Annotated in this window: 106 protein-coding genes and 1 tRNA gene (1 of these 107 only partly in view); 62 read left to right on the top strand and 45 right to left on the bottom strand. The window is 59.9% G+C overall.

Annotated elements, in window-relative coordinates; genetic code table 11:
• On the top strand, positions 1–227 hold a 227-nt coding region (locus AC07OV_RS09740), incomplete at its 5' end, for a hypothetical protein (protein WP_495092126.1).
• Between the two features lie 36 nt (positions 228–263).
• Here AC07OV_RS09740 and tyrS read toward each other — a convergent pair.
• Positions 264–1,463 (bottom strand): tyrosine--tRNA ligase, encoded by a 1,200-nt coding sequence (gene tyrS, locus AC07OV_RS09745; protein ID WP_065881612.1) that lies wholly within the window; start codon positions 1,461–1,463, stop codon positions 264–266.
• Between the two features lie 209 nt (positions 1,464–1,672).
• On the opposite strand from tyrS, the gene AC07OV_RS09750 reads away from it, so the two are divergent.
• Positions 1,673–3,076: a peptidoglycan DD-metalloendopeptidase family protein gene (locus AC07OV_RS09750; RefSeq protein WP_178920261.1), complete on the top strand. Its 1,404-nt coding sequence runs from the start codon at positions 1,673–1,675 to the stop codon at positions 3,074–3,076.
• 3 nt (positions 3,077–3,079) lie between these two features.
• On the top strand, positions 3,080–4,171 hold the full coding sequence (locus AC07OV_RS09755) for an anhydro-N-acetylmuramic acid kinase (protein WP_495092127.1): 1,092 nt from the start codon (positions 3,080–3,082) through the stop codon (positions 4,169–4,171).
• Positions 4,172–4,236: 65 nt separating this feature from the next.
• Here AC07OV_RS09755 and erpA read toward each other — a convergent pair whose 3' ends face one another.
• Together erpA and argC are read right to left on the bottom strand one after the other, a co-directional pair.
• Positions 4,237–4,587 carry an iron-sulfur cluster insertion protein ErpA gene (gene erpA, locus AC07OV_RS09760; protein ID WP_003176443.1) on the bottom strand — a complete coding sequence of 117 codons (351 nt, stop codon included), beginning with the start codon at positions 4,585–4,587 and terminating at the stop codon, positions 4,237–4,239.
• 165 nt (positions 4,588–4,752) lie between these two features.
• Complete coding sequence (gene argC / locus AC07OV_RS09765; protein WP_494997359.1) at positions 4,753–5,787, bottom strand: N-acetyl-gamma-glutamyl-phosphate reductase; 1,035 nt, start codon at positions 5,785–5,787, stop codon at positions 4,753–4,755.
• Positions 5,788–5,922: 135 nt separating this feature from the next.
• Here argC and hemJ point away from each other — a divergent pair, with 135 nt between their 5' ends.
• The 6 genes from hemJ to coq7 all read left to right on the top strand — a co-directional run bounded on the left by hemJ (position 5,923) and on the right by coq7 (position 10,375).
• On the top strand, positions 5,923–6,351 hold the full coding sequence (hemJ, locus tag AC07OV_RS09770) for a protoporphyrinogen oxidase HemJ (RefSeq protein ID WP_176996586.1): 429 nt from the start codon (positions 5,923–5,925) through the stop codon (positions 6,349–6,351).
• Positions 6,352–6,375: 24 nt separating this feature from the next.
• Entirely contained in the window at positions 6,376–7,338 is a 963-nt protein-coding gene (locus tag AC07OV_RS09775) for an NAD(P)H-dependent flavin oxidoreductase (RefSeq protein ID WP_178920257.1), read from the top strand.
• Between the two features lie 68 nt (positions 7,339–7,406).
• Complete coding sequence (locus tag AC07OV_RS09780) at positions 7,407–8,372, top strand: DUF805 domain-containing protein (protein ID WP_495092128.1); 966 nt, start codon at positions 7,407–7,409, stop codon at positions 8,370–8,372.
• Between the two features lie 63 nt (positions 8,373–8,435).
• Positions 8,436–9,224 (top strand): SDR family NAD(P)-dependent oxidoreductase, encoded by a 789-nt coding sequence (locus tag AC07OV_RS09785; RefSeq protein WP_495092129.1) that lies wholly within the window; start codon positions 8,436–8,438, stop codon positions 9,222–9,224.
• 46 nt (positions 9,225–9,270) lie between these two features.
• Positions 9,271–9,609, top strand: coding sequence for a histidine triad nucleotide-binding protein (locus AC07OV_RS09790; RefSeq protein WP_010206940.1), 339 nt, complete (start codon positions 9,271–9,273; stop codon positions 9,607–9,609).
• Between the two features lie 118 nt (positions 9,610–9,727).
• On the top strand, positions 9,728–10,375 hold the full coding sequence (coq7, locus tag AC07OV_RS09795) for a 2-polyprenyl-3-methyl-6-methoxy-1,4-benzoquinone monooxygenase (RefSeq protein ID WP_176996590.1): 648 nt from the start codon (positions 9,728–9,730) through the stop codon (positions 10,373–10,375).
• Between the two features lie 56 nt (positions 10,376–10,431).
• On the opposite strand, the gene AC07OV_RS09800 is transcribed toward coq7, so the two are convergent.
• Positions 10,432–10,854, bottom strand: coding sequence for an OsmC family protein (locus AC07OV_RS09800; protein WP_005792019.1), 423 nt, complete (start codon positions 10,852–10,854; stop codon positions 10,432–10,434).
• A 247-nt stretch (positions 10,855–11,101) separates the two neighbouring features.
• On the opposite strand from AC07OV_RS09800, the gene crp reads away from it, so the two are divergent.
• Positions 11,102–11,746 carry a cAMP-activated global transcriptional regulator CRP gene (gene crp, locus AC07OV_RS09805; protein ID WP_099585649.1) on the top strand — a complete coding sequence of 215 codons (645 nt, stop codon included), beginning with the start codon at positions 11,102–11,104 and terminating at the stop codon, positions 11,744–11,746.
• Here crp and AC07OV_RS09810 read toward each other — a convergent pair.
• The 14 genes from AC07OV_RS09810 to AC07OV_RS09875 all read right to left on the bottom strand — a co-directional run bounded on the left by AC07OV_RS09810 (position 11,743) and on the right by AC07OV_RS09875 (position 27,322).
• Entirely contained in the window at positions 11,743–12,438 is a 696-nt protein-coding gene (locus tag AC07OV_RS09810; protein WP_495092130.1) for a lipoate--protein ligase family protein, read from the bottom strand. The two genes, crp and AC07OV_RS09810, sit on opposite strands and share 4 nt — an antisense overlap.
• Before the next feature lie 152 nt (positions 12,439–12,590).
• Complete coding sequence (gene trpC, locus AC07OV_RS09815) at positions 12,591–13,427, bottom strand: indole-3-glycerol phosphate synthase TrpC (RefSeq protein WP_494997354.1); 837 nt, start codon at positions 13,425–13,427, stop codon at positions 12,591–12,593.
• Complete coding sequence (gene trpD / locus AC07OV_RS09820) at positions 13,424–14,473, bottom strand: anthranilate phosphoribosyltransferase (RefSeq protein WP_016972406.1); 1,050 nt, start codon at positions 14,471–14,473, stop codon at positions 13,424–13,426. The genes trpC and trpD overlap by 4 nt, the downstream gene beginning before the upstream one ends.
• 9 nt (positions 14,474–14,482) lie before the next feature.
• Positions 14,483–15,076, bottom strand: coding sequence for an aminodeoxychorismate/anthranilate synthase component II (locus AC07OV_RS09825; RefSeq protein WP_078050412.1), 594 nt, complete (start codon positions 15,074–15,076; stop codon positions 14,483–14,485).
• A gap of 10 nt (positions 15,077–15,086) precedes the next feature.
• Positions 15,087–16,568, bottom strand: a complete 1,482-nt coding sequence (trpE, locus tag AC07OV_RS09830) for an anthranilate synthase component I (RefSeq protein WP_495092131.1) — start codon at positions 16,566–16,568, stop codon at positions 15,087–15,089.
• A 69-nt stretch (positions 16,569–16,637) separates the two neighbouring features.
• Positions 16,638–17,456, bottom strand: coding sequence for a phosphoglycolate phosphatase (locus tag AC07OV_RS09835; protein ID WP_176996594.1), 819 nt, complete (start codon positions 17,454–17,456; stop codon positions 16,638–16,640).
• Positions 17,453–18,127 (bottom strand): ribulose-phosphate 3-epimerase, encoded by a 675-nt coding sequence (gene rpe, locus AC07OV_RS09840; protein WP_494997352.1) that lies wholly within the window; start codon positions 18,125–18,127, stop codon positions 17,453–17,455. Before rpe ends, AC07OV_RS09835 begins: the two co-directional genes overlap by 4 nt.
• Positions 18,128–18,211: 84 nt before the next feature.
• Entirely contained in the window at positions 18,212–19,360 is a 1,149-nt protein-coding gene (locus tag AC07OV_RS09845) for an iron-containing alcohol dehydrogenase (protein ID WP_495092132.1), read from the bottom strand.
• A 200-nt stretch (positions 19,361–19,560) separates the two neighbouring features.
• Positions 19,561–20,385: an ABC transporter permease gene (locus tag AC07OV_RS09850; RefSeq protein WP_176996596.1), complete on the bottom strand. Its 825-nt coding sequence runs from the start codon at positions 20,383–20,385 to the stop codon at positions 19,561–19,563.
• Between the two features lie 12 nt (positions 20,386–20,397).
• A complete protein-coding gene (locus tag AC07OV_RS09855; RefSeq protein WP_495092133.1) occupies positions 20,398–21,627 on the bottom strand; it encodes an ABC transporter permease in 1,230 nt (409 codons plus the stop codon).
• Between the two features lie 152 nt (positions 21,628–21,779).
• On the bottom strand, positions 21,780–22,820 hold the full coding sequence (locus tag AC07OV_RS09860; protein WP_176996598.1) for an ABC transporter substrate-binding protein: 1,041 nt from the start codon (positions 22,818–22,820) through the stop codon (positions 21,780–21,782).
• A 43-nt stretch (positions 22,821–22,863) separates the two neighbouring features.
• A complete protein-coding gene (locus tag AC07OV_RS09865; RefSeq protein ID WP_176996599.1) occupies positions 22,864–23,976 on the bottom strand; it encodes an ABC transporter ATP-binding protein in 1,113 nt (370 codons plus the stop codon).
• Between the two features lie 307 nt (positions 23,977–24,283).
• A complete protein-coding gene (locus tag AC07OV_RS09870) occupies positions 24,284–24,913 on the bottom strand; it encodes a response regulator (protein WP_176996600.1) in 630 nt (209 codons plus the stop codon).
• Positions 24,914–24,931: 18 nt separating this feature from the next.
• A complete protein-coding gene (locus AC07OV_RS09875) occupies positions 24,932–27,322 on the bottom strand; it encodes a PAS domain-containing sensor histidine kinase (RefSeq protein ID WP_495092134.1) in 2,391 nt (796 codons plus the stop codon).
• A 77-nt stretch (positions 27,323–27,399) separates the two neighbouring features.
• Between AC07OV_RS09875 and AC07OV_RS09880 the strand changes: the two genes are divergently transcribed.
• Positions 27,400–28,374 carry an alpha/beta hydrolase family protein gene (locus AC07OV_RS09880; protein WP_176996602.1) on the top strand — a complete coding sequence of 325 codons (975 nt, stop codon included), beginning with the start codon at positions 27,400–27,402 and terminating at the stop codon, positions 28,372–28,374.
• A 134-nt stretch (positions 28,375–28,508) separates the two neighbouring features.
• Here AC07OV_RS09880 and AC07OV_RS09885 read toward each other — a convergent pair whose 3' ends face one another.
• The 3 genes from AC07OV_RS09885 to AC07OV_RS09895 are packed head-to-tail and all read right to left on the bottom strand — an operon-like array spanning position 28,509 to position 30,974.
• The gene (locus tag AC07OV_RS09885) at positions 28,509–29,276 is read right to left on the bottom strand and encodes a TerB family tellurite resistance protein (protein ID WP_176996603.1); all 768 of its coding nucleotides are present in this window, start codon (positions 29,274–29,276) and stop codon (positions 28,509–28,511) included.
• A gap of 1 nt (position 29,277) precedes the next feature.
• Positions 29,278–29,952: an N-acetylmuramate alpha-1-phosphate uridylyltransferase MurU gene (murU, locus tag AC07OV_RS09890; protein WP_495092135.1), complete on the bottom strand. Its 675-nt coding sequence runs from the start codon at positions 29,950–29,952 to the stop codon at positions 29,278–29,280.
• On the bottom strand, positions 29,949–30,974 hold the full coding sequence (locus AC07OV_RS09895) for an aminoglycoside phosphotransferase family protein (protein WP_494997346.1): 1,026 nt from the start codon (positions 30,972–30,974) through the stop codon (positions 29,949–29,951). Before AC07OV_RS09895 ends, murU begins: the two co-directional genes overlap by 4 nt.
• A 130-nt stretch (positions 30,975–31,104) precedes the next feature.
• Between AC07OV_RS09895 and AC07OV_RS09900 the strand changes: the two genes are divergently transcribed.
• From AC07OV_RS09900 to AC07OV_RS09950, 11 genes are all read left to right on the top strand, one after another.
• Complete coding sequence (locus tag AC07OV_RS09900; RefSeq protein ID WP_494997345.1) at positions 31,105–33,915, top strand: LPS-assembly protein LptD; 2,811 nt, start codon at positions 31,105–31,107, stop codon at positions 33,913–33,915.
• On the top strand, positions 33,890–35,230 hold the full coding sequence (locus tag AC07OV_RS09905) for a peptidylprolyl isomerase (RefSeq protein ID WP_176996607.1): 1,341 nt from the start codon (positions 33,890–33,892) through the stop codon (positions 35,228–35,230). Before AC07OV_RS09900 ends, AC07OV_RS09905 begins: the two co-directional genes overlap by 26 nt.
• Positions 35,227–36,216, top strand: a complete 990-nt coding sequence (pdxA, locus tag AC07OV_RS09910; protein ID WP_176996608.1) for a 4-hydroxythreonine-4-phosphate dehydrogenase PdxA — start codon at positions 35,227–35,229, stop codon at positions 36,214–36,216. Before AC07OV_RS09905 ends, pdxA begins: the two co-directional genes overlap by 4 nt.
• Complete coding sequence (gene rsmA, locus AC07OV_RS09915) at positions 36,213–37,025, top strand: 16S rRNA (adenine(1518)-N(6)/adenine(1519)-N(6))-dimethyltransferase RsmA (RefSeq protein ID WP_494997344.1); 813 nt, start codon at positions 36,213–36,215, stop codon at positions 37,023–37,025. Before pdxA ends, rsmA begins: the two co-directional genes overlap by 4 nt.
• A gap of 169 nt (positions 37,026–37,194) precedes the next feature.
• Positions 37,195–37,575, top strand: a complete 381-nt coding sequence (apaG, locus tag AC07OV_RS09920) for a Co2+/Mg2+ efflux facilitator ApaG/CorD (protein WP_176996610.1) — start codon at positions 37,195–37,197, stop codon at positions 37,573–37,575.
• Complete coding sequence (locus tag AC07OV_RS09925) at positions 37,575–38,423, top strand: symmetrical bis(5'-nucleosyl)-tetraphosphatase (RefSeq protein WP_494997343.1); 849 nt, start codon at positions 37,575–37,577, stop codon at positions 38,421–38,423. The genes apaG and AC07OV_RS09925 overlap by 1 nt, the downstream gene beginning before the upstream one ends.
• A gap of 8 nt (positions 38,424–38,431) precedes the next feature.
• Positions 38,432–38,761, top strand: coding sequence for a thiosulfate sulfurtransferase GlpE (glpE, locus tag AC07OV_RS09930; protein WP_495092136.1), 330 nt, complete (start codon positions 38,432–38,434; stop codon positions 38,759–38,761).
• Positions 38,762–39,046: 285 nt separating this feature from the next.
• On the top strand, positions 39,047–40,969 hold the full coding sequence (locus AC07OV_RS09935; RefSeq protein ID WP_176996613.1) for a PrkA family serine protein kinase: 1,923 nt from the start codon (positions 39,047–39,049) through the stop codon (positions 40,967–40,969).
• Between the two features lie 113 nt (positions 40,970–41,082).
• Positions 41,083–42,354, top strand: a complete 1,272-nt coding sequence (locus tag AC07OV_RS09940) for a YeaH/YhbH family protein (RefSeq protein WP_176996614.1) — start codon at positions 41,083–41,085, stop codon at positions 42,352–42,354.
• On the top strand, positions 42,351–43,916 hold the full coding sequence (locus AC07OV_RS09945; RefSeq protein WP_176996615.1) for a SpoVR family protein: 1,566 nt from the start codon (positions 42,351–42,353) through the stop codon (positions 43,914–43,916). Before AC07OV_RS09940 ends, AC07OV_RS09945 begins: the two co-directional genes overlap by 4 nt.
• Before the next feature lie 63 nt (positions 43,917–43,979).
• Positions 43,980–45,209 carry a multifunctional CCA addition/repair protein gene (locus AC07OV_RS09950; protein ID WP_495092137.1) on the top strand — a complete coding sequence of 410 codons (1,230 nt, stop codon included), beginning with the start codon at positions 43,980–43,982 and terminating at the stop codon, positions 45,207–45,209.
• Positions 45,210–45,292: 83 nt separating this feature from the next.
• Here the strand turns inward: AC07OV_RS09950 and folK are convergent, their stop codons facing one another.
• Positions 45,293–45,805 (bottom strand): 2-amino-4-hydroxy-6-hydroxymethyldihydropteridine diphosphokinase, encoded by a 513-nt coding sequence (gene folK / locus AC07OV_RS09955; protein WP_495092138.1) that lies wholly within the window; start codon positions 45,803–45,805, stop codon positions 45,293–45,295.
• Positions 45,796–46,149: a dihydroneopterin aldolase gene (gene folB / locus AC07OV_RS09960; protein WP_176996618.1), complete on the bottom strand. Its 354-nt coding sequence runs from the start codon at positions 46,147–46,149 to the stop codon at positions 45,796–45,798. The genes folK and folB overlap by 10 nt, the downstream gene beginning before the upstream one ends.
• 74 nt (positions 46,150–46,223) lie before the next feature.
• Between folB and plsY the strand changes: the two genes are divergently transcribed.
• A complete protein-coding gene (gene plsY, locus AC07OV_RS09965) occupies positions 46,224–46,793 on the top strand; it encodes a glycerol-3-phosphate 1-O-acyltransferase PlsY (RefSeq protein WP_176996619.1) in 570 nt (189 codons plus the stop codon).
• Positions 46,794–46,826: 33 nt separating this feature from the next.
• Here plsY and tsaD read toward each other — a convergent pair whose 3' ends face one another.
• The gene (gene tsaD / locus AC07OV_RS09970; protein ID WP_105698159.1) at positions 46,827–47,852 is read right to left on the bottom strand and encodes a tRNA (adenosine(37)-N6)-threonylcarbamoyltransferase complex transferase subunit TsaD; all 1,026 of its coding nucleotides are present in this window, start codon (positions 47,850–47,852) and stop codon (positions 46,827–46,829) included.
• A gap of 202 nt (positions 47,853–48,054) precedes the next feature.
• On the opposite strand from tsaD, the gene rpsU reads away from it, so the two are divergent.
• From rpsU to AC07OV_RS10030, 12 genes are all read left to right on the top strand, one after another.
• Positions 48,055–48,270: a 30S ribosomal protein S21 gene (gene rpsU, locus AC07OV_RS09975; protein WP_002551877.1), complete on the top strand. Its 216-nt coding sequence runs from the start codon at positions 48,055–48,057 to the stop codon at positions 48,268–48,270.
• 444 nt (positions 48,271–48,714) lie between these two features.
• A complete protein-coding gene (gene dnaG, locus AC07OV_RS09980) occupies positions 48,715–50,688 on the top strand; it encodes a DNA primase (protein WP_494997365.1) in 1,974 nt (657 codons plus the stop codon).
• Between the two features lie 67 nt (positions 50,689–50,755).
• Entirely contained in the window at positions 50,756–52,606 is a 1,851-nt protein-coding gene (gene rpoD / locus AC07OV_RS09985) for an RNA polymerase sigma factor RpoD (protein ID WP_176996620.1), read from the top strand.
• Positions 52,607–52,727: 121 nt separating this feature from the next.
• Entirely contained in the window at positions 52,728–56,471 is a 3,744-nt protein-coding gene (locus AC07OV_RS09990; RefSeq protein WP_495092139.1) for an EAL domain-containing protein, read from the top strand.
• Between the two features lie 16 nt (positions 56,472–56,487).
• Positions 56,488–56,564: transfer RNA gene (locus AC07OV_RS09995), tRNA-Ile, on the top strand.
• A gap of 125 nt (positions 56,565–56,689) precedes the next feature.
• A complete protein-coding gene (locus AC07OV_RS10000; RefSeq protein WP_495092140.1) occupies positions 56,690–57,745 on the top strand; it encodes a site-specific integrase in 1,056 nt (351 codons plus the stop codon).
• Between the two features lie 267 nt (positions 57,746–58,012).
• Positions 58,013–58,255: a plasmid-related protein gene (locus AC07OV_RS10005; RefSeq protein WP_495092141.1), complete on the top strand. Its 243-nt coding sequence runs from the start codon at positions 58,013–58,015 to the stop codon at positions 58,253–58,255.
• Positions 58,252–59,031 (top strand): helix-turn-helix domain-containing protein, encoded by a 780-nt coding sequence (locus AC07OV_RS10010; protein WP_495092142.1) that lies wholly within the window; start codon positions 58,252–58,254, stop codon positions 59,029–59,031. The genes AC07OV_RS10005 and AC07OV_RS10010 overlap by 4 nt, the downstream gene beginning before the upstream one ends.
• Positions 59,032–59,084: 53 nt before the next feature.
• On the top strand, positions 59,085–59,339 hold the full coding sequence (locus AC07OV_RS10015) for a hypothetical protein (RefSeq protein WP_495092143.1): 255 nt from the start codon (positions 59,085–59,087) through the stop codon (positions 59,337–59,339).
• Positions 59,340–59,644: 305 nt separating this feature from the next.
• Positions 59,645–60,109 (top strand): hypothetical protein, encoded by a 465-nt coding sequence (locus AC07OV_RS10020; protein WP_495092144.1) that lies wholly within the window; start codon positions 59,645–59,647, stop codon positions 60,107–60,109.
• A complete protein-coding gene (locus AC07OV_RS10025; protein WP_495092145.1) occupies positions 60,106–60,369 on the top strand; it encodes an EexN family lipoprotein in 264 nt (87 codons plus the stop codon). The genes AC07OV_RS10020 and AC07OV_RS10025 overlap by 4 nt, the downstream gene beginning before the upstream one ends.
• 1 nt (position 60,370) lies before the next feature.
• On the top strand, positions 60,371–61,447 hold the full coding sequence (locus tag AC07OV_RS10030) for a TrbL/VirB6 family protein (RefSeq protein ID WP_495092146.1): 1,077 nt from the start codon (positions 60,371–60,373) through the stop codon (positions 61,445–61,447).
• 533 nt (positions 61,448–61,980) lie between these two features.
• Here AC07OV_RS10030 and AC07OV_RS10035 read toward each other — a convergent pair.
• Positions 61,981–62,451: a hypothetical protein gene (locus AC07OV_RS10035; protein WP_495092147.1), complete on the bottom strand. Its 471-nt coding sequence runs from the start codon at positions 62,449–62,451 to the stop codon at positions 61,981–61,983.
• A gap of 389 nt (positions 62,452–62,840) precedes the next feature.
• Between AC07OV_RS10035 and AC07OV_RS10040 the strand changes: the two genes are divergently transcribed.
• Positions 62,841–63,089 carry an antitoxin VbhA family protein gene (locus tag AC07OV_RS10040; protein WP_495092148.1) on the top strand — a complete coding sequence of 83 codons (249 nt, stop codon included), beginning with the start codon at positions 62,841–62,843 and terminating at the stop codon, positions 63,087–63,089.
• A gap of 130 nt (positions 63,090–63,219) precedes the next feature.
• On the opposite strand, the gene AC07OV_RS10045 is transcribed toward AC07OV_RS10040, so the two are convergent.
• Positions 63,220–63,408: an AbrB/MazE/SpoVT family DNA-binding domain-containing protein gene (locus AC07OV_RS10045; protein ID WP_495092149.1), complete on the bottom strand. Its 189-nt coding sequence runs from the start codon at positions 63,406–63,408 to the stop codon at positions 63,220–63,222.
• A gap of 1,062 nt (positions 63,409–64,470) precedes the next feature.
• Between AC07OV_RS10045 and AC07OV_RS10050 the strand changes: the two genes are divergently transcribed.
• Complete coding sequence (locus AC07OV_RS10050) at positions 64,471–65,097, top strand: hypothetical protein (protein ID WP_495092150.1); 627 nt, start codon at positions 64,471–64,473, stop codon at positions 65,095–65,097.
• Between the two features lie 370 nt (positions 65,098–65,467).
• Positions 65,468–66,076 carry a sce7726 family protein gene (locus AC07OV_RS10055; protein WP_495092151.1) on the top strand — a complete coding sequence of 203 codons (609 nt, stop codon included), beginning with the start codon at positions 65,468–65,470 and terminating at the stop codon, positions 66,074–66,076.
• Here AC07OV_RS10055 and AC07OV_RS10060 read toward each other — a convergent pair.
• Genes AC07OV_RS10060 through AC07OV_RS10070 form a run of 3 tightly spaced genes read right to left on the bottom strand, consistent with a single transcriptional unit; the run spans position 66,065 to position 68,288 of the window.
• Positions 66,065–67,138, bottom strand: a complete 1,074-nt coding sequence (locus AC07OV_RS10060) for a beta family protein (RefSeq protein ID WP_495092152.1) — start codon at positions 67,136–67,138, stop codon at positions 66,065–66,067. The genes AC07OV_RS10055 and AC07OV_RS10060 overlap by 12 nt on opposite strands.
• A complete protein-coding gene (locus tag AC07OV_RS10065) occupies positions 67,125–67,691 on the bottom strand; it encodes an ImmA/IrrE family metallo-endopeptidase (protein WP_495092193.1) in 567 nt (188 codons plus the stop codon). The genes AC07OV_RS10060 and AC07OV_RS10065 overlap by 14 nt, the downstream gene beginning before the upstream one ends.
• 9 nt (positions 67,692–67,700) lie before the next feature.
• On the bottom strand, positions 67,701–68,288 hold the full coding sequence (locus AC07OV_RS10070) for a hypothetical protein (RefSeq protein ID WP_495092153.1): 588 nt from the start codon (positions 68,286–68,288) through the stop codon (positions 67,701–67,703).
• Positions 68,289–68,714: 426 nt separating this feature from the next.
• Between AC07OV_RS10070 and AC07OV_RS10075 the strand changes: the two genes are divergently transcribed.
• The 9 genes from AC07OV_RS10075 to pqqE all read left to right on the top strand — a co-directional run bounded on the left by AC07OV_RS10075 (position 68,715) and on the right by pqqE (position 77,579).
• Positions 68,715–69,161, top strand: a complete 447-nt coding sequence (locus tag AC07OV_RS10075; protein WP_176996622.1) for an Lrp/AsnC family transcriptional regulator — start codon at positions 68,715–68,717, stop codon at positions 69,159–69,161.
• A gap of 146 nt (positions 69,162–69,307) precedes the next feature.
• Positions 69,308–70,999, top strand: a complete 1,692-nt coding sequence (locus AC07OV_RS10080) for a flavin monoamine oxidase family protein (RefSeq protein WP_495092154.1) — start codon at positions 69,308–69,310, stop codon at positions 70,997–70,999.
• A 10-nt stretch (positions 71,000–71,009) separates the two neighbouring features.
• Positions 71,010–71,804 carry a carbon-nitrogen hydrolase family protein gene (locus AC07OV_RS10085; protein WP_176996624.1) on the top strand — a complete coding sequence of 265 codons (795 nt, stop codon included), beginning with the start codon at positions 71,010–71,012 and terminating at the stop codon, positions 71,802–71,804.
• A 48-nt stretch (positions 71,805–71,852) separates the two neighbouring features.
• The gene (pqqF, locus tag AC07OV_RS10090; RefSeq protein ID WP_495092194.1) at positions 71,853–74,204 is read left to right on the top strand and encodes a pyrroloquinoline quinone biosynthesis protein PqqF; all 2,352 of its coding nucleotides are present in this window, start codon (positions 71,853–71,855) and stop codon (positions 74,202–74,204) included.
• A 158-nt stretch (positions 74,205–74,362) separates the two neighbouring features.
• Positions 74,363–74,437 carry a pyrroloquinoline quinone precursor peptide PqqA gene (gene pqqA, locus AC07OV_RS10095; protein ID WP_003194766.1) on the top strand — a complete coding sequence of 25 codons (75 nt, stop codon included), beginning with the start codon at positions 74,363–74,365 and terminating at the stop codon, positions 74,435–74,437.
• A gap of 71 nt (positions 74,438–74,508) precedes the next feature.
• Entirely contained in the window at positions 74,509–75,420 is a 912-nt protein-coding gene (pqqB, locus tag AC07OV_RS10100; RefSeq protein ID WP_176996625.1) for a pyrroloquinoline quinone biosynthesis protein PqqB, read from the top strand.
• Positions 75,421–75,431: 11 nt separating this feature from the next.
• Complete coding sequence (gene pqqC, locus AC07OV_RS10105) at positions 75,432–76,184, top strand: pyrroloquinoline-quinone synthase PqqC (RefSeq protein WP_494997336.1); 753 nt, start codon at positions 75,432–75,434, stop codon at positions 76,182–76,184.
• Entirely contained in the window at positions 76,181–76,456 is a 276-nt protein-coding gene (pqqD, locus tag AC07OV_RS10110; RefSeq protein WP_494997335.1) for a pyrroloquinoline quinone biosynthesis peptide chaperone PqqD, read from the top strand. The genes pqqC and pqqD overlap by 4 nt, the downstream gene beginning before the upstream one ends.
• Positions 76,449–77,579: a pyrroloquinoline quinone biosynthesis protein PqqE gene (pqqE, locus tag AC07OV_RS10115; RefSeq protein ID WP_218172673.1), complete on the top strand. Its 1,131-nt coding sequence runs from the start codon at positions 76,449–76,451 to the stop codon at positions 77,577–77,579. Before pqqD ends, pqqE begins: the two co-directional genes overlap by 8 nt.
• Before the next feature lie 5 nt (positions 77,580–77,584).
• On the opposite strand, the gene AC07OV_RS10120 is transcribed toward pqqE, so the two are convergent.
• Both AC07OV_RS10120 and AC07OV_RS10125 read right to left on the bottom strand, forming a co-directional pair.
• A complete protein-coding gene (locus AC07OV_RS10120) occupies positions 77,585–77,743 on the bottom strand; it encodes a YqaE/Pmp3 family membrane protein (protein WP_007904205.1) in 159 nt (52 codons plus the stop codon).
• A 183-nt stretch (positions 77,744–77,926) separates the two neighbouring features.
• Positions 77,927–79,189 (bottom strand): aspartate aminotransferase family protein, encoded by a 1,263-nt coding sequence (locus AC07OV_RS10125; RefSeq protein ID WP_494997334.1) that lies wholly within the window; start codon positions 79,187–79,189, stop codon positions 77,927–77,929.
• 209 nt (positions 79,190–79,398) lie between these two features.
• Here AC07OV_RS10125 and AC07OV_RS10130 point away from each other — a divergent pair, with 209 nt between their 5' ends.
• On the top strand, positions 79,399–80,298 hold the full coding sequence (locus AC07OV_RS10130; RefSeq protein ID WP_176996630.1) for a LysR family transcriptional regulator: 900 nt from the start codon (positions 79,399–79,401) through the stop codon (positions 80,296–80,298).
• 227 nt (positions 80,299–80,525) lie between these two features.
• On the opposite strand, the gene AC07OV_RS10135 is transcribed toward AC07OV_RS10130, so the two are convergent.
• The 10 genes from AC07OV_RS10135 to bioB form a co-directional block, all read right to left on the bottom strand.
• Complete coding sequence (locus tag AC07OV_RS10135; RefSeq protein WP_495092155.1) at positions 80,526–82,304, bottom strand: acyl-CoA dehydrogenase C-terminal domain-containing protein; 1,779 nt, start codon at positions 82,302–82,304, stop codon at positions 80,526–80,528.
• 248 nt (positions 82,305–82,552) lie between these two features.
• Positions 82,553–84,325: an acyl-CoA dehydrogenase C-terminal domain-containing protein gene (locus AC07OV_RS10140; RefSeq protein WP_495092156.1), complete on the bottom strand. Its 1,773-nt coding sequence runs from the start codon at positions 84,323–84,325 to the stop codon at positions 82,553–82,555.
• Positions 84,326–84,415: 90 nt separating this feature from the next.
• Positions 84,416–85,705 carry a GGDEF domain-containing protein gene (locus tag AC07OV_RS10145; protein WP_176996633.1) on the bottom strand — a complete coding sequence of 430 codons (1,290 nt, stop codon included), beginning with the start codon at positions 85,703–85,705 and terminating at the stop codon, positions 84,416–84,418.
• A gap of 204 nt (positions 85,706–85,909) precedes the next feature.
• The gene (locus AC07OV_RS10150) at positions 85,910–87,715 is read right to left on the bottom strand and encodes a phenylacyl-CoA dehydrogenase (RefSeq protein WP_176996636.1); all 1,806 of its coding nucleotides are present in this window, start codon (positions 87,713–87,715) and stop codon (positions 85,910–85,912) included.
• A gap of 318 nt (positions 87,716–88,033) precedes the next feature.
• A complete protein-coding gene (locus AC07OV_RS10155; RefSeq protein ID WP_176996637.1) occupies positions 88,034–88,315 on the bottom strand; it encodes a pyrroloquinoline quinone biosynthesis protein PqqE in 282 nt (93 codons plus the stop codon).
• 106 nt (positions 88,316–88,421) lie between these two features.
• On the bottom strand, positions 88,422–89,102 hold the full coding sequence (gene bioD, locus AC07OV_RS10160) for a dethiobiotin synthase (protein WP_176996638.1): 681 nt from the start codon (positions 89,100–89,102) through the stop codon (positions 88,422–88,424).
• On the bottom strand, positions 89,099–89,911 hold the full coding sequence (gene bioC / locus AC07OV_RS10165) for a malonyl-ACP O-methyltransferase BioC (protein WP_495092157.1): 813 nt from the start codon (positions 89,909–89,911) through the stop codon (positions 89,099–89,101). Before bioC ends, bioD begins: the two co-directional genes overlap by 4 nt.
• Positions 89,904–90,635 (bottom strand): alpha/beta fold hydrolase, encoded by a 732-nt coding sequence (locus AC07OV_RS10170; RefSeq protein ID WP_495092158.1) that lies wholly within the window; start codon positions 90,633–90,635, stop codon positions 89,904–89,906. The genes bioC and AC07OV_RS10170 overlap by 8 nt, the downstream gene beginning before the upstream one ends.
• Complete coding sequence (bioF, locus tag AC07OV_RS10175; RefSeq protein ID WP_495092159.1) at positions 90,628–91,809, bottom strand: 8-amino-7-oxononanoate synthase; 1,182 nt, start codon at positions 91,807–91,809, stop codon at positions 90,628–90,630. The genes AC07OV_RS10170 and bioF overlap by 8 nt, the downstream gene beginning before the upstream one ends.
• 158 nt (positions 91,810–91,967) lie before the next feature.
• Positions 91,968–93,023 (bottom strand): biotin synthase BioB, encoded by a 1,056-nt coding sequence (gene bioB / locus AC07OV_RS10180; protein ID WP_016974158.1) that lies wholly within the window; start codon positions 93,021–93,023, stop codon positions 91,968–91,970.
• 92 nt (positions 93,024–93,115) lie between these two features.
• On the opposite strand from bioB, the gene AC07OV_RS10185 reads away from it, so the two are divergent.
• The 5 genes from AC07OV_RS10185 to rarD all read left to right on the top strand — a co-directional run bounded on the left by AC07OV_RS10185 (position 93,116) and on the right by rarD (position 98,859).
• Positions 93,116–93,853 (top strand): ComFC family protein, encoded by a 738-nt coding sequence (locus AC07OV_RS10185; RefSeq protein WP_495092160.1) that lies wholly within the window; start codon positions 93,116–93,118, stop codon positions 93,851–93,853.
• Positions 93,854–93,910: 57 nt separating this feature from the next.
• Positions 93,911–94,675 (top strand): TOBE domain-containing protein, encoded by a 765-nt coding sequence (locus tag AC07OV_RS10190; RefSeq protein ID WP_494997327.1) that lies wholly within the window; start codon positions 93,911–93,913, stop codon positions 94,673–94,675.
• Positions 94,676–94,755: 80 nt separating this feature from the next.
• Positions 94,756–96,654, top strand: coding sequence for a PhoX family protein (locus tag AC07OV_RS10195; RefSeq protein ID WP_495092161.1), 1,899 nt, complete (start codon positions 94,756–94,758; stop codon positions 96,652–96,654).
• 171 nt (positions 96,655–96,825) lie between these two features.
• The gene (locus AC07OV_RS10200) at positions 96,826–97,800 is read left to right on the top strand and encodes a serine/threonine protein kinase (RefSeq protein WP_495092162.1); all 975 of its coding nucleotides are present in this window, start codon (positions 96,826–96,828) and stop codon (positions 97,798–97,800) included.
• 174 nt (positions 97,801–97,974) lie between these two features.
• Positions 97,975–98,859: an EamA family transporter RarD gene (gene rarD / locus AC07OV_RS10205; RefSeq protein ID WP_176996646.1), complete on the top strand. Its 885-nt coding sequence runs from the start codon at positions 97,975–97,977 to the stop codon at positions 98,857–98,859.
• 223 nt (positions 98,860–99,082) lie between these two features.
• Here the strand turns inward: rarD and AC07OV_RS10210 are convergent, their stop codons facing one another.
• On the bottom strand, positions 99,083–99,595 hold the full coding sequence (locus tag AC07OV_RS10210; RefSeq protein ID WP_494997323.1) for a glycine cleavage system transcriptional repressor: 513 nt from the start codon (positions 99,593–99,595) through the stop codon (positions 99,083–99,085).
• 459 nt (positions 99,596–100,054) lie between these two features.
• Here AC07OV_RS10210 and AC07OV_RS10215 point away from each other — a divergent pair, with 459 nt between their 5' ends.
• Positions 100,055–102,232: a malate synthase G gene (locus AC07OV_RS10215; RefSeq protein WP_495092163.1), complete on the top strand. Its 2,178-nt coding sequence runs from the start codon at positions 100,055–100,057 to the stop codon at positions 102,230–102,232.
• A gap of 170 nt (positions 102,233–102,402) precedes the next feature.
• On the opposite strand, the gene AC07OV_RS10220 is transcribed toward AC07OV_RS10215, so the two are convergent.
• Complete coding sequence (locus tag AC07OV_RS10220) at positions 102,403–102,849, bottom strand: response regulator (protein WP_058426679.1); 447 nt, start codon at positions 102,847–102,849, stop codon at positions 102,403–102,405.
• 247 nt (positions 102,850–103,096) lie between these two features.
• Here AC07OV_RS10220 and AC07OV_RS10225 point away from each other — a divergent pair, with 247 nt between their 5' ends.
• The 8 genes from AC07OV_RS10225 to AC07OV_RS10260 all read left to right on the top strand — a co-directional run bounded on the left by AC07OV_RS10225 (position 103,097) and on the right by AC07OV_RS10260 (position 112,051).
• Positions 103,097–105,019, top strand: a complete 1,923-nt coding sequence (locus AC07OV_RS10225) for a putative nucleotidyltransferase substrate binding domain-containing protein (RefSeq protein WP_494997321.1) — start codon at positions 103,097–103,099, stop codon at positions 105,017–105,019.
• Positions 105,016–105,723: a 3'-5' exonuclease gene (locus AC07OV_RS10230; RefSeq protein ID WP_495092164.1), complete on the top strand. Its 708-nt coding sequence runs from the start codon at positions 105,016–105,018 to the stop codon at positions 105,721–105,723. Before AC07OV_RS10225 ends, AC07OV_RS10230 begins: the two co-directional genes overlap by 4 nt.
• A gap of 100 nt (positions 105,724–105,823) precedes the next feature.
• The gene (locus AC07OV_RS10235; RefSeq protein ID WP_053131018.1) at positions 105,824–106,342 is read left to right on the top strand and encodes an RNA polymerase sigma factor; all 519 of its coding nucleotides are present in this window, start codon (positions 105,824–105,826) and stop codon (positions 106,340–106,342) included.
• A complete protein-coding gene (locus AC07OV_RS10240) occupies positions 106,339–107,301 on the top strand; it encodes a FecR domain-containing protein (protein WP_495092165.1) in 963 nt (320 codons plus the stop codon). Before AC07OV_RS10235 ends, AC07OV_RS10240 begins: the two co-directional genes overlap by 4 nt.
• A 207-nt stretch (positions 107,302–107,508) precedes the next feature.
• A complete protein-coding gene (locus AC07OV_RS10245; protein WP_495092166.1) occupies positions 107,509–109,941 on the top strand; it encodes a TonB-dependent siderophore receptor in 2,433 nt (810 codons plus the stop codon).
• 63 nt (positions 109,942–110,004) lie between these two features.
• On the top strand, positions 110,005–111,108 hold the full coding sequence (locus tag AC07OV_RS10250; RefSeq protein ID WP_495092167.1) for a PepSY-associated TM helix domain-containing protein: 1,104 nt from the start codon (positions 110,005–110,007) through the stop codon (positions 111,106–111,108).
• Positions 111,105–111,287: a hypothetical protein gene (locus tag AC07OV_RS10255; protein ID WP_176996653.1), complete on the top strand. Its 183-nt coding sequence runs from the start codon at positions 111,105–111,107 to the stop codon at positions 111,285–111,287. Before AC07OV_RS10250 ends, AC07OV_RS10255 begins: the two co-directional genes overlap by 4 nt.
• A gap of 134 nt (positions 111,288–111,421) precedes the next feature.
• Positions 111,422–112,051, top strand: a complete 630-nt coding sequence (locus AC07OV_RS10260; RefSeq protein ID WP_494997316.1) for a glutathione S-transferase — start codon at positions 111,422–111,424, stop codon at positions 112,049–112,051.
• Between the two features lie 174 nt (positions 112,052–112,225).
• Here the strand turns inward: AC07OV_RS10260 and creD are convergent, their stop codons facing one another.
• The gene (gene creD / locus AC07OV_RS10265) at positions 112,226–113,599 is read right to left on the bottom strand and encodes a cell envelope integrity protein CreD (RefSeq protein WP_495092168.1); all 1,374 of its coding nucleotides are present in this window, start codon (positions 113,597–113,599) and stop codon (positions 112,226–112,228) included.
• Positions 113,600–113,697: 98 nt separating this feature from the next.
• On the bottom strand, positions 113,698–114,138 hold the end of the coding sequence (locus tag AC07OV_RS10270) for a C-terminal binding protein (RefSeq protein WP_176996656.1). It continues 519 nt past the right edge of the window; the window shows 441 of its 960 coding nt (coding positions 520–960); its start codon lies off the right edge, out of view; its stop codon occupies positions 113,698–113,700.

Raw genomic sequence — 114,138 nt, forward strand, 5'->3', positions numbered from 1 at the left:
TTTCAGAAGCTTTCGAAGATTTCTTCAACAACTTCAATCACTTGCGCTTCCGATCTCTCGTCAGCGGGAGGCGAATTCTACAGCGTTACACGCTGCTGTCAACACCTCTTTTTCAACTTCCTTTTGGCTTCGATGAACTGAAGCAACTTACCGTCAAAACCTACATAACCCATTGTTTATCAAGGAGTTTTCCGTTTCGACTGCGCCGGAAGTGGGGCGAATTATAGACAGATATAATTCGCCGTCAACACCTAATTTCAGCTTTATTCGGATTTGAGCGTGATACGCGCAAACGCCTTCTTCCCAGCCTGGCAAACGTGGGTAGCGCCCAGCTCGTATATAAAGGTGCGATCGACAACCTCACCATCTATACGCACACCACCCGACCCCAGAAGGTCCCGCGCAACCGCCGAGTTCTTAACCAGGCCCGCCTTATTAAGGACAGCCGCAATTGGCATCGCCTCAGCAGCAGACAGCTCGATCTCCGGTAGATCATCCGGCAACTCGCCATCCTTCATACGGTTGCCCGCCGCGCGGTGAGCATTGGCTGCAGCCTCTTCACCATGGAACCGCGCAACAATCTCTTCCGCCAGCTTGATCTTCACATCACGCGGATTGGCACCCGCCTCGACTTCAGCACGCAGTGCATTGATCTCATCCATCGAGCGGAAGCTCAACAGTTCGAAGTAACGCCACATCAGCGCATCCGGAATAGAGACCAGCTTGCCGTACATCACACCCGGCGCCTCTTGGATACCTACATAGTTGCCCAACGACTTGGACATCTTCTTGACGCCATCCAACCCTTCCAACAAAGGCATGGTGAGGATGCACTGGGCTTCTTGCCCATACGCACGCTGCAGCTCACGCCCCATCAACAGGTTGAACTTCTGGTCGGTACCGCCCAACTCAACATCCGCGCGCAAGGCCACCGAGTCATAGCCCTGAACCAGCGGATAAAGGAACTCATGGATAGCGATCGGCTGGTTAGTGGAGTAACGCTTGTCGAAATCATCACGCTCAAGCATCCGCGCAACGGTGTACTGAGACGTCAGGCGAATGAAGTCGGCCGGACCCATCTGATCCATCCACGTGGAGTTGAACGCCACTTCGGTCTTGGCCGGATCGAGAATCTTGAATACCTGGGTCTTGTAGGTCTCGGCATTGTCGAGAACCTGCTCACGAGTCAACGGCGGACGCGTAGCACTCTTGCCGCTCGGATCGCCGATCATCCCAGTGAAGTCACCTATAAGGAAGATGACCTGATGCCCCAGCTCCTGGAACTGACGCAGCTTATTAATAAGCACGGTATGACCCAGGTGCAGATCCGGCGCAGTCGGGTCAAAGCCGGCTTTAATACGCAGGGGCTGGCCACGCTTAAGCTTTTCGATCAGCTCAGCTTCCACCAACAGTTCTTCCGCACCACGTTTTATCAGCGCTAGCTGCTCTTCAACCGACTTCATAACAGACCCGCAAGGCTCAGATTCAAAAGGGAACCAACCATACAAGATCAGGGACTAATTACAAGTTTTGCCCTGCGAACGGACACCGTTCAACAAGCCCAGCGTTCGCGAGCTTGCGCCACAGATGATTTGGTTATATTTTATACAGTTATTTCATCTTCATCATGTCATTCATCTTTTCCATTTCATCTTCAAAGTCAAAATTACTTATGACCACAGAACCGTCTAAAGCGCCGCCGCTTTACCCGAAGACCCACTTGCTCGCCGCAAGTGGCATCGCCGCCCTTCTCAGCCTGGCACTCCTGGTATTCCCTTCCAGTGACGTAGAAGCCAAACGAACATCCCTGAGCCTTGACCTGGAAAGTCCTGTTGAACAACTGACACAAGATCAAGACGCTTCCGACGCCCAACAAGCCACAAATGCGCCAACCGAATCGCCGTTCGCACAGATAGAAAGCACACCTGAGGACACCCAACAGGCTACCCAGGAAGCACCCGCCGCCAAGAACCCTCAACACCGCGAAGTCATCGTGGCCAAGGGCGACACGCTTTCCACCCTGTTCGAGAAAGTCGGGCTGCCCGCCGCAACCGTTAATGAGGTGCTGGCAAGCGATAAACAAGCCAAGCAGTTCACACAGCTCAAACACGGCCAGAAGCTTGAGTTCGAACTGACGCCCGACGGCCAGCTAAACAACCTGCACAGCAGCGTCAGCGACCTCGAAACCATCACCCTGACCAAGGGCGCCAAGGGTTTCGCCTTCAATCGCGTCACCACCAAACCGGTCATGCGGTCCGCTTATGTACATGGCGTGATCAACAGCTCCCTGTCGCAATCCGCCGCCCGTGCCGGCCTGTCCCACAGCATGACCATGGACATGGCCAGCGTGTTCGGCTACGACATCGACTTCGCCCAGGACATCCGCCAGGGCGACGAATTCGACGTGATCTACGAGCAGAAAGTCGCCAACGGCAAGGTGGTCGGCACCGGCAACATCCTCTCGGCACGCTTCACCAACCGCGGCAAGACCTACACCGCCGTGCGCTACACCAACAAACAAGGCAACAGCAGCTACTACACGGCTGACGGCAACAGCATGCGCAAGGCCTTCATCCGCACGCCAGTGGACTTCGCTCGCATCAGCTCGCGTTTCTCCATGGGTCGCAAGCATCCAATTCTGAACAAAATCCGCGCCCACAAAGGCGTCGACTATGCCGCTCCACGCGGTACGCCGATCAAAGCAGCAGGTGACGGCAAGGTGCTGCTGGCAGGACGTCGCGGCGGCTACGGCAATACCGTAATCATCCAGCACGGCAATACCTATCGGACCCTGTATGGCCACATGCAAGGCTTCGCCAAGGGTGTGTCCACCGGCAGCAACGTGAAACAGGGCCAAGTGATCGGCTATATCGGTACCACCGGCCTGTCGACCGGCCCGCACCTGCACTATGAGTTCCAGGTCAATGGCGTCCACGTCGACCCACTGGGCCAGAAGCTGCCGATGGCCGACCCGATCGCCAAGGCAGAGCGTGCGCGCTTCCTGCAACAGAGCCAGCCGCTGATGGCACGCATGGATCAGGAACGCTCCACCCTGCTGGCCTCGGCGAAGCGTTAAGCCATGACGCTCTATATAGGTGTGATGTCCGGGACCAGCCTTGACGGCCTGGACATTGCCCTGATCGAACAGGGCCCGGCGATCAACCTGATCGCCACGCATTACATCCCCATGCCGGACACCCTGCGCACCGAGCTGCTGAGCCTGTGCGCCAGCGGCCCGGACGAAATCGCCCGCTCCGCCATTGCCCAACAGCACTGGGTAAAACTCGCCGCCCAAGGCATTCACACCTTGCTCGACCAGCAAAACCTCAAGCCCCAGACCATTCGTGCGATTGGCAGCCACGGCCAGACAATCCGCCACGAACCTGCGCGGGGCTTTACCGTCCAGATCGGCAACCCCGCGCTGCTCACGGAGCTGACCGGCATCACCGTGGTCAGCGACTTCCGCAGCCGCGATGTTGCCGCAGGCGGCCAGGGCGCACCGCTGGTCCCCGCTTTCCACGAAGCACTGTTTGGCGAGCGCACTGGTAACCGTGCGGTATTGAATGTGGGAGGTTTCAGCAACCTCAGCCTGATCGAAACCGACAAACCTGTAGCCGGTTTCGACTGCGGCCCAGGCAACGTCCTACTGGATGCCTGGATCCACCTGGTCCGCGGCGAACACTTCGACCGCGACGGTCAGTGGGCAGCCAGCGGCCATGTCATGCCACAGTTGCTCAACGCCCTGCTCAGCGATCCGTTCTTCGTGACCAAAGGCCCGAAAAGCACCGGGCGCGAAGTGTTCAACCTGGGATGGCTGCAACAACACCTCGGGCGTTTGCCGGCATTCCCGCCACAAGATGTGCAAGCGACGTTGCTGGAACTCACCGCCGTTACCATCGTCGAGTCCCTGCAAGCGGCCCAATCCAACACCGAAACCTTGCTGGTCTGCGGCGGCGGCGCCCACAACGCCACGCTGATGCATCGCCTGGCAGCACTGCTACCTTCCACACAGGTCGCCAGCACCGTCGCTTACGGTGTAGACCCTGACTGGGTCGAGGCCATGGCCTTTGCCTGGCTGGCCCACTGCTGCCTGGAAGGCATTGCCGCCAACCGCCCCAGCGTCACCGGCGCACAAGGGCTTCGAGTACTGGGCGCGATCTACCCCGCTTAAGCCCCAGACAGCAAAACGCCGCTTGACCTATGGAGGCCAAGCGGCGTTTTTGTATCCGCAATCGATCAGATCGAGAACGAAGACCCGCAACCACAGGTAGTGGTGGCGTTAGGGTTCTTGATCACGAAACGCGAACCCTCCAGACCTTCCTGGTAATCCACCTCGGCACCTGCCAGGTATTGGAAGCTCATCGGGTCCACGACCAGGCTTACGCCCTCGCGCTCAACGATGGTGTCGTCATCGGCCACATCTTCATCGAAGGTAAAACCGTACTGAAACCCTGAACAACCGCCGCCCGTAACAAATACGCGCAGCTTCAAGCGATCATTACCCTCTTCATCGACCAGGCTCTTCACCTTGTGCGCAGCACCGTGGGTGAATTGCAAAGCCGTGGGGGTGAAGGATTCAACGCTCATGCTGATAATCTCCCGGCGTACCGCCGCCATATGCGTAATGGCGGGCATTATCCGCTTCTCCTAGAAAAGCGGTCAACTATTGTTACGGTATATCAATCGGCGTTGCCGCCATTAAAAACACAAAAGGCCCGATCAACGGGCCTTTTGCTGAGCGGCTAAACAGCCTTAAGGCAGCATGCCCGCGTGGGACAGGCCCAGCTTCTCATCCAGGCCGAACAGGATGTTCATGTTCTGCACCGCCTGGCCCGACGCGCCCTTGACCAGGTTGTCGATCACCGACAACACCACCACCAGGTCGCCATCCTGCGGACGGTGCACGGCAATCCGGCACACGTTGGCGCCGCGCACGCTGCGCGTTTCCGGGTGGCTGCCAGCCGGCATCACGTCGACAAACGGCTCATTGGCATAACGCTTTTCAAACAACACCTGCAGGTCGACCGAGCGATCCACCACGGTTGCGTACAACGTGGAGTGAATGCCACGGATCATCGGGGTCAGGTGCGGTACGAAGGTCAGACCTACGTCCTTGCCCGCAGCGCGGCGCAAGCCCTGGCGGATTTCCGGCAAGTGACGATGCCCTTTTACCGCATAGGCCTTCATGCTTTCCGACGTCTCGGAATACAGCGAACCCACCGCAGCACCACGGCCGGCACCGCTGACACCCGACTTGCAGTCGGCGATCAGGCGCGAAGTGTCCGCCAACCCAGCTTCCAGCAACGGCAGGAAGCCCAGCTGCGTAGCCGTTGGATAGCAACCCGGCACCGCGATCAGGCGTGCCTGCTTGATCTGCTCACGATTGACTTCCGGCAGTCCGTAAACGGCTTCTTCCAACAACTGCGGCGCACCGTGAGGCTGGCCGTACCACTTGGCCCACTCATCGGCGTCTTGCAGGCGGAAATCCGCCGACAGGTCGATCACCTTGGTGCCAGCCGCCAGCAGTTCACCTGCCAACGCATGGGCAACGCCGTGCGGCGTAGCAAAGAACACCACATCACAGGCGCCCAGGGTCTTGATGTCCGGAACGCTGAATGCCAGGCCGTCGTAGTGGCCTCGCAGGTTCGGGTACATATCAGCCACGGCCAGCCCGGCCTCGGATCGGGAAGTGATGACCACCACCTCAGCTTGCGGATGCTGAGCCAACAGACGCAGCAATTCGACACCGGTGTAACCCGTGCCGCCGACGATACCGACCTTGACCATAAACCTGCCCTCAACGAACCCACTGGAAAGCCGTCGATAATAGGGGCCGCATCGTCCTGCGACAACCGTCAACGTGACGTACGGGCGCATGAGCCACTACTATCGTGGCTACCGTGAACCTGGGAATAACTAAAAATGCTTTATCTATGGGTCAAAGCCTTCCACATCATCAGCATCGTCTGCTGGTTTGCCGGGCTGTTCTACCTGCCACGCCTGTTCGTCTACCACGCCCAAAGCGAAGACACCGTCAGCAAGGAACGCTTCAGCCTCATGGAGCGCAAGCTGTACCGCGGCATCATGGGCCCGGCGATGGTTGCGGCACTGATCTTCGGCGGCTGGCTGATCTACCTCAACCCGAGCATCTTTCATTCGGGCGGCTGGATCCACGCCAAGCTGACCCTCGTGGTACTGCTCATCGGCTATCACCACATGTGCGGCGCGCAGGTAAAACGCTTCGCCCGTGGCGAAAACACCCGCAGCCATGTCTTTTATCGCTGGTTCAATGAAGTGCCCGTTCTGATATTGCTGGCTATCGTAATTTTGGTCGTGGTCAAACCGTTCTAACTTCAATCACACGGGGTACCTCCAATGTCGCTGCCCGCTCTGCTTGAACAACGTCTGCGCCTGCCCGTGGTGGCGGCGCCGATGTTCCTGATTTCCAACCCGCAACTGGTCCTGGCGTGCTGTCGCAATGGAGTGGTGGGGAGCTTTCCCGCCCTCAACCAGCGCGAAAGCAGCGGCTTCAAGGCCTGGCTGGAAGAAATCGAGGCGGGCCTGGCACAGCTGGACAACCCCGCACCGTATGCCGTCAATTTGATTGTGCATAACAGCAACCCACGGCTGGAGGCCGACCTGGCGATCTGCGTCGAGCACAAAGTGCCGATCGTCATCACCAGCCTGGGGGCTGTGAAAGAGCTGGTCGACGCCGTCCACAGTTACGGTGGCCTGGTGTTCCATGACGTCACCACCCGACGCCATGCCGAAAAAGCCGCCGAGGCCGGTGTCGATGGCCTGATCGCCGTAGCAGCGGGCGCCGGTGGCCATGCGGGCACCTGGAGCCCGTTTTCCCTGATTGCCGAGATTCGTCAGTTCTTCGACAAGACCTTGCTGCTGGCCGGTTGCCTCAACCATGGCCACGAGATCCTCGCCGCTCAACTGCTCGGCGCCGACCTCGCCTATTTCGGCACACGCTTTATCGGTACCACTGAAAGCCACGCGCCGGATGCGTATAAAGAGATGCTGCTCACATCGCGCGCCGCCGACATCGTGCACACTCCCGCAGTCTCCGGCGTGCCCGCAAGCTTCATGCGCCAGAGCCTGGAAAACGCCGGCTTTGACCTCGCCGCCCTGCAGGGCAAGGGCGAAGTCAACTTCGGTTCCAAGCTTAAGCCGTTGAGCGACGAGGCCAAGGCGTGGAAGACTGTATGGTCTGCCGGCCAAGGCGTCGGTGAGATTGATGATTTGCCCAGCGTCGATGAACTGATTGCCCGCCTGGATGCCGAATACCGCAAGGCACGCGAGCAAGCAGCGCAATTGCGCTGGCCACGCTGACCCAACCGCAAGGCCTGCCAACCGAGCAGGCCTGCACCCCCTCCCAGACAAGTGACAAGGATGCCCGCATGAGCGACAACCGTTTCAAGATTGTGTTTGACGGAGCCTTGCTCCCGGGTGTCGAAAGCACCACTGCCAAGCTGAACCTCGCCGAACTGTTCAAGAGCGACGTGGACGCCATCGAAAAACTCTTCACAGGTCGCCCGGTCGCGCTCAAGCGTGACCTTTCCCGTTCTGACGCTGAAACCTACCTCACCGCACTGAAAAACGCCGGCATCGATGCGCGTATCGAAGCCGAACAACCCGTGGCCTTCAGCCTGGCAGAAGCCCACGAGACCGATTCCGGCTCCGCTAGTTATTCACGCCCCGCCGCATCGCCCTACGCGCCACCCCGCGCGGCCGTCGGTGATAACGGGGCAGAATTCTCGACACTCAAGGTGTTCACCATCCATGGCCGTATCGGCCGCCTGCGCTACCTGGCGTGGACACTGGTGTTGACCCTTGCAATGCTCGTAGCGGGCGGCATTATCAGCACCGTCAGCTTTGCCGTGGCGACCGCTTCGCCGACGTTGGGCGCCATTATTGGTGTGCTGCTGGGCTTGGCACTGTGTGTGGCGATTGTTTGGGTCAGCGTGCAAATCGGAGTGCAACGACTACATGACTTGGGCTGGTCCGGCTGGCTGTGGCTCTTGCATCTGGTGCCACTGGTAAACAGCGTCTTCCCTATCCTGCTGCTGGTATTGCCGGGTAACGCTGGTGCCAACCAATATGGCGCGCCACCACCGCGTAACTCCACGGCAGTAAAAGTCTTGGCCGCCCTGTGGCTCGCGTTTATTCCACTGATGTTCGGCCTTTTGCTGACGCTGGGTATGAACGGCTACCTGAACCAACTCGAAGCCAATATGGACAGCAGCTATGAAAGCAGCTCCATCACCTCCGATGACGCCACCGATCAAAGCGTCACCGTTGATGAAGAAGAGCGCGCGCAAAGTGCTGACGACACAGCCGAACCTGTAGACTCTCCAGAACAGTGAAGAAACGCCCGTCGCCTGTGATGCCTCTGTCACAGGCCCGGTCGCGTTGCGATGGAGAAAGGCATGACCCGTTACGCTCTGATCACCGGTGCCTCCAGCGGCATCGGCCTGGCCTTGGCCGAAGCATTGGCCCGTCGCGGCCGCAGCTTGATTCTGGTGGCCCGCCAGCGTGATCAGTTGGAAAGCATTGCAATCGAATTGACCCAACGGTTTGGCGTCGAAGTGCTGTTTCGGGCCTGCGACCTGGGCGAGCCGCTGCGCTTGTCCGGTTTTTTGCTGGAGCTTGAAGAGGGCGAGCGGCAGATCGACCTGTTGGTCAATTGCGCCGGTATCGGCACCAGCGGGCCGTTCCTAGCCCAGGACTGGATGACCGAACAGGACCTGATCGAAGTCAACATCCTGGCCCTGACCCGTATGTGTCACGCGCTCGGCAACGCGATGGCGCTACAGGGGGGCGGGCAGATCCTCAACGTGGCCTCGGTTGCAGCCTTTCAACCCGGCCCGTGGATGAGCAGCTACTACGCCAGCAAAGCGTATGTACTGCACTTCTCCGAAGGCCTGCGCGAAGAGCTGAAGACCTGTGGCATCAAGGTCTCGGTGCTCTGCCCCGGCCCAACGCGCACTGCCTTCTTCGGCACGGCACAGATGGACACCACCAAGCTCGACGCCAGCGAAAAGCTGATGAGTTCCGAGGAAGTGGCACTCTACACGGTGCGCGCGCTGGAAAAGAACAAAGCCATCATCATTCCCGGCCGACGCAACCGCTGGATCACTTTCAGCCCACGACTCAGCCCGCGCTGGCTGACACGCAAGATCGCCGGCGCCATCAACAAGGCCTATTGCCCGCGCTGAACGCCTGGGTACACTCACCCTGCACTTTCATAATGGAGAAACAGCTGTGGATACTCTGTTCACCAAGATCATCAACAGAGAAATACCTGCGGACATCATCTACGAAGACGACCAGGTCCTGGCCTTCAAGGATATTCATCCAGCGGCGCCCGTGCATTTCCTGGTCATTCCGAAGAAACACATCCCGACCCTCAACGACCTGACCGAGGAAGACAAAGCCCTGGCCGGTCATATCCTGTTCACCGCCCAGCGCCTGGCCGTGGAACAAGGCTGCGAGGAAGGTTTCCGCGTGGTGATGAACTGCAACCCGAAAGGCGGGCAGACCGTTTATCACATCCATATGCACGTGCTGGGTCAGCGCCAAATGAACTGGCCCCCGGGCTGATCACCCTTTGGGCGGCGGTCGCGGCCTGCAGGCTGCGACCCTATGCCCTTGACTCAGCGCAAACGCTCGCCCTTCTCTTGCGGTAAACTGGCCGCCGAGATTCTTCCCGGAGGTCAGCATGACTACCCAACGTCACTACTCGCCGATTGATCGTCTGTTGCTGCAAGCCGACATGGCCATGCGCACGTTGTTGCCGTTCAGCGGCCAACCGTACCGCCCGTCGCCCGCCATCGTGCAGCCCGACGCACAGTTGAGCGAGACCGACACCCGCCATGTTGCCGGCCTGATGCGCATCAACCATACCGGTGAAGTCTGTGCCCAGGCGCTGTATCAAGGCCAGGCCCTGACCGCCAAGTTGCCGCAAGTGCGCGCAGCCATGGAGCATGCCGCCGAAGAAGAGATCGACCACCTGGCCTGGTGCGAACAACGCATTCGCCAGCTCGGTAGCCATCCCAGCGTGCTGAACCCACTGTTCTATGGCTTGTCGTTCGGCATCGGCGCCGCCGCCGGCTTGATCAGCGACAAAGTCAGCCTGGGTTTTGTCGCCGCCACCGAGCATCAAGTATGCAAGCACCTGGATGAACACCTTGAGCAACTGCCCGCCGAAGACGAAAAGTCCCGGGCCATTCTTGAGCAGATGCGCATCGACGAAGAACACCACGCAGAAAGCGCGCTGGATGCTGGCGGCTTCCGTTTCCCGGCGCCGGTGAGGTTTGGCATGAGCCTGTTGGCCAAGGTCATGACTAAAAGCACATACCGAATCTGAGCCGAAAAAAAGGGCGCTATCACAGCGCCCTTTCTTTTTGCCCACCGATTGCGCGATCAGCCCAATTCGATGATTTCGTAATCATGGGTGATGGCCACGCCAGCCGCACCCAGCATGATCGACGCCGAGCAATACTTCTCGGCCGACAGCTCGATGGCACGCTTGACCTGGGCTTCCTTCAACGCCCGGCCCTTCACCACGAAATGCATGTGGATCTTGGTGAACACCTTGGGGTCTTCAGTGGCGCGCTCGGCTTCCAGGAAGGCCTCGCAGCTTTCCACGGCCTGGCGGGATTTCTTCAGGATGCTGACCACGTCGAAATTGCTGCAACCGCCCACGCCAAGCAGGAGCATTTCCATCGGGCGTACGCCCAGGTTTCGGCCACCGGCTTCCGGCGGGCCGTCCATGACCACCACATGGCCACTGCCCGACTCACCGAGGAACATGGCTTCGCCCGCCCATTGGATGCGTGCCTTCATCGCCCAGACTCCACTGCTAAAAAAGGGTCGCCAGCTTAGCACAGGGTCAGATCGCTACAGCGTTTCCCATCAAAGCGATCAATAGCAGGCTTTCCCCAGTAAATTGGCTAATCGAGTCAGAATGTGTCTGGTAAGCTGGCGCCAGCGAAATGGCGCATTGCCATCCTTTGTACAGCGTGTATCAATGCCGATACCTCTGGATAAAAACAACTCCAACCACACCGTGCAGTCTTTTCGGGATACAACCATGGTTGCTCTTACTCCCATACCCAAGATCAAGAATCTCGACAAACTGTTGATGCACTGCCAGCGTCGCCGCTACCCCGCCAAGCACAACATCATCTGCGCGGGGGAACGTTCCGAAACACTGTTCTTCATTATCAAAGGTTCGGTCACCATCCTGATCGAGGATGAAGACGGCCGCGAAATGATCATCGCCTACCTGAACACTGGCGATTTCTTCGGGGAATTGGGCCTGTTCGAGCAAGCCGGAAAAGAGCAGGAGCGCAGCGCCTGGGTGCGGGCCAAGGTCGAGTGTGAAGTGGCCGAAATCAGCTACACCAAATTTCGCGAACTGGCCCAGCACGATCCCGACATCCTGTATGCCCTGAGCGGCCAGATTGCCCAGCGCCTGCGCGACACCACCCGCAAAGTGGGCGACCTGGCATTCTTTGATGTCACCGGGCGTGTAGCTCGCTGCCTGCTGGAGTTGTGCAAGCAGCCCGACGCAATGACCCACCCCGACGGCATGCAGATCAAAGTCACACGCCAGGAAATCGGGCGCATTGTCGGCTGTTCGCGGGAAATGGTCGGGCGCGTGCTCAAGGACCTGGAAGAACGCAACCTGGTGCACGTCAAAGGCAAGACGATGGTGGTGTTCGGGACGCGTTAACCCGGCAGGAACCCGGCCAGCATCGTACGGTACAGCTCATCCAGCCGACTGATTGCCTCCGGTGCCGGGAAGGCTTCGTGCAAGGCGATGTGGCTCGCGGCGCGAACACGCTGATCGAGGCCGCAGGCTTCATTGAAGCGATTGACCGCCGCGATCAGTTCTTCACGGTCGTTTTCCAACAGCAATGCGCCGTGGATCAGGCCCACCGGGCGCCCGCCGCTTTGTCGCCAACGCTGTGCGGTGCCGACCATCTTGCGGCCATTGAGGTTGACGTTGTAACGACCATCGCAAAACGCCCCGTCGATTTCGCCAACGGAGGCATCACCGCCCAACTCGATCAGCAAGTCGCAGATCGGCTGGCACAAGCGCAGGTAGCCGGTTTCGATACGCCCCTGGTCGCCTTCGCTGCGGGGCGGCGCATAAACCAGGGCGATATTGACCGTGGCACTCGACTGCGGCACCGGCTCGCCACCGGTTTCCCGCAGCAATACGGGCCAACCGGCATCGGCCGACACCTGGCTGGCGGCGTCGAAGGCCGGCAAACGGCTCAAGCGACGCGGCATGACGAGGGCTTGATCGATGGGTTGCCAGAACAGCAGGCCGAAGTCCTGTTCGCCTGCGCAAACGGCGGCCAACAGGGTTTGCTCGGCGGCAAGGCCTGCTTCAACCGTCATCCTTACTGGCTTATCCATCAACACCCGCCTCCCTGAACAAACACAATGCCCCTGTAGGAGCCGGCTTGCCGGCGATGGCATCACTTAGGTGCCATAGAAACACCGAGGTGTCTGCATCGCAGGCAAGCCAGCTCCCACAAAAGCCAGCCCCCACAGTTACCGCGTTTCGATCAGTCTAATGTGGAACCGCTGACCGCCACACCACGCTCCGGGAAGAACAGGCGCTGCAATTCCGCCCCCGGGTTCTCGGCACGCATGAAGGTCTCGCCCACCAGGAACGAATACACCCCACTGATTTCCATCAACTCGACATCGGCACGGTTGACGATGCCACTCTCGGTGATCACCAGGCGGTCGCGCGGGATGCGCGGCAGCAGGTCGAGGGTGTTTTCCAGGCTCACTTCAAAGGTGTGCAGGTTACGGTTGTTGACCCCCACCAGCGGTGTGTCGAGGGTTTTCAGTGCGCGCTCCAGCTCATCGCCGTCGTGCACTTCCACCAGCACATCCAGGCCAACGCTTTTGGCCACGGCCGCCAGCTCGGCCATCTTAACGTCGTCCAGTGCGGAGACGATCAGCAGCACGCAATCGGCGCCCAGGGCACGGGCTTCGACGATCTGGTACGGGTCAACCATGAAATCCTTGCGGATCACCGGCAACTTGCACGCAGCGCGGGCCTGCTGCAGGAACAGGTCGGAACCCTGGAAGTAATCGATGTCGGTCAGTACTGACAGGCAAGTTGCGCCGCCCTTCTCATAGCTGGCGGCAATTTCTGCCGGTACGAAGTGCTCGCGGATCACACCTTTGCTCGGCGAGGCTTTTTTCACCTCGGCAATTACGGCCGGCTGCTTGAGCTTGGCCTGGGCAATCAGCGCATTGGCGAAACCACGTGGCGCATCAGCAAGCTTCGCCTGGCTTTCCAGCTCGGCCAAACTTACGCGGGCACGGCGCTCAGCGACTTCTTCGGCTTTGCGGGCCAGGATCTTTTCCAGAACGGTCGGCACACTCATCCTTCATTCTCCATCTTGAACACCGCAGTAAAGGCACCCAGTTCTTCGAGCTTTTCGCGAGCGAGCCCGGTGTGCAATGCATCGTGAGCGAGGGCCACGCCCTCCTTAAGACTGTAGGCGTGATCGGCGGCATACAGCGCCGCACCGGCATTGAGCACAATCATTTCTGCCGCTTTCTGGCCATTTTCGGTCTTGCGACGCCCCAGGGCATCGCGGATCAGCTCCAGCGAGGCGGCCGGGCTTTCCACCGACAGACCGTGCAGGCTCTGGCTCTTCATGCCCAGGTCTTCTGGCTCGACCCAATATTCGGTGACCTGGTCATTCTTCAGCTCCGCGACAAAGGTCGGCGCCGCCAGGCTGAATTCGTCCAGGCCGTCCTTGGAATGCACCACCAGCACATGCTTGCTACCCAGGCGCTGCAAGACTTCGGCCAATGGCCGGCACAACGCCTGGCTGAACACGCCCACCACCTGGTGCTTCACGCCGGCCGGATTCGTAAGCGGGCCGAGCATGTTGAACAGAGTGCGCAGGCCAAGGTCCTTGCGTGGACCGGCAGCGTGCTTCATCGCACCATGGTGCGACTGGGCAAACATAAAGCCGATGCCGACGCTGTCAATGCAGCGTGCCACTTGCACCGGGGTCAGGTTCAGGTAGATGCCGGCCGCTTCCAGCAAGTCGGCACTGCCGCTCTTGCCGGATACGGCACGGTTGCCGTGCTTGGCCACGGTGCAACCCGCCGCCGCCACGACAAAAGAAGACGCCGTCGACACGTTGAAGATGTTCGCACCGTCACCGCCGGTGCCCACCACATCCACCACGCCGTCGAGGGTGTTGAGTTCGACCTTGTCCGCCAGCTCGCGCATCACCGACACAGCACCGACGATCTCGTCGATGCTCTCGCTCTTCATGCGCATCGCCATCATGAACGCGCCGATCTGCGCGTCGGTGCATTGACCGGTCATGATTTCGCGCATCACATCGCTCATTTCAGCGGTGCTCAGGTCCAGGTGGCCGACGATACGGCTCAGGGCAGTCTTGATATCCATGGAAAGTCCTTAGCGCGTGCCGCCGCTCTGCTTGAGAAAGTTGGCGAACAGCTCGTAGCCCTGCTCGGTCAGGATCGACTCGGGGTGAAATTGCACCCCCTCGATATTCAGTGTCTTGTGGCGCAGGCCCATGATCTCATCGACCGAGCCGTCTTCCAGCTGGGTCCAGGCGGTCAGTTCCAGGCATTCCGGCAAGGTTTCGCGCTTGACCACCAACGAGTGGTAGCGGGTCACGGTCACCGGCAAGTTAAGCCCATGGAACACGCCCAGATCATGATGAAATACCGGGCTGGTCTTGCCGTGCATCACCTGGCGCGCGCGCACCACGTCACCGCCAAAGGCCTGGCCGATGGACTGGTGGCCCAGGCACACGCCCAGGATCGGCAACTTGCCGGCGAAATACTTGATCGCCTCCAGGGAAATGCCCGCCTCGGTCGGCGTGCACGGGCCAGGCGAAACCACGATGCGCTCCGGGTTCAGGGCGGCGATCTCGGCCACGGTCAGTTCGTCGTTGCGCACCACCTTGACCTCGGCACCCAGCTCGCCCAGGTACTGCACAACGTTGTAAGTAAAGGAGTCGTAGTTATCAATCATCAGCAACATGGGGCAAACCTCAGGAATTGGGAGTCTGTTCAGCCAGCGCTACAGCGCGGAACATCGCGCGGCGCTTGTTCAGGGTTTCTTCCCATTCGAGGGCCGGCACCGAGTCGGCAACAATCCCGCCACCGGCCTGCACGTGCAGCTCCCCGTCCTTGATCACGGCGGTGCGGATCGCAATCGCCGTATCCATGTTGCCGTTCCAGGCGAAATACCCCACGGCACCGCCGTAGACACCCCGTTTCACCGGTTCCAGCTGGTCGATGATTTCCATCGCACGAATCTTCGGCGCACCCGACAAGGTGCCCGCCGGCAGAATCGCGCGCAGTGCGTCCATCGCGGTCAGGCCGGCCTTCAGCTCGCCGGTGACGTTGGACACGATGTGCATCACGTTGGAGTAACGCTCGATGACCATCTTCTCGGTGAGCTTCACCGAACCGATTTCCGAGACGCGCCCGGTATCGTTGCGGCCCAGGTCGATGAGCATCAGGTGCTCGGCGATCTCTTTATCGTCGCTGAGCAGGTCTTCTTCCAGTGCCTGGTCGGCCTCTTCGGTCGCGCCACGGGGGCGAGTACCGGCAATCGGGCGCACGGTGATCAGGTTGTCTTCGACCCGCACCAGCACTTCCGGCGAGCTGCCCACCACGTGGAAGTCACCAAAGTTGAAGAAGTACATGTACGGCGTCGGGTTGAAGCAGCGCAGCGCGCGGTACAGATCGATCGGCGCGGCCTTGAAGTCGATGGACATGCGTTGCGACGGCACCACCTGCATGCAGTCACCGGCGAGGATGTATTCCTTGATGGTGTCGACGGCGCGCTCGTAGTCATCCTGGGTAAAGCTTGAGCGAAACACCGGGTCGGCGGCCGGTGGACGGCTGAGGTCCAGGCCACGACGCGGGGTGATCGGCTGGCGCAGCTTTTCCAGCAAGGCCTCAAGGCTGGCCTGGCCCTGTTCGAACGCATCCGCCTGGGCCGGGTCGGCGAGCACGATTGCATGCATTTTGCCGGCAAGGTTGTCGAACACCACCACCGCGTCGGAGACCATCAGCAGAATGTCCGGCACACCCAGCGGGTCCGGGTTCGGGCATTTGCCCAAACGCTTTTCCACATAGCGCACGCAGTCATAACCGAAATACCCCACCAGGCCGCCGTTGAAGCGCGGCAGGCCAGGGATGGTCGGCACGTTGTAGCGCGCCTTGAAGGTTTCGACGAACGCCAGCGGGTCTTCTACGTCGTGGCTTTCGATCTCGACGCCATCATGGGTGATGCTCACATGGTGGTCATGCACCCGCAGAACGGTGCGGCACGGCAAGCCGATGATCGAGTAACGGCCCCACTTCTCGCCGCCCTGTACCGATTCGAGCAGGTAGGAGTTGGGCTCGTCAGCCAGTTTCAGGTAGATCGACAGCGGCGTGTCGAAGTCGGCCAGGGTTTCGCAGGCCAGGGGAATGCGGTTATAGCCGGCAGCGGCCAAACGCAGGAATTCTTCGCGGATCATGTGTGCCTCGTGGCTTGAGGGTCTAACAGTCAGGTATGCAAACGTGCCGCAGAGCGCGGCCAGGATCAGTCAGGCGCGCCAACGCCAGCGGGCCAGGGCCTTGATGACTTTCATCCAGAGTTTGCGAGTGACCACCACGATGGAATTTCCAGAAGGGGACGGATCGATGTCGGGCAACGTTATCTCAGCGCCAGCTCCCAAGCAACCGGGGATTAACAGTCGCAGGTCGTCAATCACCAGCGCTGGTGATTCTTCGGCGATCGGTCGGCCATGGTTATAGCCGTAACTGAGCGCCACACACTGCACGCCAGCGGCCTTTGCTGCCAGCACATCACTGCGCGAATCGCCGACGAACAAGGACTGGGAGGCCGGGATATTGGCCATTTTCATCACGAAAAACAGCGCCGCCGGGTCAGGCTTTTTCTGCGGCAAGGTATCGCCGCCAATGATCCAGCGAAAATACCGGCCGATTTTCATCTGGTCCAACAGCGGCGCGACAAAACGCTCCGGCTTGTTGGTGATCAGGGCCATTTCCACGCCCTGCTTGTGCAGCCATTTGAGGGTGTCGCGCACGCCGGGGTAGACCACCGTCAGTTCGTGGCCGTCCTCGTAGGCGGCGTTGAACAGTTCCAAAGCATGCTCGGCCTCCACGTCATCGACACCTTCGGCATCGATGTGGTTGGCCAGGGCGCGGCGTACCAGCATGTGCACGCCGTTGCCCACCCACTCACGCACTGACTCAATCCCCGCAGGCTTGCGCCCCAGCTTGAGCAGCATCTCGTCCACCGCCGCCGCCAGGTCTGGCACCGAGTCGATCAAGGTACCGTCCAGATCGAACATCACCAGCCGTGGCAGTTTGCCGGGGAACAGCTGCTCAAAGCCGCTCATGGACGTGCCAGCGCCAGTTCGGCGCGCATCTTGTCGATGACGTCCTTATAGTCCGGCGCGTTGAAGATCGCCGAGCCGGCCACAAAGGTGTCGGCGCCAGCGGCCGCGATTTCGCGGATGTTGTTGACGTTGACCCCACCGTCGATTTCCAAACGGATGTCACGGCCCGACGCATCGATCAGCGCGCGGGCTTCGCGCAGCTTGTTCAGCGTGCCGGGGATGAACTTCTGCCCGCCGAAACCCGGGTTGACGCTCATCAGCAGGATCATGTCGACCTTGTCCATCACGTACTCAAGCACGCTCAGCGGAGTGGCCGGGTTGAACACCAGGCCGGCCTTGCAGCCACCCTCGCGGATCAGTTGCAGGGTGCGGTCGACGTGCAGCGAGGCTTCCGGGTGGAAGGTGATGTAGGTGGCGCCGGCTTCGACGAAGTCGCCGATGATGCGGTCCACCGGGCTGACCATCAGGTGTGCGTCGATCGGCGCGGTGATGCCGTACTTGCGCAGCGCCGCGCAAACCATCGGGCCGATGGTCAGGTTGGGCACGTAGTGGTTGTCCATGACGTCGAAGTGCACGAAGTCGGCACCGGCGGCCAGTACCTTGTCCACTTCCTCACCCAGGCGGGCGAAATCGGCGGAGAGAATCGATGGAGCAATGACGAAGGGCTGCATGACGCACCTTTTTTGAGCTAAATCACGATGGCGCGCATTGTATACCTCATGCTTTGCTGCGCGCACCGTGACCTAACTCAACGGTTAGTAAGCCGCCCGGTAGATTTTCTCGATATCGGCCGCGCTGAGCTTGCGCGGGTTGTTGCGCATCAGGCGCTCGATACCCGCGGCTTCCGTGGCCATGACCGGGATGGCCTCCTCCGGCACGCCAAAGCTGCGCAGCCCGGCGGGGATCTCCACTGCGGCACACAGTCGCGTCATCGCCTCGACGGCTTGATCGGCCGCCTGGTTGACGCTCAAGCCCGATACATTCACCCCCATCGCCTGGGCGATGTCCTGCATGCGCTCCACACAGGCCAGCTTGTTCCAGTGCATCACGTAAGGCAGCAACAGCGCGTTGCTCACGCCGTGGGCGATGTTGAACCGCCCACCCAACGGGTACGCCAGCGCATGCACTGCGCCAACCCCGGCATTGCCGAACGCCATGCCGGCCATCAGGCTGGCGGTGGCCATGTCGTCGCGGGCCTGCAGGTTGGCCGGGTTGGCGTAGGCCTTGGGCAACGCACTGGCAATCAACTTGATCGCGCCGATGGCCAACGCATCGGTAATTGGCGAGGCGTTCAGCGACAGGTAGGACTCGATGGCATGCACCAGCGCATCCACGCCACTGGCAGCCGTGACGCTGCGCGGGCAGGTCAGGGTCATCTGCGGGCTGATCAGCGCCACATCCGGCAGCAGGTAATCGCTGACGATGCCTTTTTTGAGTTGCGCGGCCTTGTCGGAGAGGATCGCCACATTGGTCACCTCCGAGCCGGTGCCGGCCGTGGTCGGGATCGCGATCAGCGGCGGGCCCTTGCGCGGCACCTGGTCGACGCCGAACAGGTCCGCCAGCGCGCCGTGGTAACCGGCATAGGCTGCCACGCTCTTGGCGATGTCGATGGCACTGCCGCCGCCCACGCCAATCAGGCCGTCATGCCCGCCTTCGCGGTACACGCGCATGCAGTCTTCGACGATAGCGATTTCGGGGTCGGGCAGCACGCGATCGAAGATTTCGTAAGTGCGCTCGCCCAGGTGTTCGAGGGCCAATGCCACGGTGCCGGACTTGACCAGCGCGGCGTCGGTGACAATCAGCGGGTTGTCCACATCCAGGCGAGTGAGTTCGGCAGCCAGTTGTTCGATGGCGCCAGCGCCGGTGAGCAGTTTGTGGGCGATCTTGAATGAGGAAGTACTCATGTGCGCGGCCTCTTATTCAGAAATGGGCTGGCACAAGAGTAGCTGTCTGTGGCGTGTTGTCAGCTATTCAGCGAGTGAATACGGAGGCAATTCAAAGTGGGCACGGTCAATGTGGGAGCTGGCTTGCCTGCGATAGCGGTGTGTCAGTGCCAGATGAACAAGCTGGTCCACCGCTATCGCAGGCAAGCCAGCTCCCACAGTTAAATTTGTGCGGTACGCAGTTTTTCGCTACGGCCGCGCAGCCATTCCAGGGTCAGCAACAGCAACACCGAGAAGGCAATCAGCAAGGTGGCCGCCGCCGCAATCGTGGGGCTGAGGTTTTCGCGGATGCCGCTGAACATCTGGCGCGGCAAGGTCGCTTGCTCGGGGCCGGCGAGGAACAGCGTCACCACCACTTCATCAAACGAGGTGGCAAAGGCAAACAACGCCCCGGAAATCACCCCCGGCGCGATCAGCGGCAAGGTCACCCGTCGAAACGCGGTCAGTGGCGAAGCGCCCAGGCTGGCCGCCGCACGCACCAGGTTGTGGTTGAACCCCTGCAACGTCGCCGACACCGTGATGATCACAAACGGCACACCCAGCACCGCGTGCACCACGATCAGCGAGAAAAAGCTGTTGCCCAGCCCCAACGGCGCAAAGAACAGGTAACTGGCCACGCCAATGATCACCACCGGCACCACCATCGGCGAGATCACCAGGGCCATCACCAGCGCCTTGCCGGGGAAGTTGCCACGGGTCAGGCCAATCGCCGCCAGGGTGCCGAAGACCATGGCCAGCACCGTGGCGGCAGGCGCCACGATGATGCTGTTCTTCAGGGCGCGCATCCATTCGGCCGAGCCGAAGAAGTCCTGGTACCAATGCAGCGAGAAGCCTTGCAACGGGTACACCAGGAAACTGCCGCTATTGAACGACAGCGGGATGATCACCAGCACCGGCAGTATCAGGAACAGCAGGATCAGGCCGCAGAGGATCCGCAAGCTGTAGAACCACACCCGTTCAATGGGCGACATATAAGGGCTCAGCATCGCAAGGTCTCCTTAGCTCAGGCGCAGGCGGCTGGCGCCGACCAGTCGGTTGTAGATCAGGTACAGCAACACCGTGGCCAGCAGCAGCAAGCCGCCCAGCGCGGTGGCCATGCCCCAGTTGATGCTGGTGTTGGTGTAGAAGGCCACGAAATAGCTGACCATCTGGTCGTTCGGGCTGCCCAGCAAGGCCGGGGTGATGTAGTAACCAATCGCCAGGATGAACACCAACAGGCACCCGGCGCCGACACCGGCGTAGGTCTGTGGGAAATACACGCGCCAGAAACTGGCGAACGGATGGCAACCCAGGGAAATCGCCGCCCGCATGTAAGTCGGCGAAATACCTTTCATCACGCTGTAGATGGGCAGAATCATGAACGGCAGCAGAATGTGCACCATCGAGATGTAGACCCCGGTGCGGTTGAACACCAGCTCCAGGGGCTTGTCGATCAGGCCCATGCCCATCAGTGCGCTGTTGATCAGGCCGCCGGATTGCAGCAACACGATCCACGCGGCGACCCGCACCAGGATCGAGGTCCAGAACGGCAACAACACCAGAATCATCAGCAGGTTGCTTTTGCGTGCCGGCAAATTGGCCAACAGGTACGCCAACGGGTAGGCCAGCAGCAGACAGATGGCGGTGATCACCAGGCCCATCCAGAAGGTGCGGGCGAAGATGTCCAGGTAGATCGCCTGGTCAGGCGTGGCCGGGGCCACTTCACCCAAGTCGTCGATACGGTGGTCGACGGCCGCCAGCAGGTAGAACGGCGTCAGGTTGCTGGTATTGCGCCGGATCGCCTGCCAGTACGCCGGGTCGCCCCAGCGTTCATCCAGGCTTTCCAACGCTTCTTTATAGGAGGCAGGCGCTTCGCTGAACGGCAGCGCCCGCGCGGTTTTGGTCAACAGGCTGCGGTAGCCCGCCAGTTCCATGTTCAAGCGCTTGGACAGGTCGCCCAAGGTCTGGTTTTTGCGCGCTTCGCCCAGGTCCTCACTGAGGGCCTGATACACCGGCTCACCGGGCAAACCACGCCCGTCCCAGGCAGTCACGGCCACCACGGTGCGCGGCAAGCCGCCCACCACTTCCGGGTTGCCCACGCTTTTGTAGAGCAGTGCAATGATCGGCACCAGGAACACCAGCACCAGGAACAGCACCAGCGGCGCAATCAAGGCCTGGGCCTTCCAGCGGTTGACCCGCTCGGCATGCGCCAGGCGCTGCTTGAGGGTGGGGAGAGCGGCGATGGCCATGGAAAACTCCAGATCTTGAAAATGACTACAACTCTGTAGGAGCCGGCTTGCCGGCGATGCTGACGACTCGGTGCAATGGTCACACCGAGGCGATGCCATCGCTGGCAAGCCAGCTCCTACACCCGCCCGTTCCCACAGAGGGTTATGCGGGGTTACTTGGCGGCCCAGGCGTTGAAGCGTTGCTCGAGCTGCTCACCGTTATCCGCCCAGAAACTCACATCGATCTGCACCTGGTTGGCGATGTTTTCCGGGGTGGTCGGCATGTCCTTGAGGATGTCCTTGGCCAGCAACGGCACGGCTTGGGTGTTGGCCGGACCGTAGGCGATGTTTTCCGAGTAGGTTTTCTGCTGTTGCGGCTGTACCGAGAAGGCGATGAATTTCTTCGCAGCGTCAGCACGGTCCTTAGCCAGGCCTTTAGGGATGGCCCAGGCGTCAAAGTCGTAGATGCCGCCGTTCCACACCACTTTCAGGTTGCTTTCTTTCTGCACAGCGGCGATGCGGCCGTTGTAGGCGGAGCTCATCACCACGTCACCGGAAGCGAGATATTGCGGCGGCTGGGCGCCCGCTTCCCACCATTGGATGTAAGGCTTGAGTTCGTCGAGTTTCTTGAAGGCGCGGTCCTGGCCATCTTTGCCGGCCAGCACTTTGTAGACGTCCTTCGGTGCGACGCCGTCGGCCATCAACGCAAATTCCAGGGTGTACTTGGCGCCTTTGCGCAGGCCGCGCTTGCCCGGGAACTGCTTCACGTCCCAAAAATCTTTCCAGCCGCCTGGCGGTGCTTTCAGCTTGTCAGCGTTGTACGCCAGCACGGTCGACCACACAAAGAAGCCCACGCCGCACGGTTGGATAGCGCCCTTCACATAGTCGGCGCCATTGCCGAACAGTTTCGGGTCCAGCGGTTCGAACATGTCTTCGTCACAGCCACGGGACAGTTCCGGCGACTCCACCTCCACCAGGTCCCAGGACACACTCTTGGTGTCGACCATGGCTTTGACCTTGGCCATTTCACCGTTGTATTCGCCAGCGACAATCTTGCCGTTGCCCGCGCTTTCCCACGGTGCATAGAACGCCTTGACCTGTGCGGCCTTGTTCGCGCCGCCAAAGGACACGACCGTCAGGTCCGGGCCTGCCATGGCCTGGGTTGCGCCAATCAGGCCAAGGGCCAGAGCGGAAAATTTCAGGGATCTCAACATTGTTGTTCTCTCCACGTGCAGGGTTGGTGAAGCCATCGGGCGATCAATTCGCCTCTAGAAGTGGGTCGAGTGCGCGAACGTGCTCGACTTGCCAGCCAATCGGTACCACGTCGCCGACCGCCAACGCCGGGTCCAGCTCGGCAATCGGTTGTTTCACAAAAAAATCGGCCTTGCCGCAGACTTCCAGGCGCACACGCACGTGGTCGCCCAGATAGATAAATTCCGCCACACGCCCCGAGAAGCGGTTGATGCAGCTTTCGCTGGAGCCATTGAGGCTGACGCGCTCCGGACGCACCGACAGGGTCACCGGGCCGCCGACCTGGCCGACATTCACCGCCAGCGCCTCGACCTTCTCGCCACGCGCCAACTCCACCACGCAGCGCTCGCCGGTGTGGCTGTGCAGGCGGCCGTTGAGGCGGTTGTTCTCGCCGATGAAGTTGGCGACAAAGGTATTTTTCGGCTCTTCATACAACGTGCGCGGCGCGGCGATCTGCTGGATCTCGCCTTGGTGGAACACCGCCACACGGTCGGACATGGTCAGGGCTTCGCCCTGATCGTGGGTCACGTACACCACCGTCACGCCGAGGCGCTGGTGCAGGTGCTTGATCTCCATCTGCATGTGTTCGCGCAGTTGTTTGTCGAGGGCGCCGAGGGGTTCATCCATCAGCACCAACTGCGGTTCGAACACCAGCGCCCGGGCCAGGGCCACCCGTTGCTGCTGACCGCCGGAGAGTTGCGCCGGATAGCGCTGGGCGAAGGCGTCGAGCTGGACCATGCTCAGCACGCGCTTGACCCGCTCGCTGATGTCGGTCTTGCTCAAGCCTCGCACCGACAGCGGAAACGCGAGGTTCTCGGCGACGGTCATGTGGGGGAACAACGCGTAGTTCTGGAACACCATGCCGATGTCGCGCTTGTGCGGCGGCACGTTGTTGATGGAGCGCCCGGCCAGCAGGATTTCGCCGGCGGTCGGCGTTTCAAAGCCGGCGAGCATCATCAGGCTGGTGGTTTTGCCCGAACCGGAAGGCCCGAGCAGGGTGAGGAACTCGCCCTTGCGAATCTCCAGGTTGAGGTCTTTGACGATCAGGTTCTCGCCGTCGTAGCTCTTCTGCACGCCACGAAAGCTGACCAGCACATCATTTGAATCCACCTCGCTCATACCCGCACCTTTTTGTTTTGGACTGCTGTGGCACAAGCGTAGTCCAGGCCGCAAGCCCCGGAAATCGGGGGCCGAGAGAGAATTGCATCAGCCGGATGGAAGGTTTGGGGTAAGGATTGCCCTACACGGATGGCGGGGATAGAACAGTGCAATCACGACAATGGGCGTCCAGCTGCCAAGCCCACGTCGCAAACAGACACGCGCCCCCTGTAGGAGCCGGCTTGCCGGCGATTGCACCCGCAAGATCACCGTTGGCCTTAAGGGCCTCATCGCCGGCAAGCCGGCTCCTACAGGGGGCTGGCGAAGATCACAAGAGCTTGTGCTCCATGGCGTACTTCACCAGTTCAGCCAGGGAGGTGATATTGAGCTTCTGCATCAAGCGCGCCTTGTGGGTGCTGATGGTCTTGCTGCTCAGCGCCAACTGCTGGGCAATATCGTTGACGTTGGCACCCTGGGCCAAGCGCTCGAACACCGAGAACTCACGCTCGGACAACAACGAATGCAGCGGCCGCGTATCGGTGAGGCCCACTTCAAAGACCATGCGGTCGGCCAGGTCCGGATCGATGTAACGCCCGCCCGCCGCGACCTTTCGAATCGCCGTCAGCAACAATGCCGGGTCACTGTCCTTGGTGGCATACCCCGCCGCACCGACCTTCAAGGCGCGCGCGGCCATCTGGGCCTCATCGTGCATCGACAGCACCAGGATCGCCGGTGGATTGTTCAAGGCACGGATACGCGCAATGGCCTCAAGACCGTTGACCCCCGGCATGGAGATATCCAGTAACACCACCTCGCACGGCACATGGCGCAAGGTCTCCAGCAACTGCTCGCCATTGCTGGCTTCACCGACCACCTGCAGGTCCTTGGCCAGGCCGATCAATTGCTTGATGCCTTCACGGACGATGGTGTGGTCTTCGGCTACCAATACGCGAATCACAGGGGTTTCCTCTTATCGTTATGCATCCAACGGCACCGTGACGCTCAAGGTGGTGCCCTCCCCCAACTCGCTCGTCAGGCTCAATTGCCCGCCCATGATCAGCACCCGCTCACGCATGCCGACCAGGCCGAACGATACCGGCCGCCCCTGAACCTGGACAAAACCCACGCCATCGTCGCTGATGGTCAGCCGCAAGTCGTTGCCTTCCACCGCCAGGGTCAATTCCACAGTATGCGCCTGGGCATGGCGCATCACATTGGTCAGCGCTTCCTGCAGTATCCGAAACAAACCGATGGCTTTGGCGTCACTCAGGCTCGGCAAGTTATCCGGCACCTGCACCAGGCAAGGAATCTGCGTGCGCGCCTCGAAGCGCCGCGCTTGCCACTCGATAGCCGAGGCGATCCCCGCGTCGAGGATCGGCGGGCGCAGCGCCGTGGCCACATCACGTACCAGCTGGAACAACTGGGCGATCAGGCGCTTCATGCTGTTCAGTCGCTCGTGCAGCCCGGGGTCAAGTTGCGCATACGCCAGCTCGCACATGGAGGTTTCCAGCTTGAGCACCGTGAGCATCTGCCCCAGTTCGTCGTGCACTTCACGGGCGATGCGCGCCTTTTCTTCTTCGCGCACGGTTTCGAGGTGGGCCGACAGCTCACGCAACTGCGCGCGGGAGGCGTCCAGCTCAAGCTCGATGCGCTTGCTCTCGCTGATGTCCCAGACAATCCCGTCCCAGACCACCGTGCCGTCGTCCAGGCGGCGGCTTACGGCCTTGATGTCGGCCCATCGCTGCTGCCCGAGCCGGGTAAGGATGCGGCCTTGCCACGACCAGTTGCTTTCAGTCTCGATGGCCTGGTCCTGGGTGCGGTGGTAACTGGCGCGGTCATCGGGATGCACCAGACTGCGAATGCCCATGGCCGGATCACTGAGCACCGACGGCGAGTAACCCACCAGGCCTTCGCTGCCTTGGCTGATATAGGCGAACTCGATGGCCTCACTGCGTGGCAAGCGCTCCAGGCGGAACACCAGCCCCGGCACGTTGGCGGCGATGCCCTGCAGGCGCGCTTCACTTTCCTGCAAGGCGGCCAGGGCACGGCGGCGCTCGGTGACGTCGTTGAGGTACACCACCAGGTATTCGCCGCCGCCATAACGCAAGAAGCTCAAGGACACATCGGCCGGCAACACGCTGCCATCGGCGCGCAGGCAATTGGTGGCAAAACTCTGCGGCCCATCTTCGCTGGCGCGGGCGCGCTTCCACAGGTTGAGCCAGCGGTCCATGGTGAGGGTCGGGTCGAATTCGATCAGTGGGCGCTCGATCAACGCGCCAGGCTTGTAGCCAAGCATGGTTTCGGCGGCCAGGTTGGCGTAGCGCACATGGCTGTCCCAGTTGACCCACAGGATGCCCACGGTGCTCTGATCGATGGAAAACTGCGTCAGCCGCAACGCCTCGGCGCCCGCGGCGCGCGCCGCGCTTTCTTCCCGGGCCGCCAACAGGTTGTGCTCCAGCACGCGCTGCTGGCGGCGTTGCCAGGACACCACCGCCAGGCTGGCCAGCAGGAACAGGCCCAACAACAGGCTCAGGTTTTGCCAGAAGCCTGGGGACTCCGACAGCCTTGGGTACTTGGGTTGCAGCCAGCGGCTGTGCAGTTGGTCCAAGTCGCGGGCAGGGATGGCACGCAAGGCGCTCTGCATGATGCTCGCCAGCTCTGGCCATTCGCGCCGCGTGGCCACCCGCAGCAACTGCGGCAAGCCGATATCGCCCACCACGGCCAGCCCGGCGAATTCCGCCTCGCCCGACAGCCGACTCAACTGCGCCTCATCCACCACGGCGTAGCGCGCTTGCTGGCTCACCAGCAACTGCAACGCCTGGCGCTCCATGGGCACGCCTTGCACATTCAACTTGGGGTAGGTGCTGCGCAAATAGTCGGCAACGGCACTGGGCATGCGCACCGCGACACGGGATTGTTCGTCGAGTTTTTCCAGGTCGACGGCGGCACCGCCTTCGCGAATCCCGACAATGTGCTGGGGCACGCGCATATACGGGTCGGTGAACAACCACAGGCGCAAGCCGGCTGGGGTCTGTTGCAGGCCGGGCGCGATGTCCACCTCGCCCTCACGCACGGCGGCTTCCAGTTGCTCCTGGGTCGGGAAGTTGCGCCAGGTCAGCTCGATGTTCAGCGCCTTGGCCAACCACTGCATCAACTCGACGTTGGCCCCGGATAAACGCTGCAGGCGTCGGTCGTATTGCGCATAAGGCGCTTGCAACACCAGGCCCACTCGTAGTTCCGGGTGTTGAGCCAACCACTCACGTTGCTGTGCATTGAGCTGCGCCTGGGGCGTGACAGGCGCAGGCGCGGCACTTGCCATCAAGGCAAAGCACAAGCAGCCGATAACCAGCAGACAGCGAAAACCCATGATCCACGTCTCACATCACTGACAAATACTGACCAACCCATTAGGCTGCTGGAATCACTTCTGGCCGGGAATTAACGATGCAATATCGAAACCGTTCGGCACTGCCAGCATTGTGCCTGTCGCTGCTATTTACCAGCGGCTTTTCTGTTCAGGCCGCTGACGCCCCCGCTCCCGCTGCGGAAAAACCGGTTGAGCGCCAGCCCTTGCCCGAGCGTAGCCAGGAAGACGCCAACGCCCTCGAGCGGCAGATCCCGCAGCAGGAACAGCAACAACTGCAAGCCGGCAGCGATTCGTTCCTGGCTCTGTGGAAACCGGCCAACAGCGCCGAACCCGAAGGTGTGGTGATTATCGTACCGGGCGCTGGGGAAAGTGCTGACTGGCCGCAAGCAATCGCACCGTTGCGGCGCAAATTGCCGGACGCTGATTGGGGCACCCTCAGCCTGTCGCTGCCTGACATAAACCTGGACACCCTGCCGCCTCGCGTCATCGAAGCACCCAAGGCCACCGTCGACACCAGCAGCAAAGAAGGCAGCACCGCCGCCAAGCCCATCGAACAGGCCGCCAGTGCCGAGTCCGAAGGGACAGACCCAGCGGTAGTGCCCGGCACGGATGAACAGGACAAGACCGATGCCAAGCGCATCTTCGACCGTATCGATGCCGCCGTCGCGTTTGCACAAACCCACAGCGCGCGCAGCGTGGTGTTGCTAGGTCATGGCACGGGTGCTTGGTGGGCGGCGCGCTACCTGAGTGAAAAGCAGCCAACCCAGGTGCAGAAGCTGGTGATGGTGGCTGGCAAGACGCCCGCGGCGCGTGAGCCCAGCCTGCAACAAATGGCGCCGGCCTTGAAAGTGCCCACAGCCGACGTCTTCTATCAGGACGACAGCCAGGCGCGCAAAACCGCCCTGGAACGGGTGCAGGCCGCCAAGCGTGCGAAGAATACGGGTTATAAGCAGGTGTCGCTCACGACCTTGCCCGGCAATAGTTCGGCCGAGCAAGAGCAGTTGTATCGGCGGATTCGCGGTTGGTTGAGCCCGCAAACCCAGGCGGACTGAACCCCACCCCCCTGTAGGAGCCGGCTTGCCGGCGATAGCGGTGAATCAGCCACTGGATGTGCAACTGACCTACCGCGATCGCCGGCAAGCCGGCTCCTACAGGGAGATTGGGTTTCCAGGGCCACATTCGGCAGCTAGCGGAAGTCCCGGCGCTCGCGGATCAACGCGTAGGCGTTGTGCAGCTCGCGGGTCCGCTCGGTGGCCTCGCGCACTTGCGCGGGGCTGGCGCCACTGCCGGCAATCTTGTCCGGATGGTGGCGGCTGAGCAGGCGCCGGTAAGCGCGCTTGATCGCCGAAGGCTCGGTGGTGGCTGTCACGCCCAGCACCCGAAGCGCTTCCTGGTAAGTCGCGTTACGGCTGACCAGGGGTTTGCGCTCCGGCGCGAAGTCGGCGGCCAGCGCTTGAAGCTGTTGCGGTGTCCAACCCAGCCACTTGCCCCATAGGTCGATCAGGTCGCGCTCGGCATCATCAGCCCTGCCGTCAGCCCAGGCCATGCGCCAGCACGCACGCAATACGCCTTCGGCGGCATGGGGTTGGGCCTTGAGCACACGCAGGTAACTGCGCACACGGTCGGTGCCTGACTTGCCACGGTTGAAGGCGGTGATGGCACGGCGTTGGGCCGACTCGGTCATGTCCAGCGAACGCATCTCTTGCCGCGCCTGCTGGATATGCCCGTCGGCCACCCGCCCATTGCTTTTCGCCAGGCGTCCCAGCAGCACAAACAGCAGTTCGTCGTTGCGCAGTGCCGGGCGCCCGCCCAAACGTTCGCGCAACTGTGCCCAACTCTGCAGTTGCAGGCGACGGTCCAGTGCCTGGCCCAACAAAGCCCCCAACAAGGCCCCCGGAATACTGGCAATGGCAAAGCCAGCCCCGGCGCCGATCAGCGTCCCTGGCCACAACATCCTATTGCTCCGCAGTCAGCAAGGCTTCGACTTGCGCCAAGCGTTCCAGCGTGCCGACATCAATCCAGCGTCCCGCCATGTGCTCCCCCGTTACCAGACCTTTAGCCATGGCCGCACGCAACAGCGGCGCCAGCTTGAAGGCACCTGCGCTGCAACCCGCGAACAACTGGGGGTCGAGCACTGAAATGCCACTGAAGGTCAGGTTATCGGCACCGGGCGCGGCATCATGAAGCAAACCCTGACCCAGATAGAAATCACCGCCCGACGGGTGATGCGCCGGGTTGTCCACCATCACCAGATGGGCCAGGCCCTGGAGCGGCTGGCGCAACCGGGCGAAGTCGTAGTCGGTCCAGATGTCGCCATTGACCACCAGGAACGGCTCATCCCCCAACAAAGGGAGTGCCTGGAGTATTCCGCCGCCGGTTTCCAAAGGCTCGCCTTCGGGCGAGTACTGGATGCGCAAACCGTACTGCGCCCCGTCGCCCAGGTAGCTTTCAATTTGCTGGCCCAGCCATGCGTGGTTGATCACGATATCGGTGAAGCCGGCCTTGGCCAGCGCCTCCAGGTGATACTCGATCAGGCGCTTGCCACCCGCCTGCACCAACGGCTTGGGCGTGTGCAAGGTAAGCGGGCGCATGCGCTCGCCTTTGCCGGCCGCCAGGATCATGGCTTTCATACGCGGGCCTCGGTCGGAGCGCGCAGGCTGGCCAACAACTCGGCCAGGTCACTCAGCTCCGGGCGCTCGGCCAGTACCGCTTCTATATAAGCAAAGAAGCGAGGCACGTCCGCCAGGTAGCGTGGCTTGCCATCGCGGTGGCAGATACGCGCGAAAATACCGATGACCTTGAGATGGCGCTGTACGCCCATCAAGTCGCTGGCACGCAGGAACTCGTCGAAATCCGCCTGCACCGCAATGCCGGCTTGCTGGGCGCGCTCCCAATAACCACGCTGCCATTCCCGCACACGGGCTTGGGGCCAACTGAGGAAGGCGTCCTTGAACAGGCAGGTGATGTCGTAGGTCACCGGGCCGTACACCGCGTCCTGAAAATCCAGCACGCCGGGGTTCGGTTCGCTGATCATCAGGTTACGCGGCATATAGTCGCGGTGCACCAGCACCTTGGGTTGCGCCAGGGCGCTGTCAATCAGTTGATCGCTGGCACGCTGCCACAGTGTTTGTTGATGGGTATCCAGTTCGATACCCAGATGGCGGCGCACGTACCACTCTGGAAACAATTCAAGCTCGCGACGCAACAAGGCGACGTCATAGCTGGGCAGTGGCGCGTCCATCGGCAACTGCTGGAAAGCCAGCAAGCTGTCGATGGCATCGGCAAACAATTGATCGGCGTTTTTGTCGTCAATCACGTCCAGATAGGTTTTTCGGCCCAGGTCATTGAGCAAAAGAAAGCCGCGCGGCAAATCTTCTGCATAAATTTTTGGCACATTTATTCCCGATTTCGCGAGCAAATGGGCGATATCGACGAAAGGTTTGCAGTTTTCCTGGGGGGGTGGTGCGTCCATAACGACAAATGTATGGGCCCCACCTTCCCAGCGAAAATACCGCCTGAAACTCGCGTCGCTGCTGGCCGCAGTCAATGTGGCCGGGGGGACTGCACCCCATCCCTGAGCGTTGAAAAGGATCGGCAGCTGCTCATCAAGCCAGACTTCCAGCTGTTGCAAACGTAGATCTTGATCGGGCATTACAAGGGTCTCCGACGGCGCTAGCCGTCAAGCGGGTCATGCTTTATTATCACGCATCTTTTTCAGACCATCGAGAGGCGTGCGGCCCACACCGCGGGCAGATGGCACGCAGGAAGCCCGGACTAATAAGATGGCATTGAAATCCCCCGCGTTTCGTAGAAAATTTCCGTTGCTGGTAACCGGCAGTCTGCTGGCCATGCAACCTTTCGCCACCTCATTCGTGGTCGCCGCGGAACAGTATGACTGCTCAGTCTCTGCTTCGGGTGCCTGGGATTGCGCGCCGAAAACCGCCGCTGCCCCTTTACCACCGCGTCCTGTGCATGACGGCGCTGCCGTCAGCTCGGCCACCAGCACGGCGCAAACCGATGCTGGCGGCAAAGCCGATGCCGGACCGCAGACCACACTGGTCACCGAATCCAAGGGCCGTGGCCTGCGCTCGCGCAGCGCCGACTACAGCCACCTGGACTGGGTGCCTCGCGAGAAGCTGACCGCTGCCCAACTGGCTGAAACCGGTCCTTACTGCGGCGGTGCGTACATCGAGCCGACGCGTCCTGGCATGAACGACAAGACGAACAAGAGCGATGCGCCAACTTTCATCGGTGCCAAGGCCTCTCGTTACGAGCAGGAACAACAGGTCGCGACCCTGGCCGGTGACGTCGTCATGCGCCAGGGCAGCATGCAGCTGGAGGCTCAGGAAGCCAACCTGTATCAGGCCGAGAACCGTGGCGAGCTGAACGGCGATGTCCGTCTGCGCGACAACGGCGCCCTGATCGTGGGCGACCACGCCCAGGTCCAGCTCGACACCGGCGCTGCACAAATCGACAACGCCGAATACGTCCTGCACAAGTCGCGTATCCGCGGTAACGCGCTGTATGCCAAGCGTGCCGAAAACGCGATCATCCGTCTCAAGGACGGTACGTACACCACGTGCGAGCCAGACAGCAATGCCTGGCAGCTCAAGGGCAACAACATCACGTTGAACCCGGCCACCGGTTTCGGTACGGCCACCAACGCGACGTTGCGGATCAAGAACATTCCGATCCTCTACACCCCTTACATCTATTTCCCGATCGACGACCGTCGCCAATCCGGCTTCCTGCCACCGAGCTTCAGCACGGGCGGCGAAACCGGCTTCACCCTGGTGACGCCGTACTACTTCAACCTGGCGCCCAACTACGACGCCACGTTGTACCCGCAATACATGACCAAGCGCGGCCTGTTGATGGAAGGCGAATTCCGCTACCTCACCAAGTCCAGCGAAGGTCAGGTGGGCGGCGCGTACCTGAACGACGACAACAGCGAGCGTAAAGGTCAGACCGACTACGAAAAAACGCGCTACATGCTCAACTGGCAACACAAGGGCGGGCTGGATTCGCGTGTACTGACCCAGGTCGACTACACCAACATCAGCGACCCGTACTACTTCCAGGACCTCAAGTCTTTCCAGGAAGGCGTCCGCAGCCAGGACTACATCAACCAACAGGGTTCCGTGACCTATCGCGGCGACTCCTATCAGGCACGCCTGAACCTGCAGGCCTACCAGCTGGCAACGATCTCCCAGATCACGCCGTATGACCGCCTGCCGCAAATCACCTTCAACGGCGAGCTGCCGTTCCACCCGGGTGGTTTGAACTTCAGCTATGAAACCGAAGCGGTACGTTTCGAGCGTGACCTGGAAAACGGCAACTTCACCGACGAGAACGGTCTGGTTTCGCCGCGCCTGGACACCTACGTGACTGGCCTGACCCGTGCAAACGGTACCCGCCTGAACGTCGCACCGGCCGTCGAGTACCCGATGAACTGGACCTACGGCTTCGTCACGCCGAAGCTCAAGTACGTCTACACCAAGTACGATCTTGACCTGGACAGCATCGGCAAGAACCAGATCATCGCGGCGCAAGCGGCCTCGACTGCCGCCAACCCGTATGCCGGTGGCAGCTTCAGCAGCTCCCAGGACCGTGCGGTTCCGGTTGCCAGCATCGACAGCGGCCTGTACTTCGATCGCAACACCAACTGGTTCGGCAAAGACTATCGCCAGACCCTTGAGCCGCGTGCCTTCTACCTGTACGTGCCGAACAAGGACCAGAGCGACATTCCGGTCTTCGACACCAGTGAGTACTCGTTCAGCTACGCCTCGCTGTTCCGCGACAACCGCTTCAGCGGTAATGACCGGATCGGCGACGAGAACAAACTGTCGCTGGGCCTGACCAGCCGCTGGATCGAAGACAACGGTTTCGAACGTCAGCGTGTGTCCGTGGGCCAGGCGCTGTACTTCAAGGATCGCCAGGTTCAACTGCCAGGCATCCTGGCCTCCGACCGTGCTGATGCGAACACCGATGTGTCGCCAATCGCACTGGACTACGAGTTCCGCTTCAACCGCGACTGGCGCGCCACTGCCGACTACAACTGGGACACCGAGAACCACAGTCCTCGCTCCGGCAGCGCAATGTTCCACTACCAGCCGGAAGACAACCCGAACAAGGTTATCAACGTCGGCTATCGCTATCGCAACGACCAGGTGGTGTACAACCAGCTGACCGGCAAATGGCAGTTCGGTGGTGACTACGGCACTCCGGGCGATCCGAACTTCGTGAAGGATTACTACAAAATCCAGCAACACGACTTCTCGATGATGTGGCCGATCGTTCCCCAGTGGAACCTGATCACCCGCTGGCAGTATGACTATGCCCGCAACCGTACCCTGGAAGCCTTCGGTGGTTTCGAGTACGACAACTGCTGCTGGAAACTTCGCGTGATCAACCGTTATTGGGTTTCCAACGACGAATACACTCAGATCGCCCCGTTGAACGAAAAGGGTGACCACGGGCTCTTCTTCCAGATCGTCCTCAAAGGACTCGGCGGCCTGACCGGCGCCAAGGTAGAGAGCTTCCTCGACAAAGGCATTGAAGGTTATCGTGAACGTGAAGACCAAGCTTTCTGATTGCTTGCGCCCGCTAGTGCTGGGCGCGCTGTTCCTGGGTACTGTTTCGGCACACGCTGCGGTTCAGCAACTGGATAAAGTGGCAGCCATCGTCGATAACGACGTGATCATGCAGAGCCAACTGGACCAACGGGTCAAGGAAGTTCAGCAAACCATCGCCAAGCGCGGTGGTGGTGTGCCACCTACCAGTGTGCTGGAACCACAGGTTCTGGAACGCCTGATCGTTGAAAACCTGCAACTGCAGATCGGCGAGCGTTCCGGCATCCGTATTTCGGACGAAGAACTGAACCAGGCCGTTGGCACTATTGCTCAACGCAACAACATGAGCATCGACCAGTTCCGCGCCGCCCTGGCCCACGACGGCCTGTCCTATGAGGACGCCCGTGACCAGATCAAGCGTGAAATGATCATCAGCCGTGTGCGTCAGCGCCGCGTGGCCGAGCGTGTTCAGGTGTCCGAGCAGGAAGTGAAGAACTTCCTGGCGTCCGACCTCGGCAAGATGCAGCTCTCCGAAGAGCTGCACCTGGCTAACATCCTGATCGCGACCCCGGACAGCGCCAGTGCCGAACAGCTCAATGCTGCTGCCGCCAAAACCCAGGCCGTTTATGACCGCCTGAAAGCCGGTGCCGACTTCGCCCAGACAGCCATTGCCGTTTCCGGCAGTGACAACGCTCTGGACGGCGGCGACATGGGCTGGCGTAAAGCGGCTCAACTGCCACCTCCGTTCGACCGTGAGCTGAGCGCCATGAGCGTGGGTGACATCACCCAGCCTGCACGTACACCGGGTGGTTTCATCATCCTCAAGTTGCTGGGCAAGCGCGGCGGCGAGAACTCGCTGAAAGACGAAGTGCACGTTCGTCACATCCTGGTCAAACCAAGCGAAATCCGCACCGAAGCCCAAACCAAGGAACTGGCCCAGAAGATCTATGACCGCATCGAAGGCGGTGAAGACTTCGCCACCCTGGCCAAGAGCTTCTCGGAAGACCCGGGTTCTGCCCTCAACGGCGGCGACCTGAACTGGATCGACCCTAAAGCGCTGGTACCGGAGTTCCAGGACGTCATGGCCAAGACGCCGCAAGGTGTTCTGTCCAAGCCGTTCAAGACCCAATACGGCTGGCATGTGCTGGAAGTCCTTGGCCGTCGCGCCACTGACAACACTGCTCAAGCCCGCGAGCAGCAAGCACTCACCGTACTGCGCAACCGCAAATACGATGAAGAACTGCAGACCTGGTTGCGTCAGATCCGCGACGAAGCCTACGTAGAAAACAAGCTGCCCGCCGCCGAGCAAACAGGCGCCGATCAGGCAGCCCAGTGAAACCCCAGCGTTTCGCGGTGACACCCGGCGAGCCAGCCGGCATTGGTCCAGACCTGTGCCTGCTGCTCGCCTCGCAACCCCAGCCACATCCCCTGATCGCCATTACCAGCCGCGACCTGCTCCTTGAGCGGGCCGCGCAGTTGGGGGTGGCTGTCAATTTGCTGGACGCAGCACCGGGCAACTGGCCCGACCTGCCTGCGCCTGCGGGCAGCCTGTATGTGTGGGACACCCCGCTGCAGGCCAAGGTCGTCGCCGGGCAGCTGGACAAGGCCAACGCGGCCTTCGTTTTGGAAACCCTGACCCGCGCAGGCCAGGGCTGCATCGACGGCACCTTTGCCGGCATGATCACCGCCCCTGTGCACAAGGGCGTGATCAATGAATCCGGCATCGCGTTCTCCGGGCATACCGAATTCCTCGCCGAGCTGACCCACACCGAACAAGTGGTGATGATGCTGGCCACTCGGGGGCTGCGCGTCGCCCTGGTGACCACCCACCTACCGCTGCGGGATATCGCCGATGCGATCACCGCCGAGCGCGTGGAGCGCGTTACGCGCATCCTGCACGCCGACCTGCAACAGAAATTCGGCATCGCCCAGCCTCGCATCCTGGTCTGCGGGCTCAACCCCCACGCCGGCGAAGGCGGCCACCTGGGCCATGAAGAAATCGACATCATCGAACCCACATTAGAGCGCCTGCGCCAAGAAGGCATGGACCTGCGTGGCCCACTGCCTGCGGACACTCTGTTTACCCCCAAATATCTGGAGCACTGCGACGCAGTGCTGGCGATGTACCATGACCAGGGGCTGCCCGTGCTGAAGTACAAAGGCTTCGGCGCCGCAGTCAACGTGACACTGGGCCTGCCGATCATCCGTACCTCCGTCGACCATGGCACTGCCCTGGACCTGGCGGGCAGCGGCAAGATCGATACCGGCAGCCTGCACGTGGCCCTGGAAACCGCCTATCAGATGGCCGAGACCCGTATATGACTGAGCATTACCAACACCGGGCGCGCAAGCGCTTCGGGCAAAACTTCCTGCACGATGCGGGCGTAATCGACCGCATCCTGCGCTCCATCCATGCCAAGCCCGATGACCGCTTGCTGGAAATCGGCCCGGGCCAGGGCGCACTGACTCAAGGCCTGCTGGCCAGCGGTGGTCAGCTGGACGTGGTTGAGTTGGACAAGGACCTGATCCCGATCCTCAACCAGCAGTTCGCCGGCAAACCCAACTTCAACCTGCACCAGGGCGATGCGCTGAAGTTCGACTTCAACACCCTCAACGCGGCGCCAAACAGCCTGCGGGTGGTGGGCAACCTGCCGTACAACATCTCCACGCCGTTGATTTTCCACCTGCTGAACAACGCCGGGATCATCCGCGACATGCACTTCATGCTGCAAAAGGAAGTGGTCGAGCGTTTGGCGGCAGGCCCTGGCGGCGGTGACTGGGGTCGCCTGTCGATCATGGTTCAGTACCACTGCCGTGTAGAGCACCTGTTCAACGTCGGGCCGGGCGCGTTCAACCCGCCGCCGAAGGTCGACTCGGCCATCGTGCGCCTGGTGCCTCACGCCGTACTGCCGCACCCGGCCAAGGACCATCGCCTGCTGGAGCGAGTGGTGCGCGAAGCCTTCAACCAACGCCGCAAGACCTTGCGCAACACGCTCAAGGCCCTGCTGAGCAACGCTGAAATTGAAGCCGCCGGTGTAGACGGCAGCCTGCGCCCGGAGCAACTGGACCTCGCCGCCTTCGTGCGCCTGGCTGACCAGTTGGCGATCCAACCCGCCCCAGTCGCCGAATAACCGTGTAGGAGCCGGCTTGCCGGCGATGCATGCGCCGCGGAGCATCCGTCAGCGCGCGTTGATGCAATCGCAGGCAAGCCAGCTCCCACATGTCTGGCCTAGTGCCCGGCTGATGGCCTAGACTGACCCGCATCTGCTGTCCTCCGCTTTTGCTTTTAAGGCCTCTTGCATGTCCGATCCTCGCTACCAGATCGACGTCAGCGTCGTCACCCGCTTCCTGGCGGACCAATCGCAACCTGACCAGAACCGCTTTGCCTTTGCCTACACCATCACGGTGAAGAACAACGGCCTGGTGCCTGCCAAGCTGCTGTCTCGTCACTGGGTCATCACCGACGGTGATGGCCAGGTCGAGGAAGTGCGCGGTGCCGGCGTGGTCGGCCAGCAACCCTTGATCGACATCGGCGCCAGCCATACCTACAGCAGCGGCACGGTCATGACCTCCAAGGTCGGCACCATGCAAGGCTCGTATCAGATGAAGGCCACCGACGGCCAGCTGTTCGATGCTGTCATTGCGCCCTTCCGCCTCGCCGTACCCGGAGCTCTGCACTGATGGCGACGTACGCGGTCGGCGACCTGCAAGGCTGCCTGGAACCGCTCAAGTGCCTGTTGGAGCGGGTGGCTTTCGACCCGGCCAAGGACCGCCTGTGGCTGGTCGGCGACCTGGTCAACCGCGGCCCGCAATCCCTGGAAACCCTGCGCTACCTCTATAGCCTGCGCGACGCCTTGGTGTGCGTGCTAGGCAACCACGACTTGCACTTGCTGGCAGCGGCCAAGAACATCGAGCGTCTGAAAAAGGGCGATACCCTGCGGGAAATCCTCGAAGCGCCAGACCGCGCCGAGTTGCTCGACTGGGTTCGTCGACAAAAGCTCATGCATTACGACGAGGCCCGTAACACGGCGCTGGTCCATGCCGGCATCCCGCCGCAGTGGACGCTGAAAAAGGCGCTCAAGTGCGCGGCTGAAGTCGAATGTGCCCTGGCCGATGACAACCTCTACGCAGCTTACCTCGACGGCATGTACGGCAACGAGCCAGTGAAGTGGGACAATGACCTGAGTGGCGTAACCCGCCTGCGCGTCATCACCAACTACTTCACACGCATGCGCTTCTGCACCGCCGAAGGCAAGCTGGACCTCAAGAGCAAGGAAGGCGCCGACACGGCGCTGCCAGGTTACAAGCCATGGTTCGCTCATAAAGAGCGCAAGACCCGCGACACCAAGATCATTTTCGGTCACTGGGCGGCCCTGGAAGGCCAGTGCGAAGAGCCCGGCGTATTTGCCCTCGACACCGGTTGCGTGTGGGGCGGCGCCATGACCCTGATGAACATCGACACCGGCGAGCGCCTGAGCTGCCAGTGCGAATCTCCCCTTTCCGTTACCCTGCCGGCCGCCAAGCCCTAGGAGCCCCCGTGAGCGAATTCAAACGTATCCCCCCCGAACAAGCCCTGGCCCTGCGTGAAAAAGGCGCTGTGGTGGTCGACATCCGCGACCAACCGACTTATGCCGCCGCCCATATCCGTGGCGCGCAGCATCTGGACAACCACAACATTGCCGATTTCATCCGTGCCGCCGACCTCGACGCACCAGTGATCGTGGCCTGCTATCACGGCAATTCCAGCCAGAGCGCAGCGGCTTATCTGATCAGCCAGGGTTTCTCCGACGTCTACAGCCTGGACGGCGGCTTTGAGCTGTGGCGTACGACGTATCCTGCGGAAATTGCCTCCGGCGATTCGCAATAATTTTTTTCACACCCCGCTACCCCGCGTGACGCTTGGCCTCGCGACGTTTCTGACGAACGGCGCAGCCAAACTAATTACGCATCGCGCCTTGACCTCCCTGATTCCGAACTATCCTTAAGCGCAGGCCATCCGAATCAGGGGAGAGCCGGTACACCGGCGTGCGGGTCATCGGTAGCGTTTCAGGGTGTTCTGGGGGGAAAACAGCCATTGGCGATCGTCAATGGCTGCCAGCATCGACTGATTGATCCGGCGTCGGCTCCACGTATCGAGCGAGGTGACGACGTCATGAGTATCTTTAGCCACTTCCAAAACCGCTTTGAGTCCACACAACAGGAAGAACTCACGCTTCAAGAGTATCTCGACCTGTGCAAAAAGGACCGCAGCACCTACGCGTCTGCCGCCGAGCGCCTGCTGTTGGCGATTGGCGAGCCGGAGCTGGTAGACACCTCGAACAATTCGCGCCTGTCGCGAATATTCTCCAACAAGGTGATCCGGCGCTACCCGGCCTTTGAAGACTTCCACGGCATGGAAGAATGCATCGACCAGATCGTCTCCTACTTCCGCCATGCTGCCCAAGGCCTGGAAGAGAAGAAACAGATCCTCTATCTGCTCGGCCCCGTCGGCGGCGGCAAGTCGTCCCTGGCCGAAAAACTCAAACAACTGATCGAGAAAGTGCCCTTCTACGCCATCAAGGGTTCTCCGGTTTTCGAATCGCCTTTGGGGTTGTTCAACGCCACGGAAGATGGCGCGATCCTCGAAGAAGATTTCGGCATCCCGCGTCGCTACCTCAACACCATCATGTCGCCCTGGGCCACCAAGCGCCTGGCCGAGTTCGGCGGCGATATCAGCCAATTCCGCGTGGTCAAGCTCTACCCGTCGATCCTCAACCAGATCGGTGTGGCCAAGACCGAACCGGGCGACGAGAACAACCAGGACATCTCGGCACTGGTGGGCAAGGTCGATATCCGCAAACTCGAGGAATTCCCACAGAACGACGCCGACGCCTACAGCTACTCAGGCGCACTGTGCCGGGCCAACCAGGGCCTGATGGAGTTCGTGGAGATGTTCAAGGCACCGATCAAGGTGCTGCACCCACTGCTCACCGCCACCCAGGAAGGCAACTACAACAGTACCGAAGGCCTGGGCGCGATTCCGTTCACCGGGATCCTGCTGGCCCACTCCAACGAGTCGGAATGGCACACCTTCCGCAACAACAAGAACAACGAAGCCTTCATCGACCGGATCTACATCGTCAAGGTGCCGTACTGCCTGCGGGTCAGCGATGAAATCAAGATCTACGACAAGCTGCTGTTCAACAGCTCCCTGGCCAAGGCTCATTGCGCGCCCGACACCCTCAAGATGCTGGCCCAGTTCACCGTGCTGTCGCGCCTCAAGGAGCCGGAGAACTCGAACATCTACTCGAAGATGCGCGTGTACGACGGCGAAAACCTCAAGGACACCGACCCCAAGGCCAAGTCGATCCAGGAATACCGCGACAGTGCGGGTGTGGATGAGGGGATGAACGGCCTGTCGACGCGTTTTGCGTTCAAGATCCTGTCCAAGGTCTTCAACTTCGACCCGCACGAGATTGCCGCCAACCCGGTGCATCTGCTCTACGTGCTAGAACAGCAGATCGAACAGGAGCAATTCCAGGCTGAAACCCGCGAACGCTACCTGCGCTTCCTCAAGGAATACCTGGCACCGCGCTACATCGAGTTCATCGGCAAGGAAATCCAGACGGCGTACCTCGAGTCCTACAGCGAGTACGGCCAGAACATCTTCGATCGCTACGTGCTGTACGCCGACTTCTGGATCCAGGACCAGGAATACCGCGACCCGGAAACCGGCGAAATCCTCAATCGCGTGGCCCTCAACGAGGAACTGGAGAAAATCGAGAAACCGGCCGGCATCAGCAATCCGAAGGATTTCCGCAACGAAATCGTCAACTTCGTGCTGCGCGCCCGGGCCAACAACAACGGCAAGAACCCCACCTGGCTCAGCTACGAGAAGCTGCGGGTGGTCATCGAGAAGAAAATGTTCTCCAACACCGAGGATCTGCTGCCGGTCATCAGCTTCAACGCCAAGGCCAGCAAGGAGGATCAGCAAAAACACAACGACTTCGTCACACGAATGGTCGAGCGCGGCTACACCGACAAACAAGTACGACTGCTCTCCGAGTGGTACCTGCGGGTGCGCAAATCGCAATAAGGCAGCCCTAGGCGTGCACTGCCGGGCCACAGGCCCGGCATGTGACCGCTTGTCTCGAAGCTTCCAGCGCGTAGCGTGAAGCTTGTAACGTGAAGCTGCCCGGAGGGCTCCCCATGAGCTATGTGATCGACCGACGCCTCAATGGCAAGAACAAGAGCACGGTAAACCGCCAGCGTTTCCTGCGGCGTTACCGTGACCACATCAAAAAGGCCGTGGAAGAGGCGGTGAGCCGCCGTTCCATCACCGACATGGAACATGGCGAACAGATCAGCATTCCTGGCCGGGACATCGACGAACCGGTGCTGCACCACGGTCGGGGCGGCAAACAGACCGTCGTGCACCCAGGCAACAAGGAATTCACCACCGGCGAACATATCCAGCGGCCCCAGGGCGGAGGCGGCGGCAAAGGCCCGGGCAAGGCCGGTAACTCCGGCGAGGGCATGGATGAGTTCGTGTTCCAGATCACCCAGGAAGAATTCCTCGAATTCATGTTCGAAGACCTGGAACTGCCCAACCTGGTCAAACGCAACCTGACCGGCACCGACACCTTCAAGACCGTGCGCGCCGGGATCAGCAACGAAGGCAACCCGTCCCGCATCAATATCATCCGCACCCTGCGCTCGGCCCATGCCCGGCGCATCGCCCTGTCCGGCAGCAGCCGTGCAAAGCTGAAGGAGGCCAAGGAAGAACTGGCGCGATTGAAGCGCGATGAGCCGGACAACTTCGGCGATATCCAGGAAATCGAGGCTGAAATCGAGAAACTCAGCGCACGCATTCATCGCGTGCCGTTCCTCGACACCTTCGACCTGAAGTACAACCTGCTGGTCAAGCAACCCAACCCCAGTTCCAAGGCGGTGATGTTCTGCCTGATGGACGTGTCCGGCTCCATGACCCAGGCTACCAAGGACATTGCCAAGCGCTTCTTTATCCTGCTGTACCTGTTCCTCAAGCGGAACTACGACAAGATCGACGTGGTGTTCATCCGCCATCACACCAGCGCCCGGGAAGTGGACGAAGAGGAGTTTTTCTACTCGCGGGAAACCGGTGGCACCATCGTGTCCAGCGCACTGAAGCTGATGCAGGAGATCATGGCCGAGCGCTATCCCGCCAACGATTGGAACATCTACGCCGCCCAAGCCTCCGATGGCGACAATTGGAACGATGACTCGCCGATCTGCCGTGACATCCTGATCAACCAGATCATGCCGTTTGTGCAGTACTACACCTACGTCGAAATCACCCCTCGTGAGCACCAGGCCCTGTGGTTCGAATATGAGCGCATCGGCGAAGCCTTTGCCGACACGTTCGCCCAGCAGCAACTGGTCTCGGCCGGCGATATCTACCCGGTCTTCCGTGAACTCTTCCAGCGCAGGTTAGTGACATGACCGCCAAAAAAGAGCAAAAGCGCCAACCGATCTCGACCGGGTCCGAGTGGACCTTCGAGTTGATCCAGGCCTACGACCGGGAAATCAGCCGCATCGCGGCGGGTTATGCCCTGGACACCTACCCCAACCAGATCGAAGTGATCACCGCCGAACAGATGATGGATGCCTACGCTTCCGTCGGCATGCCCTTGGGCTATCACCACTGGTCCTACGGTAAACACTTCCTCAGCACAGAGAAGTCCTACAGCCGCGGCCAAATGGGCCTGGCCTACGAGATCGTGATCAATTCCGACCCGTGCATCGCCTACCTGATGGAAGAAAACACCATCTGCATGCAGGCGCTGGTGGTGGCCCATGCCTGCTACGGGCATAACAGCTTCTTCAAGGGCAACTACCTGTTCCGCACCTGGACCGATGCCAGCTCGATCATCGACTACCTCGTGTTCGCCAAGCAGTACATCATGCAATGCGAGGAACGCCACGGCATTGATGCGGTGGAAGACCTGCTCGACTCCTGCCATGCCCTGATGAACTACGGCGTAGACCGTTACAAACGCCCGTACCCGATCTCCGCCGAGGAAGAACGCCTGCGCCAGAAGGAGCGCGAGGAACACCTGCAGAAACAGATCAACGACCTGTGGCGCACCATTCCTAAAAAGACCGGGAAGAACAGCGACAAGGACAATGCACGCTTCCCCGCCGAACCTCAGGAAAACATACTGTACTTCCTGGAAAAACACGCGCCACTGCTGGAGCCTTGGCAACGGGAAATCGTGCGCATCGTGCGCAAGATCGCCCAGTATTTTTATCCACAGCGCCAGACCCAGGTGATGAACGAAGGCTGGGCGACGTTCTGGCACTACACCCTGATGAACGACCTGTACGACGAAGGCCTGGTGACCGACGGTTTCATGATGGAGTTCCTGACGTCCCACACCAGCGTGGTATTCCAGCCGGGCTTCGACAGCCCTTACTACAGCGGCATCAACCCGTACGCACTGGGCTTTGCCATGTACCGGGATATCCGGCGCATGTGTGAACACCCCACCGAGGAAGACCGCCGCTGGTTCCCGGAAATCGCCGGCAGCGACTGGTTGTCGACCATCAAGTTCGCCATGAGCAGCTTCAAGGACGAGAGCTTTATCCTGCAGTACCTGTCACCCCAGGTGATTCGCGACCTCAAGCTGTTCAGCATTCTTGATGACGACCTCAAGGATGACTTGGTGGTGCCCGCGATCCACGACGAACCCGGCTACCGCACCATCCGTGAAACCCTGGCGGCGCAATACAACCTGGGTAACCGCGAGCCCAACGTGCAGATCTACAGCATTGACGTGCGCGGCGACCGCTCGCTGACCCTGCGTCACCAGCAGCACGACCGCAAACCCTTGGGCGAATCCACCGAGGAGGTACTCAAGCACCTGCATCGGCTATGGGGCTTTGATATCCACCTGGAAACCCTGCAGGGCGATCAAGTGATGAAGACCCATCACGTGCCACCCCGCACCGATCACAACGACAACGACTACGGCCGCCTGGACCTGGCCGTCGTTCACCTCTGAAACAGCAAAGCCTCCATTGGCCAGGCACAGGCGGTATCCTGTGCCGCTAATGGAGGCTTTTTCATGAAAATCTACAAAGTCGGTGGCGCCGTACGTGACCGCCTGCTGGGCATCAAGGTCACCGATATTGACCGCGTTGTTGTGGGCGCGACGGCCGAAGAGATGCTCGCCAAGGGCTACAAGCCGGTCGGCGCTGACTTCCCGGTGTTCCTGGACCCGAAGAACGGCGAGGAATACGCCCTCGCCCGTACCGAACGCAAGAGCGGCCGGGGTTACGGCGGCTTCATATTCCACGCCAGCCCGGAAGTGACGCTGGAAGAAGACTTGATTCGCCGCGACCTGACCATCAACGCAATGGCGGAAGATGATGAAGGCAACCTGACCGATCCGTATCACGGCCAGAGCGATCTTAAAGCAGGCATCTTGCGTCACGTTTCCCCCGCGTTCGCCGAAGATCCGCTACGAGTGTTGCGCGTGGCCCGTTTTGCCGCGCGCTACGCCCACCTTGGTTTTACCGTCGCGCCGGATACCCTGGCGTTGATGCGTCAACTAAGCGAGTCCGGCGAACTTGAGGCGCTGACACCCGAGCGCAGCTGGAAGGAAATCTCCCGCGCGCTGATGGAAGATCAGCCACAAGTGTTTATCCAGGTACTGCGTGACTGCGGCGCGCTAAAAATCCTGATGCCAGAAGTGGATGCGCTGTTTGGCGTGCCACAGCCCGAAGCCCATCATCCGGAAATAGACACCGGCGTGCATACGCTGAGCGTGCTGGAGCAAGCGGCTCTGCATAAACAACCACTGACCGTATGCTGGGCCTGCCTGCTGCATGACGTGGGCAAAGGCCTGACACCTGTGGATAAGTTGCCGCAGCATATCGCCCATGAACACACGGGGTTGAAGCTGATCAAGGCGGTCAACGAACGCTTCAAAGCACCAAGGGATTGCCAGGAACTGGCGCTGCTGGTGGGCCAATATCACACCCATGGCCATAGAGCCTTGGAGCTGAGGGCCTCGACGTTGCTGGAGTTGCTGCAGAGTTTTGACGTATACCGTCGGCCGCAGCGCTTTGAGGAGTTTGTGGTGGCGTGCGAGATGGATGCGCGGGGCCGCAAGGGGCTTGAGCAACGCAGTTACCCACAAGCGGATTATTTGCGTGGGGCGGCGCAGGCTGCCCGCGAAGTCGCCGTTGCGCCACTGCTGGAGAAAGGTTTCAAAGGCCCGGAATTGGGCGAGGCGCTGAAGCGCGAAAGGCTCAAGGCACTAAAAATCTACAAGGAACACCACGCCCTGTAGGAGTCCGGCTTGCCGGCGATAGCGTCCGCAGGATTGCCATCGCCGGCAAGCCGGCACCTACAAGGGTGCGTTTGGCGCAGAGATCAAGGGGGCGGGGTCAGTTGCTGGCCCTGCCATTCGAACGCGACAGGCGCCAGCACCTGGTCGATTTGCGCATCGCGCCACAGTTCCGCCAGGGTTTTGCCCGCTTCCGGGTGGACGCGTTCCGGCGCCATCAACGACAACGGCCACAGCACGAAGGCGTTTTTCAATATCTCGGCGCGGGGCAAAATCAGGCCATCGAAATTGCCCACCAGTTCGCCGTACAACAGCACGTCGATATCCAACGGCAAGCCCTTGCGGTCCGGCGCATAGCGGCCGTTGTCGGCCTCGATGAATTTCAACCGGCGATCCAGCTCCATCAACGGCAGGTCGGTATAGGCCGACACCACCAGATTGAAGAACGGCCCGCTCTTGATGCCCACCGGCTGGCTTTCAAACACCGCCGAACAGCGTACATCCGTCAAGAAGCTCGCCAACGCATCAAGGCCGGCGCAAAGGTGAGACTCACGCTCGATGTTGCTGCCAAGGCCAAGGTAAACCTGAGTTAGCGACATCCGCGCTCGATCTCCACGCCCACGCCTCTGGCAGCCGGAACGGCCCCCGGCTTGGTCAACTTGAGGTGCAGCCAGGGAATCTGGAATTCACTCATCAGCACTTCGGCCAGGCGTTCGGCGAAGGTTTCTACCAATTGGAACTGGGATTGCTCGGCAAAGGCCTGGATACGCGCGGACACGCTGGCGTAATCCAGGGCCAGGGTCAGGTCGTCACCGGCAGCGGCCGGGCGGTTGTCCCAGGCGAAACTCAGGTCCAGGCGCAGGCATTGCTTGATGCCGCGCTCCCAGTCGTAGGCCCCGATCACGGTGTCGACTTCCAGGCCTTCGATAAACACTCTGTCCAAGCACTCTTCTCCGCAGCACGACAAGGGCGCGATGCCCCGTTAGAATCAGGGCGTCCTCGCCCGGAATAGTTAGCATGTTTTGGTCACTGGCGATTCTCGCCTACCTGCTCGGCTCGCTGTCCTTCGCCATTTTGCTCAGCCGCCTGACGGGAAACCCCGACCCGCGAATGAGTGGCTCAGGCAATGCCGGCGCCACCAATATGTTGCGCCTGGCCGGCAAGAAGCTCGCGGTGCTGACCCTGCTCGGCGACCTGTGCAAGGGCTTGTTGCCCGTGCTGATCGCCCACCTCGCCGGCCTTACCCTGCAACAGCAAGCCTGGATTGGCGTGTGCGCCGTCCTGGGCCATCTGTTTCCGCTGTACTTCCGCTTTCGCGGCGGCAAAGGTGTTGCGACGGCGGCCGGCATGTTGCTGGGGATCTACCCACCTGCCGCGTTGCTGGCCGTGCTCGCCTGGCTGCTGACGTTCTACCTGACCCGCACCAGCTCACTTGCCGCGTTGATCGCAACGCCCCTGACCCTGCCGCTACTGGCCTGGCAGGAACCTGCGGCGCTGCTGCCGATGAGCGTGCTGACACTGCTGATCGTCTGGCGCCACCGGGGCAATTTACGCGACCTGTTTGCCGGGCGCGAACGGCATTTTTAAATACCGTCGATGAACCCGGCTCAGGCTGCCCCCTTACAACGGTGAAAGCTGCTCCATTGGCCAACGTGCCTGCACGCTGATCGCCAGGCTTTCATGCTGCCCGGCCTGCAGGCGCTGGCAACCGGCGTAGGCGATCATCGCGCCGTTATCGGTGCAGAACTCGGGACGCGCGTAGAACACATCGCCTTTCATGTCGCCGAGCATTTTTTCCAACGAAGCACGCAGGGCCTTGTTGGCACTCACGCCGCCCGCGATCACCAGGCGCTTCATGCCCGCCTGTTTCAGGGCGCGCTTGCACTTGATGGTCAAAGTCTCCACCACGGCCTGCTGGAACGCCAGCGCGATGTCGCAACGGGCTTGCTCGCTGTCGTCCCCGGCGCTGACGCTCTGCTGCCAGGTGTTCAACGCAGAGGTTTTCAAACCGCTGAAGCTGAACATCAGGCCCGGGCGATCGCACATCGGACGCGGGAAGGTATAGCGGCCGGCAACGCCTTTTTCGGCGAGTCGGGCGATTTCCGGGCCACCGGGATAATTGAGGCCCATCATCTTCGCGGTTTTGTCGAAGGCTTCGCCGGCTGCGTCATCCAGGGATTCACCCAAGAGGGTGTATTGGCCGATGCCATCCACCTGAACGAGCTGCGTATGGCCGCCGGAAACCAACAAAGCGACGAACGGGAACTCAGGCGGTGTTTTTTCCAGCATGGGCGCCAGTAAATGGCCTTCCATGTGGTGCACGCCGAGGGCCGGAATACCCCAGGCAAACGCCAGGGCCTGGGCGCAAGAGGCCCCAACCAGCAGGGCTCCGACCAATCCGGGGCCTGCGGTGTAGGCAATCGCGTCGATCTCGGTCGGCACGCAGCCGGCTTCATCCAGCACCTGGCGAATCAACGGCAGCATGCGCTTGACGTGATCACGGCTGGCCAGCTCCGGCACCACACCGCCGTAAGCGCGGTGGAGGTCGATCTGACTGAACAGTGCGTCGGCCAAGAGCCCGCGTTCACTGTCGTAAAGTGCGACACCGGTTTCGTCGCAGGAGGTTTCAAGTCCCAGTACTAGCATGGGTTTGCGCCTTGTAGAGGCTGAATTCGAAGGCGCGCATAATAGTCGCCACTCCCCCTCCCGACTAGCGGTTTTCGATCAGAGGCTTTGCATTCCGGGCAATGAGGGGTTAACATCCGCAACCCTTAAAAACCGACGACCTCAGCCGCGAATTTTTTGCGACGAGAACGTTGATCCCGGTAATGAAAGAAGGTAGCTCTGGATGCCAGCCGTCAAAGTTAAAGAGAACGAACCCTTCGACGTAGCTCTGCGTCGTTTCAAGCGCTCCTGCGAAAAAGCCGGTGTACTGGCTGAAGTTCGTAGCCGCGAATTTTACGAGAAGCCAACTTCTGAGCGTAAGCGTAAAGCAGCAGCCGCTGTTAAGCGTCACGCCAAGAAAGTTCAGCGCGAACAGCGCCGCGCCGTTCGTCTGTACTAATACACAGACGTTCGTAGCAAGCTTCTGCCAAGCCCGGCCCTCAGCCGGGCTAATGGCATTTGCGGATATCGCTTGATGCTTCACTGTTGACGCCGCACATGCGACCGAGACAACTGCTTCACACGTCAGGACTGGCTCTTTTGCCAGCGGTGCACGTCTCTTCTGACGAGCCTATCAAGGCTACTGACGAGCACACTTATTCTTCAAACAGACGATCAACTGTATCGACTGTGCCCGACGATGAGCTTCCGAGGCCACATTGGCCAAGACCGGACGCCGGGGCAACATTTCCATGCCAAAAACCTGATTGAAACTAACGTCAGTAAATGAACGGCAGATACACTTCCTGAATGCCCAAGCAGACAACTGATGATCGAGCCACGCAATACGCGCGCTTGAGCATTTGATGGGCCCTCATTGACACGCAGTGATGACGAGAACGCCATGGCCGGGCTGATTCCCCAGAGCTTTATTGACGACCTTCTGAACCGCACCGACATCGTCGATGTTGTCAGCTCGCGCGTGCAACTGAAAAAAGCCGGCAAGAACTACACCGCCTGCTGCCCGTTCCATAAAGAAAAGACCCCATCGTTCAGCGTCAGCCCCGACAAGCAGTTCTATTACTGCTTCGGCTGCGGCGCAGGCGGCAACGCCTTGGGCTTTCTCATGGACCACGACAACCTGGACTTCCCCCAGGCGATCGAGGACCTGGCAAAAGCCGCCGGCATGGAAGTCCCTCGCGAAGAAAGCGGGCGCGCGCACAAACCGCGCCAGCCCACCGATTCGCCGCTGTACCCGCTGCTGACCGCCGCTGCCGACTTCTACCGTCAGGCGCTTAAAAGCCATCCGCAGCGCAAGGCCGCCGTCGACTACCTCAAGGGGCGCGGCCTTACCGGTGAAATCGCCCGCGACTTTGGCCTGGGGTTCGCCCCGCCCGGCTGGGACAACCTGTACAAGCACTTGAGCAGCGACACCCTCCAGCAAAAAGCCATGATCGACGCCGGCTTGCTGGTGGAGAACGCCGAGACCGGCAAACGCTATGACCGCTTCCGCGACCGCGTGATGTTCCCGATCCGCGACAGCCGGGGCCGCATCATCGCCTTTGGTGGCCGAGTACTGGGGGACGACAAACCCAAGTACCTGAACTCCCCGGAAACGCCGGTGTTCCACAAAGGCCAGGAACTCTACGGCCTGTTCGAAGCGCGCAAGAACAATCGCAACCTCGACGAGATCATCGTGGTTGAAGGCTATATGGACGTGATCGCGCTCGCCCAACAGGGCCTGCGCAATGCCGTCGCCACGCTGGGTACCGCGACCAGCGAAGAACACATGAAACGCCTGTTTCGCGTGGTGCCCAGCGTGCTGTTCTGCTTCGACGGCGACCAGGCCGGCCGCAACGCTGCCTGGCGCGCCCTTGAGGCAACACTGTCGAGCCTGCAGGACGGGCGCCGCGCGCGCTTCCTGTTCCTGCCCGAAGGCGAAGACCCGGATACCCTGGTGCGCTCTGAAGGCACCGACGCGTTCCGTGCTCGTATCAATCAGCATGCACAACCGCTTGCGGACTATTTCTTCCAGCAACTGACCGAAGAAGCCGACCCGCGCTCCCTCGAAGGCAAGGCCCACATGGCCACCCTCGCGGCACCGCTGATCGACAAAGTCCCCGGCGCCAACCTGAAATCGCTGATGCGCATGCGCCTGCAGGAAATCACCGGGTTGAGCGGCGAAGCGGTCAGCCAGCTGGTGCACAGCGCACCACACGACGCACCGCCACCGGCCTACGACCCCGGCATGGATTACGATGCCATGCCGGACTATTCGGACTTCCACCAACCGCAGGAGGCCTACGCGCCACAGCAGGAGTGGACACCGAAGAAGCCCGGCGCCGGCGGCAAGAAATGGGACAAGAAACCCTGGAGCAAGAACGGCAAGCGTGGCGACCGCGATGAGGCTTACGCACCGCGTACGCCCGTTGCCGTAGAAGCGCCTACACTGATCGCGCTGCGCACGCTCATCCATCACCCGCAACTGGCGGGCAAGGTTGAGAGCGCCGACCATTTCGCCAACGCGAGCAACACTTACGCCCAGGTACTGATCGCCTTGATCGAGGCGGTACAGAAAAATCCTAAGCTAAACTCAATCCAGTTGATGGCGCGCTGGCACGGCACCGAACAAGGCCGGCTGTTGAAAGCACTCGCGGAAAAGGAATGGCTAATTGACGGCGAAAACCTTGAACAACAGTTTTTAGACACCATTACTAGGTTATCCGCGGGTCAGCACACGCAGACCCTCGATGAACTCATCAAGAGAGCAAGGCAGCCGGGATTATCGGCTGAAGAGCAAATTCAGATAGCAAAACAGATGCGCGACCTCTTAAAACAGAATGTTTCCGCATCAAACCCGACCTCAGCTGGCGTGTGAGGTCATAGCTCGGGTATAATCCTCGGCTTGTTTTTTGCCCGCCAAGACCTTCAGTGGATAGGGTGTTATGTCCGGAAAAGCGCAACAGCAGTCTCGTATCAAAGAGTTGATCGTTCTCGGTCGTGAGCAGGGTTACCTGACTTACGCGGAGGTCAACGACCACCTGCCTGAGGATATTTCAGATCCAGAGCAGGTGGAAGACATCATCCGCATGATTAACGACATGGGGATCAACGTATTCGAAGCTGCGCCAGATAAGGATTCCCTTATGCTGGCTGACGCCGATACCGACGAAGCCGCCGCTGAAGAAGCTGCCGCCGCGTTGGCTGCGGTGGAGACCGATATCGGCCGTACGACTGACCCTGTGCGCATGTACATGCGTGAAATGGGTACGGTCGAGCTGCTGACTCGCGAAGGCGAAATCGAAATCGCCAAGCGTATCGAAGAGGGCATCCGTGAAGTGATGGGCGCAATCGCGCACTTCCCTGGCACGGTTGACCACATTCTCTCCGAGTACAACCGCGTGACCACCGAAGGTGGCCGCCTGTCCGACGTCCTGAGCGGTTACATCGACCCGGACGACGGCATTGCCCCGCCTGCCGCCGAAGTACCGCCGCCTGTCGATGCGAAAGCCGCGAAAGCTGACGACGATTCCGATGACGACGATGCTGAAGCCAGCAGCGACGATGAAGAAGAAGTTGAAAGCGGTCCGGACCCGATCATCGCGGCCCAGCGTTTTGGTGCGGTTTCCGATCAGATGGAAATCACCCGCAAGGCGTTGAAGAAGCACGGTCGCACCAACAAGCAGGCAATCGCCGAGCTGTTGGCGCTGGCTGAGCTGTTCATGCCGATCAAGCTGGTACCGAAGCAATTCGAAGGCCTGGTTGAGCGCGTTCGCAGCGCCCTTGAGCGTCTGCGTGCACAAGAGCGTGCGATCATGCAGCTCTGCGTCCGTGATGCGCGCATGCCGCGTGCCGACTTCCTGCGCCAGTTCCCGGGCAACGAAGTTGACGAAAGCTGGTCCGACGCGCTGGCCAAGGGCAAGGCGAAATACGCTGAAGCCATCGGCCGCCTGCAACCGGACATCATCCGTTGCCAGCAGAAGCTGACCGCGCTTGAGACCGAAACCGGTCTGACGATCGCCGAGATCAAGGACATCAACCGTCGCATGTCGATCGGTGAGGCCAAGGCCCGCCGCGCGAAGAAAGAGATGGTTGAAGCGAACTTGCGTCTGGTGATCTCCATCGCCAAGAAGTACACCAACCGTGGCCTGCAATTCCTCGACCTGATCCAGGAAGGCAACATCGGCTTGATGAAGGCTGTGGACAAGTTCGAATACCGTCGTGGCTACAAGTTCTCGACCTATGCCACCTGGTGGATCCGTCAGGCGATCACTCGCTCGATCGCCGACCAGGCCCGCACCATCCGTATTCCGGTGCACATGATCGAGACGATCAACAAGCTCAACCGTATTTCCCGGCAGATGTTGCAGGAAATGGGTCGCGAACCGACCCCGGAAGAGCTGGGCGAACGCATGGAAATGCCTGAGGATAAAATCCGCAAGGTATTGAAGATCGCTAAAGAGCCGATCTCCATGGAAACCCCGATCGGTGATGACGAAGACTCCCATCTGGGTGACTTCATCGAAGACTCGACCATGCAGTCGCCAATCGATGTTGCTACTGTTGAGAGCTTGAAAGAAGCAACCCGCGACGTACTGTCCGGCCTCACTGCCCGTGAAGCCAAGGTACTGCGCATGCGTTTCGGCATCGACATGAATACCGACCACACCCTTGAGGAAGTCGGTAAGCAGTTTGACGTGACCCGCGAGCGGATCCGTCAGATCGAAGCCAAAGCGCTGCGCAAGTTGCGCCACCCGACGCGAAGCGAGCACCTGCGCTCCTTCCTCGACGAGTGATACCAAAACCCCCGGCCCAGGCCGGGGGTTTTGTTTTGTATCGATAAAACCTTGCGCAACACCCCTCCCCCGCAATGCCCGTCTACACTCGAAACATTCCCCGTGCCATAACGAGACCGTTATGCCCAGATTGCCGACTGTGTTACTGCTGTCGCTGCTGACCTGGACCGCAACGGCTGGCGCGTTGACTCTTACTGATGATGAGCGTGGCTGGTTGGCGGACCATCAGGAGCTGCGCCTGGGCGTGGACGCGTCCTGGCCACCGTTCGAATACAAGGACGAAAATGGCCGCTACCAGGGCCTGGCGGCTGACTATGTGCGCTTGATACAGGACCGCCTGGGCGTACGAATCAAGCTGATCGAACCGGCAAACTGGACTGCCGTGCTGGAGCAGGCCAAAAGCAACCAGCTGGACCTGCTGCCCGGCATTATGTCTACCCCGGAGCGCCAGAGCTACCTGGCCTTTACGCGCCCGTACCTGGACTTCCCCATCGTCATCCTCGCCCATGAAGGCGGCGCGAAACCGCGCAGCCTCAAAGACCTGTACGGGCTCAAGATCGCCGTGGTGGAGAATTATGCCCCCCACGAATTGCTGCGCACCCACCACCCCGACCTCAACCTGGTGGCCATGCCCAACGTCAGCTCGACCCTGCAAGCCCTGGCCACGGACGAAGTGGACGCGGTGGTGGGCGACCTGGCTTCCAGCGTCTGGAGCCTGCGCCAGCTGAAGCTCGACGGCCTGTACGTCAGCGGGGAGACGCCCTACCGCTATCAATTGGCGATGGGCGTACCAAGAGATGAAAAAATGCTGGTGGGTATTCTGGACAAGGTCCTCGCCGATCTCAGCTCGGATGAAACCGATGCCATCCAGCAACACTGGGTAGGCAGTTTCACGGACCACCGCACCTTCTGGGCCGACCTGCTGACATACGGCCTACCAGCCGTGTTGTTGCTGAGCACCGTGTTGGCCATCGTGATTCGGATCAATCGTCGGCTCAGCTCGGAGATTTCCCGCCGTGTGGCCCTTGAGCAAGAACTGCGCAGCAGCGAATACCACTATCGCGGCTTGGTGGAGAGCCTGTCCGCCATCGCCTGGGAAGCCAGCATCACTGATTTCACCTACAGCTACGTTTCCCCCCACGCCGAGGAACTGCTGGGCTACCCGCGGGCGCACTGGCTGATCCCGGGCTTCTGGCGCAATATCATCCACCCCGCCGACCTGACGCGTGCCGAAGCCTACTGCTACCGCGAAACCCGCGCCAACCGCGACCACAGCCTGGATTATCGCGTCATAACCGCTGACGGCCGCTGCCTGTGGGTGCGGGACATTGTCAGCCTGATCGAGCACGGGCATGAGCCGGTACTGCGCGGCTTGATGATCGACATCAGCGAAGCCAAGCGCACCGAAGAAGCGCTGCAGCTGTCCGAGCAGAAATTCGCGTCGGTGTTCCAGCAATGCCCGGACATCCTGGTGATCGCACGGCTGTCGGATGGCTGCCTGCTGGAGGTCAACAAGGCCTTTGAAGACCAGATCGGCCTGAGCGCCGCCGATGTTGTCGGCAAAACTGCCACCGAGCTGAATATCTGGGGTATCCAGGGTGTCGGCCCCGACCTGCTGCAACGGGTGCAGACCACCAGCATCCGCAACCTGGAAATGCCCTTTTTACGCAGCAACGGCCAGGCCTTCATCGGGCTGATCTCGGCCGAACCGTTCCAACTCGACACCACCGAAGCCCTGGTGGTGGTGGTGCGCGACATCACCCAACTCAAGGAAACCCAGCAACAACTGCAAACCTCCGAAGAGAAATTTGCCAAAGCGTTCCATGCCTCACCCGATGGCTTGCTGCTCAGCCGTCAGCGCGACGGGCTGCTGATTGAAGTGAACGAAGGTTTCAGCCGTCTGACCGGGTTCACCAGCGCCACATCCCTGGACCAGTCCACGCTGGACCTCGGCATCTGGGTCGACCTCAACGAACGCAAGCACATGCTGGAGCTGATGCAACGCGATGGTTTCGTGCGCGACTTCATCTGCCATATCCGGCGCGCCGACGGCCTGATTCGCCTGTGCGAGCTGTCCAGTCGCCCGCTGCCCATTGGCGATGAAGATTGCATGCTCACCATCGCCCGCGACATCACCGACCGCCAGCTGATGCAGGAAAAACTCCAGCAAGCCGCCACCGTGTTCGAGAGCACGGCCGAAGGCGTGTTGATCACCGACACCCGCCAGAACATCAGCGCCGTGAACCGCGCATTCACCGAAATCACCGGCTACAGCGAAGCCGAGGCCCTCGGCCACACCCCACGCCTGCTCGCTTCCGGCCTGCATGACAGTGCGTTCTACGCCGCGATGTGGCACCAGCTGACGGCCCAGGGGCATTGGCAGGGCGAGATCTCCAACCGTCGCAAGAATGGCGAGCTGTACCCCAGCTGGCTGACGATCAGTGCCGTGCGCAACCGTGACCAGTTGATCACGCACTTTGTGGCGGTATTCGCCGATATTTCCAGCCTCAAACTGGCTCAGGCCCGCCTTGACTATCAGGCCCACCATGACCCGCTGACCGGCCTGCCCAACCGCACGTTGTTCGAAAGCCGGTTGCAGGCCGCCCTCAATGGCCATCAGGAAACCGGCAAACAGGGCGCCGTGCTGTTCCTGGACCTGGACCGCTTCAAACACATCAACGACAGCCTCGGCCACCCCATCGGTGACCTGCTGCTCAAGGACATCGCCGTGCGCCTCAAGGACCAACTGCGCGATATCGACACAGTGGCCCGCCTGGGCGGCGACGAATTCATCATCCTGCTGCCCGGCCTGCAACACGCCAGCGACGCCGAACACCTGGCCAATAAACTGCTGGCGTGCTTCACCCCACCGTTCCAGGCCGGCGAGCACGAGTTCTTTATCAGCGCCAGTATCGGCACCAGCCTTTACCCCCAGGACGGCACCGACGTCGCCACCCTGGTCAAGAACGCCGACGCGGCGATGTACCGCTCCAAGGCCAAGGGCCGCAACCGGGTTGAAAGCTACACCCGCGACCTCACCGCCCAGGCCAATGAGCGCGTCGCACTGGAACATGAACTGCGCCGTGCGATCGAGCGCGAGGAGCTGAGCCTCTACTACCAACCCAAACAGAGCCTGCTGACCGAGGAATTGATCGGCGCCGAAGCCCTGATCCGCTGGCATCACCCAACCTTTGGCGAAGTGCCACCCGAACATTTCATTGCCCTGGCCGAAGAGAACGGCATGATCCTGCAGATTGGCGACTGGGTGCTGGAGCAAGCCTGTCGCCAAATGTCCGCCTGGAGAGAGGCCTTCGATGATTTCGGCCCGCTGTCGGTCAACCTCGCTGGCGCACAACTGCGCCACCCCGGCCTGCTGGCACGCATCGAGCAATTACTGCGTGACTACCGCCTCGCCCCCGGCAACCTGCAGCTGGAAATAACCGAAAACTTCATCATGAGCCAGGCCGAGGAGGCGCTGGAGGTGCTGCACCAGCTCAAGCGCCTGGGCGTGCAGCTGGCAATCGATGATTTTGGCACTGGCTACTCATCCCTCAGCTACCTCAAGCGCCTGCCGCTGGACTTCCTGAAGATCGACCAATCCTTCGTGCGCGGCCTGCCCGACGACCCCCATGACGCCGCCATCGTGCGCGCCATCATCGCCCTGGGTCACAGCATGCAATTCACCATCATCGCCGAAGGCGTGGAGAACCCCGCGCAACAAGCCTTCCTGGCCGCCGAAGGCTGCGAACAGATGCAAGGCTACATCGTCAGCCTGCCCCTGCCCCCCGAACTTTTCGCCGCTACCTTTCTTCGTATGAACCTTGAGGATTTTTCGGATAGCACAGCGGAGAAACCATCGCTATAATCCGCGACCTGTTACAGGGCCTATAGCTCAGTTGGTCAGAGCAGAGGACTCATAATCCTTTGGTCCACGGTTCAAGTCCGTGTGGGCCCACCAACTCCAAAGCCGCGCATTGCGCGGCTTTCGCGTTTCTGGCTGGTCCACCACAGATACAGTCCTATGGTCCAAGGGTACAATTTAGGTACAGTGCTGGTTCGCCAGCCGCCTAGGAGCACCCTCTCATGGCAACTCTCGTCAAAACTCCTTCCGGCACCTGGAAGGCTCTGATTCGCAAAACTGGCTGGCCAACTGTGGCTAAAACCTTCCGCACCAAGCGTGATGCGGAGGACTGGTCTCGACGTACCGAAGACGAAATGGTCAGAGGTGTGTACATCCAGCGCAGCGGCTCCGAACGCATGACGCTGGAAACAGCCCTCAAGCGCTACTTGAGCGACATTACCCCCACCAAGAAGCCCACCACTCAGCGCGGCGAAATCTCGAAAGCCAAGAAGCTCATCGAGCACCTGGGCAAATACTCCATGGCCGCCCTCTCCGCTGAAATCATCGCCGGCTATCGCGACAAACGCCTAAACGAACCGAGCCGTGGCGGGACCATCAGCAACAACACCGTGCGCCTCGAACTGGCCCTATTGAGCCACCTGTACACGGTAGCGATTCAGGAGTGGGGTTTAGGCCTGACGTTCAACCCAGTGCTGAACATCCGTAAGCCAAGCCCTGGGGATGGTCGTGACCGAAGATTATCGCCGGAGGAAGAACGCCATCTGCTCGCGGCCGTGAATCGGCACAGCAACCCTATGCTGGGCTGGATTGTTTGCATCGCTCTGGAAACGGGTATGCGCTCGTCAGAGATCTCATCCCTACGGCGACCTCAGGTTGATTTGGCAAAGCGCGTTATACGTCTCTCAGACACAAAGAACGACAGCTCCCGAACTGTTCCACTGAGTAAGCGCGCGACTGAGGTATTCAAAGCTGCGATGGATAACCCGGTGCGACCAATCGACTGCAATCTGGTGTTTTTCGGTGAGCCTGGGAAGGACGGGAAGCGTCGGCCGTATACCTTCACGAAAATATGGGGGCAGTTGAAGAAGAAGCTTGATCTGCCTGATTTCAGGTTTCACGACCTGCGCCATGAGGCAGTGAGTCGACTTGTCGAAGGTGGGTTATCTGATCAAGAGGTGTCGGCCATCAGTGGTCATAAATCAATGCAAATGCTCAAGCGATATACTCACCTTCGGGCTGAAGATCTGGTTGAAAAGCTGGACAAGATCTCAAGATAACTAATCCGCCCAAAAAAACTTGATATAAATGCGACTATTTTCATAGTCGCACAACCAAACACCAACAACCATCAGATACATATAGACATTATCAGAGTTTCACCACCCAACTTTAAAACCAAGATAGCTAATCCGAAGCTACCAAGACATACAAAACCTTGAACCAAGATACTACATATTGGTAATTTCAGCACACTAGCCAGTTTGACAATACGGCAATCCCACTCAAGAATTCGCAGACCTTCACCAAACACTGCGAGCTTACACATGACGACCGAAGAGTATTTACTTAACCGTTTTGGCCCCTTAATGAGCATTTTAGATATTGCCAATTTACTAGGGCGTTCTCCTGACGGAGTGAGAGTCTCTCTCTATTCCGACACCGACATTTCCCGCAAGCTCAAGCCAGCAATGATCCGAATCGGCCGCCGTGTATATTTCAGGACAATGCAGATCAATGATGCGCTCAACTTAGACTCTGAGGTAAGTCCCCAGGACAAACTGCAATGAGCTACAAAGCCTATGACTGGGTATGGACACACACGTTCGGCTCCCCTACCGCGAAGCTTGTAATGATGGCGGTAGCTAAACATGCGGATGAAAAAGGAATGTGTTGGCCAAGAGTGCGGACTCTAGCCGAGTTTTGCGGAATTTCCTCCAGAACCGTGCAGCGTCAACTGAAGGAATTTGAACGAGCCGGACTTATAACCATTCAGAAAAAGTATCGTGGGGATGGGGGACAAACGGCGAATGTATATTGCATAGCGCTTCCTGTCGTAAAAGGTTTAGGTGCCACTGACACCGCTGTCACAGGGGGGATGTCACCCACGACACCCCAGCCCCAGACACCAGAGCGTCACGGGGGGAATGACACAGCAGTGACACACCAAGAACTAACAAGAGAACCCCAAAAAGAACTACTACAAACAACAAATGACGAGCTGCGCCTGCCTAAGCTGTTAAAGAAAGGAGATCGCGCATGGATCGTTCAACTCTTGGAGGACATTCCAAGGTATGACCATCAAGTACTCCTTGATGAGCTTTCGGAAGCACTGAAATCTGGAAAAATCACGACAACCCCACAGCGATGGTTTTATGGTTTGAAGAAAAACTACTTGAATGGAAATTTTTGCCCTCTCGCAAAACCGAGAAAGTCCAAACCAGCAACCGATCCAAGCTTAATAACGGAAAGTATCGACAAACCATTACTGATGAGCCACGAAAGCAAACAAGAACACATTAATGCTTTGAAGTTATTAACTAGGAATACGGTACGACCTCTGTAGCCATCGACAATTAAAGCCACAAACCAAACGAACAGCATTGAAAGGACAGAGCTATGTCACTCCATTTTAAGCAGCTTGAAAGCTATTGCGACAGCCTAGACAGAACAGGCGATATACAAGTCATCCTCAGAGCGCACTACAAAAACGGCTTTGCACTCAGTGTCTCCGACGGCGTAATAGATCACACTGTCATCGATGAAGAGAATCGCCCCTACTGGTTCAGGACAGTAGAAATGGCATTAAATGAGCTCGCAAACATTCCGTATATTGCTGACCAGATCATGATTGACCGAAAGTCTTGGTCCTGATTTTGAAACCAAAGCGTCAACCAATGAACGCAGCTAATTTATACCCCAAGAACGCCTAAGCGTGCAGGGTGCTGGGACCGAAAAGAAAGTCCCTGACAGGTGGGAACAGTAGCTCGATAGAAAGAGCCACCGGACAAGCAGCGGAAAGACGCGCCGTATAGACCACATCCCAAGAACGCCAAAAAGGCGCACTGGATACGGGCCTTAAACAAGCCCTGACTGGCGAGAAAGTAGCTCGATAAAAAGAGTCGCCGGACGGCTGGAAAGACAGCTCTGCGTTCGCCCCTACCCCAAGGAGCAACACAATGATTTCGTACCTTTACCTACCGATTCTAACCTTCTGCACGTTCGTTCTCATCTCCATCCGCCGATACTGGGTCTGCGTAGACCACCTCGGATACATGAAAGAGGTTTCGACACGGGCACCGTCGTTACTGCACCGGGACCTAATAGCCGCAGTGCTTGCGATGGTGCCATTCGCAATGGCGGCGATTGATTGGTTTGAAATAACGCTTCCCCGGCAGTCAGCCCCCGTTCCTTCAGGTTTCGCTGCACTGCTCTCGGTGTGCTGCGTATGCACCTGCATAGGCGTTCTAAACAATACCCTTGAACGCCTCGCAGGCAACTGGGCGGGAACGCGGGAAAGCGTTCTCCGCACGGTCGCGGCGCTACGGATCATTGATCAAGCAGAGCTGAATGTATTGAGCAATCACAGCCCGAAAGCCGTAAGCACGGAACCATGCAGCATCGGCCAGGTGGTGAAGAAATGAACAAGGCCCCTGCTCTACTGCTCATCGCTGCTTCAATTCTCACGGGCTGCGGACAACAAGAACCGGTTCAAACCGTTGACTGGTACAAGGCCAATCCATCTGAGCGGTTGAAAATGCTAGAGAGGTGCAAAGCCAACCCTGGAGAGCTATCGATCTCTGCGAACTGCATCAACGCGTCATCTGCCGCGAATGCCATAACGCTGGAGCTGCGTGGATACAAACACCGCGAACCGGTCAATTTTTCTTCTCAGGGAAAATAGAATGACCACGACGACCGGAATATTTGAATGGATCGCGGGGAGCATGGAGCAAACGCTCCAGACGTTCATACGCATCACTTCCAGCCAAGTCATCAATGACTTTTCACTGACGATAACGCTGTGCGGAACGCTCTACCTGACCATGATCGGTTTCATGATGATCATTGGCACAATCGAACAACCCGCGTCCCACCTCCTCAAGACCTGTGGAAAATTTCTGCTTATCAGCGGACTGGCAATGAACGCGGACACGTACATGTCGTGGGTAGTGGAGGCACTAAATGGCTTGGAAACGGGGGTAGCATCTGCCTTTTCAGCAACAGGCGATTCAACGGCCTCAACGTCTGTATTTCAGGTAGTGGACAAGGCAATGTCCGACGGCTGGGCGATAGGCGCCGATATTCTAGCGAAGATGGGAACGCGCGCCTGGCACGAAGTGGGCATGATCTTTTTTGATTTGCTGACGGCCATCATTGTCTACGCGGCGACACTCGTCATCGCGGTTCCAGCAGGGGCCATGATCATCGTTGCAAAGGGAATGTTGTCGATCATGCTGGGCATCGGCCCAATTTTTATCATGATGCTGTTGTTCGGGCAGTTCACATCCAAATGGTTCGATAGCTGGTTCGCCCAGGTCATCACGTACATTCTACAAATCGCGCTGGTGGTCACAGTGCTCAGCTTTGGGATCAAATTTTTCTCGTCGCTGACCAGCGACATACTCGCAACACCCACTGACTACCCCATCTCTACATTTCTGGAACTTCTGGTGGTGACGGTCGTGGTGTTGTACATGTTGCAGCAAGCCAACGCTGTTGCTGGGAGCCTTGCAGGCGGGTTATCAAGTGCAGGACTCACCCTACGCGGAATCGCAAGCGGTGCCGCCTCACCGATCACCAAAGGGCTTAACCGACAGTCCACGCGCCGCGACATGCAGTCGGGACAAATGGTCACCGCTGGACGACTGAACCACCTTGCGGCGGGTAACACAGCCTGGAATCCCGCGTACCGACAGCACGTCATGCAGAACATGGGCAAAAACTGGGGCAATGCGACAGGGGGAAAAGTGAACCGCTAGGCCTGAATCAAAGTTCATCAGACCTCGTTTCGGCGAGGTCTTTTTTTGAGCAACTTCAACAAGCGAATGACGGGTCAAGGGGTTGGTGCGGCCCGCAGAAGCGAAGCGACGAGGACCCGGCCCCTTGATGCGGCAGAAGCGACCCACGCTCACGGCACGGGTGTAGGGGATCAAGGCCGGAGGCCTCCCCTGCACCCTTGACGACAGAGGGCGACTCGCTCCCTTCCCGCTTGCGGGAAGGGCGGGGGGATGGGTAACTATAAATTTTTTAAATTATTGTAAATAAAAGACTAATAGCAAAAACAAGACAGTTTCAGCGCATCTGTCATTCATCCCTAACTCCGAGATTACGCAAGCTCACTCCCCATCGACCAGTCGCTTGACCCGATTGGGCGATTACAGCTCGGGGCAGTGCCAGAGAGATCAGCATGCGCGACCGAGGGTCGCCACTCAATACTAGATGCAGTTAAGCAGACCCGATGCTGACACTGTGGGCGACACGACGCTCCGCGAGCCGCCCTTAGAAATTTAGCTCAACCGTTGTTGTAGCGACGCCGAGGGGCGATTTGAGACACTCGAGCAGGTGAAAGCCCGAACTTTTGAGCCACATCTTTTGTCTTTTGACCGCTCGCCACCTCCCCTCGAATTGCACTATCTCTGATTTCATCAAGTGACTCCTGGAGCTTTCCGATTTTTTCGGCAGCTTCATCCTGCTTAGCTTCCATCTTCGCTAAACGCTCATCGGTCAGCGCCTGCTTGCCCTTCAAAGCCTCGATATCCCTCGCCATTTCCTCATGGGCTCGGTTAAGAAGGTCTTGCGCTTGCCCCAGCAAGTTTTGAGCTTTAGTTCCAAAAATGTCCATTCTGACTACCTTGAGTGCACGTGAGATATTAAATTCACTGAATTTAATGTTCGTGTCAACCGTTGCTAATCTGAGTCCATGGGCTGGAGGACTAGGGACTGGATACATCAGAGTCACGACAAACGAATGCAACAAAGTCATGAAAACTCCGCGCCCTGCTTGGGCAACCCCTTCGGTTGCATCCCGTGTCCGAACTTGCCGGACTGGCTGCGGGGCAGGCACGGCGGGCGGAGCCCTTGACCTACCCCTGGCGATAGGCTGAGCGCTTCCTGTGGAGTCAAGGGTACGGCTACGCCCGGCATCCTCGCCCGTTCGGTGCTCGCCTTCGGCTCCGCTCCGCATGCGGCCTCCGGTGACGCCCTTGACACCACATCCAGCAAGAACCTTAGCACTTTGGCTACTGTACGATTTCATGTATACCAAGGCTTCCATCCAGATCCTGTTGCCTGGTCAACGCGCGCAGCCTGAGGGTCGTCAACTTCCATTCCTTTGTGTATGAACAAAGTTTCTCAAGCTCGTCAGGGACAGGTATGACCTTCGAAAATCAAAACGCAGCCAAACAGCAAGGCAAAGTTGAACCCTCAACCAGTAATGATCGGCCGGAGATACACCTGCTCACTGAGTCCGAACGGAGTGAGCGGATAAAAGCTGTGAGCTTTGCCACTGCCTCACTAAACCAATCGGGATTTGAAGTCACCGAAGCAATGCGGCTCCTGGGCGAGCGCTACATCAATGGTGAGATTGAATTGAATGAGTTCGTAGCAACCGCAATGAAATAAAGCGCATCAGCCGACCTGACGACCTGAGCGGTCTTTCCGCAGGGTTTGGCCACGGTCGGCAGAGAGCCACACGGCGCCACAAGTCCGGCGATATGCCGACTCCGGAGCTGTCAGCTCAAATTAGGGGTTGTCATGATGGAACGTCGATGAAACGTTTTGGCTTGAGGACAATCGCGTCATCCAACACCTCGACCTCCAAATCGTCCCCAAGGGCTAAGCCCATTTTTGCGAGTAGTTCCAACGGCAACTCGACGATGACGTCGCCACTTCCATCAGCAGTACCCTGACACTTCACGGTCCAGCGTTCGCTATCGCACATAACCGTACATCCCTCCAATCATCGTTGGACGAGTTCTATCATGCTCGTGCTGTAGCAACCAACTTCATTCAAGCCCTCCAAGGAACCGTCAGGCTGAGCAGGTGCGGTCGGTGATCAACTGCAATGCAAGCAGGGCCATGTCTGAAAGACGGTGGAGCACTAGTGCAGGATAGGCAGATCGCCGGCTAATAGACGCCCAAAGCTTGTTCATGAACAAGGATTCAAGCGCATGGAGATCTAGTGCAGGATAGGCAAGTCGCCGGGTAAGCGTATGACAAAGTATCCGGTAGCGGCGAATCTCTTGTTCATGAACAAATACTGAGGTCCATAGAGATCTAGTGCAGGATGGGCGTTCGCCGGTAAATTGTGGTTCACTACCTGCATAATCAGCCGCTGATTTCGAAAAGGAATTCACATGCTGGGCAAAGCTAGTATCGGAGCCACAAGGGATAGTGCCGTGTACGCATACCGGCCGACCTGAAATCAGAATGGGAAACACACTGCGAGAAAAAAGGTAGCTCCCAGCACGGCATGATTTGAGCGCTAATGCGCTACGTCATCCAAGATGAAATGCCCCCAGGCGCTCAGAATTGGATATCAGGACAAATCGCAGGAGAACCTGACGAAGGTCCGTAACAACGGCTTGAGGTTCGACTTACACCAAGTGAGCACCATGAGGTCGTGGTACGTTTAGAAGCCGAGGGCTGCTCAGCTCAACGCTGGGTAATAAATTGCGTACGAGCTAGTTTGACCAATCAGCCCCAATTTACCGTGGAGGTCACTAAGGCGCTTTGGGATTCGTAGGAACTGCTTCGAGCCATTGGGGGAACCTGAATCAGATAGCAAAAAACTGAATTAGGACGGCAACCAGGAACTCTCTACGAAGGAAATAAAGCAGATTTCTGATTATATCTACAGCCATATCGGAGTTACTTCTGAACTCCAAGAGGCCAGCTTGAGCCGATGGAAAGTCATCTGGCGCTGAACTGAGCCCGGCCTGTCGAACTCATCGGCGCCCACAACACTCTAAAAGGTGAAGATCAACCAATCCCCATCGAGGAAATGAAATTGCCAAGCTTCTATTCCGAAAGAACTGCCGAATATGCTCTGACCCCAAAATTCTTAACTCTCGTTGAACCACTGGGCCCCGCGGTTCCAGTATATTTTTCAGGGCGGCGAGAGGATACGCTTGTAGCATTCGACTCCCTATCTGGGGAAAGCTTTCATCTAGTCGCATTTTTTGCAAGACGTCCAAAAATCGACGAAGCCGACAGCTTAATTATCGAGGGAAAAATCAACAAAAGACTGTTTCGGGTAGCCAAGTGCGCGTCTGAATTAGGCATTCAAACATTGTGCGGAATATCCCTGACTAATAATATATTTAATCAATCTCTCGCGGAATCACTGTGGTTTGATATTAGCCAACTAGAAATTGAAGAGGATGTGCGGTTTATTTGCGAGATCAGTAAGGACCTGAAGCTCAAAAAATTTCATGGCCATATACAACCAACGCACCATTCAACAATTCTTTCTAGCATTGCCAATAGTCGCGTTCTCGACTGGGCAGAAATAACATCTATCATGCGCGAGCTTCCAAGACTCGCCGACGACTCTCAGCCGGGGCAATTTATGTTCCTTTCTCAAACATGGCGTATGAGACCACTCTACTTTGTGATTCGTCGAATATGAGAGTGACGTTATGGCTGCAAACAACTCTTACAACCCCCTCCAACACTGAACCTTTTCCGCCCCTTAAAAAACTCAAATAAATTCCAACTAATAAAATTCTTTGTAAAGATAGACTTTGAGTATGCACACATTCATCTGTCGAGCAGGTTGACACTAACAACAAAAAATAAGCAAAATAGAAACTCAACAAAATCAAAAAAAACGGCATAACGCCATCACAGCTAAAAATCCACCAAAACCGCAGGGCCAGTGTAGATCACTCAATATCAACAAACGGCACTAGATGCTACACTTAACCCAAACTCCAAACCACCCAGAAATATTTAGCGATAACATTGAACCCTATGACCACTTTAGAAATGACGCAAGCATGAAAGAAATCGATATAAAACGCACGCTTGCGTATCACTTACTAAAAGAAAGTACGACACAGGCTATTTTTCTTGAATACTCATTTCATTTTGGACGCCGCCGAGCAGACTTAATTTGCGCTGAAGACGGGATGATTGTTGGATATGAAATTAAATCGGCATTTGACCGAATCGACAGGCTTGCAGGCCAATTAAACTCCTACACACAGCTTTTCGATTATGTTTACGTCGTATGCGATAGCAAAAACATAAACGCAATTCGTAGGCTCACTCCTGAACGAATTGGAATTTATCTATGCACACCAGCCGGCCTAAAAAAGGTCAGAAAAGCAAAACAAATTAAAAATTTTGATAGCATAACAACCTTGGACGCCGTGCCCATGGATTATCTGCGTAGAGAGTTCAAAACAACCGGGAGATCCAAACTAGAAGTCTGCGAACAAATTTCTCGAGTTTACAAAAGAGAAAAAATAAAGCTATTTTTCAGACAATACATCATCCAGAAGTATGGAGCTCAAACCGCTCATCTTCAAAGCGAGCTAAGCGGCAGCATAATGCTGGACGATGTGTACTCATTAAGCTTAGCTCCTAACAAATTAGGCACTTAGTAGTTTCACCCGTCGAATCATGTAGTTGCACGCCCTAACTGAAATCCAAAAAGATGGACTAATACCAGAAGGGGTATTATCAGAAGCGCTATTTATTTCAGCATCACCCCAGCTATGATTTGTGGAGTATATAGGATCAGCCACAACTTTTTTTGCACACCATACGTAAGACCCAGCATTCCTGCGCTTCCGATAGTAATAAAAAGTTGTGTCCGTACCGAAATCTATTCGAGGAACGAAGGTTCCACCACGCATTTCAATTTGCTTAACATTGATAGATGCAAAATCACCGAACTGAAGACCAGGCCGATTATGCTTTAACGAAACAAAAAGAGAGTGTTCGTAAATTTCAAACTCTCCATGCTCATCTCCTCTACCTTCCTGAGACACCAGATAAGGAAATGAACCTGCCACACAAACTATTCGCTCTAGCCACTCACTAGAATTTGACATACCTGAGATCTTATCAAAGGCTTTTTGGTAGGCATCAGATACAACTGCCAAACCCTCGCTTTTCACTTTATCTCTAACACACCCCTCATCCAAAATAATATATAATCGAGAATCTTTGAGCTCAGAAATTACAACACTTATAATTTCTTCATATTCTTCGCCTTCTAAATCAGCAGGAAGACGCAACGCCATTTTTTTATATTTGCTTGTCACAGACGAGACAAATGACTTAGCCTCACTCAAATCCTCATCCAACTCAAAGTTAACGTGAATCATTGGAACTATATGAGATCCGCAGTTCAAGTCGAGCCAATCCTTCCAACTTTCATAGCCATTAACTGGAGACAGAATACTTTCAATTTGAGTGTTTTTTTGCTTTGAATCAGTTGTCACGTCCAAGATATATGGCAGCTCACCCTGAATATTCTTTATTTGTTCTAGACGTTTAACAATATCACCAAGAGAGTTTTTCTTAGTTATTCTTGATTTGGTTATTTCATACACGGGAAGCATCTTCCGCCTATACGAGATATCAACCGCCGAGATAGCCCTAAGCTCTGCATCCTTAGTCTTTAGTACGGGAAAATAAACTAAGCTATTCCAATCCATGCCCTTTCATCCCTAAATTTTTTGCTCGAACTCGCACAGCAAGAGTCGAAACCTTAAAGTACTGGGCAATAGCCTCGATACTCCCCGTAAACAACCGAACTTTTTCTTTGAACATCTGCTCAGGCATTAGAAGTTCACTTGCGAAACGATTAGCTTCAGCTTCCATAGGATTGCTATCACCATTTCGGAAAAAGTTTTGATCCTGAAACTCGCTCTGCTGCCATCGATGACGGCAATAGTGACCTATCTCATGAGCAATAGTGAAGCGCTGCCTATTCGGGTGATGAAGTGCATTGACTCTGACGACCCAACCATCTTTGTTATCTAAACGACTTAGCATCCCTGAAACCTCATCTTTCATGGGAACACTAAGTAGTTCGACCCCTAATACCGACAGTAACTTTTGCACATCCAACGGAGAGGTTTCAACACCTTTACGTTTTGCTAAGTCGAGTAACTGAGCTACGGTAAACGTTTCAACAGCGCAGCCTTCACTACTTACATCCGAAGATGCAAGCAACTTGGGCTTAACGTTTTTCCGAATAAAGGCCATCTTTTTCACCTACTCACTAATCTTGTTGTCACTGTCAGGACAGTTTTCTGACTCATCCATTTCTGCCAGCCGACTACTCACCTCGAGTATAGCATCCTTATGAGAATTTATTCTAGTTTCGTGATCAGAGAGTGCGTCGAGTATATCTCCATATGTTGCGTTGATTTTTACTATTTCTTTCTTAGCTTTCTTCTCAATAACCTTTGTAAACTCACCTGCTTTGCAATACTCCTCGAAGTGAGCCTTTGACTCTTTTACGACTTCAGCCTTCGACGAGCTTCTTATAATAACAAAGGCGCCACCTACGATTGCAGCGTTTAACGCGATCAAAACACTAATCATTGTCTGATAAAAAGATACTTGCATAGACCAAAGCGCATCTACTGTTATTAAGGTTTTCTCCTTTATCATCCGCGCAATCATAAGCTGCTCGTATTGATCTAACTCTTTAATATCTTTGGCTGGCACATACTGCGCATGACTAATAATTATCTCGCTAATAGGTGCAAAATGCATCATGGCTAGTACGACCAACAGACCGATACAAGTAGCCAGTAAAGTGGGGGCAAGAAGATCCTTGGCTTGCAAATTGTTCATCCTTCATGAGGGCGGAGGCGAGTGCGCTAGCTCCTACAGACCTCCGGGGACTTCCACCACTGAATGCTGAGGATGGCACTTTGATCCTACCCGGCGGACACACCTATGTCTATTCGGTCGTAATGACATATGGACATCATCACATAACGTCATGCCGGTACATTTACGGTACAGTCCTACCCTTTGATTGTTTTTCAGAATTTACTCTAACCTACTGATCTATATAGATATTAGCTTTGAATACCTTCACCTAAACAGGTAACCTTTCGTTTGATTATCACGAGTCTCGGCAACTCATAATCCTTTGGTCCACGGTTCAAGTCCGTGTGGGCCCACCAAACAAGAAAGCCGCGCAATGCGCGGCTTTTGTGTGTCTGGAAGGCTGTAATATACCGCCCCATTGCCGCCCGCACTGGAGCCCTCCCCTTGCCCGTCCTCGATGAAATCGACCGCCAACTGATCGCCGCGCTGCAGATCAACGCCCGCGAAAGCGTCGCCATGCTTGCCCGGCAGTTGGGTATCGCACGCACAACGGTGACGTCGCGCCTGGCGCGGCTGGAGAAGACCCAAGTGATCACCGGGTACGGTGTGCGCCTTGGCCAACGGGTGGTCGACGGCGGTTTGCAGGCGTATGTGGGCATTACGGTGCAGGCGCGTTCGGGCAAGGACGTGCTGCGCAAGCTCAGTGCCATGGCCCAGGTCCAGCAACTGTGCGCGGTGAGTGGCGAGTTCGATTACGTGGCGTGGCTGCGCACCGACTCGCCCGAACAGCTGGATCAACTGCTGGACCAGATCGGCAGTGTCGACGGCGTGGAGAAAACTACCACGTCGATAATCCTCAGTAACAAATTGGATCGTGGGCAGCCAATCTGACCGTCGACTTCGTCACTCTGACTAAAAACAATTCATTACGACGACACTTTGCGTCTTATTAACGAGCGCAACGCTCCCTAAACTGGCTGCCATCTTTTCCTATACTCAGCGGGACGTGCCCCGCCGAGTTGCCAGCCAGGTTTGCCATGAACGAACTCAACAAGAACAATCGCCACCCTGCAGACGGTAAAAAGCCCATCACCATCTTCGGCCCGGATTTCCCGTTTGCCTTTGATGACTGGATCGAGCACCCGGCCGGGCTCGGCAGCATCCCCTCCGCCAACTACGGTGCCGAAGTGGCGATCGTCGGCGCGGGCATCGCAGGCCTGGTGGCCGCTTACGAGCTGATGAAGCTGGGCCTCAAGCCGGTGGTGTACGAGGCCTCGAAGATGGGCGGCCGCTTGCGCTCCCAGGCCTTCGAAGGCGCCGAAGGCATCATCGCCGAGCTGGGCGGCATGCGCTTCCCAGTGTCGTCCACCGCGTTCTACCACTATGTGGATAAGCTGGGTCTGGAGACCAAGCCCTTCCCCAACCCGCTGACACCCGCCTCTGGCAGCACAGTAATCGACCTCGAAGGCCAGACCCACTACGCGCAAAAACTCTCCGACCTGCCCGTGCTGTTTCAGGAAGTGGCCGACGCCTGGGCCGATGCCCTGGAAGCGGGTTCGCAGTTCGGTGATATCCAACAGGCCATCCGTGACCGCGACGTACCGCGTCTAAAAGAACTGTGGAACAAGCTGGTGCCGTTGTGGGACGACCGCACCTTCTACGACTTCGTCGCCACCTCCAAGGCGTTCGCCAAGCTCTCGTTTGCGCACCGCGAAGTGTTTGGCCAGGTGGGTTTTGGCACCGGTGGCTGGGACTCGGACTTCCCCAACTCCATGCTGGAAATCTTCCGCGTGGTGATGACCAACTGCGACGACCACCAGCACCTCGTCGTCGGCGGCGTCGCGCAGGTGCCCATGGGCATCTGGCGCCATGTACCCGAGCGTTGCGCCCACTGGCCGGCCGGCACCAGCCTGAGTTCGCTGCACCGCGGTGCGCCGCGCGCCGGGGTGAAACGCATTGCCCACGCCCCGGATGGCCGGTTTGCGGTGACCGACAACTACGGCGACACCCGCGAATACGCCGCCGTGCTGACCACCTGCCAAAGCTGGCTGCTGACCACCCAGATCGAATGCGATGAAACCCTGTTCTCGCAAAAAATGTGGATGGCCCTGGACCGCACCCGCTACATGCAATCGTCGAAGACCTTCGTGATGGTCGACCGCCCGTTCTGGAAAGACAAAGACCCGCAAACCGGCCGCGACCTGATGAGCATGACCCTCACCGATCGCCTCACCCGTGGCACTTACCTGTTCGACAACGGCGACGACAAGCCGGGGGTCATCTGCCTGTCGTATTCGTGGATGAGCGACGCGCTGAAAATGCTGCCGCAACCCATCGACAAACGCGTGAAGCTGGCCCTGGATGCGCTGAAAAAGATCTACCCGAACGTCGACATAAAAGCGCGCATCATCGGCGATCCGATCACCGTGTCCTGGGAGGCCGACCCGCACTTCCTCGGCGCCTTCAAAGGCGCCCTGCCGGGCCACTATCGCTACAACCAGCGCATGTATGCGCACTTCATGCAGAAGGACATGCCTGCCGAACAGCGTGGGATCTTTATCGCCGGTGATGACGTCTCCTGGACGCCTGCGTGGGTGGAAGGCGCGGTGCAGACCTCGCTGAACGCCGTGTGGGGCATCATGACCCACTTCGGCGGCAGCACTCACGCCGAGAACCCGGGGCCTGGGGATGTGTTCGACGAAATCGGGCCAATCGCCCTGGCCGACTGAGGAACTGAACATGCGTGTTGCCTTGTACCAATGCCCGCCGCTGCCACTGGACGTCGCTGGCAACCTCACGCGCCTGCACCAACTGGCGCATGAGGCCTCTGGCGCCGATGTACTGGTGCTGCCGGAGATGTTCCTCAGCGGCTACAACATCGGCGCAGAAGCGGTGGGCGCCCTGGCCGAGGCGCAGGATGGGCCGTCGGCGCAGGCCATTGCCGAGCTGGCCAAAAGCGCCGGGCTGGCGATTCTCTACGGTTACCCGGAGCGGGCCGAAGACGGACAGATCTACAACGCCGTGCAACTGATCGACGCCCAGGGCCAGCGCCTGTGCAACTACCGCAAGACGCACCTGTTCGGTGACCTGGACCACTCGATGTTCAGTGCAGGCGACGATGACTTCCCGCTGGTCGAGCTCAACGGCTGGAAGCTCGGTTTCCTGATCTGCTACGACCTGGAGTTCCCGGAAAACACCCGGCGCCTGGCCCTGGCTGGTGCCGAGCTGATCCTGGTGCCCACCGCCAACATGGTGCCCTTCGACTTTGTCGCCGATGTCACCGTGCGGGCGCGAGCCTTTGAGAACCAATGTTATGTGGCCTACGCCAACTATTGTGGGCACGAAGGTGAGATCCAGTACTGCGGGCAAAGCAGCATCGCCGCGCCGAACGGCCAACGCATCGCCCAGGCGGGACTGGATGAAGCCTTGATCGTTGGCACCCTGGAGCGCCAATCGATCCTCGATGCCCGCGCCGCTAACCACTACCTGCAAGACCGTCGCCCCGAACTCTACGGCGCGCTGCACAAACCCTGAACCAGCCGGTTTGTTAACATGGGCACTTCCAACGTTTCGGAAGTGCCCATGCCCGCGCCGGCCCACCCTCATCACCTTCACCTGACCCTGGCCAACGGCCTGCGGGTTTCCCTGCGTCATGCGCCACGTTTGAAGCGTTGCGCTGCTGTTCTCCAGGTAGCTGCGGGCAGCCATGACGTGCCCCTGGCGTGGCCGGGGCTGGCGCATTTTCTTGAGCATCTGTTGTTTCTGGAGACTGAGCGTTTTCCCGCGGGCGAAGGGCTGATGGCCTACGTGCAACGCCATGGAGGCCAGGTCAACGCCAGCACGCGCGAGCGCACCACGGATTTCTTCTTTGAACTGCCAGAGCCGACATTTACCGGTGGCCTGGACCGGCTGGCGCACATGCTGGCCCAGCCGCGCCTGGCAGTGGACGATCAGTTGCGCGAACGCGAGGTGTTGCACGCGGAGTGTGTCGCCTGGAGCCAGGATGCCAAGGCACAGCAGCAAGTGACTTTGCTTGAAGGCTTGGCGGCGGACCACCCGCTACGAGGGTTTCACGCAGGTAACCGCGACAGCCTGCCGGTTGAGCGTGAGGCTTTTCAGCAGGCGTTGCGGGAATTTCATACCCACTTCTATCAGAGCGGGCAGATGACGCTGAGCCTGGCCGGGCCACAGTCGCTGCAAACACTCCAAGCCCTGGCACAGCAGTTCAGCGAGCAACTGCCCTCCGGCAACCGGCAACCGCAGGCCAATCCGCCTGCCCTGATGCCCGGGCCAACCCCCAGCTATCAGCACCTGGCCGGCGATCATCTGCATCAGGTCATCACCGGTAATGCGCCCCGTGAGGCCCTGGATTTTCTCTGCACCTGGCTCAACGCTTCGGCGCCGGGCGGGCTGCTGGACGAACTGAAAACACGCCAGTTGGCTACGGCAGTGCAGGCCAGCGTGCTGTATCACTTCGCGGGACAAGCCGTGGTGGATATCGACATTACGCTCAGCCCCGACGGCGCATCACCGACCCAGATCGAGGCATTGCTGCACGACTGGCTGAGCTTTTTCGCACACAGCGATTGGACGGCGCTGCAGGAGGAGTTCACCCTGCTGGCCGCTCGCCAACAACAGGTCCAGGGCGCCCTGGCATTGGCGCGAAACAATCAGGAAGCCCTGTCACAACAGAGCCTCGCGGGCCTCAAGGCCCTGCTGGACTCGCTGCCGCTCAAGCCCGCCGAACACGCCTGGCAATTGCCACCTCCCAACCCCTTTCTGCGAGCGCCGGAGAAAGAAGAACGTGCGGGTCTGATCCGTGGCCAAACCAGCGCCCACCGTGGCTTACGCACCTTTGCACAGGATCGCTCCCGTGGTCGGCGTGAGGTGTCGGCGCTGGCATTCAGCCAGGCGTTAGCGGACGACGGTGATGAAAGCGCGCTGTACGTGCAATGGCAGGGTGCTCCCGCTGGTATGGAAGGCACATTGCAGCCTCTGCGTGAGAACGCACGCCAGGCCGGCGTGGAATTGTCCTTCGAAACGCTAGGCAATGACTGGCTGGTGAAGATGGTCGGGCTGCACGAACCCATGCCGGCCGTCCTGGAGGCGTTGGCGCAAAGCCTGAACCAGGCTCACGAGGTACCTCCAGCCACCACGCCCATGATTGCCATCCGCGAATTACTCAAGGCGCTGCCGGCTTGTTGCACCGTCCGCCCCCTGGACAGCGAGGCATCGTGGACCACTGCTCGCTGGCAGGCCCTGGGGCTGGGTTTTCCCGCCTCGGTTGAGGCGGCAATCAAAACGGCGGCGGCGCGCCTGCCCGGCCAGCCGGCCAACCTCGAGCACGTGCCTGTGGCGCTGGGCGGGCTTCATCTGTGGCATGAGGTGAAGACCGACGGCAGCGAAGCCGCACTGTTGCTGTTCTGCCCAGCGCCGAGCCAAGCCCTGGCCGATGAGGCCGCGTGGCGACTGCTCGGCCATCTGCTCCAAGGGCCGTTCTACCAGCGCCTGCGGGTCGAACTGCAAATCGGCTACGCCGTGTTCAGCGGCATCCGACAGATCAACGGCCAAACCGGCCTGCTGTTTGGCGTGCAATCCCCTGACGTGGCGCTGGAGGGCATCATCGATCACCTGCAAACCTTCCTCCAGCAGGTGCCGGCGGTGATCGACAACACTCCAGATCTGGGTCATCAGGCCTTGGCACAGCAATTCTCACCACAGACGCTGCCGATTGCCCAAGCTGCCGAGCTGATCTGGCAGGCACGGCTGGCCGGCCATTCGTCGGGATACCTTGAGCAACTGCAACAACAGATCCAAACCTGCACGCGCGATAACCTGCAACACGCCGCACGCCAACTGAACGAGGCTGCAGGCGGCTGGCGCTGTGTCGCCAACGGCCCGCGACCGGCAGATACCTGGCGACTAGCAGACTGATCATTGCCGTCTCTGCAACAGGCTTTTTCCGCCGAGACAGCGCTAACTCAGCAAGAATTGGGTAACATTCCTACGCAATATCTGAACATCTCCGACTGGAGGTGGACTATATGTATTACTTAGTAGTGAACGTCCCATCCCTTGGTAGGAGTATGAATATGACCTGGTCCAAACCTGCTTACACTGATCTGCGCATCGGTTTCGAAGTCACCATGTACTTCGCCAGCCGTTAATCCGCTGGGTAATACAACGCCTCGGTTCGCCCGGGGCGTTTTTGTTTTGAGCTTTGCTTGATGGAGTTGCCATGTTTGTCCAGATTCTAGGTTCCGCCGCTGGCGGTGGTTTCCCGCAGTGGAACTGCAACTGCGCCAACTGCGCGGGTTTTCGCGACGGCAGCCTGCGGGCCCAGGCACGCACGCAGTCGTCCATCGCGATCTCCGACGACGGCGTGAACTGGGTCCTGTGCAACGCCTCACCGGATATCCGCGCGCAACTCCAGGGTTTTGCCCCGATGCAACCCGGCCGCGCCCTGCGTGACACCGGCATCAGTGCGATCATCCTGATGGACAGCCAGATCGACCACACCACCGGCCTGCTCAGCCTGCGCGAAGGCTGCCCGCACCAAGTGTGGTGTACCGACATGGTCCATGAAGACCTCAGCACCGGCTTTCCGCTGTTCACCATGCTCACCCACTGGAACGGCGGCCTGGCCTGGAACCGCATCGAGCTGGACACGAGCTTCACCGTTCCGGCCTGCCCCAACCTGCGCTTTACCCCGTTACCGCTGCGCAGCGCCGCGCCGCCCTATTCGCCGCACCGCTTCGACCCTCACCCGGGGGACAACATCGGCCTGATCGTCGAAGACCTGCGCACCGGCGGCAAACTGTTCTACGCCCCGGGCCTGGGCAAGGTCGACGCCCCGTTGCTGGAGATCATGGCCGCCAGCGATTGCCTGCTGGTGGACGGCACGATGTGGGACGACGATGAAATGCAGCGCCGCGGTGTCGGCACCCGCACCGGTCGCGAGATGGGCCACCTGGCCCAGAACGGCCCTGGCGGCATGCTGGAAGTGCTGGAGCAATTGCCCGAGCAGCGCAAAGTGCTTATCCACATCAACAACACCAACCCGATCCTCGACGAAGACTCCCCCGAGCGCGCGGAGCTGGTGCGGCGCAATGTCGAAGTGGCTTACGACGGCATGAGCATTGAATTGTAGGAGCGACCGAAATGACTGACACGCCGTTGACCACCACTGAATTCGAAGCCGCCCTGCGCGCCAAAGGCGCCTTCTACCATATCCATCACCCCTACCATGTGGCGATGTACGAAGGCCGCGCCACCCGTGAGCAGATCCAGGGCTGGGTCGCCAATCGCTTCTACTACCAGGTGAACATCCCGCTGAAAGACGCCGCGATCCTGGCCAATTGCCCGGACCGTGAGATCCGTCGCGAGTGGATCCAGCGCCTGCTCGACCACGACGGCGCGCCAGGTGAAGACGGCGGCATCGAAGCCTGGCTGCGCCTGGGCCAGGCCGTGGGTCTCGACCCGGATCAATTGCGCTCCCAGGAGCTGGTATTGCCCGGCGTGCGCTTTGCGGTTGATGCCTATGTCAACTTCGCCCGACGCGCCAGTTGGCAGGAAGCGGCCAGCAGCTCGCTGACCGAACTGTTTGCGCCGCAGATCCACCAGTCGCGCCTCGACAGCTGGCCGCAGCATTACCCGTGGATCGACCCGGCCGGCTACGAGTACTTCCGCACTCGCCTGGGCCAGGCCCGCCGCGATGTGGAACACGGCCTGGCAATCACGCTGCAGCATTACACCACCCGTGAAGGCCAGGAACGCATGCTGGAAATCCTGCAGTTCAAACTGGACATTTTGTGGAGCATGCTCGATGCCATGAGCATGGCCTATGAACTGAAGCGCCCGCCGTATCACAGCGTGACCGACGCGCGGGTGTGGCATAAAGGGATCCCCCTATGAGCTTTGATCGCAGCAAGACACCCGCGTGGCGCCCTGGCTATCGCTTCCAGTACGAACCGGCGCAAAAAGGCCATGTGCTGCTCTACCCCGAGGGTATGATCAAGCTCAACGACAGCGCCGCGTTGATCGGTGGCTTGATCGATGGCGAGCGCGACGTGGCCACGATTATCGCCGAGCTGGATCAGCAGTTCCCCGGCGTGCCTGAACTCGGTGAAGACATCGAGCAATTCATGGAGGTCGCCCGTGCTGAGCACTGGATCACCCTTGCCTGAAAAACCGGCCATCGGCCTACCGCTGTGGTTGCTCGCCGAGCTGACCTACCGCTGTCCGTTGCAGTGCCCGTATTGTTCCAACCCGCTGGATTTTGCCGAGCAGGGCAAGGAGCTCAGCACCGAACAGTGGATCAAGGTGTTTCGTGAGGCGCGGGAAATGGGCGCGGCGCAGCTGGGGTTCTCTGGCGGCGAACCGCTGGTGCGCCAGGACCTTGCCGAGTTGATCGGCGAGGCGCGCAAACTGGGGTTCTACACCAACCTGATCACCTCCGGCATCGGCCTGACCGAGCAGAAGATCAGCGACTTCAAGAAAGCCGGCCTGGACCATATCCAGATCAGCTTCCAGGCCAGCGACGAACAGGTGAACAACCTGCTGGCCGGCTCTAAAAAAGCCTTCGCACAGAAGCTGGAAATGGCCCGCGCAGTGAAAGCCCACGGCTACCCGATGGTGCTGAACTTCGTGACCCACCGGCACAACATCGACAAGATCGACCGCATCATCGAGCTGTGCATCGCCCTGGAGGCGGACTTTGTCGAGCTCGCCACCTGCCAGTTCTATGGCTGGGCCCAGCTCAATCGAGTGGGGCTGTTGCCGACCCAGGAACAGTTGGTGCGCGCCGAACGCATCACCAACGAATACCGGGCCAAGCTGGAAGCCGAAGGGCACCCGTGCAAGCTGATTTTCGTGACGCCGGACTACTACGAAGAGCGCCCGAAAGCCTGCATGAACGGCTGGGGCAGTATTTTTCTGACGGTCACACCGGATGGCACTGCCCTGCCGTGCCATGGGGCCCGACAGATGCCGGTGCAATTTCCCAATGTGCGCGACCACAGCATGCAGCACATCTGGTACGACTCGTTTGGCTTCAACCGCTTTCGCGGCTACGACTGGATGCCCGAGCCGTGCCGCTCATGCGACGAAAAGGAAAAGGACTTTGGCGGCTGCCGTTGCCAGGCGTTCATGCTCACGGGGGACGCAAGCAATGCTGACCCGGTGTGCAGCAAGTCCGATCAGCACGGCATCATCCTTCAAGCGCGAGAAGACGCCGAGCACGCCACCCAGACCATCGAGCAACTGGCCTTTCGCAATGAACGCAACTCCCGGCTCATCGCAAAAGGCTGACAGCCTCAGCGTTTGGCGATGATGTACACCGCGTGCACGATGCCCGGGATGTAGCCGCACAGGGTCAGCAGGATGTTCAGCCAGAACGCGCCGGCGAAGCCCACTTGCAGGAACACACCCAGTGGCGGCAACAGAATGGCGATGATAATTCGAATGAAATCCATGGGGTCAGCTCCAAAAAATCGGCTCGTGTGAGCCGTTAAGCTAATCGACCTTGGCGGTGTGTGAGGGTTCAGTGAAATCTGGCGTTGGGCCATCTATGCCCGCCCAGACAAAAAAACGCCCCCAGCCAAAAGAATCAGGCCGGAGGCGCCGCGTATACCGCGAGACGGTTCAGGAAATCAGGTTTAAACAGCAATACCCTTGCGGCATTGCAGTTGTGCGGTGCGCACGCGGGAGAAGGCGCGGGCCAGGCGCAGGAGCATTTCGTCGATGTTGCTTTTGCTCACCGTCAGCGCCGGGGTGAAACGCAGGCAGTTGGGTTGCGGGGCATTGAGGATCAGGCCTTCATGCAGTGCGGCTTTTACCACTGCATCCGCAGAATCATCCGACAAAGTCAGGCCCCACATCAGGCCATGGCCGCGCAGTTGGCCGTGGTCATAGCGATACGCCAGGCGGGCAAGCCCTTCGCCCAGGTACAGGCCGGACTCACGCACGTGTTCAAGAAAGCCGTGTTCCAACACGGCATCAAGTACCGCCACACCCGCCGAGGCCATCAGTGCATTGCCATGATGGGTGCCTTCCAATTCGCCCACCTCGAAACAACAGGCTTTGCCACGTGCCAGCAGGGCTGCCAACGGAACGCCTCCGCCCAGGCCTTTGCCGAGGGTGATGATGTCGGCACGCACGCTGTACTGCTGCTCGGCGAGCAACGTGCCGCAACGGCCGATACCGGTTTGCACTTCGTCGAGGATCAGCAGGATCCCCAGTTCCCGGCACAGTCGCTCAACGCCCTTGAGGTAGTGTTCGGTCGCGGGAATCACGCCGGCTTCGCCCTGGATAGGTTCAAGCAGGATGGCAACGGTATGCGCATCAACGGCTGCATGCAGGGCCGGCAAGTCATTGAAGGGCACGTGGCTGAACCCCGGCAACTGCGGCTCAAAGCGGTTGTGCGGGCCGCCCGCCGACGCTGACAGCGCCGCAAAGCTGCGCCCATGGTTGCCGGCACTGGCGCTGATGATTCGGTAGGCGCCGTTGCGATGCAACTGGCCCCACTTGCGCGCCAGTTTGATCGCGGCTTCAACGGCCTCGGAGCCACTGTTAAGCAGGTAGGCCTGGTCGCTGCCCGTGCGGTGGCAGAGGCGTTCAGTGAGGTTGAGTTGGGCGCGATTGTGCAGGCCGTTGCCCGGATTGATCAGTGACTGAGTCTGATCCGCCAGGGCCTTGATCAAGGCTTGCGGGCTGTGGCCGAGGCTATTGGCGCCGTTGCCCTGGCTGAAATCCAGGTAGGCACGCTCGTCACTGTCCCACAGCCACGAGCCCTGGCCGCGTACGAAGATTTGAGGTGGGCGTGCCACGGTGGGCATCAGAGATTCACTGGATGGATTTTTGCTGGAGGCCTCCAGAACCAAATCGTCCAGGCTCGGCGTGGAACGACGGAACAGATTCATAGCTCACCTGTAATAGCAACGGGACCTTGGTCGGTGCGCCCCACTACTGCGGCCTTGAGGTTTATTGCCTTGCCTATGTAAACACCATCAACATAAACGCTGTTCATTGCCCGATCCGGCCCTGTAAGCCCTGCGAATAGGCGCTAGACTAGGCGCCCAAGGGGCCCTCGGCCATTTCGATTTTCCAGCTTTTTCGATAAGTAAGTCTTATGGATTTCAAGCAACTGCGTTATTTCGTCGCGGTGTATGAGGAAGGCCACGTGGGCCGCGCTGCCGAGCGCCTTTCCATCTCGCAGCCAGCCCTGTCGCAACAGATTCGCCAGTTGGAACAGAACCTCGATGTGAGCCTGTTCGAGCGCAGCAGCAAACGGCTGTTACCCACCCTCGCCGCACATACCTTGTATAACCATGCCCTGCCGCTGATCGACGGCATGCAACAAGCCGTCGAAGCCCTGCGCAACTTCAAGGGCCAGGCGATGCGCACATTGGCCATCGGCGTGCTGCAAACCGTGCACACCAGCCTGGTGCCGCAAATGCTGGAACGCGTGCGCAAGGCCCAGCCGCACCTGGTGGTACAGATCTATGAATTGACGGGGTTGGAGATTGAGCGGCGTTTGCTCAACGGCTCGCTGGATATCGGCATCAGCTATTTGCCACCTCGCCAGCCTGGGCTGCATGGCGTACTGCTGTACGAAGATGAGTTGAAAGTGGTCATCCCAGAAGACCATCCCCTGCGGGAATTCAAGAAGGTCTCGTTGAAACAGGCGGCCGAATTGCCGATGTTGTTGCTGGGGGAAGAGTTTCAGGTCCGACAGATCTGGCAGGGCCAACTGTCCAACCTCGGGCGACGCCCGCAAGTGCAGGCAGAACTCAACACCATGGTGGGGATTCTCGACAGCCTGCCCCATACCCAGCTTGCCACGGTGTTGCCGGGGCGTTCACAGGATGAGCACAACAGCCAGTTGCTGCTGTGGAAGCCGTTGAGTGAACCGAGGGTGCCACTGAAAGTGGGCTTGGTGTGCCGCGACGTGCAGCGCCAGCAAGCGACGGTGGCGTTGTTGCGCACCTTGCTGGAAGACGTGATGAATGCCCCGCAGGCGCCGGCCTGAACTTTTTCGCGGGCAAAAGAAAACCCCGCCGAAGCGGGGCTTTGCAGACTGTTTCCCTGACATCCATTTCACTCCGCCGTCCTGGCAGAATCCTACGTGTCCGTGTTGTTGCTTTGCGCTTCCTGCGCGACGTCCATGTGAAGTAGATTATCGATGGATCCAATTTGGCGATAGAGGACGAATAGCAGCACGTCATGTAAGAGAATGCTTACACGCCCTCCCAGCCCTTAGAACAGTGCTTCATCCAGCAAGAACAGCGATTCACTGCCAGCTTTTACCGACGCACTCAGCGAGTGAATCCGCGGCAGCAGGCGCGCAAAGTAAAACCGCGCAGTGCCCAGCTTGCTGGCGTAGAAGTCTTCCTCAGCCTGTTTGCCCCACGCGGCCTTGGCCATGCGTGCCCACATGTAGGCATACGCCATGTAGCCAAAGGCGTGCAGGTACTCCACCGAAGCCGCACCGATTTCATTCGGGTTGGTCTTGGCGCGATCCAGCACCCACGCGGTCAACTCATCGAGGTTATCCACCGCCGCGCTGAGCGGACGGGTGAACTCACCCAGCTCCGCCCCTGCGGTAGCAATGAACTGGCGAATCTCGTCAGCGAACAACGCATAGAACGCCCCGCCGCTGCCGACGATCTTGCGCCCCATCAAGTCCAGCGCCTGAATGCCGTTGGTGCCTTCGTAGATCTGGGTGATACGCACATCACGCACCAGCTGCTCCTGGCCCCATTCGCGAATGTAACCGTGGCCACCGAATACCTGCTGGCCCATCACGGTGGTTTCCAGGCCAAGGTCGCTGAGGAACGCCTTGGCAACCGGCGTCAGCAACGCCACCAGATTGTCAGCTCGCTCGCGGGCGGCGGCATCGTCACTGAACTTGGCGATATCCAGCTGCGTCGCCACGTAAGTCGAAAACGCGCGTCCACCCTCGTTCGCCGCCTTCATGGTCAGCAGCATGCGACGCACGTCGGGGTGCACGATGATCGGGTCGGCAACCTTGTCTTTGGCCTGGGCGCCCAGTGGGGAGCGGCTTTGCAGACGGTCACGCGCGTACTCGATGGCGTTCTGGTACGAACGCTCACCGGACGCCAGGCCCTGGATACCCACGCCCAGACGCTCGTAGTTCATCATGGTGAACATCGCCGCCAAGCCACGGTTAGGCTCGCCCACCAGGTAACCCACGGCGCCGTCGAAGTTCATCACGCAGGTGGCGGACGCCTGGATACCCATCTTGTGTTCAATGGAGCCACAGCTCACCAGGTTGCGCGCGCCCAGGCTGCCGTCGGCATTGACCATGAACTTCGGTACCAGGAACAACGAAATGCCCTTGGGGCCAGCCGGTGCGTCCGGCAACTTGGCCAGCACCAGGTGGATGATGTTTTCGGTGAGGTCGTGCTCACCGCCGGTGATAAAGATCTTGGTGCCGCTGATGGTGTAGGAACCGTCCGCCTGAGGCTCAGCCTTGGTGCGGATAATCCCCAGGTCGGTACCGGCATGGGCTTCGGTCAAGCACATGGAGCCAGCCCACTCGCCGGAGTACATCTTCGGCAGGTACGTGGCCTTGAGCTCTTCACTGGCGTGGGTGTTGATCGATACGCAGGCGCCGGACGTCAGCATCGGGTACAGCCCGAATGCCAGGCTCGACGAGTTGATCATCTCTTCAACCTGGGCCGACACCGCCTTGGGCATGCCCATGCCGCCGAACACAGGGTCACCGCCGACACCGACCCAACCGCCTTCGGCGTAGGTTTTATAGGCCTGTGGATAACCGTCCGGGGTAAAGACCGCCGTGTCTTCCCAGCGGCAGCCTTGTTCATCGCCAGCGCGGCTGATCGGGGCGATGGATTTGGCCGTGACCTTGCTGGCTTCTTCGAGGATGGCTTCAACCGTTTCGGCGTCGACGGTGTCTGCCAATGCCGGCAATTGGGCCCAAGTCTTGGCGACCTCAAAGACTTCGTTGAGGACGAAGCGCATATCACGCAGCGGCGCTTTGTAATCAGCCATGGCAAACCTCGTGAGAACGTGAAAAGTAATTCGGTAAGAGTCGGTTTTACAGGGTCTGAGTGTACCCGAACAACTTTTCAGACACATAGGGTCCCTTTGTGACCATTGAGTATTTCAAAGTCACGCACCCTATAAATTTGAACATTTTCATCAACTGACACACCGCTATCGCCGGCAAGCCGGCTCCTACGGGGCGCGTGAGGCCCACGATTCTGTAGGAGCCGGCTTGCCGGCGATAGCGTCAGTAGCTACAGCGAGAATGCCCCCGCAGGCAGACTCATCAAGCACTCACTCCCCGCCTCTACCGCAGCACGATGCGTGGCGGTGCGCGGCAGCAGCCGTTTGAAGTAGAAATCACAGGTGGCCAGCTTGGCCTTGGCAAAGTCGCCAGCATCGGCCTGCGCCTGGGCGGCAATCGCCATGCGCAACCACAGGTAGGCGAGCACGATGTAACCGCTGTACATCAAGTAATCCACCGCCGCCGCGCCCACTTCATCGGGGTTCTTCATGGCGGCCATGCCGACTTGGGTGGTCAGTTCGCCCCATTCCCCGTTCAACTGATTGAGCTGCGCCACATACCCCTTGAGCAGCGGATGCTCGGCATTCGCCAAGCAGAACTTATGCACAATCTTGGTAAACCCGCGCAGCAACTTGCCCTGGCTACCCAGCACCTTGCGCCCCAGCAGGTCGAGGGCCTGAATGCCATTGGTGCCCTCATAGATCGGTGCGATACGCGCATCGCGTGCCAACTGCTCCATGCCCCATTCGCGGATGTAACCGTGGCCGCCGAATATCTGTATGCCGTGGTTGGTCACTTCCAGGCCGGTATCCGTCATAAAGGCCTTGCAGATCGGCGTGAGAAACGCCAGCAAGTCCTCGGCCTCCTGACGCCGGCCGGCGTCAGGGCTCAGATGCGCGGTGTCGAGCAACTGCGCGGTGAAATAGGTCAGCGCCCGGTTGCCTTCGTTGAAGGCCTTCATGGTCAGCAACATGCGGCGCACGTCGGGGTGCACGATGATCGGGTCAGCCGCTTTATCGGGGGCCTTGGCGCCGGTCAGCGAGCGCATTTGCAGGCGGTCGTTGGCGTACTGGATGGCGCCCTGGAAACTCGCCTCACCGTTGCACAGCCCCTGCATGCCGGTACCCAGGCGGGCGTGGTTCATCATGGTGAACATGCAGTTGAGGCCCTTGTTCGGCTCGCCGATCAAAAAGCCCTTGGCCCCGTCGAAATTCAGCACACAGGTGGCCGAGCCCTTGATACCCATCTTGTGCTCGATGGAGCCGCAGTGCACCGCATTGCGCTCACCGGAATCGGCATGGAACTTGGGCACGATAAACAGCGAGATGCCCTTGGTACCCGCCGGCGCATCCGGCAGCTTGGCCAGCACCAGGTGGATGATGTTGGCACTCATGTCGTGCTCGCCGGCCGAGATGAAAATCTTGCTGCCGGTGACCGCATAACTGCCGTCCGCCTGGGGCACGGCGCGGGTCTTGATCAGGCCCAGGTCGGTGCCGCAATGGGCTTCGGTGAGGCACATGGTGCCGGTCCACTCCCCGGCAGTCAGTTTGGTCAAGAAGGTGTCTTTTTGCTCGGCCGTGCCATGGGCATGAATCGCCGACATCGCGCCGTGGGTCAGCCCCGGGTACATGCCCCAGGAGGTGTTGCTGGAGCCGATCATCTCGCTCAGTACCAAACCCAGCGATTGCGGCAAGCCTTGGCCACCATAGGCCGGGTCGGCCGCCACGCCATGCCAGCCGCCTTCCACGTACTGGGCGAAGGCTTCCTTGAACCCCTTGGGCGTGGTGACCACGCCATTGTCGAAATGGCAGCCCTCTTCATCACCGCTGCGGTTGAGCGGTGCGAGGACGTTCTCACAGAATTTCGCGCCTTCTTCGAGGATCGCGCTGACCATGTCCGGGCTGGCGTCGATGGCGCCCAGGGCCGCGTAGTGGCCGTGGAAATCAAACACGTGGTCGATCAGAAAGCGCATGTCGCGCAGGGGAGCTTTGTACTCAGGCATGGCAATGTCTCCGGCAGCAGATGGTTTCAACCTACTGCCGGCCATCGCCCCAAACAATGACTGTAGCGCTGCTGAATACAGCGCCATCACTCAACCGGCAGCACCTTCCGTGCGCACCGCGCCGCGCCGGGTTTGCCCAGAGGCGACCACGCAGTTACGCCCGGCGCCCTTGGCCGCGTACAGCGCCTGGTCGGCGGATTTGAGCACTTCTTCAGGGGTGCGCTGCTCGGCCTGGCGTTCGGCCACACCGATGCTGATGGTCACCGAGACACTCGATGCGCCGCTGCCTGCACGGCGCTGCCGGCCCTGGTGATCGTCCTGCGGGCGGTCCGAGTTGCGCAGCTTGATGTCGTAGTCGGCGATGATCTCGCGGATTTCCTCCAGATGCGGCATGCACTCATCCAGGGTCTTGCCGGCAAACACCACGGCAAACTCTTCCCCGCCATACCGGTACGCGCGCCCGCCGCCGTTGACCTTGGACAGCTTGCTGGCCACCAGGCGCAGCACCTGGTCGCCCACGTCGTGGCCATGGGTGTCGTTGAAGCGCTTGAAGTGGTCGACGTCGCTCATCGCCAGCACATAGTTGCGCCCCAGGCGTTGCATGCGCTCGTTGAGTGCACGACGCCCCGGCAGGCCGGTCAGCTCGTCGCGGAAGGCCATTTGGTAGGCCTCGTGGGCCACGCCGGCTGCAATCATCAGCATCACCTGGCTGCACATGATGTTCAGGGTGAACGGCAGGATGAAGGTTTGCGGCAACATCCAGAACATCCCCAGCAACCCGACCATTTGCGCCGCGTGCAACGGGCGTGGCTGGTACCAGTACTGCGCCGCCAGGGTCAGGAAGCCGATCAGGAACATCGGGTACGACAGCTGGATCAGGCTCATCCAACTCCCATGCAGCGCCGGCCAGCGGATCTCCGCCAACCAGGCCAGCAGCGCCTGTGGGTAACTTTGCTCCAGCGCCAACGCCACGCTGCCGACGGCAAACAGCACCGCACAGCGAGCGACAAAGTCGCGGAACAGGTGGGTCTTCTCTTGCCACAGCGCGTAGATGCTGAACAACAGCGGCAACAGCAGGCAACACAGGTGGAACACCACCGCTGCGTCTTCGCGCACGCGGCCGTTGTCGCGGTAGAAGTCGGTCTGGGTGTCGAGCAGGAAGTAGGCGATGTACACCGTGATCATCAGGAACAGTTCACGCTGGCGCCGATACACCGCGCAGTACGAACCGCCGAGCAACAGCACCAGGGTGGGCAGCACGTTGAACAGCGAGGTGAAGAAGACGTTGAGGTCCTTGACGTACGCAGCCGAGAGCCCGGCCAGCAACAGCAGTAACGAAGGTAGGAAATGACTGAAACGTACAGCGGACACGCGTGACAAGGGTAAAACTCCGACCCGCAAAAAATGATGGCACTGTGCCTTTATGCCGACAGTTAAGCACAACCTGGCACGCATGTATCACATTGCCATCACTGTAACGGCAGCCGAGCAGAATCCCTGAGCGCTGTACTGTGGTTTTTTATCACCCATAAAAAAACCGCCGCACCCGAGGGGCGCGGCGGCTTCAAGAGAAACCGGTAAGGCTTAGTAAGCCAGGCCGAAGTCTTCTTCTTTCATGTCCATCAGGTTGTTGGCGCCCGACAGCATGGTGGCCACGTGGGTACGGGTACGTGGCAGAATGCGCTGGAAGTAGAAGCGCGCGGTCTGCAGCTTGGCGGTGTAGAACGCTTCTTCGGTGGTGCCGGCAGCCAGTTTCTCAGCCGCCAGGCGCGCCATGTCGGCCCAGAAGTACGCCAGGCACGCATAGCCGGAGTACATCAGGTAGTCCACCGAGGCAGCACCCACTTCTTCACGGTCTTTCATCGCGGCCATGCCGACCTTCATGGTCAACTCGCCCCACTCTTTGTTCAGTGCCGCTAGCGGTGCAACGAACTCTTTGACGGCTTCGTTGCCTTCGTTGGCCTGGCAGAACTTGTGCACGATCTTGGTGAAGCCCTTGAGCGCTTCGCCTTGGGTCATCAGCACTTTACGGCCCAGCAGGTCGAGAGCCTGGATGCCGGTGGTGCCTTCGTACAGCATGGAAATGCGGCTGTCGCGAACGTTCTGCTCCATGCCCCACTCGGCGATGAAGCCGTGGCCACCGTAGATCTGCACGCCGTGGTTGGCCGACTCGAAGCCGACTTCGGTCATGAACGCCTTGGCGATCGGGGTCATGAAGGCCAGCAGGCCGTCGGCCTGTTTCTTGGCTTCGTCGTCAGTGCCGTATTTGACGATGTCCACTTGCTTGGCGGTGAAGTACACCATCGCACGGTTGCCTTCGGCGAAGGCTTTCATGGTCAGCAGCATGCGGCGCACGTCAGGGTGCACGATGATTGGGTCAGCGGCTTTGTCCGGCGCTTTCGGGCCCGTCAGGGAGCGCATTTGCAGGCGATCGCGCGCATATTTCAGGCCGCCCTGGAAGCCGATTTCGGCGTGGGACAGGCCTTGCAGCGCGGTGCCCAGGCGAGCGGTGTTCATAAAGGTGAACATGCAGTTCAGGCCTTTGTTCGCCGGGCCGATCAGGAAACCGGTGGCCGCGTCGAAGTTCATCACACAGGTGGCGTTGCCGTGGATGCCCATCTTGTGTTCCAGCGAGCCACAGCTCACGGCGTTGCGCGCGCCAATCGAACCGTCGGCGTTCGGCAGGAACTTCGGCACGATGAACAGCGAGATGCCTTTGGTGCCAGCCGGTGCATCCGGCAGGCGGGCCAGCACGATGTGGACGATGTTGTCGGCCATGTCGTGTTCACCGGCCGAGATGAAGATCTTGGTACCGGAGACTTTGTAGGAACCGTCGGCCTGAGGCTCGGCCTTGGTGCGCAGCATGCCCAGGTCGGTGCCGCAGTGTGGCTCGGTCAGGCACATGGTGCCGGTCCATTCACCCGACACCAATTTGGTCAGGTAAGCCTCTTGCTGCTCAGGGGTACCGTGCTCGGAGATGGTGTTCATCGCACCGTGGGACAGGCCCGGGTACATGCCCCACGACCAGTTGGCGGCGCCCACCATTTCGCTCACGGCCAGGCCCAGGGATTCCGGCAGGCCTTGGCCACCGTGCTCCACGTCGTGGGCCAGGCTTGGCCAGCCACCTTCGACGAATTGTTTGTAGGCTTCTTTGAAACCAGTAGGGGTCTTAACGCCTGACTCACTCCAGGTGCACCCTTCGATGTCACCCACGCGGTTCAACGGGGCCAGCACTTGCTCACAAAACTTGGCGCCTTCTTCAAGGATGGCGTCAACCATGTCCGGGGTAGCGTCCTGGCAAGCCGGCAGGCTCTGATAGTGCGCTTCATAGCCAAGCAGTTCGTCACGAACGAAGCGAATATCACGCAAGGGGGCCTTGTAGTCAGGCATAGCGATAAACCTCTGCTGATGAATCTGGAATGAACAACCGCGTGGATTTGTTATGGCGGTCAAACAGGTGTTTGAAACATACGTTTACGACCTGGGGATGTCAAGCGTCGTCCGGGCGCCGTTTGTCATGACATGAATCAAACGCGCACACGTCGACGTCTGCGACGAGTTGCCACAGTAAGATTAGGAGAAATAAAGAATCATGTAGGAGCCGGCTGCCGGCGATGCAGACGCTGCGCAGTATCAGGAAAACCAAGTAGAAGCTATCGCAGGCAAGCCAGCTCCCACAGAAGAGCCGGCATGTCTGAAGAGAGGGGATTAAGCGTAGGTATCGATCAAGGTGCCGAGCATTTCATCCGAAGCCTTGGCGACTTTGGCGCCCAGCTCCACTTGAAACTTGCCCTGGGCCAGTTCGACCATGTTGCTCGCCGAGTTGGTAGGCTGGGCACGATCGTTGGCTTGCAGACGGTCACTTTGCGCGTCCGAGGGCTGGGTCGTCGCGGCGCTGGCAATTTTGCCGGCAGCCTGATCGACACGGTTCTGCCCGGTCTGAATGCTGCTCAGGCCCGAATAAAACGCGCTGCTTCCAGAGATTTCCATGGCGTAAGCCTGCCTTTAGAGAATCGTGAACCTGAATTGAAGCAGAGATCCCGGCAAAACGCCCGTCAAAAACACTAATGGCATAATGCCTTCGCGATAGCCAAAATCAGTCAAGCAGGTCCAGTTCCAGGTATTCGGCCACCGCTTCAGCCCCGGCATGCTTGAGTTTCGGCACACGGCCAAGGCAGGGTGCCGGCAACCTTTCGGCGAGAGTAGCGAGGTTTTCTTCCAGACGAGAGGTCTTGGGGTCGATGATATTCGCCACCCAACCGGCCAGTGGCAAACCGTCCCGCGCGATGGCCTCGGCCGTGAGCAACGCATGGCTGATGCAGCCCAGGCGCACGCCCACCACCAGGATGACCGGCAGCTTGAGCGCCATGGCCAGGTCCGACAGGTTGCTCTGGTCGGCCAACGGCACGCGCCAGCCGCCCGCGCCTTCGATCAAGGTGAAGTCCGCGTGTTTGGCGAGGATGTGCTGCATGGGCTTGAGCAGCGATTGCACCGTGAGCGCCACGCCTGCTTCACGCGCCGCCAGGTGTGGCGCGATGGCCGGTTCGAACGCCACCGGGTTGACCTCGGCATAACTCAACGGCAACGAACACTCGGCCAGCAGCGCCAGGGCATCGGCGTTGCGCAAACCTTTGGGGGTGACCTGGCAACCCGAGGCGACCGGCTTGCCGGCGGCAGTGCTTTTTCCCGCCAACCGCGCGGCGTGCAGCAGGCCTGCGGCGACCGTGGTCTTGCCGACATCGGTGTCGGTGCCGGTGATGAAATAAGCGGCGCTCATAGAGGTTTCTCCAGTACGGCGTACACCACCTGATAAGTGGCTGGCAGGCCCTGGGCCTGGCGGAACTGCTCGTAAGCGTTGACCAGTGCAACAATCCGAGCGCGGCCCGTCAACCCTCCCGGGCGGCCCGGGTTGAGGTTATGGGCGCCCAGCGCTTTCAATTCATGGGTCAGGCTGCGCACGTCCGGGTAATGCAGGACGTGGGGCTGGCGCTCCAGGCTGGCCACCCGCAGGCCGCTGGCCGCGCACAGCTGTTGATACGCCTCGAAGGTACGGAAACGGTTGACGTGAACCAGGCCATCCACCGCACGCCAGCTGTCACGCAGCTCGCTCAGGGTGCCCACGCACAGGCTCGCAAAAGCCAGTACGCCACCCGGCCGCAGCACGCGATAGGCCTCGCTGAGCACCGCGTCGAAATTCGCACACCACTGCACGGCCAGGCTGGAGAAGATCAGCCCGCAGCTTTCATCCTGCAGCGGCAAACGTTCGGCGTCACCGGCGATGAAATGTTCAGCACCGCCCAAAGGCCTGGCGTGGTTGAGCATGCCCTCGGCGATATCCAGCGCAACGCCCTGGCTGGCCGGCAGCCGTTCATTCAGCACACGGCTGAAATACCCCGTGCCACAGCCCATATCCAGCCAGCGTTGCGGCGCGATATCAGCCGGCAAACGCGCCAGCAATTCACCGCCCACCGCCCGCTGCAACTCGGCCACACTGTCGTAGCTGGCGGCCGCACGGGAGAACGACGCGGCGACCTGACGCTTGTCGGGCAAGGCGCCGGGCAATGAAGGGTGGGATAGATCAGTCATCGACGCACTCATGCAAAAAAGCCTGGATGGCCCCCGCTACACCGTGAGGGTCTTCCAGAAGAAAAGCGTGGCCGGCCTGTTCAATCAGGCCGATTTCGACATCAGGCAGCAGGACCAGCAGGTCGCTGGCCGCTTCGGCCGGCACCAACCCGTCCAAGCCCGCAAACAGATGCATCTGCGGGCCACGGTAGGCGAGCAGCGCTTCACGGGTATCCAGTTGCGCCAGCAATTCAAGGCCCGGCATCAGCACACTGGAAGGCGAATTCGGCGCGCCGCTGACCAGCAAGCGCGACAGCCCACGCGGGTCCTCGGCGCCCTTGGCACACAACAGGCCGAAACGTTTGAGGGTGACTTGGGAATCGGCATGGCATCCGGCCAGAAACGCATCGAACGTTTCGGCGGGCATCGCGTTCGGCCAGCCTTCATGGGCGACAAAACACGGGTTGCTGGCCAGGGTCAGCAGGCCGCAGCAGCGCTCACCGCGCCGTGCGGCCAGCTCGGAGGCGAGCATGCCGCCCAAAGACCAGCCGCCCAGCCAGGCGTTGTCCGGTAGCGTGGCGTCGAGTTCGTCGAGCCATTCATCAAGGTCGCTGGAATCCAATGCGGGCAGCGGCTCGATCTGCACCCGCAGGTGTTCGTCCAGGCCCTGCAAGGCGGCGGCCAGAGGCTCCAGCGGCGACACACCGAGGCCCCAGCCGGGCAGCAATATCAGTCGATCACGCATGGTCGGGCTCCGTGGCGCCTAACAAGCGGAAACACTCTTCCAATGCGCTTAACAATAGCTGCACCTGCGCCTCGGTGTGGGCCGCCGTCAACGTCACGCGCAAACGGGCGCTGCCAGCGGGCACGGTCGGTGGGCGGATGGCGGTCACCATCAAGCCGCGCTCGCGCAACATCTGCGACAGGCGCACGGCCTTGGCGCTGTCGCCGATCAGGATCGGCTGGATCGGCGTGAAGCTGTCCATCAGGTCCAGGCCAAGCTGTTCGGCCCCCTGGCGGAACTGGCGGATCAAACCATTGAGGTGCTCGCGCCGCCAGTGTTCGGTACGCAGCAGCTCAAGGCTTTTCAAGGTGGCGCAGGCCAGCGCCGGTGGCTGGCTGGTGGTGTAGATATACGGCCGGGCGAACTGGATCAGGCTTTCGATCAGCTCTTCACTGCCCGCCACAAACGCGCCTGCCGTACCGAATGCCTTGCCCAGGGTGCCAACCAACACCGGCACGTCTTCCTGGCTCAAGCCGAAGTGCTCGACGATCCCGCCGCCGGTGGCCCCCAGGGGGCCAAAACCGTGGGCATCATCCACCATCAACCAGGCGCCTTTTGCACGCGCTTCGCGGGCCAGCGCGGGCAAGTCGGCCAGGTCGCCGTCCATGCTGAACACGCCATCGGTGACCACCAGCGTATTGCCGGTGGCCTTCTCCAGGCGCTTGGCCAGGCTGCCGGCATCGTTGTGCAGGTAACGATTGAAACGCGCCCCGGAGAGCAAGCCGGCGTCCAGCAAGGAGGCGTGGTTGAGGCGATCTTCGAGCACGGTATCGCCCTGCCCTACCAACGCCGTGACTGCGCCGAGGTTGGCCATGTAGCCGGTGGTAAACAGCAAGGCGCGCGGGCGACCGGTAAGGTCAGCCAAGGCTTCTTCCAGTTCGTGGTGCGGCGTGGCATGCCCGACCACCAGGTGCGAAGCACCACCGCCCACACCCCAGCGGGACGCACCGGCACGCCAGGCTTCGATCACGTGCGGGTGATTGGCCAGGCCCAGGTAGTCGTTGTTGCAGAACGCCAGCAGCGACTGGCCGTCCACCACCACTTCCGGGCCTTGGGGGCTGTCGAGCAGCGGGCGTTGACGATAAAGGTGTTCGGCACGGCGTGCAGCGAGGCGCGCGGCGAGATCAAAAGACATGCTGGCCTCGGATATATATCTGAATGAAAACAGTCTCAATGTGGGAGCTGGCTTGCCTGCGATGACGGTGGCACATTCAGCATCAATGTGTCTGAAAGACCTCTATCGCAGGCAAGCCAGCTCCCACACTGGATTGCATTCCAATGGAGAGATAGGCGTCAAACAACGGCGTTGTAGAACTGCTCGCTGCTCTTCTGCTCCACCAGCGCCTGCTCAATCGCAGCCTGGTGCACTTCATCAGCGTGCTCTTCACGGGCTTCCGGCAAGATCCCCAGGCGCGAGAACAGTTGCATGTCCTTGTCAGCCTGCGGGTTGGCGGTGGTCAGCAGTTTGTCGCCGTAGAAGATCGAGTTGGCGCCAGCAAAGAATGCCAGGGCCTGCATCTGCTCGTTCATCGCCTCGCGACCCGCCGACAGGCGCACGTGGGACTGCGGCATCAGGATGCGCGCCACGGCCAGCATGCGGATGAAGTCGAACGGGTCGATGTCTTCGGCGTTTTCCAGCGGGGTACCGGCGACTTTCACCAGCATGTTGATCGGCACCGACTCCGGGTGCTCCGGCAAGTTGGCCAGCTGGATCAGCAGGTTGGCGCGGTCGTCGAGGGACTCGCCCATGCCGAGGATGCCGCCCGAGCAGATCTTCATCCCCGAATCACGCACGTAGGCCAGGGTTTGCAGGCGCTCGCTGTAGGTGCGGGTGGTGATGATGCTGCCGTAGAACTCCGGCGAGGTGTCCAGGTTGTGGTTGTAGTAGTCGAGGCCAGCCTGGGCCAGGGCTTCGGTCTGGTCCTGGTCGAGGCGGCCGAGGGTCATGCAGGTTTCCAGGCCCATCGCCTTCACGCCTTTGACCATCTGCAGCACGTAGGGCATGTCTTTGGCCGACGGGTGTTTCCACGCGGCGCCCATGCAGAAGCGGGTCGAACCGATGGCCTTGGCGCGGGCGGCCTCTTCGAGGACCTTCTGCACTTCCATCAGCTTTTCTTTTTCCAGGCCAGTGTTGTAGTGGCCCGACTGCGGACAATATTTGCAATCTTCCGGGCAGGCGCCCGTTTTGATCGACAACAGGGTCGACACCTGTACACGGTTGGCGTCGAAATGCGCGCGGTGCACGGTCTGCGCCTGGAACAACAGGTCGTTGAACGGTTGCACGAACAACGCTTTGACTTCGGCGAGGGACCAATCGTGACGCAGGGTGGCAGAGGTGCTGGCGCTCATGGGCGATTCCTTGATTATGCTTTGGCAAGCGCTGTGGGAAGGGCAATACCCACAGGCACGACACGGATGCTCGGCATATTTAAGGAAGATTCATGCACTGTCAACCAGACCACAAACACCAGGTTTACATCTGGTCAATAAACAACCAAACCTGTTTAATCTGCGATGAAAGCACGGAATCCGCCGATCCTGTATGCAACGTCTGCGAAACGGAGCTGCCTTGGCTGATAGAGCAGTGCAGCGTGTGCGCCCTGCCGCTGCCGATGGATGGCCTGATCTGCGGCCAATGCCAGAAAAACCCACCGGCCTTTAAACAGGTGATCGCGCCCTGGACCTACAGTTTCCCGATCGACACCTTGATCAGCCGCTTCAAGCACCAGGCACGCTGGCCACTCGGGCACCTGCTGGGGCATTTGTTGGGCCGACATCTGCAACACCGCCTCGACAATGGCGAACTAACGCGCCCCGATTGCCTGCTGCCCGTGCCCATGGCGGCAAAGCGCCTACGTGAACGCGGCTTCAACCAGGCATTGATGCTGGCACGCTGGCTCAGCAGCGACCTGAATATCCCCCACGATGAACACCTGTTGTTACGCCCCCATGAAACCGTCGCGCAACAAGCCCTTAACGCCAGGACCCGCAAGCGCAACCTGCTCGGCGCCTTCGTCCTGGCGTCTGATGCGCAGGTACAGGGTCGTCACTTTGCACTGGTGGATGACGTGCTCACCACCGGCGCCACCGCCCACAGCCTGGCGCGGTTGCTGATGAACGCGGGAGCCCGTGCAGTCGACGTCTACTGCCTGGCCCGCACGCCAAAACCAGGCCCGTGACTTGACTCCACAGCCCGGCGCCTGCAACGTCCGCTCATCTCACCACAGCGTATCCCCATGTCTCTGCCCACCTCCCTCAGCCAACACATCATTCGCCGCCCCCAGCGTATCGCCCTGCTGGCGCACATCGCCGAACAAGGCTCGATCACCCGCGCCGCCAAAAGCGCCGGCTTGAGCTACAAGGCCGCGTGGGACGCCATCGACGAGCTGAACAACCTGGCGCAAAAGCCGCTGGTAGAACGCAGCGTCGGTGGCAAAGGCGGGGGTGGCGCCAAACTGACGGTCGAAGGTGAGCGCGTGTTGCGCCTCTACCAACGCCTGCAAGTGTTGCAGGCCGAAATACTAGGCTCAGATGAAGATGCCAGCGACTTCAACCTGCTGGGCCGCTTGATGCTGCGCACCAGTGCGCGCAACCAGTTGCATGGCCAGGTGATCGCCATCGACAACCATGGCCGCAATGACCTGATCCACCTGCAATTGGCGGGCGACCTGAGCCTGGATGCCCAGATCACCCATGACAGCACGCACCGGCTGGAACTGGAGCCGGGTGTGGAAGTGGTCGCCTTGATCAAGGCCGGCTGGCTGGAACTGCTCGCCCCTGGGCAGCCTGCAACACCTGGACACAATTGCATGAGCGGCATTATCGAGACGATTCTCGACGCCGATGACGGCCCCAGCGAGGTCCGCATCACCCTGCCCAACGGCCAGGTTTTATGCGCCCTGGCGCAGCCTGCCGCGCTCACGGCACTCGGTGCGGCAGAAGGCCAGCCGATTCAGGTGCAATTCGCCCCCAGTCATGTGTTGCTCGGTACGCCGGTGTAGCCGGCCGGCCGACTTCAAAACGCAACAATTTCGTCACAAGCGCTCCTTAAGGTGTCTGCAAAAACCGCAGGGAGCCTGAAATGAGCCTATTAGAAGAAAACCAAGCCACCGACCTGGAACAGATGGTCGGCCTCACCCGCCGCCGCTTTATCGGCGCCGGCGCCCTGTGCGGGGCCGCGATGTTCCTGGGGGGCAACCTGCTGACCCGCAGCGCCATGGCCGTGAACGCCGCCACCGCCAGCCCGCTGCTGGGCTTCACCAGCATCGGCGCCGCCACCAGCGACGCCATCACCTTGCCGCCCGGCTACAGCGCCTCGGTGCTGATCAGCTGGGGCCATCCATTGAGCAAGGGCGCCCCGGCCTTCGACCCGTCCGGCAACGGCACGGCAGCGGCCCAGGAGCAGCAATTCGGCGACAACAACGACGGCATGAGCCTGTTCGCCTTCCCGGGCGACGACAACCGCGCGCTCATGGCCATCAACAATGAATACACCAACTACCGCTACCTCTATGCCCACGGCGGCGCGCCGCAGTCGGCCGAAGACGTGCGCAAGGCCCTGGCCAGCGAAGGTGTGTCGGTGATCGAAGTACGCCGCAAGGGCGACACCTGGCAGTTCGTCCAGGACTCGCGCTACAACCGCCGCATTCACGGCAACTCGCCGATCCGCCTCAGCGGCCCGGCCGCCGGCCACGACTGGCTCAAGACCGGCGCCGACAAATCCGGCAAGAAAGCCCTGGGCACTTTCCAGAACTGCGCCAACGGCAAGACCCCGTGGGGCACTTACCTGACGTGCGAAGAGAACTTCACCGACTGCTTTGGCAGCAGCAACCCACAACAGGCGTTCGATGCCGGGCAAAAACGCTACGGCGTGGTCGCCGCCAGCAAAGACATCAACTGGCACCCACACGACCCGCGTTTTGACCTGGCCAAGAACCCCAACGAACTCAACCGCCATGGCTGGGTCGTGGAAATCGACCCGTTCGACCCCAAGTCCACGCCGGTCAAACGCACCGCCCTGGGCCGCTTCAAACATGAAAACGCCGCGCTGGCCGAAACCCGCGACGGTCGCGCTGTGGTGTACATGGGCGACGATGAACGCGGCGAGTTCATCTACAAGTTCATCAGCCGCGACAAGATCAACCACAAGAACCCCAAGGCCAACAAAGACCTGCTCGACCACGGCACCTTGTACGTGGCGATCTTCGATGCCGGCGACGGCAACGCCGACCACCCCAAGGGCAAGGGCCAATGGGTGGAGCTGACCCACGGCAAAAATGGCATTGATGCCAGCAGCGGTTTCGCCAGCCAGGCCGAGGTGTTGATCCACGCGCGCCTGGCCGCCAGCGTGGTGAAAGCCACACGCATGGACCGCCCTGAATGGATCGTGGTGAGCCCCAAGGACGGCCAGGTTTATTGCACCCTGACCAACAACGCCAAGCGCGGCGAAGAAGGCCAGCCGGTAGGCGGCCCCAACCCACGGGAGAAAAACGTCTACGGCCAGATCCTGCGCTGGAAGGCTGATGCCGATAACCACGGCGCCACAGCATTCACCTGGGATCTGTTTGTGGTGGCCGGCAACCCGGGCGTGCATGCCGGCACGCCGAAGGGCGGCTCGTCCAACATCAACCCGCAGAACATGTTCAACAGCCCCGATGGCCTGGGTTTCGACAAAGCCGGCCGCCTGTGGATCCTCACGGATGGCGACTACAGCAACGCCGGCGACTTCGCCGGCATGGGCAACAACCAGATGCTGTGTGCCGACCCGAGCACCGGAGAAATCCGCCGTTTCATGGTAGGACCGGTGGCCTGTGAGGTGACGGGCATCAGCTTCTCGCCGGATCAGAAAACCTTGTTCGTGGGTATCCAGCACCCGGGCGAAACCGGTGGTTCGACCTGGCCGGAGCATTTGCCGAACGGCAAGCCGCGCTCGTCGGTGATGGCGATTCGACGGGATGACGGCGGTATCGTCGGCGCCTGATAAGGCCTCATCGCCGGCAAGCCGGCTCCTACATTCGACCGCGTTCTCATGCTGGAACTCGGTCGAATGTAGGAGCTGGCTTGCCTGCGAAGGCGTCCGCACAGCCACCACCTATCGATGCTGTTACCATACCCGGCCGGACGCGGCGCCCTGCTGCGCGCAGGAGTTCGCATGGCCCACCCGTTTGAAACACTCACCCCCGACCTGGTGCTCGATGCTGTCGAAAGCATCGGCTTCCTCAGCGACGCGCGCGTTCTGGCGCTCAACAGCTACGAAAACCGCGTCTATCAGGTGGGCATCGAAGATTCCGAACCGCTGATCGCCAAGTTCTACCGGCCCCAGCGCTGGACCAACGAAGCAATCCTGGAAGAACACCGTTTCACCTTCGAACTGGCCGAATGCGAAGTACCGGTGGTCGCGCCACTGATACACAACGGTGAAAGCCTGTTCGAACACGCGGGTTTCCGCTTCACCCTGTTCCCCCGCCGTGGCGGCCGTGCGCCGGAGCCGGGCAATCTCGACCAGCTGTATCGTCTTGGGCAATTGCTCGGGCGCCTGCATGCGGTGGGCTCCACGCGTCCGTTTGAACACCGCGAAGCCCTGGGTGTGAAGAACTTCGGCCAGGACTCCCTGACCACCCTGCTGGAAGGCAACTTCATTCCCAAGAGCCTGCTGCCGGCCTACGAGTCCGTGGCCCGCGACCTGCTCAAGCGTGTGGAAGAGGTGTACAAGGCCACGCTGCACAAGAACATCCGCATGCACGGCGATTGCCACCCCGGCAACATGATGTGCCGTGACGAGATGTTCCACATCGTCGACCTCGACGACTGCCGCATGGGCCCGGCGGTGCAGGACCTGTGGATGATGCTCGCCGGCGACCGTCAGGAATGCCTGGGGCAGTTGTCGGAATTGATGGACGGTTACCAGGAGTTTCACGATTTCGACCCGCGTGAGCTGGCCCTGATCGAGCCCCTGCGCGCCCTGCGTCTGATGCACTACAGCGCGTGGCTGGCGCGGCGCTGGGACGACCCGGCGTTCCCCCACAGCTTCCCGTGGTTTGGCAGCGAACGCTATTGGGGCGATCAAGTGCTGGCCCTGCGCGAACAACTGGCCGCCCTCAACGAAGAGCCCCTGAAACTCTTCTAATCGCACATTCCCCTGTAGGAGCCGGCTTGCCGGCGATAGCATCACCACGGTCCGGCAGACAAACCGAGGCGCCTGCATCGCAGGCGAGCCAGCTCCCACAGAAAAGCGGGTCCCACTGGCAGACAAATATCCTTACAATCGCGCTTTGTTAGCTGCCTAAGCAAGGATTCTGCAATGCAACCCGCCAACCCCCGCAAGGGGTACATCCTGGGCCTGAGCGCCTATGTCATCTGGGGTCTGTTCCCGATCTACTTCAAAGCCATCGCCAGCGTGCCCGCCGCCGAAATCATCGTGCACCGGGTGCTGTGGTCGGCGTTGTTCGGTGGTTTGTTGCTGCTGGTGTGGAAACACCCGGGTTGGTTGCGCGAACTGCTCGACAACCCCAAGCGCTTGGCCATCCTGGCGCTCAGTGGGTCATTGATTGCGGGCAACTGGTTGACGTATGTGTGGTCGGTGAACAGCGGGCGCATGCTGGAAGCGAGCTTGGGTTACTACATCAACCCGTTAGTGAATGTACTGCTTGGCATGCTCCTGCTCGGTGAACGCCTGCGCCGCTTGCAGTGGGTTGCCGTCGGGCTGGCGGCGGTGGGCGTGGCGCAACAGGTGTGGCAAGTAGGCAGCCTGCCCTGGGTGTCGCTGGTGCTGGCGTTGACCTTCGGTTTCTACGGGCTGATCCGCAAACAGGCACCTGTCAAGGCACTGCCGGGGCTGGTGGTGGAAACCTGGATGCTGGTGCCGATCGCCGTCGCCTGGCTGCTGTTCAACCCGACCGCTCACAGCGCACAACTGGCGTTCTGGAGCACTTCCGAAGCCTGGTGGCTGGTGGCCGCAGGCCCGGTGACGCTGATCCCGCTGGTGTGTTTCAACGCCGCCGCACGGCATTTGCCCTACACCGCCCTGGGCTTTTTGCAGTACGTCGCACCGACGTTGGTGCTGCTGGAAGCCGTGCTGCTGTTTGGCGAACACCTGGCGTCGAGCACGTTGATTGCCTTCGCCTTTATCTGGGCCGGCCTGGTGGTGTACAGCCTGGACGCCTGGCTGACTGTGCGCAAACGCTGATCAAATAACGCACAAACCTCTGCAAGCCACAGCGGGCGTGGCTTGCAGGCATCCACCCCAAGGTTATCCACAACCTGATCCCCGCCATTTGTGCACAACCCCTTGAAACTGCTCGTTTTTTGCTCAACGGGTAAAGAAGCCCGGCCGGCGTGGCCTGGCGTCGGGTCTCTACAGGTTATCCACAGGCCCATGCAAGATTTCCATGCATAACCTTGTGGATGGATTATTCCTCGTGGTGCAGTTCAACCATCAAATCATCAGCCAGGGTTTCAAGGGACAACTGCAAGGTGTCCAGGGATAACGCGGCCGGTACCTGCAAGACGGCCTCGGCGGTAAACAATGGATCGCCGCTCATGGGCGCCGGGCGCACATCGGTGCTCAGGCTTTCCAGGTTTACGCCCTGCTTGCTCAGCAGCGCGGTGATCTCACGCACGATGCCCGAACGGTCATTGCCCACCAGCGTCATCATGATCGACTTGGACGCCGACGCCTGGCCGCTGCTGCCCTCGCCCACCAGCACACGAATGCCGTGGGTGGATAAGTCTTCCAGCGCGCCCACCAAGGCTTGACGGTTTTCTGTGGGAACGCTAACCCGCAGGATCCCGGCAAACTGCCCCGCCATATGCGCCATGCGGCTTTCCAGCCAGTTGCCACCGTGGGCGGCGATGTTCTGCGCGACGCGCTCGACCAGGCCGGGTTTGTCGGCGGCAATAATTGTGAGTACAAGATGGTCCATGGCGAAAATCCTCAGAGGCTTTGTTGTTCTGCAGGAGCCGGCTTGCCGGCGATAGCGGCCTGATCATCGCCGCAAGGCCCAAGGGCCTCATCCCTACAAAGTGGACGCACAGGTCCATGAAAACAAATCGTGTACCATTTCTATATTTATCTGGAACAATCCAGTAGTTTTTTGAGAACATCCCGTTCCCCACTGTGACCGAATGTCACAGGTGGGTCGCTAAACGACGTATTTGGTCTGATTTTCACAACCGCAAGTCATCATGTAGTATGCCCAATCGCGCACTACATAACGTTAGGTCGATGTCTGCCAAGGCACCAACGCACCGCGATAACCCGCCAGCCCAGCCGCCTGAACGGCATGTACTGGGGGATCGGGTTCGTGGTTTAAATGGCCAGAGGCTTCATTGGTAAATTGAAAAGCTGAAAAGCGCATAAGCTCCGAAGAGTGAGGCAAGAGATGACTGAACACGTTCAAGTCGGTGGCCTGCAGGTCGCCAAAGTCCTGTTCGACTTCGTGAACAACGAAGCCATTCCCGGTACCGGCATCACTGCCGAGCAGTTCTGGGCCGGCGCCGACAAGGTCATCCACGACCTGGCACCGAAGAACAAAGCCCTACTCGCCAAACGCGACGATTTCCAGGCGCGGATCGATACCTGGCACCAGACCCACGCCGGCCAGGCCCACGATCCGGTGGCCTACAAAGCCTTCCTGCAAGACATCGGATACCTGCTGCCAGAAGCCGCAGACTTCCAGGCCACGACCCAAAACGTCGATGACGAAATCGCCCGTATGGCCGGCCCACAGCTGGTCGTACCGGTGATGAATGCACGTTTCGCCCTCAACGCCTCCAATGCGCGCTGGGGCTCGCTGTATGACGCGCTGTATGGCACCGACGCCATCAGCGAAGCCAATGGTGCCGAAAAGGGCCAGGGCTACAACAAAGTGCGTGGGGACAAGGTCATCGCCTTCGCCCGCGCCTTCCTCGACGAAGCCGCACCGCTCACTGCCGGCAGCCACGTCGACTCCACTGGCTACAAGATCGTTGATGGCAAGCTGGTTGTCAGCCTCAAGGGCGGCAGCAACAGCGGTCTGCGTGACGACGCGCAACTGATTGGCTACCACGGCGACACCGCCCAGCCGACCGCCATCCTGCTCAAGCACAACGGCCTGCACTTCGAAATCCAGATCGACGCCAGCACCCCGGTCGGCCAGACCGACGCCGCCGGCGTCAAAGACGTGCTGATGGAAGCCGCGCTGACCACCATCATGGACTGCGAAGACTCCGTGGCCGCCGTCGATGCCGACGACAAAGTGGTGATCTACCGCAACTGGCTCGGCCTGATGAAAGGCGACCTGGCCGAAGAAGTGGCCAAGGGCGGCAAGACCTTCACCCGCACCATGAACCCTGACCGCGTCTACAACGGCGTGAACGGCCAGGACGTGACCTTGCACGGCCGTTCGCTGTTGTTCGTGCGCAACGTTGGCCACTTGATGACCATCGACGCGATCCTCGACAAAGACGGCAACGAAGTGCCAGAAGGCATTCTTGACGGCCTGGTCACCAGCCTGGCGGCGATTCACAGCCTCAATGGCACCAGCAGCCGCAAGAACAGCCGCACCGGTTCGGTGTACATCGTGAAGCCGAAGATGCATGGCCCGGAAGAAGCTGCGTTCACCAACGAGCTGTTCGGCCGCATCGAAGACGTGCTGAACCTGCCGCGCAATACGCTGAAAGTCGGGATCATGGACGAGGAACGCCGCACCACGGTCAACCTCAAGGCCTGCATCAAGGCGGCCAGCGAGCGCGTGGTGTTCATCAACACCGGCTTCCTCGACCGCACCGGCGACGAAATCCACACCTCCATGGAAGCCGGCGCGATGGTGCGCAAGGCAGCGATGAAGGCCGAGAAATGGATCGGTGCCTACGAAAACTGGAACGTCGACATCGGCCTGAGCACCGGCCTGCAAGGTCGCGCCCAGATCGGTAAAGGCATGTGGGCCATGCCCGACCTGATGGCAGCGATGCTCGAACAGAAAATCGCCCACCCACTGGCTGGCGCCAACACCGCTTGGGTACCGTCGCCTACCGCGGCTGCACTGCACGCGTTGCACTACCACAAGGTCGATGTGTTCGCCCGCCAGGCCGAACTGGCCAAACGCGAGCGTGCGTCGGTGGACGATATCCTGACCATTCCTCTGGCCAGCAACACCGATTGGTCCGACGAAGAAATCCGCAACGAGCTGGACAACAACGCCCAGGGCATCCTGGGTTATGTGGTCCGTTGGATCGACCAGGGTGTCGGTTGCTCGAAAGTGCCGGACATCAACGATGTGGGCCTGATGGAAGACCGCGCCACCCTGCGCATCTCCAGCCAGCACATCGCCAACTGGCTGCGCCACGGCATCGTCAACGAAGCCCAAGTCATGGAAAGCCTCAAGCGCATGGCGCCGGTGGTGGACCGTCAGAATGCCGGGGACGCGTTGTATCGCCCGCTGGCGCCGGACTTCGACAGCAACATCGCGTTCCAGGCAGCGGTGGAGCTAGTGATTGAAGGCACCAAGCAGCCAAACGGGTATACCGAGCCGGTGTTGCACCGTCGGCGCCGGGAGTTCAAGGCTAAAAACGGCCTGTAAATGAAAAAGCCCCGATCGAAAGATCGGGGCTTTTTTTGAGTGTTGTGGTGACTGTGGCGGCCTCATCGCAGGCAAGCCAGCTCCCACAGGTGATCGCGTATGTCTGTAGGTACTCGGTCAAATGTGGGAGCTGGCTTGCCTGCGATAGGGCCCGCCCAGTCACCACAAATTCAGGAAGCCATCCCCAGTTCCCGCTTCACCATCTTCGCCAACTTCACGCTATCGATCGGCTTGAGCAAAAAGTCCACCACGCTCAAATGCATCGCATCGATCACATCCGGCGCTTCGGCGTCCCCCGACATGATGATGATCGGCAACGCCGCCCGCGTGGATTCACGTACCTGCCGAATCAATTCCAGGCCATTGCTGGGTGCCATGCGCAGGTCGGTGATGAGCAAACCGATGGAGCTGCTCGACTTCAGCAAGTCCCACGCCGCCTCGCCGCTGTCGGCGGTCATGCAGCGAATGCCGTCCAGCCCAAGGATTTCCGCCAGCAGTTCACGTGCGTCCTTGTCGTCGTCGACAATCAACACCCGTTGCGGCGGTAAATCAGGCTCCAGCATCACGGCGCTCAGCGCCTCGCGCTCGGCATCACTCAAAATATCGTGGTCGGACATACGGTTCTCAGCAGTTCTCATCAATCTCCCAGCACACTCGTCAGACATCTGCGGAAGGGCGATCAATGTGCACTTCGTCGGAAAGTTTGCCTAGTGGGCGTTCTACGGGTTTTGGACGATAGTCATGTAAGGTTTTTCCCTAGTCGTGAGTGGTTTTACCAGTACCTAGACTTACGTCCAATGGGCACCCGCTGCGCAGGAGTCGACCATGCCTGACGATAACGACAAAAAAACTGCGGTCACTGTTATGAGTAAAGCTGATGCTTTCACGCAGGCGGGGAAAACCGCCGTGTTGCAGAACATCCACGGCACCCTGCAATTCCTGCAACGTTTCCCACCGTTCAACCAGATGGAACACGCGCACCTGGCGTTCCTGGTGGAACAGTGCCAATTACGCTTCTACGGCCCCGGCGACAGCATCCTCAAGCCCTCGGGTGGCCCTGTGGAACACTTCTATATCGTCAAGCAGGGCCGCGTCGTCGGCGAGCGGCCGGACTCCACCGAAACCACCTTTGAAATCACCACCGGCGAGTGCTTCCCGCTGGCCGCCTTGCTGGGTGAGCGGGCGACCCGCACCGAGCACAAGGCCGCCGAAGACACCTTCTGCCTGCAACTGAACAAGCCCGCGTTCATCAAGCTGTTCGCGCTTTCCAGCCCGTTTCGTGACTTTGCCCTGCGCGGCGTCAGCAGCCTGCTCGACCAGGTCAACCAGCAGGTCCAGCAAAAAGCCGTGGAAACACTCGGCACCCAATACTCGCTGAACACGCGCCTGGGCGAATTGGCCATGCGCCATCCGGTCACCTGCAGCCCGAATACACCACTGCGCGAGGCGGTGACGCTGATGCATGAGCAGCAAGTGGGCAGCATCGTGATCGTGGATGAGCACAAGGCCCCCCTCGGCATCTTTACCCTACGCGACCTACGCCAGGTGGTGGCCGATGGCACCAGTGATTTCAATCAGGTCATAGAAGGTCATATGACCCAGGCGCCGTTCTTCTTGACGCCGGACCACAGCGCGTTCGACGCGGCGATCGCCATGACCGAGCGGCATATCGCCCACGTGTGCCTGGTCAAGGACCAGCGCTTGTGCGGCGTGGTGTCCGAGCGCGACCTGTTTTCCCTGCAACGCGTCGACCTGGTGCACCTGGCCCGCACCATCCGCAATGCGCCCCGGGTGGAACACCTGGTGGCGATTCGCGGTGAAATCGGCCAATTGGTCGAACGCATGCTGGCCCACGGCGCGTCGTCCACCCAGATCACCCACATCATTACGCTGCTCAACGATCACACGGTGTGCCGGGTGATCGAGCTGACCCTCGCCGAAAAAGGCGACCCCGGCGTGCCGTTCAGTTGGTTGTGTTTCGGCAGCGAAGGCCGTCGCGAACAGACGCTGTTCACCGACCAGGACAACGGCATTCTGTTCGACGCCAAGGACGCGGCCGAAGCGGCGGCGATCCGTGGGCGGCTGTTGCCGCTGGCCCAGCAGATCAACCAGAGCCTGGCGCTGTGCGGGTTCAGTCTGTGCAAGGGCAATATCATGGCCGGCAACCCCGAGCTTTGCCTGTCGCGGGCAGAATGGGCGCGGCGTTTTGCGGCTTTTATACGTGAGGCGACACCGGAGAACCTGTTGGGCTCGAGTATCTATTTCGACCTGCGGGTGGTGTGGGGCGATGAGCGCGGCTGCGAGCAACTGCGCAAAGGCATTCTTGATCAGGTGGCGGATAACCGCTTGTTCCAGCGCATGCTGGCCGAAAACGCCCTGCGCCATCGCCCGCCCGTGGGGCGTTTCCGTGAGTTTGTGCTGACGCGCAAAGGCGGTGAGAAAGCCACCCTGGACCTCAAGGTCCAAGGCCTCACGCCCTTTGTCGACGGTGCGCGCTTGTTGGCCCTGGCCAACGGCATCCACGCCAACAACACCCTGGAACGCCTGCGCCAACTGGTGGCCAGTGAAGTGATCGAGCCCCTGGATGGCGCCGCCTATGAAGAGGCGTATCACTTCATCCAGCAAACCCGCATGCAACAGCATCAGTTGCAGACCCGAGAGAACCAGCCGTACTCCAACCGCGTCGACCCCGACAGCCTCAACCACCTGGACCGGCGCATCCTGCGTGAATCCCTGCGCCAGGCCCAACGCCTGCAAACCAGCCTGACCTTGCGGTATCAGCTGTGAGGCTGTTCGACTGGTTACGCCCGAAAAAGCCAGGGCTCAATGCAGTGCAACAACAGCGTCTGGCCCAACTCCCGCCAGCCGGCACATTGGGTGACGGCGCACTGCACAGCCAGCGCTGGGTCGTGGTGGACCTGGAAACCAGCGGGCTGAACCTCAACCGAGACCAGGTGCTGTCCATCGGCGCCGTGGTGATCGAGGACGGCGCGGTGGATTTCTCGCAGATGTTCGAACGCACCCTGCAACGGGCCGAGACCAAACTCAGCCCCAGCGTGCTGATCCATGGTCTGGGCCCCAGCGCCATCGCCGCCGGCAGCGACCCGGTGGAGGCCCTGCTGGATTTCATGGAGTTTGTGGGTGACAGCCCGTTGCTGGCGTTTCATGCGCCATTCGATCAACACATGCTCTGCCGGGCACTCAAGGACAGCCTGGGTTACCGCCTGGCGCACCCGTTTCTCGACGTGGCCGACCTCGCCCCGCTGCTGTGCCCTGACGCGAATATCCGTGAAGCCGGGCTCGATGATTGGACCCGGCACTTCAAGCTGCACGTGGGCGAACGCCATCACGCCAGTGCCGACGCCTTGGCCACGGCCGAGCTGATGCTCATCCTGTTTAGCCGCGCGCGCCAACAACACATCGACACACCGCAGGCCTTGCAAGAGCGTTTGAGCCAATGGAAACGGCGCAAGCAAGCGCCATCGTTTTAATAGCACTGCCCGACAGACGCCAATTGCGCCCGTCCGACGCCTCTGACACAATCGCGAATAATTCTCGTTAGTTTAAACCTCTTGTTTATTCGGTGATGCCTTGTCGTCGGTCCAGAACCCACACAGTGAGCTTGTTGGCGCGTTGTATCGCGACCATCGTGGCTGGCTGTTGGCCTGGCTGCGACGCAACGTGGCTTGCCCGAGCCGCGCCGAAGACTTGAGCCAGGACACCTTCATGCGCCTGCTGGGCCGTGACGAGTTGCGCGAACCCCGCGAGCCACGCGCCTTTTTGGTAGCCATCGCCAAAGGGCTGCTGTTCGACTACTTCCGTCGCGCCGCCCTGGAACAGGCCTACCTCACCGAATTGATGCTGATCCCGGAAAGCGAACACCCTTCGCCTGAAGAACAGCAACTGATCCTAGAAGACCTCAAGGCCATCGACCGCCTGCTCGGCAAGCTGTCGAGCAAGGCTCGCGCCGCGTTCCTCTATAACCGCCTCGACGGCCTGGGCCATGCAGAAATCGCCCAGCGCCTCGGCGTCTCCGTCCCTCGCGTGCGCCAGTACCTGGCCCAGGGCATTCGCCAGTGCTACATCGCGCTGTATGGCGAGCCGCTGTGACAAGCTCCCGGCCGGTCTCGGCCCGTGTGCTGGACGCCGCGATTGCCTGGCAACTGTCCCTCGACTCGGGGGACGGCAGTGCGGTGGAGCGTGAAGAATTCGCCAAATGGCTGGCCAGCGATGAAGAACACGCCCGCGCCTGGCGCCAACTGGGCATGCTCGACCAGCGTTTCAGCGTGGCCTCGGGCCCGGCGCGGGCGGCGTTGTTGCAGTCACGTGAAGGCATTCGCCAGCGCGTGCGCAAGCTGGGCAGCGGCCTGGCGAGCATTGCACTGGTGATAGGCCTGGCGTTGTTTGCCGGTGAGCGCTACGTGCCAATCCACTATTGGATGGCTGATCAACGCACTGCGACAGGCGAGCAACGCACGCTGAAACTGGCGGACGGTACGCTGATCAACCTCAACACCCACAGCGCCATCGACGTGCGTTTTGATGAAAAGCGCCGTCTGATCGTGCTGCAAGAAGGCGAGATTCTGGTTGAGACCGGCCACAACGACGCCCGCCCTTTCTATGTGCAAACCCGCGACGGCAACCTGCGCGCCTTGGGCACGCGGTTTATCGTCAAGCGCGAAGACGACGCCACGCGCCTGAGCGTGCTGCAATCGGCCGTGGCCGCGCAGCCCGAGGCGTTGCACCAGGAACAGATCTTCAAGGAAGGCCAGCAAGTGTTGATGCGCAGCGACGGCCTCGGCCCTGCGCTGGCCGTCACTCCCGCCACCGACGCCTGGACCCGCGGCATGCTGGTGGTGGACAACGCACGCCTGGGCGATGTGGTTGGCGAGCTGAGCCGCTACCGCACCGGCTACCTGGGTGTGGACAAGAACGTGGCGGATCTGCGGATTACCGGCAGCTTCCCGCTGCATGACACCACCCTGGCGTTGAATGCGCTGCTGCCCACTCTGCCGGTGCAGATCGAGCAGCACACGCCGTGGTGGGTGACGGTCAGAGCCAAGCCTTAGTTTCTGCGGTGCCTGGGCTATTGCTATCGCAGGCAAGCCAGCTCCCACATTTTGACCGTGTGAACCCAATCAAATGTGGGAGCTGGCTTGCCTGCGAAGAGGCCCTCAAGGCCAACCGAAAAAAATATTTTCACCCTGCCCTATCACTTTTCAATTCTCGTTCGGCACCTAGGCAATTGAGAAATATTTCCATTCAGGAGCCGCCCTATGTCCCGCACGCTAGACACCTTGTTGCGCCCCAGCCTGTTAGCCGTGGCCATTGCCTTAAGCACCCCGCTGGCCAGCACTGCGCTGATGGCAGCCGAACAAGCCTCGAGCGTGCGCGCCTACGACCTGCCGGCGGCGCCGCTGGCCACCACGTTGAACCAGATCGCCAGCCAGGCCGGCCTGGCGTTGACCCTCAACCCGGCGCTGGCGTCGGGCAAGACCTCGGCACCGGTCAAAGGCCAGTTCGACCCACAGGGCGCGCTGCGTGAAGCTTTGCGTGGTACCGGTTTGCAATTGGAGCAAAGCAGTGCCGGCACCTTCACCCTGGTCGCGATCCCCGACGGTGTGGTGGCCCTGCCGGAAACCAACATCACCGGACAAGACGCCAACTACGAAAGCGCCTGGGGCCCGGCGCAGGGCTACCTGGCGACACGCACCGCCGCCGGCACCAAGACCGACACCGCGCTGGTCGAAGCACCGCGTTCGATCTCCGTCGCCACTCGCCAGCAAATGCAGGACCGCAACGTCCAGAACCTGGATGACGCAGTCAAATACATGCCCGGCATCGTGTCCGCCAGCTACGGCAGCGACACCCGCTACGACTGGATGCGTGTGCGCGGCTTCGAACCCACTCAGTTCCTCGACGGCCTGCCGCTGCCACGCGGTGTGTACGCCAACCCGAAAGCCGAGACCTGGAACCTCGACCGCCTCGCCCTGCTGCGTGGCCCGGCTTCCTCGATCTACGGCCAGACCCCACCCGGTGGCCTGCTGGACATGGTCAGCCGGCGTCCCAGCGCCGAGTCGAGCAATGCCATCCAGGTGCAGTACGGCAGCGACAACTACCGCCAGATCAACTTCGCCAGCACCGGCAAGATCGACGATGAAGGCCAGTTCCTCTATGGCCTCAGCGGCGTGGTACGGGATGCCGGTACTCAGGTCGATCACATCGACAACAAGCGCTACAACATCGCGCCGAGCCTGACCTGGAACATCGACCCGGATACCAAGCTGACCTTCTTGTCGCAGTTCACTCGTGACGATACCGGCACCACCAGCCAGTTCATGCCGATCCAGGGCACCAAGATCCACTCGCCACTGGGCGAAGTCTCGCACCACAAGAACCTGGGCGACCCGGACTACGAGTTCTACGACCGTACCTACTACGCACTGGGTTATGCCTTTGAGCATCGTTTCAACGACACCTGGCAGTTCAAGCAGAACCTGCGCTACACCAAGTCGGAGCTGTCGTTCCAGCAACTGACCGTGGGCTCTTATGCCTTCTCGCCGGCCGATGCCGCAGGCAATATCAGCCGTTCAACCACCAACGTTGACGAGAACATCGGCCAGTTGGCGCTGGACAACAACTTCCAGGCCGACTTCGCGACCGGCGATATCAACCACACCCTGTTGCTCGGCCTGGATCACCAGCGCACCGATACGTCCTATCGGGCGATTTACGGCACTGCGTCGGGTATCAACATTTTCAACCCGATCAACACCCAGCCGACGTTGCGCCCCACCGGCGTGCGGCCGTTTTACGATTACAACCAGAAAACCGTGCAAACCGGCCTCTATGTCCAGGACCAGATGGCCCTGGACAAATGGCGCCTGACCTTGGGCGGGCGTGAAGACTGGGTGCATCAGGGCACCACCTACTTCAACGACAACGACTCGACCAACACCGATCGCATCAAGCATTTCAGTGGCAACGCCGCGCTGAGTTATGTGTTCGACTCGGGCTTCGTACCGTACCTGTCCTACGCCGAATCCTTCCAACCGGCGAGCAACGCCGACACCAATGCCCTCACGACGTTTAAGCCGACCGAAGGCAAGCAATGGGAAATGGGCGTCAAGTACCAGCCGCCCGGCTCCAATACGTTGCTGAGCGCGGCGGTCTACGACCTGACCCAGAAGAACGTGCAGGTGACCACCCTGGGCGCAGGTGGCGAGCAGATCAACAGCCAGACCGGCGAAGTGAAGGTCAAGGGCCTGGAGCTGGAAGCCGTGTCTGACGTGACCGAGAACCTCAAGGTGATTGCGGCCTACACCCTGGCCAAATCCGAAGTGCAAAAAGGCATCTACAAGGGCAACCGCCTGACCTTGATGCCCAACCAGCAGGCTTCGCTGTGGACTGACTACACTTGGCACACAGGCCTTCTCGACGGCTTCGGTATCGGCTTCGGCGCCCGTTACACCGGCAACACCTATGGCGACCAGGCCAACACCTGGCTGGGCAAGGCCGATGCCTACACCGTGTTCGACGGCGCGGTGCATTACGACCTGGGCCGCCTGGACAATAGCCTCAAGGGCGCCTCGGTAAAGCTCAACGCCACCAACCTGTTCAACAAGGACTACCTGTCCACCTGTGATGGCAACTACTGCTACTTCGGCGACCAACGCAGCGTCGTCGCCAGCGCCACCTACCAGTGGTAATCGGCTGAGTTCATCACCAGGCCGCCCCCATGGGCGGCTTTGGTGTGTCTGAAGGTTGAAAAAATGAAAAGCAAAACCATCCGCCGCTGGTCCTTCATCCACACCTGGACCAGCCTGATCTGCACGGTGTTCCTGTTGCTGCTCGCCCTTACCGGCTTGCCGCTGGTGTTTCACCACGAGATCGACCACCTGCTGGGCAACGAGCCGGAACTGGCGCAGATGCCTGCCGATACGCCGCAGCTCAACCTGGAACAACTGGTGGCCAAGGCCCAGGCCCATCGCCCCGGCGAAGCCATGCAGTACCTGGCCTGGGACGAAGACGACAAGAACGGCGTGATCGCGATCATGGCCGCCACAGCCGGCACCGAACCCAATTCGTCGCACACCTTCATGCTCGATGCGCGCACCGGCGAAGCCGTGGAAACGCCGGCGGCCAACGGCGGGCTGACGCTGTTCCTGCTGCGCTTGCACGTGGACATGTTCGCCGGCCTACCCGGCAAGTTGCTGCTGGCGTTCATGGGCATTCTGTTTGTGGTGGCGATTGTCTCGGGCACGGTGTTGTACCTGCCGTTCATGCGCCGCTTGAAGTTCGCCACCGTGCGCCAAGACAAATCCACCCGCCTGCGCTGGCTCGACCTGCATAACCTGATCGGCGTGGTCACCCTGACCTGGGCGCTGGTGGTGGGCGTGACCGGTGTGATCAGCGCCTGCGCCGACCTGATCATCGCCGCCTGGCGCCAGGACAGCCTCAGCGCGATGATCGAGCCGTACAAGAACGCTCCGCCGCTCACCCAGCGTGCACCGGCTACCGAGCTGCTGGCCATCGCCGCCAAGGCTGCGCCCGGCATGGAGCCGGACTTCATCGCCTTCCCCGGCACGCGCTTTTCCAGCGAGCACCATTACGCGGTGTTCATGAAAGGCAGCACCCACCTCACCTCGCACTTGCTCACGCCGGTGCTGATCGACGCCAGCACCCTGGCCGTCACCGCCATCGCCGAACGGCCGTGGTACATGGACGCCATGGGCATGTCCCAGCCGCTGCACTTTGGCGACTATGGCGGCATGCCGATGAAGATTCTGTGGGCGGTGCTGGATGTGCTGACCATCATCGTGCTGGGCAGCGGGGTCTACCTGTGGGTCGTGCGGCGCAAGGCGGCCAAGCCATGAAGCCGCGGCAGTCGAGTTTCTGGAAGGTGTTTGGCATTCCCCTGGGGATTGGCGTGCTCAGTGCGGCGGGGTTGTTTGCGGCGTTGCTGGGGGATGGGCTGTGGGATTCGCTCAGTTGGGTGGGGTTGGGGATTCCTGCCGGCATTGGTGTATGGGGTTTGTTTAAGCGGCGCGGTTGAGGCCGTCATCGCAGGCAAGCCAGCTCCCACCTTGGAATGCATTACCCTGTGGGAGCTGGCTTGCCTGCGATGAGGCCTTCAAAAACACCCTCAATGTCTCTAGGCTAGCCGCAGCCCATTCTTGAGGTGTACCCATGTCCGCTCCCAGCATGACCTTGTTCCACAACCCCGCTTCACCCTTTGTCCGCAAAGTGCGCGTGCTGTTGATCGAAACCGGCCAGCAGGACCGCGTGGCCCTGCATGCGTGCATGCCAACACCGGTCGCCCCGGACGCCCAGGTGGTGCAAGGCAACCCCGTGGGCAAGATCCCGGCCCTGCGCCTGGCCGACGGGTCGGTACTGCACGACAGCCGGGTGATCCTCGACTACCTGGACCACCAGCACGTCGGCAACCCGCTGATCCTCCGCGACGGCTCCGCGCGCTGGCGCCGCCTGACCCTGGCGTCGATGGCCGACGGCATCATGGATGCGGCCGTGCTGGTGCGTTACGAGACCGCCATGCGCCCTGCAGAAAAACACTGGGACCAGTGGCTCGACGAGCAGCGCAACAAGATCCGCCGCACCCTCGCCGAGCTGGAACAGGACGCGATTGCCGAGCTGAGCAGCCATTTCGACATAGCGGCGATCAGCGTGGCATGCGCCTTGGGTTATCTCGATTTTCGTCATCCCGACCTGCAGTGGCGTGATGCTAACCCCAAGCTTGCAGCCTGGTACGCCGACGTCAGCCAGCGCCCTTCGATGCAGCAGACCCAGCCCCCGGTTTGAAAACCACCGCAGTCCCCTGTAGGAGCTGGCTTGCCAGCGATAGCGGAGTGTCAGCTTGCGACTCGTTGACTGGACCACCGCGATCGCTGGCAAGCCAGCTCCTACAGGGGGCGGTGGCGTGGTTGAGAAATGCGACCATCCGCGCCTTCATCTGCTGATCTTCACGCAACCCGATCATTGCACCGCCTCCAGGTCAAACTGCAACGGTTCGACCGCCTTGCGCTTGCCCACGCCATACCAATCGAGCTTGCGCGTCAGCACCATCACCGTGCCCAGCAGGCCGAACAGCAGCAGCGAGCCCATCAGCAGCGCGTAATCCTCAGCGCTCAGCAACCCGTACAACAAGCCATATAACGCTGCCAACCCCGCCGAAAAGCCCAGCCCGTGGCTGACGCTGCGCAGCACGTGGCACACGTAGAAACCGATCAACAACACACAGGCGCTGGCCGAGATGAGGTAAGCCATGGCGAACCCGATATGCTCGGACAACGACAACAACAGCAAGTAGAAAAACGCCAGCGCAAACCCCACCAACGCGTACTGCACCGGGTGCACGGCCAGGTTCTTGAGCATTTCGAACAGGAAGAAGCCAGCGAAGGTCAGGGCGATGAACAGCAGCGCATATTTGATCGCACGGTCGCTCTTGAGGTACTGGTCCACCGGGTCAATGAAGTTGACGCCAAAGCCCCGGTTGCTGAAGTCCTTGCAGCCCTGCCCGTCGAGACAGCTTTGCAGCGCTTGTTCAAGGTTGGTGGAGAAGAATGAGGTTTGCCAGGTCGCGGTAAAGCCTGTGTCGCTGACCTCACGCTGGGCGGGCAGGAAGTTGCCGATAAAGCTGGGGTGCGGCCAGTTGGACGCCAGGGTCACCTGGCTGGTCTTGCCTACCGGCACCACTTGCAGTTGTTCGGTGCCTTGCAGGCGCAGGTCGAAGGCGAACTCCACGACATAGGGCTTCTTGCTGTCTTGTTGCGGCAGCGCCACGTGCACGCCTTCACCCAGCCAATCGACTTGGGAACCCGGTTCAAATTCCAGGCGCTGGTTGGCCAGTTCCAGCTTCAGCGCGTTTTCGATGCCGCGAATATCGCTGATGCCCACCGCCAGAAACGCCGGCTCAAAGCGGTAATCGGCAAAGTCTTCCGTGATGCCCATTTGCGCAGGCACTTCAAACCGCCCGCCGATGCGGGTATCGGCATGGAACAACCGCGCCTGGTAGATGCCCCGTGCGCGCAGTTCGGTCTGCACTTCGCCGTCGAGTTCAAATCGATCCGGCAGGAAATACAGACGACCGCGCTCTTCACGCGTGACTTCGTAGCGTTTGTTGAGCTTTTCATTGAGTTTCCACTCGCGCACGGTCTTGCGATAAGGCACCACCATCACCGGGCCGGTGAGTCGCTGGCTGTAGCTGGAGCTGCGGGCGATGTCCATCAATACACCGTCACGCAGCTGCTGGCGGTCGCTGATGATGCCGTTGATCATCAGCAACGGAATCAGCAACAGCAGGATCAGCAGCGCAATGGCGCCAAGTTTGAAAAGCAGACTGCGGTTCATGGGTCTCTCCCTGTTTTGATGGGGGGAGAGTGTGTGAGGGCTGCGTAGCGGTTTTATGGAGGCTGTGTGGAGAGTCTGTGGAGACTCTCCAGCGTGGGTCAATTGACCACGTTACGGTGGCTGCCCTGTTCAAGAATGCTCAACAGTACCTGTGCTGCCTTGGCCCGCAACTCCGGCAACGCCGCGTCGGAATAGAACGCGACATGCGGTGACAGCAACACATCATCACGGCCCAGGAATTGTTCGGGGATCGCTTGACGCTCGTCTTCGTAGACATCGAGCCCAAGCCCGGCCAACAGTCCGTCGGCCACGGCATCACGCAACGCCTGTGAGTCGATAATCGGACCACGTGCGGTGTTGATCAGGTACTTGCCATTGAGCATCGCCAGTTCCCGTGCGCCGATCAGGTGATGGGTCTGTTCATTCAGCGGCGTGTGAATGCTCACCAAGTCGGCCTTGTGCAGTAACTGCTCCAGCGTTTCGCAACGCTGCAGCCCCAAGGACTTCTCCACCCCGCTGCAGACAAGGGGGTCGTAAAA

It is taken from the genome of Pseudomonas sp. GW821-FHT09A09, assembly GCF_059418405.1.

What these genes read in the sequence shown, in the direction of transcription:
- AC07OV_RS09990 (WP_495092139.1), top strand. Translation starts at nt 52,728, where the DNA reads ATGCCCAGATTGCCGACTGTGTTACTGCTGTCGCTGCTGACCTGGACC.
- AC07OV_RS10215 (WP_495092163.1), top strand. Translation starts at nt 100,055, where the DNA reads ATGACTGAACACGTTCAAGTCGGTGGCCTGCAGGTCGCCAAAGTCCTG.
- AC07OV_RS10040 (WP_495092148.1), top strand. Translation starts at nt 62,841, where the DNA reads ATGACCTTCGAAAATCAAAACGCAGCCAAACAGCAAGGCAAAGTTGAA.
- rpoD (WP_176996620.1), top strand. Translation starts at nt 50,756, where the DNA reads ATGTCCGGAAAAGCGCAACAGCAGTCTCGTATCAAAGAGTTGATCGTT.
- AC07OV_RS10220 (WP_058426679.1), bottom strand. Translation starts at nt 102,849, where the DNA reads ATGTCCGACCACGATATTTTGAGTGATGCCGAGCGCGAGGCGCTGAGC.
- AC07OV_RS09800 (WP_005792019.1), bottom strand. Translation starts at nt 10,854, where the DNA reads ATGAAGGCACGCATCCAATGGGCGGGCGAAGCCATGTTCCTCGGTGAG.
- AC07OV_RS10005 (WP_495092141.1), top strand. Translation starts at nt 58,013, where the DNA reads ATGACGACCGAAGAGTATTTACTTAACCGTTTTGGCCCCTTAATGAGC.
- rpe (WP_494997352.1), bottom strand. Translation starts at nt 18,127, where the DNA reads ATGCAGCCCTTCGTCATTGCTCCATCGATTCTCTCCGCCGATTTCGCC.
- creD (WP_495092168.1), bottom strand. Translation starts at nt 113,599, where the DNA reads ATGAACCGCAGTCTGCTTTTCAAACTTGGCGCCATTGCGCTGCTGATC.
- AC07OV_RS10010 (WP_495092142.1), top strand. Translation starts at nt 58,252, where the DNA reads ATGAGCTACAAAGCCTATGACTGGGTATGGACACACACGTTCGGCTCC.
- AC07OV_RS09885 (WP_176996603.1), bottom strand. Translation starts at nt 29,276, where the DNA reads ATGTTGTGGCCAGGGACGCTGATCGGCGCCGGGGCTGGCTTTGCCATT.
- AC07OV_RS10170 (WP_495092158.1), bottom strand. Translation starts at nt 90,635, where the DNA reads ATGCGTGATCGACTGATATTGCTGCCCGGCTGGGGCCTCGGTGTGTCG.
- rsmA (WP_494997344.1), top strand. Translation starts at nt 36,213, where the DNA reads ATGACTGAGCATTACCAACACCGGGCGCGCAAGCGCTTCGGGCAAAAC.
- AC07OV_RS09780 (WP_495092128.1), top strand. Translation starts at nt 7,407, where the DNA reads ATGAGCGACAACCGTTTCAAGATTGTGTTTGACGGAGCCTTGCTCCCG.
- AC07OV_RS10085 (WP_176996624.1), top strand. Translation starts at nt 71,010, where the DNA reads ATGCGTGTTGCCTTGTACCAATGCCCGCCGCTGCCACTGGACGTCGCT.
- AC07OV_RS10195 (WP_495092161.1), top strand. Translation starts at nt 94,756, where the DNA reads ATGAGCCTATTAGAAGAAAACCAAGCCACCGACCTGGAACAGATGGTC.
- rarD (WP_176996646.1), top strand. Translation starts at nt 97,975, where the DNA reads ATGCAACCCGCCAACCCCCGCAAGGGGTACATCCTGGGCCTGAGCGCC.
- AC07OV_RS10140 (WP_495092156.1), bottom strand. Translation starts at nt 84,325, where the DNA reads ATGCCTGAGTACAAAGCTCCCCTGCGCGACATGCGCTTTCTGATCGAC.
- AC07OV_RS10030 (WP_495092146.1), top strand. Translation starts at nt 60,371, where the DNA reads ATGACCACGACGACCGGAATATTTGAATGGATCGCGGGGAGCATGGAG.
- AC07OV_RS10155 (WP_176996637.1), bottom strand. Translation starts at nt 88,315, where the DNA reads ATGGAAATCTCTGGAAGCAGCGCGTTTTATTCGGGCCTGAGCAGCATT.
- AC07OV_RS10260 (WP_494997316.1), top strand. Translation starts at nt 111,422, where the DNA reads ATGTCCGCTCCCAGCATGACCTTGTTCCACAACCCCGCTTCACCCTTT.
- AC07OV_RS10250 (WP_495092167.1), top strand. Translation starts at nt 110,005, where the DNA reads ATGAAAAGCAAAACCATCCGCCGCTGGTCCTTCATCCACACCTGGACC.
- argC (WP_494997359.1), bottom strand. Translation starts at nt 5,787, where the DNA reads ATGGTCAAGGTCGGTATCGTCGGCGGCACGGGTTACACCGGTGTCGAA.
- AC07OV_RS09825 (WP_078050412.1), bottom strand. Translation starts at nt 15,076, where the DNA reads ATGTTGCTGATGATTGATAACTACGACTCCTTTACTTACAACGTTGTG.
- trpE (WP_495092131.1), bottom strand. Translation starts at nt 16,568, where the DNA reads ATGATCCGCGAAGAATTCCTGCGTTTGGCCGCTGCCGGCTATAACCGC.
- AC07OV_RS10050 (WP_495092150.1), top strand. Translation starts at nt 64,471, where the DNA reads ATGAAATTGCCAAGCTTCTATTCCGAAAGAACTGCCGAATATGCTCTG.
- AC07OV_RS10060 (WP_495092152.1), bottom strand. Translation starts at nt 67,138, where the DNA reads ATGGATTGGAATAGCTTAGTTTATTTTCCCGTACTAAAGACTAAGGAT.
- bioB (WP_016974158.1), bottom strand. Translation starts at nt 93,023, where the DNA reads ATGAGCGCCAGCACCTCTGCCACCCTGCGTCACGATTGGTCCCTCGCC.
- AC07OV_RS09945 (WP_176996615.1), top strand. Translation starts at nt 42,351, where the DNA reads ATGACCGCCAAAAAAGAGCAAAAGCGCCAACCGATCTCGACCGGGTCC.
- AC07OV_RS10120 (WP_007904205.1), bottom strand. Translation starts at nt 77,743, where the DNA reads ATGGATTTCATTCGAATTATCATCGCCATTCTGTTGCCGCCACTGGGT.
- AC07OV_RS10025 (WP_495092145.1), top strand. Translation starts at nt 60,106, where the DNA reads ATGAACAAGGCCCCTGCTCTACTGCTCATCGCTGCTTCAATTCTCACG.
- AC07OV_RS10200 (WP_495092162.1), top strand. Translation starts at nt 96,826, where the DNA reads ATGGCCCACCCGTTTGAAACACTCACCCCCGACCTGGTGCTCGATGCT.
- pqqF (WP_495092194.1), top strand. Translation starts at nt 71,853, where the DNA reads ATGCCCGCGCCGGCCCACCCTCATCACCTTCACCTGACCCTGGCCAAC.
- AC07OV_RS10055 (WP_495092151.1), top strand. Translation starts at nt 65,468, where the DNA reads ATGAAAGAAATCGATATAAAACGCACGCTTGCGTATCACTTACTAAAA.
- AC07OV_RS10035 (WP_495092147.1), bottom strand. Translation starts at nt 62,451, where the DNA reads ATGACTTTGTTGCATTCGTTTGTCGTGACTCTGATGTATCCAGTCCCT.
- pqqC (WP_494997336.1), top strand. Translation starts at nt 75,432, where the DNA reads ATGACTGACACGCCGTTGACCACCACTGAATTCGAAGCCGCCCTGCGC.
- trpD (WP_016972406.1), bottom strand. Translation starts at nt 14,473, where the DNA reads ATGGATATCAAGACTGCCCTGAGCCGTATCGTCGGCCACCTGGACCTG.
- AC07OV_RS10015 (WP_495092143.1), top strand. Translation starts at nt 59,085, where the DNA reads ATGTCACTCCATTTTAAGCAGCTTGAAAGCTATTGCGACAGCCTAGAC.
- AC07OV_RS10185 (WP_495092160.1), top strand. Translation starts at nt 93,116, where the DNA reads ATGCACTGTCAACCAGACCACAAACACCAGGTTTACATCTGGTCAATA.
- AC07OV_RS10070 (WP_495092153.1), bottom strand. Translation starts at nt 68,288, where the DNA reads ATGAACAATTTGCAAGCCAAGGATCTTCTTGCCCCCACTTTACTGGCT.
- bioF (WP_495092159.1), bottom strand. Translation starts at nt 91,809, where the DNA reads ATGTCTTTTGATCTCGCCGCGCGCCTCGCTGCACGCCGTGCCGAACAC.
- AC07OV_RS09785 (WP_495092129.1), top strand. Translation starts at nt 8,436, where the DNA reads ATGACCCGTTACGCTCTGATCACCGGTGCCTCCAGCGGCATCGGCCTG.
- AC07OV_RS10130 (WP_176996630.1), top strand. Translation starts at nt 79,399, where the DNA reads ATGGATTTCAAGCAACTGCGTTATTTCGTCGCGGTGTATGAGGAAGGC.
- AC07OV_RS09940 (WP_176996614.1), top strand. Translation starts at nt 41,083, where the DNA reads ATGAGCTATGTGATCGACCGACGCCTCAATGGCAAGAACAAGAGCACG.
- pqqD (WP_494997335.1), top strand. Translation starts at nt 76,181, where the DNA reads ATGAGCTTTGATCGCAGCAAGACACCCGCGTGGCGCCCTGGCTATCGC.
- AC07OV_RS10255 (WP_176996653.1), top strand. Translation starts at nt 111,105, where the DNA reads ATGAAGCCGCGGCAGTCGAGTTTCTGGAAGGTGTTTGGCATTCCCCTG.
- AC07OV_RS09860 (WP_176996598.1), bottom strand. Translation starts at nt 22,820, where the DNA reads ATGTTGAGATCCCTGAAATTTTCCGCTCTGGCCCTTGGCCTGATTGGC.
- AC07OV_RS10125 (WP_494997334.1), bottom strand. Translation starts at nt 79,189, where the DNA reads ATGAATCTGTTCCGTCGTTCCACGCCGAGCCTGGACGATTTGGTTCTG.
- trpC (WP_494997354.1), bottom strand. Translation starts at nt 13,427, where the DNA reads ATGAGTGTGCCGACCGTTCTGGAAAAGATCCTGGCCCGCAAAGCCGAA.
- AC07OV_RS10000 (WP_495092140.1), top strand. Translation starts at nt 56,690, where the DNA reads ATGGCAACTCTCGTCAAAACTCCTTCCGGCACCTGGAAGGCTCTGATT.
- plsY (WP_176996619.1), top strand. Translation starts at nt 46,224, where the DNA reads ATGTTTTGGTCACTGGCGATTCTCGCCTACCTGCTCGGCTCGCTGTCC.
- crp (WP_099585649.1), top strand. Translation starts at nt 11,102, where the DNA reads ATGGTTGCTCTTACTCCCATACCCAAGATCAAGAATCTCGACAAACTG.
- AC07OV_RS10020 (WP_495092144.1), top strand. Translation starts at nt 59,645, where the DNA reads ATGATTTCGTACCTTTACCTACCGATTCTAACCTTCTGCACGTTCGTT.
- bioC (WP_495092157.1), bottom strand. Translation starts at nt 89,911, where the DNA reads ATGACTGATCTATCCCACCCTTCATTGCCCGGCGCCTTGCCCGACAAG.
- tsaD (WP_105698159.1), bottom strand. Translation starts at nt 47,852, where the DNA reads ATGCTAGTACTGGGACTTGAAACCTCCTGCGACGAAACCGGTGTCGCA.
- apaG (WP_176996610.1), top strand. Translation starts at nt 37,195, where the DNA reads ATGTCCGATCCTCGCTACCAGATCGACGTCAGCGTCGTCACCCGCTTC.
- AC07OV_RS09895 (WP_494997346.1), bottom strand. Translation starts at nt 30,974, where the DNA reads ATGCCCGATCAAGATCTACGTTTGCAACAGCTGGAAGTCTGGCTTGAT.
- AC07OV_RS09755 (WP_495092127.1), top strand. Translation starts at nt 3,080, where the DNA reads ATGACGCTCTATATAGGTGTGATGTCCGGGACCAGCCTTGACGGCCTG.
- AC07OV_RS09850 (WP_176996596.1), bottom strand. Translation starts at nt 20,385, where the DNA reads ATGCTGAGCCCTTATATGTCGCCCATTGAACGGGTGTGGTTCTACAGC.
- AC07OV_RS10210 (WP_494997323.1), bottom strand. Translation starts at nt 99,595, where the DNA reads ATGGACCATCTTGTACTCACAATTATTGCCGCCGACAAACCCGGCCTG.
- folK (WP_495092138.1), bottom strand. Translation starts at nt 45,805, where the DNA reads ATGTCGCTAACTCAGGTTTACCTTGGCCTTGGCAGCAACATCGAGCGT.
- AC07OV_RS09935 (WP_176996613.1), top strand. Translation starts at nt 39,047, where the DNA reads ATGAGTATCTTTAGCCACTTCCAAAACCGCTTTGAGTCCACACAACAG.
- AC07OV_RS09865 (WP_176996599.1), bottom strand. Translation starts at nt 23,976, where the DNA reads ATGAGCGAGGTGGATTCAAATGATGTGCTGGTCAGCTTTCGTGGCGTG.
- AC07OV_RS09900 (WP_494997345.1), top strand. Translation starts at nt 31,105, where the DNA reads ATGGCATTGAAATCCCCCGCGTTTCGTAGAAAATTTCCGTTGCTGGTA.
- AC07OV_RS10045 (WP_495092149.1), bottom strand. Translation starts at nt 63,408, where the DNA reads ATGTGCGATAGCGAACGCTGGACCGTGAAGTGTCAGGGTACTGCTGAT.
- rpsU (WP_002551877.1), top strand. Translation starts at nt 48,055, where the DNA reads ATGCCAGCCGTCAAAGTTAAAGAGAACGAACCCTTCGACGTAGCTCTG.
- AC07OV_RS10080 (WP_495092154.1), top strand. Translation starts at nt 69,308, where the DNA reads ATGAACGAACTCAACAAGAACAATCGCCACCCTGCAGACGGTAAAAAG.
- AC07OV_RS10245 (WP_495092166.1), top strand. Translation starts at nt 107,509, where the DNA reads ATGTCCCGCACGCTAGACACCTTGTTGCGCCCCAGCCTGTTAGCCGTG.
- AC07OV_RS09750 (WP_178920261.1), top strand. Translation starts at nt 1,673, where the DNA reads ATGACCACAGAACCGTCTAAAGCGCCGCCGCTTTACCCGAAGACCCAC.
- AC07OV_RS10225 (WP_494997321.1), top strand. Translation starts at nt 103,097, where the DNA reads ATGAGTAAAGCTGATGCTTTCACGCAGGCGGGGAAAACCGCCGTGTTG.
- murU (WP_495092135.1), bottom strand. Translation starts at nt 29,952, where the DNA reads ATGAAAGCCATGATCCTGGCGGCCGGCAAAGGCGAGCGCATGCGCCCG.
- AC07OV_RS10190 (WP_494997327.1), top strand. Translation starts at nt 93,911, where the DNA reads ATGTCTCTGCCCACCTCCCTCAGCCAACACATCATTCGCCGCCCCCAG.
- AC07OV_RS09875 (WP_495092134.1), bottom strand. Translation starts at nt 27,322, where the DNA reads ATGGGTTTTCGCTGTCTGCTGGTTATCGGCTGCTTGTGCTTTGCCTTG.
- bioD (WP_176996638.1), bottom strand. Translation starts at nt 89,102, where the DNA reads ATGAGCGCCGCTTATTTCATCACCGGCACCGACACCGATGTCGGCAAG.
- erpA (WP_003176443.1), bottom strand. Translation starts at nt 4,587, where the DNA reads ATGAGCGTTGAATCCTTCACCCCCACGGCTTTGCAATTCACCCACGGT.
- AC07OV_RS09925 (WP_494997343.1), top strand. Translation starts at nt 37,575, where the DNA reads ATGGCGACGTACGCGGTCGGCGACCTGCAAGGCTGCCTGGAACCGCTC.
- AC07OV_RS09855 (WP_495092133.1), bottom strand. Translation starts at nt 21,627, where the DNA reads ATGGCCATCGCCGCTCTCCCCACCCTCAAGCAGCGCCTGGCGCATGCC.
- AC07OV_RS10065 (WP_495092193.1), bottom strand. Translation starts at nt 67,691, where the DNA reads ATGGCCTTTATTCGGAAAAACGTTAAGCCCAAGTTGCTTGCATCTTCG.
- AC07OV_RS10135 (WP_495092155.1), bottom strand. Translation starts at nt 82,304, where the DNA reads ATGGCTGATTACAAAGCGCCGCTGCGTGATATGCGCTTCGTCCTCAAC.
- AC07OV_RS09835 (WP_176996594.1), bottom strand. Translation starts at nt 17,456, where the DNA reads ATGAGCGGCTTTGAGCAGCTGTTCCCCGGCAAACTGCCACGGCTGGTG.
- pqqB (WP_176996625.1), top strand. Translation starts at nt 74,509, where the DNA reads ATGTTTGTCCAGATTCTAGGTTCCGCCGCTGGCGGTGGTTTCCCGCAG.
- AC07OV_RS09845 (WP_495092132.1), bottom strand. Translation starts at nt 19,360, where the DNA reads ATGAGTACTTCCTCATTCAAGATCGCCCACAAACTGCTCACCGGCGCT.
- AC07OV_RS09880 (WP_176996602.1), top strand. Translation starts at nt 27,400, where the DNA reads ATGCAATATCGAAACCGTTCGGCACTGCCAGCATTGTGCCTGTCGCTG.
- AC07OV_RS09810 (WP_495092130.1), bottom strand. Translation starts at nt 12,438, where the DNA reads ATGGATAAGCCAGTAAGGATGACGGTTGAAGCAGGCCTTGCCGCCGAG.
- coq7 (WP_176996590.1), top strand. Translation starts at nt 9,728, where the DNA reads ATGACTACCCAACGTCACTACTCGCCGATTGATCGTCTGTTGCTGCAA.
- AC07OV_RS09950 (WP_495092137.1), top strand. Translation starts at nt 43,980, where the DNA reads ATGAAAATCTACAAAGTCGGTGGCGCCGTACGTGACCGCCTGCTGGGC.
- AC07OV_RS09775 (WP_178920257.1), top strand. Translation starts at nt 6,376, where the DNA reads ATGTCGCTGCCCGCTCTGCTTGAACAACGTCTGCGCCTGCCCGTGGTG.
- tyrS (WP_065881612.1), bottom strand. Translation starts at nt 1,463, where the DNA reads ATGAAGTCGGTTGAAGAGCAGCTAGCGCTGATAAAACGTGGTGCGGAA.
- dnaG (WP_494997365.1), top strand. Translation starts at nt 48,715, where the DNA reads ATGGCCGGGCTGATTCCCCAGAGCTTTATTGACGACCTTCTGAACCGC.
- AC07OV_RS10150 (WP_176996636.1), bottom strand. Translation starts at nt 87,715, where the DNA reads ATGCCTGACTACAAGGCCCCCTTGCGTGATATTCGCTTCGTTCGTGAC.
- hemJ (WP_176996586.1), top strand. Translation starts at nt 5,923, where the DNA reads ATGCTTTATCTATGGGTCAAAGCCTTCCACATCATCAGCATCGTCTGC.